116 protein-coding genes and 2 tRNA genes (1 of these 118 cut by a window edge) are annotated in these 112,662 nt (G+C 55.4%); 62 read left to right on the forward strand and 56 right to left on the reverse strand.

Annotated features, from left to right (window positions below; all coding sequences use genetic code 11):
• Positions 1-20: 20 nt before the first annotated feature.
• The 3 genes from FMN52_RS01770 to FMN52_RS01780 all read left to right on the forward strand — a co-directional run bounded on the left by FMN52_RS01770 (position 21) and on the right by FMN52_RS01780 (position 2,177).
• Entirely contained in the window at positions 21-614 is a 594-nt protein-coding gene (locus tag FMN52_RS01770) for a 2-hydroxychromene-2-carboxylate isomerase (protein ID WP_148607011.1), read from the forward strand.
• Positions 611-1,306 carry an SDR family NAD(P)-dependent oxidoreductase gene (locus FMN52_RS01775; RefSeq protein WP_148607012.1) on the forward strand — a complete coding sequence of 232 codons (696 nt, stop codon included), beginning with the start codon at positions 611-613 and terminating at the stop codon, positions 1,304-1,306. The genes FMN52_RS01770 and FMN52_RS01775 overlap by 4 nt, the downstream gene beginning before the upstream one ends.
• 76 nt (positions 1,307-1,382) lie before the next feature.
• The gene (locus FMN52_RS01780) at positions 1,383-2,177 is read left to right on the forward strand and encodes a thioesterase family protein (RefSeq protein ID WP_148607013.1); all 795 of its coding nucleotides are present in this window, start codon (positions 1,383-1,385) and stop codon (positions 2,175-2,177) included.
• 127 nt (positions 2,178-2,304) lie between these two features.
• Here FMN52_RS01780 and FMN52_RS01785 read toward each other — a convergent pair whose 3' ends face one another.
• Positions 2,305-2,817, reverse strand: coding sequence for a hypothetical protein (locus FMN52_RS01785; RefSeq protein ID WP_148607014.1), 513 nt, complete (start codon positions 2,815-2,817; stop codon positions 2,305-2,307).
• Here FMN52_RS01785 and FMN52_RS01790 point away from each other — a divergent pair.
• Positions 2,809-3,354, forward strand: a complete 546-nt coding sequence (locus FMN52_RS01790) for a zinc-binding dehydrogenase (RefSeq protein ID WP_148607015.1) — start codon at positions 2,809-2,811, stop codon at positions 3,352-3,354. The genes FMN52_RS01785 and FMN52_RS01790 overlap by 9 nt on opposite strands.
• A gap of 362 nt (positions 3,355-3,716) precedes the next feature.
• On the opposite strand, the gene FMN52_RS01795 is transcribed toward FMN52_RS01790, so the two are convergent.
• The gene (locus FMN52_RS01795; RefSeq protein WP_148607016.1) at positions 3,717-4,514 is read right to left on the reverse strand and encodes a site-specific integrase; all 798 of its coding nucleotides are present in this window, start codon (positions 4,512-4,514) and stop codon (positions 3,717-3,719) included.
• A gap of 733 nt (positions 4,515-5,247) precedes the next feature.
• Entirely contained in the window at positions 5,248-5,961 is a 714-nt protein-coding gene (locus FMN52_RS01800; protein WP_148607017.1) for a DUF6639 family protein, read from the reverse strand.
• A 223-nt stretch (positions 5,962-6,184) separates the two neighbouring features.
• On the opposite strand from FMN52_RS01800, the gene FMN52_RS01805 reads away from it, so the two are divergent.
• Positions 6,185-6,529: a c-type cytochrome gene (locus FMN52_RS01805; RefSeq protein WP_148607018.1), complete on the forward strand. Its 345-nt coding sequence runs from the start codon at positions 6,185-6,187 to the stop codon at positions 6,527-6,529.
• Positions 6,530-6,632: 103 nt separating this feature from the next.
• Here the strand turns inward: FMN52_RS01805 and FMN52_RS01810 are convergent, their stop codons facing one another.
• The 12 genes from FMN52_RS01810 to soxC form a co-directional block, all read right to left on the reverse strand.
• Positions 6,633-7,568 carry an MBL fold metallo-hydrolase gene (locus FMN52_RS01810; RefSeq protein ID WP_148607019.1) on the reverse strand — a complete coding sequence of 312 codons (936 nt, stop codon included), beginning with the start codon at positions 7,566-7,568 and terminating at the stop codon, positions 6,633-6,635.
• Between the two features lie 24 nt (positions 7,569-7,592).
• Positions 7,593-8,354 (reverse strand): thiol:disulfide interchange protein DsbG, encoded by a 762-nt coding sequence (gene dsbG / locus FMN52_RS01815; protein ID WP_148607020.1) that lies wholly within the window; start codon positions 8,352-8,354, stop codon positions 7,593-7,595.
• A gap of 25 nt (positions 8,355-8,379) precedes the next feature.
• On the reverse strand, positions 8,380-8,895 hold the full coding sequence (locus FMN52_RS01820) for a heme-binding protein (protein WP_148607021.1): 516 nt from the start codon (positions 8,893-8,895) through the stop codon (positions 8,380-8,382).
• A gap of 28 nt (positions 8,896-8,923) precedes the next feature.
• On the reverse strand, positions 8,924-9,385 hold the full coding sequence (locus FMN52_RS01825) for a hypothetical protein (RefSeq protein ID WP_205424880.1): 462 nt from the start codon (positions 9,383-9,385) through the stop codon (positions 8,924-8,926).
• A 3-nt stretch (positions 9,386-9,388) separates the two neighbouring features.
• Entirely contained in the window at positions 9,389-11,146 is a 1,758-nt protein-coding gene (gene soxB / locus FMN52_RS01830; protein ID WP_148607022.1) for a thiosulfohydrolase SoxB, read from the reverse strand.
• Positions 11,147-11,231: 85 nt separating this feature from the next.
• A complete protein-coding gene (locus FMN52_RS01835; protein WP_148607023.1) occupies positions 11,232-11,537 on the reverse strand; it encodes a hypothetical protein in 306 nt (101 codons plus the stop codon).
• A 26-nt stretch (positions 11,538-11,563) separates the two neighbouring features.
• Positions 11,564-12,403, reverse strand: coding sequence for a sulfur oxidation c-type cytochrome SoxA (gene soxA, locus FMN52_RS01840; protein WP_148607024.1), 840 nt, complete (start codon positions 12,401-12,403; stop codon positions 11,564-11,566).
• A gap of 51 nt (positions 12,404-12,454) precedes the next feature.
• Positions 12,455-12,766: a thiosulfate oxidation carrier complex protein SoxZ gene (gene soxZ, locus FMN52_RS01845; protein WP_148607025.1), complete on the reverse strand. Its 312-nt coding sequence runs from the start codon at positions 12,764-12,766 to the stop codon at positions 12,455-12,457.
• Positions 12,767-12,791: 25 nt separating this feature from the next.
• A complete protein-coding gene (gene soxY, locus FMN52_RS01850; RefSeq protein WP_205424881.1) occupies positions 12,792-13,280 on the reverse strand; it encodes a thiosulfate oxidation carrier protein SoxY in 489 nt (162 codons plus the stop codon).
• A gap of 19 nt (positions 13,281-13,299) precedes the next feature.
• A complete protein-coding gene (gene soxX, locus FMN52_RS01855; protein ID WP_148607026.1) occupies positions 13,300-13,653 on the reverse strand; it encodes a sulfur oxidation c-type cytochrome SoxX in 354 nt (117 codons plus the stop codon).
• 54 nt (positions 13,654-13,707) lie between these two features.
• On the reverse strand, positions 13,708-14,385 hold the full coding sequence (locus FMN52_RS01860; RefSeq protein ID WP_205424882.1) for a cytochrome c: 678 nt from the start codon (positions 14,383-14,385) through the stop codon (positions 13,708-13,710).
• Positions 14,369-15,700: a sulfite dehydrogenase gene (gene soxC / locus FMN52_RS01865; RefSeq protein ID WP_148607027.1), complete on the reverse strand. Its 1,332-nt coding sequence runs from the start codon at positions 15,698-15,700 to the stop codon at positions 14,369-14,371. Before soxC ends, FMN52_RS01860 begins: the two co-directional genes overlap by 17 nt.
• 257 nt (positions 15,701-15,957) lie before the next feature.
• Between soxC and FMN52_RS01870 the strand changes: the two genes are divergently transcribed.
• Positions 15,958-16,962, forward strand: a complete 1,005-nt coding sequence (locus FMN52_RS01870) for an MBL fold metallo-hydrolase (protein WP_205424883.1) — start codon at positions 15,958-15,960, stop codon at positions 16,960-16,962.
• A gap of 17 nt (positions 16,963-16,979) precedes the next feature.
• Here FMN52_RS01870 and FMN52_RS01875 read toward each other — a convergent pair whose 3' ends face one another.
• Genes FMN52_RS01875 through FMN52_RS01885 form a run of 3 tightly spaced genes read right to left on the reverse strand, consistent with a single transcriptional unit; the run spans position 16,980 to position 18,741 of the window.
• Complete coding sequence (locus tag FMN52_RS01875) at positions 16,980-17,603, reverse strand: ATP-dependent zinc protease (RefSeq protein ID WP_148607028.1); 624 nt, start codon at positions 17,601-17,603, stop codon at positions 16,980-16,982.
• Positions 17,600-18,175, reverse strand: coding sequence for an ACP phosphodiesterase (locus tag FMN52_RS01880; RefSeq protein ID WP_148607029.1), 576 nt, complete (start codon positions 18,173-18,175; stop codon positions 17,600-17,602). Before FMN52_RS01880 ends, FMN52_RS01875 begins: the two co-directional genes overlap by 4 nt.
• Positions 18,176-18,198: 23 nt before the next feature.
• Positions 18,199-18,741 carry a porin family protein gene (locus FMN52_RS01885; protein ID WP_148607030.1) on the reverse strand — a complete coding sequence of 181 codons (543 nt, stop codon included), beginning with the start codon at positions 18,739-18,741 and terminating at the stop codon, positions 18,199-18,201.
• A gap of 251 nt (positions 18,742-18,992) precedes the next feature.
• Between FMN52_RS01885 and FMN52_RS01890 the strand changes: the two genes are divergently transcribed.
• Complete coding sequence (locus tag FMN52_RS01890) at positions 18,993-20,405, forward strand: TrkH family potassium uptake protein (protein ID WP_205424888.1); 1,413 nt, start codon at positions 18,993-18,995, stop codon at positions 20,403-20,405.
• 3 nt (positions 20,406-20,408) lie between these two features.
• On the opposite strand, the gene glgP (FMN52_RS01895) is transcribed toward FMN52_RS01890, so the two are convergent.
• The 5 genes from glgP (FMN52_RS01895) to glgC form a co-directional block, all read right to left on the reverse strand.
• Positions 20,409-22,943 (reverse strand): alpha-glucan family phosphorylase, encoded by a 2,535-nt coding sequence (glgP, locus tag FMN52_RS01895; RefSeq protein ID WP_148607032.1) that lies wholly within the window; start codon positions 22,941-22,943, stop codon positions 20,409-20,411.
• Positions 22,944-23,003: 60 nt separating this feature from the next.
• Entirely contained in the window at positions 23,004-23,366 is a 363-nt protein-coding gene (locus FMN52_RS01900) for a PilZ domain-containing protein (RefSeq protein ID WP_148607033.1), read from the reverse strand.
• A 103-nt stretch (positions 23,367-23,469) separates the two neighbouring features.
• Positions 23,470-24,963 (reverse strand): 4-alpha-glucanotransferase, encoded by a 1,494-nt coding sequence (gene malQ / locus FMN52_RS01905; RefSeq protein ID WP_148607034.1) that lies wholly within the window; start codon positions 24,961-24,963, stop codon positions 23,470-23,472.
• A complete protein-coding gene (locus FMN52_RS01910) occupies positions 24,960-26,687 on the reverse strand; it encodes a glycoside hydrolase family 57 protein (RefSeq protein ID WP_148607035.1) in 1,728 nt (575 codons plus the stop codon). The genes malQ and FMN52_RS01910 overlap by 4 nt, the downstream gene beginning before the upstream one ends.
• Entirely contained in the window at positions 26,677-27,942 is a 1,266-nt protein-coding gene (gene glgC / locus FMN52_RS01915; RefSeq protein ID WP_148607036.1) for a glucose-1-phosphate adenylyltransferase, read from the reverse strand. The genes FMN52_RS01910 and glgC overlap by 11 nt, the downstream gene beginning before the upstream one ends.
• Before the next feature lie 203 nt (positions 27,943-28,145).
• Between glgC and glgB the strand changes: the two genes are divergently transcribed.
• The 3 genes from glgB to glgP (FMN52_RS01930) are packed head-to-tail and all read left to right on the forward strand — an operon-like array spanning position 28,146 to position 34,077.
• On the forward strand, positions 28,146-30,032 hold the full coding sequence (glgB, locus tag FMN52_RS01920) for a 1,4-alpha-glucan branching protein GlgB (protein WP_148607037.1): 1,887 nt from the start codon (positions 28,146-28,148) through the stop codon (positions 30,030-30,032).
• Positions 30,029-31,492 (forward strand): glycogen synthase GlgA, encoded by a 1,464-nt coding sequence (gene glgA / locus FMN52_RS01925; RefSeq protein WP_148607038.1) that lies wholly within the window; start codon positions 30,029-30,031, stop codon positions 31,490-31,492. The genes glgB and glgA overlap by 4 nt, the downstream gene beginning before the upstream one ends.
• 32 nt (positions 31,493-31,524) lie before the next feature.
• Positions 31,525-34,077 carry an alpha-glucan family phosphorylase gene (gene glgP / locus FMN52_RS01930; RefSeq protein WP_148607039.1) on the forward strand — a complete coding sequence of 851 codons (2,553 nt, stop codon included), beginning with the start codon at positions 31,525-31,527 and terminating at the stop codon, positions 34,075-34,077.
• 19 nt (positions 34,078-34,096) lie between these two features.
• On the opposite strand, the gene FMN52_RS01935 is transcribed toward glgP (FMN52_RS01930), so the two are convergent.
• Both FMN52_RS01935 and FMN52_RS01940 read right to left on the reverse strand, forming a co-directional pair.
• Positions 34,097-34,756 (reverse strand): alpha/beta fold hydrolase, encoded by a 660-nt coding sequence (locus FMN52_RS01935; protein WP_148607040.1) that lies wholly within the window; start codon positions 34,754-34,756, stop codon positions 34,097-34,099.
• 33 nt (positions 34,757-34,789) lie between these two features.
• Positions 34,790-35,986 (reverse strand): 1-acyl-sn-glycerol-3-phosphate acyltransferase, encoded by a 1,197-nt coding sequence (locus FMN52_RS01940; protein ID WP_148607041.1) that lies wholly within the window; start codon positions 35,984-35,986, stop codon positions 34,790-34,792.
• Positions 35,987-36,203: 217 nt separating this feature from the next.
• On the opposite strand from FMN52_RS01940, the gene recQ reads away from it, so the two are divergent.
• Positions 36,204-38,072: a DNA helicase RecQ gene (gene recQ / locus FMN52_RS01945; protein ID WP_148607042.1), complete on the forward strand. Its 1,869-nt coding sequence runs from the start codon at positions 36,204-36,206 to the stop codon at positions 38,070-38,072.
• A 3-nt stretch (positions 38,073-38,075) separates the two neighbouring features.
• On the opposite strand, the gene FMN52_RS01950 is transcribed toward recQ, so the two are convergent.
• Positions 38,076-38,630 carry a YiiD C-terminal domain-containing protein gene (locus FMN52_RS01950; RefSeq protein ID WP_148607043.1) on the reverse strand — a complete coding sequence of 185 codons (555 nt, stop codon included), beginning with the start codon at positions 38,628-38,630 and terminating at the stop codon, positions 38,076-38,078.
• A 187-nt stretch (positions 38,631-38,817) separates the two neighbouring features.
• Between FMN52_RS01950 and FMN52_RS01955 the strand changes: the two genes are divergently transcribed.
• The 5 genes from FMN52_RS01955 (at position 38,818) to selD (ending at position 45,030) form a co-directional block, all read left to right on the forward strand.
• On the forward strand, positions 38,818-39,771 hold the full coding sequence (locus FMN52_RS01955; RefSeq protein WP_148607044.1) for an amino acid ABC transporter substrate-binding protein: 954 nt from the start codon (positions 38,818-38,820) through the stop codon (positions 39,769-39,771).
• Between the two features lie 181 nt (positions 39,772-39,952).
• Positions 39,953-41,473 carry a bifunctional GNAT family N-acetyltransferase/carbon-nitrogen hydrolase family protein gene (locus FMN52_RS01960; protein WP_148607045.1) on the forward strand — a complete coding sequence of 507 codons (1,521 nt, stop codon included), beginning with the start codon at positions 39,953-39,955 and terminating at the stop codon, positions 41,471-41,473.
• Positions 41,474-41,645: 172 nt separating this feature from the next.
• Positions 41,646-42,044 (forward strand): hypothetical protein, encoded by a 399-nt coding sequence (locus FMN52_RS01965; RefSeq protein ID WP_148607046.1) that lies wholly within the window; start codon positions 41,646-41,648, stop codon positions 42,042-42,044.
• 41 nt (positions 42,045-42,085) lie between these two features.
• Entirely contained in the window at positions 42,086-42,754 is a 669-nt protein-coding gene (locus tag FMN52_RS01970; RefSeq protein ID WP_148607047.1) for a helix-hairpin-helix domain-containing protein, read from the forward strand.
• Positions 42,754-45,030 carry a selenide, water dikinase SelD gene (selD, locus tag FMN52_RS01975; protein ID WP_148607048.1) on the forward strand — a complete coding sequence of 759 codons (2,277 nt, stop codon included), beginning with the start codon at positions 42,754-42,756 and terminating at the stop codon, positions 45,028-45,030. Before FMN52_RS01970 ends, selD begins: the two co-directional genes overlap by 1 nt.
• Here selD and senB read toward each other — a convergent pair.
• On the reverse strand, positions 45,027-46,013 hold the full coding sequence (gene senB / locus FMN52_RS01980) for a selenoneine biosynthesis selenosugar synthase SenB (RefSeq protein ID WP_148607049.1): 987 nt from the start codon (positions 46,011-46,013) through the stop codon (positions 45,027-45,029). The two genes, selD and senB, sit on opposite strands and share 4 nt — an antisense overlap.
• 157 nt (positions 46,014-46,170) lie before the next feature.
• Here senB and FMN52_RS01985 point away from each other — a divergent pair, with 157 nt between their 5' ends.
• From FMN52_RS01985 to FMN52_RS02000, 4 genes are all read left to right on the forward strand, one after another.
• A complete protein-coding gene (locus FMN52_RS01985) occupies positions 46,171-47,037 on the forward strand; it encodes a putative selenate ABC transporter substrate-binding protein (protein ID WP_148607050.1) in 867 nt (288 codons plus the stop codon).
• Complete coding sequence (locus FMN52_RS01990; RefSeq protein ID WP_148607051.1) at positions 47,037-47,687, forward strand: ATP-binding cassette domain-containing protein; 651 nt, start codon at positions 47,037-47,039, stop codon at positions 47,685-47,687. Before FMN52_RS01985 ends, FMN52_RS01990 begins: the two co-directional genes overlap by 1 nt.
• Before the next feature lie 13 nt (positions 47,688-47,700).
• Complete coding sequence (locus tag FMN52_RS01995) at positions 47,701-49,167, forward strand: ABC transporter permease (RefSeq protein ID WP_148607052.1); 1,467 nt, start codon at positions 47,701-47,703, stop codon at positions 49,165-49,167.
• Between the two features lie 137 nt (positions 49,168-49,304).
• Complete coding sequence (locus FMN52_RS02000) at positions 49,305-49,916, forward strand: hypothetical protein (protein ID WP_148607053.1); 612 nt, start codon at positions 49,305-49,307, stop codon at positions 49,914-49,916.
• Here FMN52_RS02000 and FMN52_RS02005 read toward each other — a convergent pair.
• The gene (locus FMN52_RS02005; RefSeq protein WP_148607054.1) at positions 49,909-50,205 is read right to left on the reverse strand and encodes a hypothetical protein; all 297 of its coding nucleotides are present in this window, start codon (positions 50,203-50,205) and stop codon (positions 49,909-49,911) included. The two genes, FMN52_RS02000 and FMN52_RS02005, sit on opposite strands and share 8 nt — an antisense overlap.
• 83 nt (positions 50,206-50,288) lie before the next feature.
• Positions 50,289-50,762, reverse strand: coding sequence for a hypothetical protein (locus tag FMN52_RS02010; protein WP_148607055.1), 474 nt, complete (start codon positions 50,760-50,762; stop codon positions 50,289-50,291).
• A gap of 131 nt (positions 50,763-50,893) precedes the next feature.
• On the opposite strand from FMN52_RS02010, the gene FMN52_RS02015 reads away from it, so the two are divergent.
• Genes FMN52_RS02015 through FMN52_RS02025 form a run of 3 tightly spaced genes read left to right on the forward strand, consistent with a single transcriptional unit; the run spans position 50,894 to position 53,117 of the window.
• Complete coding sequence (locus tag FMN52_RS02015; RefSeq protein ID WP_148607056.1) at positions 50,894-51,814, forward strand: ABC transporter ATP-binding protein; 921 nt, start codon at positions 50,894-50,896, stop codon at positions 51,812-51,814.
• A 26-nt stretch (positions 51,815-51,840) separates the two neighbouring features.
• Positions 51,841-52,602, forward strand: a complete 762-nt coding sequence (locus FMN52_RS02020) for an ABC transporter permease (protein WP_148607057.1) — start codon at positions 51,841-51,843, stop codon at positions 52,600-52,602.
• The gene (locus FMN52_RS02025; protein ID WP_148607058.1) at positions 52,599-53,117 is read left to right on the forward strand and encodes a DUF192 domain-containing protein; all 519 of its coding nucleotides are present in this window, start codon (positions 52,599-52,601) and stop codon (positions 53,115-53,117) included. Before FMN52_RS02020 ends, FMN52_RS02025 begins: the two co-directional genes overlap by 4 nt.
• Positions 53,118-53,142: 25 nt before the next feature.
• On the opposite strand, the gene FMN52_RS02030 is transcribed toward FMN52_RS02025, so the two are convergent.
• Positions 53,143-53,934, reverse strand: a complete 792-nt coding sequence (locus FMN52_RS02030; RefSeq protein ID WP_148607059.1) for an enoyl-CoA hydratase — start codon at positions 53,932-53,934, stop codon at positions 53,143-53,145.
• Positions 53,935-54,121: 187 nt separating this feature from the next.
• On the opposite strand from FMN52_RS02030, the gene FMN52_RS19845 reads away from it, so the two are divergent.
• The 8 genes from FMN52_RS19845 to FMN52_RS02065 all read left to right on the forward strand — a co-directional run bounded on the left by FMN52_RS19845 (position 54,122) and on the right by FMN52_RS02065 (position 61,502).
• Entirely contained in the window at positions 54,122-54,265 is a 144-nt protein-coding gene (locus tag FMN52_RS19845; protein ID WP_162841257.1) for a hypothetical protein, read from the forward strand.
• A 38-nt stretch (positions 54,266-54,303) separates the two neighbouring features.
• Complete coding sequence (locus FMN52_RS02035; RefSeq protein ID WP_148607060.1) at positions 54,304-55,182, forward strand: DMT family transporter; 879 nt, start codon at positions 54,304-54,306, stop codon at positions 55,180-55,182.
• 53 nt (positions 55,183-55,235) lie between these two features.
• Positions 55,236-56,039 (forward strand): enoyl-CoA hydratase-related protein, encoded by an 804-nt coding sequence (locus FMN52_RS02040; RefSeq protein WP_148607061.1) that lies wholly within the window; start codon positions 55,236-55,238, stop codon positions 56,037-56,039.
• A 249-nt stretch (positions 56,040-56,288) separates the two neighbouring features.
• Positions 56,289-57,488 carry a tyrosine-type recombinase/integrase gene (locus FMN52_RS02045; protein WP_148607062.1) on the forward strand — a complete coding sequence of 400 codons (1,200 nt, stop codon included), beginning with the start codon at positions 56,289-56,291 and terminating at the stop codon, positions 57,486-57,488.
• Entirely contained in the window at positions 57,481-58,269 is a 789-nt protein-coding gene (locus FMN52_RS02050; RefSeq protein ID WP_148607063.1) for a hypothetical protein, read from the forward strand. The genes FMN52_RS02045 and FMN52_RS02050 overlap by 8 nt, the downstream gene beginning before the upstream one ends.
• Positions 58,266-59,132, forward strand: a complete 867-nt coding sequence (locus FMN52_RS02055) for an OST-HTH/LOTUS domain-containing protein (RefSeq protein ID WP_162525015.1) — start codon at positions 58,266-58,268, stop codon at positions 59,130-59,132. Before FMN52_RS02050 ends, FMN52_RS02055 begins: the two co-directional genes overlap by 4 nt.
• Positions 59,133-59,254: 122 nt before the next feature.
• Positions 59,255-59,458, forward strand: a complete 204-nt coding sequence (locus tag FMN52_RS02060; protein WP_240339370.1) for a helix-turn-helix domain-containing protein — start codon at positions 59,255-59,257, stop codon at positions 59,456-59,458.
• 256 nt (positions 59,459-59,714) lie between these two features.
• The gene (locus FMN52_RS02065) at positions 59,715-61,502 is read left to right on the forward strand and encodes a replication endonuclease (protein ID WP_148607065.1); all 1,788 of its coding nucleotides are present in this window, start codon (positions 59,715-59,717) and stop codon (positions 61,500-61,502) included.
• Here the strand turns inward: FMN52_RS02065 and FMN52_RS02070 are convergent.
• The 5 genes from FMN52_RS02070 to FMN52_RS02090 form a co-directional block, all read right to left on the reverse strand.
• Entirely contained in the window at positions 61,463-62,320 is an 858-nt protein-coding gene (locus FMN52_RS02070) for a hypothetical protein (protein ID WP_148607066.1), read from the reverse strand. The genes FMN52_RS02065 and FMN52_RS02070 overlap by 40 nt on opposite strands.
• A 2-nt stretch (positions 62,321-62,322) precedes the next feature.
• The gene (locus FMN52_RS02075; protein ID WP_148607067.1) at positions 62,323-62,649 is read right to left on the reverse strand and encodes a hypothetical protein; all 327 of its coding nucleotides are present in this window, start codon (positions 62,647-62,649) and stop codon (positions 62,323-62,325) included.
• The gene (locus FMN52_RS02080) at positions 62,646-64,013 is read right to left on the reverse strand and encodes a hypothetical protein (RefSeq protein ID WP_148607068.1); all 1,368 of its coding nucleotides are present in this window, start codon (positions 64,011-64,013) and stop codon (positions 62,646-62,648) included. Before FMN52_RS02080 ends, FMN52_RS02075 begins: the two co-directional genes overlap by 4 nt.
• 158 nt (positions 64,014-64,171) lie before the next feature.
• Positions 64,172-64,258: transfer RNA gene (locus tag FMN52_RS02085), tRNA-Leu, on the reverse strand.
• Between the two features lie 75 nt (positions 64,259-64,333).
• A complete protein-coding gene (locus FMN52_RS02090; protein WP_148607069.1) occupies positions 64,334-64,975 on the reverse strand; it encodes a class I SAM-dependent methyltransferase in 642 nt (213 codons plus the stop codon).
• A gap of 184 nt (positions 64,976-65,159) precedes the next feature.
• Between FMN52_RS02090 and FMN52_RS02095 the strand changes: the two genes are divergently transcribed.
• Genes FMN52_RS02095 through cydC form a run of 4 tightly spaced genes read left to right on the forward strand, consistent with a single transcriptional unit; the run spans position 65,160 to position 70,916 of the window.
• Positions 65,160-66,590, forward strand: a complete 1,431-nt coding sequence (locus FMN52_RS02095) for a cytochrome ubiquinol oxidase subunit I (protein ID WP_148607070.1) — start codon at positions 65,160-65,162, stop codon at positions 66,588-66,590.
• A gap of 2 nt (positions 66,591-66,592) precedes the next feature.
• Complete coding sequence (cydB, locus tag FMN52_RS02100) at positions 66,593-67,594, forward strand: cytochrome d ubiquinol oxidase subunit II (protein ID WP_148607071.1); 1,002 nt, start codon at positions 66,593-66,595, stop codon at positions 67,592-67,594.
• Entirely contained in the window at positions 67,595-69,307 is a 1,713-nt protein-coding gene (gene cydD / locus FMN52_RS02105; protein WP_148607072.1) for a thiol reductant ABC exporter subunit CydD, read from the forward strand.
• A complete protein-coding gene (cydC, locus tag FMN52_RS02110) occupies positions 69,300-70,916 on the forward strand; it encodes a thiol reductant ABC exporter subunit CydC (RefSeq protein ID WP_148607073.1) in 1,617 nt (538 codons plus the stop codon). Before cydD ends, cydC begins: the two co-directional genes overlap by 8 nt.
• Here the strand turns inward: cydC and FMN52_RS02115 are convergent.
• A complete protein-coding gene (locus FMN52_RS02115) occupies positions 70,913-72,154 on the reverse strand; it encodes a saccharopine dehydrogenase NADP-binding domain-containing protein (protein ID WP_148607074.1) in 1,242 nt (413 codons plus the stop codon). The genes cydC and FMN52_RS02115 overlap by 4 nt on opposite strands.
• A 67-nt stretch (positions 72,155-72,221) precedes the next feature.
• Complete coding sequence (locus tag FMN52_RS02120) at positions 72,222-72,638, reverse strand: hypothetical protein (protein ID WP_104322652.1); 417 nt, start codon at positions 72,636-72,638, stop codon at positions 72,222-72,224.
• A 207-nt stretch (positions 72,639-72,845) separates the two neighbouring features.
• Here FMN52_RS02120 and FMN52_RS02125 point away from each other — a divergent pair, with 207 nt between their 5' ends.
• Positions 72,846-73,175 (forward strand): hypothetical protein, encoded by a 330-nt coding sequence (locus FMN52_RS02125; RefSeq protein WP_148607075.1) that lies wholly within the window; start codon positions 72,846-72,848, stop codon positions 73,173-73,175.
• A 46-nt stretch (positions 73,176-73,221) separates the two neighbouring features.
• A complete protein-coding gene (locus FMN52_RS02130) occupies positions 73,222-73,698 on the forward strand; it encodes a hypothetical protein (protein WP_205424884.1) in 477 nt (158 codons plus the stop codon).
• Between the two features lie 9 nt (positions 73,699-73,707).
• Here FMN52_RS02130 and FMN52_RS02135 read toward each other — a convergent pair whose 3' ends face one another.
• The 3 genes from FMN52_RS02135 to FMN52_RS02145 all read right to left on the reverse strand — a co-directional run bounded on the left by FMN52_RS02135 (position 73,708) and on the right by FMN52_RS02145 (position 76,349).
• Entirely contained in the window at positions 73,708-74,547 is an 840-nt protein-coding gene (locus FMN52_RS02135; protein ID WP_148607076.1) for a putative RNA methyltransferase, read from the reverse strand.
• Between the two features lie 110 nt (positions 74,548-74,657).
• A complete protein-coding gene (locus FMN52_RS02140) occupies positions 74,658-75,599 on the reverse strand; it encodes an FAD-binding protein (protein ID WP_064230432.1) in 942 nt (313 codons plus the stop codon).
• Positions 75,600-76,349, reverse strand: coding sequence for an electron transfer flavoprotein subunit beta/FixA family protein (locus FMN52_RS02145; RefSeq protein ID WP_008171627.1), 750 nt, complete (start codon positions 76,347-76,349; stop codon positions 75,600-75,602).
• A 418-nt stretch (positions 76,350-76,767) separates the two neighbouring features.
• Between FMN52_RS02145 and FMN52_RS02150 the strand changes: the two genes are divergently transcribed.
• Positions 76,768-78,420 (forward strand): electron transfer flavoprotein-ubiquinone oxidoreductase, encoded by a 1,653-nt coding sequence (locus tag FMN52_RS02150; RefSeq protein WP_148607077.1) that lies wholly within the window; start codon positions 76,768-76,770, stop codon positions 78,418-78,420.
• Positions 78,421-78,635: 215 nt separating this feature from the next.
• On the opposite strand, the gene FMN52_RS02155 is transcribed toward FMN52_RS02150, so the two are convergent.
• From FMN52_RS02155 to FMN52_RS02185, 7 genes are all read right to left on the reverse strand, one after another.
• Complete coding sequence (locus tag FMN52_RS02155) at positions 78,636-79,097, reverse strand: peptidylprolyl isomerase (RefSeq protein WP_148607078.1); 462 nt, start codon at positions 79,095-79,097, stop codon at positions 78,636-78,638.
• A gap of 198 nt (positions 79,098-79,295) precedes the next feature.
• Positions 79,296-79,862: a DUF1285 domain-containing protein gene (locus FMN52_RS02160; protein WP_148607079.1), complete on the reverse strand. Its 567-nt coding sequence runs from the start codon at positions 79,860-79,862 to the stop codon at positions 79,296-79,298.
• Between the two features lie 24 nt (positions 79,863-79,886).
• Positions 79,887-80,783, reverse strand: coding sequence for a radical SAM protein (locus FMN52_RS02165; RefSeq protein ID WP_148607080.1), 897 nt, complete (start codon positions 80,781-80,783; stop codon positions 79,887-79,889).
• A gap of 38 nt (positions 80,784-80,821) precedes the next feature.
• Complete coding sequence (locus tag FMN52_RS02170; protein ID WP_148607081.1) at positions 80,822-81,271, reverse strand: histidine phosphatase family protein; 450 nt, start codon at positions 81,269-81,271, stop codon at positions 80,822-80,824.
• Positions 81,272-81,314: 43 nt separating this feature from the next.
• On the reverse strand, positions 81,315-82,382 hold the full coding sequence (locus FMN52_RS02175; protein ID WP_148607082.1) for an NAD(P)H-dependent glycerol-3-phosphate dehydrogenase: 1,068 nt from the start codon (positions 82,380-82,382) through the stop codon (positions 81,315-81,317).
• A 64-nt stretch (positions 82,383-82,446) separates the two neighbouring features.
• A complete protein-coding gene (locus FMN52_RS02180) occupies positions 82,447-82,938 on the reverse strand; it encodes an STAS domain-containing protein (RefSeq protein WP_148607083.1) in 492 nt (163 codons plus the stop codon).
• A 14-nt stretch (positions 82,939-82,952) separates the two neighbouring features.
• Positions 82,953-84,161 carry a SpoIIE family protein phosphatase gene (locus FMN52_RS02185; protein WP_148607084.1) on the reverse strand — a complete coding sequence of 403 codons (1,209 nt, stop codon included), beginning with the start codon at positions 84,159-84,161 and terminating at the stop codon, positions 82,953-82,955.
• A 114-nt stretch (positions 84,162-84,275) separates the two neighbouring features.
• Here FMN52_RS02185 and FMN52_RS02190 point away from each other — a divergent pair, with 114 nt between their 5' ends.
• A complete protein-coding gene (locus tag FMN52_RS02190) occupies positions 84,276-85,760 on the forward strand; it encodes a phosphohydrolase (protein ID WP_148607085.1) in 1,485 nt (494 codons plus the stop codon).
• On the opposite strand, the gene FMN52_RS02195 is transcribed toward FMN52_RS02190, so the two are convergent.
• Entirely contained in the window at positions 85,750-86,778 is a 1,029-nt protein-coding gene (locus tag FMN52_RS02195; protein WP_148607086.1) for an FAD-dependent oxidoreductase, read from the reverse strand. The two genes, FMN52_RS02190 and FMN52_RS02195, sit on opposite strands and share 11 nt — an antisense overlap.
• A 116-nt stretch (positions 86,779-86,894) precedes the next feature.
• Here FMN52_RS02195 and FMN52_RS02200 point away from each other — a divergent pair, with 116 nt between their 5' ends.
• The 10 genes from FMN52_RS02200 (at position 86,895) to FMN52_RS02245 (ending at position 95,320) form a co-directional block, all read left to right on the forward strand.
• Positions 86,895-87,851: an acyl-CoA desaturase gene (locus tag FMN52_RS02200; protein WP_148607087.1), complete on the forward strand. Its 957-nt coding sequence runs from the start codon at positions 86,895-86,897 to the stop codon at positions 87,849-87,851.
• A complete protein-coding gene (locus FMN52_RS02205; protein WP_148607088.1) occupies positions 87,848-88,315 on the forward strand; it encodes a nuclear transport factor 2 family protein in 468 nt (155 codons plus the stop codon). Before FMN52_RS02200 ends, FMN52_RS02205 begins: the two co-directional genes overlap by 4 nt.
• Complete coding sequence (locus tag FMN52_RS02210; RefSeq protein WP_148607089.1) at positions 88,312-89,112, forward strand: SDR family NAD(P)-dependent oxidoreductase; 801 nt, start codon at positions 88,312-88,314, stop codon at positions 89,110-89,112. Before FMN52_RS02205 ends, FMN52_RS02210 begins: the two co-directional genes overlap by 4 nt.
• A complete protein-coding gene (locus tag FMN52_RS02215; RefSeq protein ID WP_148607090.1) occupies positions 89,109-90,374 on the forward strand; it encodes an FAD-dependent oxidoreductase in 1,266 nt (421 codons plus the stop codon). Before FMN52_RS02210 ends, FMN52_RS02215 begins: the two co-directional genes overlap by 4 nt.
• A 2-nt stretch (positions 90,375-90,376) precedes the next feature.
• Positions 90,377-91,261, forward strand: coding sequence for a DUF1365 domain-containing protein (locus FMN52_RS02220; RefSeq protein ID WP_148607091.1), 885 nt, complete (start codon positions 90,377-90,379; stop codon positions 91,259-91,261).
• Complete coding sequence (locus tag FMN52_RS02225; RefSeq protein ID WP_148607092.1) at positions 91,249-92,523, forward strand: cyclopropane-fatty-acyl-phospholipid synthase family protein; 1,275 nt, start codon at positions 91,249-91,251, stop codon at positions 92,521-92,523. Before FMN52_RS02220 ends, FMN52_RS02225 begins: the two co-directional genes overlap by 13 nt.
• The gene (locus tag FMN52_RS02230; RefSeq protein WP_148607093.1) at positions 92,520-93,041 is read left to right on the forward strand and encodes a DUF2878 domain-containing protein; all 522 of its coding nucleotides are present in this window, start codon (positions 92,520-92,522) and stop codon (positions 93,039-93,041) included. The genes FMN52_RS02225 and FMN52_RS02230 overlap by 4 nt, the downstream gene beginning before the upstream one ends.
• Positions 93,038-93,778: a hypothetical protein gene (locus FMN52_RS02235; RefSeq protein WP_148607094.1), complete on the forward strand. Its 741-nt coding sequence runs from the start codon at positions 93,038-93,040 to the stop codon at positions 93,776-93,778. The genes FMN52_RS02230 and FMN52_RS02235 overlap by 4 nt, the downstream gene beginning before the upstream one ends.
• A gap of 81 nt (positions 93,779-93,859) precedes the next feature.
• The gene (xthA, locus tag FMN52_RS02240; protein WP_148607095.1) at positions 93,860-94,672 is read left to right on the forward strand and encodes an exodeoxyribonuclease III; all 813 of its coding nucleotides are present in this window, start codon (positions 93,860-93,862) and stop codon (positions 94,670-94,672) included.
• 18 nt (positions 94,673-94,690) lie between these two features.
• Complete coding sequence (locus FMN52_RS02245) at positions 94,691-95,320, forward strand: TetR/AcrR family transcriptional regulator (RefSeq protein WP_148607096.1); 630 nt, start codon at positions 94,691-94,693, stop codon at positions 95,318-95,320.
• A 9-nt stretch (positions 95,321-95,329) separates the two neighbouring features.
• Here FMN52_RS02245 and FMN52_RS02250 read toward each other — a convergent pair whose 3' ends face one another.
• Complete coding sequence (locus FMN52_RS02250) at positions 95,330-95,743, reverse strand: phasin family protein (protein ID WP_148607097.1); 414 nt, start codon at positions 95,741-95,743, stop codon at positions 95,330-95,332.
• Between the two features lie 346 nt (positions 95,744-96,089).
• On the opposite strand from FMN52_RS02250, the gene FMN52_RS02255 reads away from it, so the two are divergent.
• From FMN52_RS02255 to hemH, 4 genes are all read left to right on the forward strand, one after another.
• The gene (locus FMN52_RS02255) at positions 96,090-96,527 is read left to right on the forward strand and encodes a YeeE/YedE family protein (protein WP_148607098.1); all 438 of its coding nucleotides are present in this window, start codon (positions 96,090-96,092) and stop codon (positions 96,525-96,527) included.
• Between the two features lie 4 nt (positions 96,528-96,531).
• Positions 96,532-96,957: a DUF6691 family protein gene (locus tag FMN52_RS02260; protein WP_148607099.1), complete on the forward strand. Its 426-nt coding sequence runs from the start codon at positions 96,532-96,534 to the stop codon at positions 96,955-96,957.
• Between the two features lie 96 nt (positions 96,958-97,053).
• Complete coding sequence (locus tag FMN52_RS02265) at positions 97,054-97,485, forward strand: TIGR01244 family sulfur transferase (RefSeq protein ID WP_148607100.1); 432 nt, start codon at positions 97,054-97,056, stop codon at positions 97,483-97,485.
• A gap of 37 nt (positions 97,486-97,522) precedes the next feature.
• The gene (gene hemH / locus FMN52_RS02270; RefSeq protein WP_148607101.1) at positions 97,523-98,632 is read left to right on the forward strand and encodes a ferrochelatase; all 1,110 of its coding nucleotides are present in this window, start codon (positions 97,523-97,525) and stop codon (positions 98,630-98,632) included.
• Between the two features lie 29 nt (positions 98,633-98,661).
• On the opposite strand, the gene FMN52_RS02275 is transcribed toward hemH, so the two are convergent.
• Together FMN52_RS02275 and FMN52_RS02280 are read right to left on the reverse strand one after the other, a co-directional pair.
• The gene (locus FMN52_RS02275) at positions 98,662-98,880 is read right to left on the reverse strand and encodes a hypothetical protein (RefSeq protein WP_148607102.1); all 219 of its coding nucleotides are present in this window, start codon (positions 98,878-98,880) and stop codon (positions 98,662-98,664) included.
• A 138-nt stretch (positions 98,881-99,018) separates the two neighbouring features.
• Positions 99,019-99,109 (reverse strand) — tRNA-Ser (locus FMN52_RS02280).
• 211 nt (positions 99,110-99,320) lie between these two features.
• Here FMN52_RS02280 and FMN52_RS02285 point away from each other — a divergent pair.
• The 5 genes from FMN52_RS02285 to FMN52_RS02305 all read left to right on the forward strand — a co-directional run bounded on the left by FMN52_RS02285 (position 99,321) and on the right by FMN52_RS02305 (position 101,512).
• Positions 99,321-100,019, forward strand: coding sequence for a Bax inhibitor-1/YccA family protein (locus FMN52_RS02285; protein ID WP_148607103.1), 699 nt, complete (start codon positions 99,321-99,323; stop codon positions 100,017-100,019).
• Between the two features lie 103 nt (positions 100,020-100,122).
• The gene (tusD, locus tag FMN52_RS02290; RefSeq protein WP_148607104.1) at positions 100,123-100,539 is read left to right on the forward strand and encodes a sulfurtransferase complex subunit TusD; all 417 of its coding nucleotides are present in this window, start codon (positions 100,123-100,125) and stop codon (positions 100,537-100,539) included.
• Positions 100,540-100,541: 2 nt separating this feature from the next.
• On the forward strand, positions 100,542-100,892 hold the full coding sequence (locus FMN52_RS02295) for a DsrE family protein (RefSeq protein WP_148607105.1): 351 nt from the start codon (positions 100,542-100,544) through the stop codon (positions 100,890-100,892).
• A gap of 5 nt (positions 100,893-100,897) precedes the next feature.
• Positions 100,898-101,182, forward strand: a complete 285-nt coding sequence (gene tusB, locus FMN52_RS02300; RefSeq protein WP_148607106.1) for a sulfurtransferase complex subunit TusB — start codon at positions 100,898-100,900, stop codon at positions 101,180-101,182.
• A gap of 3 nt (positions 101,183-101,185) precedes the next feature.
• Positions 101,186-101,512 carry a TusE/DsrC/DsvC family sulfur relay protein gene (locus FMN52_RS02305; protein WP_148607107.1) on the forward strand — a complete coding sequence of 109 codons (327 nt, stop codon included), beginning with the start codon at positions 101,186-101,188 and terminating at the stop codon, positions 101,510-101,512.
• Here FMN52_RS02305 and FMN52_RS02310 read toward each other — a convergent pair.
• The 3 genes from FMN52_RS02310 to nfuA form a co-directional block, all read right to left on the reverse strand.
• Complete coding sequence (locus tag FMN52_RS02310; protein ID WP_148607108.1) at positions 101,499-101,870, reverse strand: hypothetical protein; 372 nt, start codon at positions 101,868-101,870, stop codon at positions 101,499-101,501. The two genes, FMN52_RS02305 and FMN52_RS02310, sit on opposite strands and share 14 nt — an antisense overlap.
• Before the next feature lie 41 nt (positions 101,871-101,911).
• A complete protein-coding gene (locus FMN52_RS02315) occupies positions 101,912-103,078 on the reverse strand; it encodes a hypothetical protein (RefSeq protein WP_148607109.1) in 1,167 nt (388 codons plus the stop codon).
• 253 nt (positions 103,079-103,331) lie between these two features.
• The gene (gene nfuA / locus FMN52_RS02320) at positions 103,332-103,919 is read right to left on the reverse strand and encodes a Fe-S biogenesis protein NfuA (protein WP_088828324.1); all 588 of its coding nucleotides are present in this window, start codon (positions 103,917-103,919) and stop codon (positions 103,332-103,334) included.
• Positions 103,920-104,151: 232 nt separating this feature from the next.
• Here nfuA and metH point away from each other — a divergent pair, with 232 nt between their 5' ends.
• The 4 genes from metH to FMN52_RS02340 all read left to right on the forward strand — a co-directional run bounded on the left by metH (position 104,152) and on the right by FMN52_RS02340 (position 110,599).
• Positions 104,152-107,850, forward strand: a complete 3,699-nt coding sequence (gene metH, locus FMN52_RS02325; RefSeq protein WP_148607110.1) for a methionine synthase — start codon at positions 104,152-104,154, stop codon at positions 107,848-107,850.
• A gap of 33 nt (positions 107,851-107,883) precedes the next feature.
• The gene (locus FMN52_RS02330; RefSeq protein WP_148607111.1) at positions 107,884-108,120 is read left to right on the forward strand and encodes a DUF2970 domain-containing protein; all 237 of its coding nucleotides are present in this window, start codon (positions 107,884-107,886) and stop codon (positions 108,118-108,120) included.
• A gap of 327 nt (positions 108,121-108,447) precedes the next feature.
• Entirely contained in the window at positions 108,448-110,100 is a 1,653-nt protein-coding gene (locus FMN52_RS02335; RefSeq protein WP_148607112.1) for a nitrite/sulfite reductase, read from the forward strand.
• Positions 110,093-110,599, forward strand: a complete 507-nt coding sequence (locus tag FMN52_RS02340) for a DUF934 domain-containing protein (RefSeq protein ID WP_148607113.1) — start codon at positions 110,093-110,095, stop codon at positions 110,597-110,599. The genes FMN52_RS02335 and FMN52_RS02340 overlap by 8 nt, the downstream gene beginning before the upstream one ends.
• Positions 110,600-110,651: 52 nt before the next feature.
• Here FMN52_RS02340 and FMN52_RS02345 read toward each other — a convergent pair whose 3' ends face one another.
• Together FMN52_RS02345 and sohB are read right to left on the reverse strand one after the other, a co-directional pair.
• Positions 110,652-111,650 (reverse strand): YhdH/YhfP family quinone oxidoreductase, encoded by a 999-nt coding sequence (locus FMN52_RS02345; protein ID WP_148607114.1) that lies wholly within the window; start codon positions 111,648-111,650, stop codon positions 110,652-110,654.
• Between the two features lie 23 nt (positions 111,651-111,673).
• Positions 111,674-112,662, reverse strand: the 3' portion of a protein-coding gene (gene sohB / locus FMN52_RS02350; protein WP_148607115.1) for a protease SohB. It continues 73 nt past the right edge of the window; only the last 989 of its 1,062 coding nucleotides appear in the window; its start codon lies off the right edge, out of view; the stop codon is at positions 111,674-111,676.

A 112,662-nucleotide genomic window follows, 5' to 3' on the forward strand; every position in this document is an offset into this window, starting at 1 on the left:
CATGAACAGGAGCACACCAAATGACTCAATCTGTCGAATTTTTCTTTGATTTCCTCAGCCCCTACAGTTACCTGGCTTCCACACAGCTGGAGTCCCTGGATGCCGACATCCAGCTGCGCCCCATGAATGTCCTCAAGGTGATGGATGCGGTGGGCAATGTGCCAACAACCCTTACCTGCAAGGCCAAAGGCGCCTATGTCCAGCAAGACATGGGCAGATGGCTTAAACGATACCGCGTGGCCTTCAACCCCTCGAAGATACCGCTGAATGACGGAGAAGCCTGCGCCAAAGCCGTACTTGCGGCCGGCAATGCACAAGAAGCCATGGCGATAACGAAGGCGCTTTACCAGAACATCTGGGGGCAGGCGCAAACCCTGAAAGATGTCTCAGCCGTACTTGCTGCTTTGAAGGAAGCCGGCATTGAGACAACCGGGATCGCCGAACGCATCGAGTCGTCTGAGGTGGCGGCCAAGCTCGACAGCAATAACGAAGGGGCTGCGAAGCGGGGCGTTTTCGGTGCGCCCACCCTGTTTGTCGGTGACGCCATGTTCTTCGGCAACGACCGACTGGATTTTGTGCGCGAAGAACTGGCGCGCGAGGAGGCGACAGCATGAATGCCGACAAACCCCTCGCCCTGATCACCGGAGTCGGGCCGGGCACCGGCACCGCTCTGGTGAAACGGTTCACTGAAGCCGGCTACCGGGTCGCCATGGTGGCCCGGAACGCCGACAGGCTCCTGGATCTGGAGCAGGAAATCGAAGGCACCATCGCCGTGCCTTGCGATGTAACCGACCCGCAGGCCCTAGCCGAGGCCATCAAAAAAGTAGGCGCACCCAGGGTGGTGGTGCACAACGCCGTTGGTGGCGCCTTTGGAACCTGGGACCAGATCGACCCGGAAACCCTGCGCCAGAACATGGAGATCAATGCCATGGCATTGCTTACGCTGGCCAGGCTAACAGCCCCGGCAATGGTTGAAGCAGGCGAGGGGGCCATCATCGTCACCGGCAACACCTCAGCACAGCGAGGCAGTGCCTCATTTGCCGGCTTTGCGCCAAGCAAGGCAGCCCAGCGCATCCTGGCGGAATCACTGGCCCGCGACCTAGGCCCCAAGGGTGTGCATGTCGCCTACCTGATTATCGACGCGGTGATTGATGTGGCCTGGGCCAGGAAACTCCACGCGGACAAGGGGGATGATTTCTTCATCTCACCGAGCTCTATTGCCGCGGAGGTTTTTCACCTTGCCCATCAACCCAGGGACGCCTGGTCATTTTTGGCCGAAGTTCGCCCATTTCATGAGAAGTGGTAAGCCAAATCGTCGCGGTTGGCTCGCATCTTCTGACAGGTGTGGGCCGCCACAATGGCGTTAATAAGAGGAGAGAATCATGGAATTTGTGGAAACACGGGCCAGTTTTGCAGAGACTGACGACGGCAAAGCCGAAATTGCAGCATTCTGGGGGCAGGGGCGCGCGTCTTTCGGCGGGCTTCTGGTGGCACTGATTTTTGATCGCATGAAAGGCGCTATGCACGAGGTGCGTAACGTGCGGTCGTTGATGGTGTCTTTTGTCGGGCCGGCTGCACCGGAACAACCTTTGACGCTGTCTGCCGAGATTCTTCGTGAAGGCAACGCTGTGACGCAAGTCGAAGGGCGCGCAACACAGAACGGTAAGACCGTTGCCGTTGTGATTGGCAGTTTCGGACAAGCAAGAGACTCTGAAGTGACTGTCCATGGCCTGGACGCGCCAAATGTTGTCGCGCCGGAATCAGCTCCGGAGTTGCCGTTCATTCCCAATGTAACGCCCGAATTCACGCAACATATCGAATTGCGTTTTGCCATTGGTGGCATGCCGATGAGTGGCAACGAAAGTCGGGAAATGGGTGGCTGGATGCGCTTTCGGAAAACGCAGGACCAGTTTGACGATGCTCACCTGATCGCACTTGTGGACGCCTGGCCGCCCGCCATTCTGCCCCGCATGAAGCAACCGGCTCCGGCCAGCAGTCTCTCGTGGACACTGGAGTTTGTCTATCCACGGCCCAGCATCGCTCCCGGCGAATATCTGCTCTATCAGGCATCAATCGATCAGGCGCGAGACGGTTACGGTCATATCCATGCCCGGATCTGGACCCACACTGGTGAACTGATTGCCTTGAGTCGCCAGACTGTCGTTGTTTTTGGGTAGCGGCCTATGGGAGGAGGCCTGGCGTCCTTGCTGCCGTGACTAGTTACCTGGCGCGGGACCACCTTCTGACAGCAAAGTAAAACATGTACGCCGCTGAGAGAAGCAGCCACGTGATGCCGACCAGGTACTACCAGACACTTTGCCGAAGTCCCAAATTAAACGCATTAGCAATTTGCAGTAAAATCACAAGTAGCCCAAGAATCATCAGAATCGCGAAGGCCGGGCCCGTCAGGAAATCGTTCAGTGCTCGCTCTTTGCGCCGTAAAGTAGCCGAGCGCCACACCAAAGAGGCGATGTACGCCGCAAGACCGGCACTGCAAATGAGCCATAGCAAAGAAGTTGCGAGATTGAGCCCTGAAAGCAGAATGGGACCCAAAGAAAAGAAAACGGAGACAAGGCTTCGTTCAATTAAGGTTCCAACGAGCCCGCGTGATAGTGGGTCGACGCCCGAATTGTCCTGGCCGCCGAGCGCGACGATGAGTGCCGAGAAACCAGCAAGAGCGACGGCAACCTGGGCACAGGTGAGTAGGTAATCAGAGCCTTCCATTGTTGCGAGGTATTTGAAATCCAGAGCAACTGGAGTGACGTGGAGCTCGCGACAATCCCCTGTGCTTATGGAACGGCGGAAAACATGTTGCATCGAGCGGGCGTTAATAGCGCTGACCGCCTGCTGGTTACCGGAGCGTCGGGCGGGGTCGGATCAGCGGTTGTCCAACTGGCCAAGCGCAGGGGTGCCTATGTTATCGCCGTAGCCGGCGAAAGTAAGCTGGGCGCTGTCAGGGGCCTGGGGGCCGACCAGGTCATCGCCCGAGGCATGGACTTGTCTACTGAAATTCAGGACTCTTCAGTGGATGTTGTTATCGACAATGTCGCCGGTGAGCAGGTTGGCAAGCTGTTGAAGCTGATGGCTCGTGGTGGCCGATATGCGTCGTCTGGCGCGATTGCCGGGCCTATCACGACCATCGATATGCGCGATTTGTATCTCAAGGACTTGACGCTGATTGGTTGCACAGCTTGGGACGAACCGATCTTTTCAAACCTCATCGACTACATTGAAAAGGGTGAGATACGTCCTTTGGTCGCAAAAACGTTCGAGCTGAAAGACATAGCGACTGCCCAACAGGAATTTCTCAAGAAGACGCATTTTGGAAACTTTGTATTGGTGCCTCCGCCATGAAAGCTGCTGCTCGCAGGGCAATAAGCGGAAAGGTACTTTCCAAATTCAAAGACTCTAACAATGTAATCCATGCGACAAGCGCGTGATTGCGTGCGTTGTCCCCGAATCTGAATGTTCGCTTTGCGACCACACTGAACTTCACGCTTCAGTCACCAAACCATCTCCAATTGCCAAGAAACCCACGTTTGGTGGGCCAGAGTTGTCATATGAGCCGATCTAGAGGGGGCAGGGCAGCTATGGGTCCCGCGCTATCAACAAGACTCATCACAAGTGGGCTGAAAATTTTAACTTGGCAGGTAAGCATTCCGGGGGCGGTTGAACAGTAATAATGAATGCGCTCCAAAGTTTATTCGTTTGCTGGACTAACCAACATATTTGTACCCTGCATCCCGCAACGCTTCCTTCAGTGACTCCTCGGGAGGTTCTTCGTAAATGAGCGTTGTTGAGGGTGACACATGGCCAGCGATTTTTTGCGCAACTTTAACTGACTTCTTTTGTTCATGAATAATATTTGTCATTAAAGTCCGCCGGCCACTGTGGGAGCTGGCTCGCTCAATACCCGCCCAATGCCTTTGCATGAGAGCAACGTGTTCCTGGAGAGTGTTGGGAGAGTACGGGCCTCCTTTCTGAGTCAGGAAAAGAGGATCCGTCTTTTTCACCGAGGGGTTCGCTTCCAGGCGGATCGCAAGGTGATTTTCTATGGCCGTTCTCAGTGCAAGGTCACTCATTGGAAGATCGCGCGATTTACCACGATGTTTTTTGACCTCAGGATAAAAATCCTCCGGTTTGATCTCGGCACCAGCCTTAGCCATGGTTTCAATTCGCTGAACAAGCTGGTGGAAGTCGTGAACACTAAAACTGATCCGACGCCGTTGGTACGTGGATCTGGATCGCTTCAACGCATCGGCACCTTTGGTGTAAGCCGCAGGCAACGCCAGGATTTCTTTAAGTTTGAAAGAACGTTGGCCAGAGCTTTTAGGGCCGAGTTCGGCGACGTCTTTGATCTGGAGCAGCGCGATTTCCTGGACTCGCAGTCCGAGCTTGAAGCTGATCTGAACGAGCGCTGTGTTCTTTTCCGGGTAGCGATGCTCTTGGATCACGTGCAAGAGGTGTGCAAATTGTTCGGGTGTGAGCACGCGTGCCTGGCCGGTTTTACTCATCGGGTAAGCTCCTGGTAAGCCGCTCAGATCGGAAGAGAGGACATAATCAAAATCCGTATTAATGTTATTTTAACGGATTTCTGAAGTTTAGCAGAGAATTATTGTGCTCAGGGCAGCTAGGCAGCCCCGATTATCCCAAACGGACATTGGTTGCGCGTTGTAACGTCCATTTCTTTCAGAACTGACGACTTACGGTTTTCAATAATCAGGAGCGCATCGTCTCAACCGGATTATCGATAGCCCCGTTCTAAGTTTTGTCTCATGTCACAGAGAGGTTCCGAGGCTGCCATAACAAAAATCCGCGCTCCTATTCGCATGATACTTATCGGGAGGTATGGGGATGTCTTTTACCGGCATTGGCCACTAACTTTCGTACCCAGGGCATTATCCAAAATTGCGGAGTTCGGTCAGAGCTGACGCCATTCCATAATCGAAATTAACCGCTGAAATCCGATGCACTGATTGCCCGAAAGGCGCTATTCGAGAAAAAACCGAAAAGTGTTCAGAATCATGAATATAGAAAGGTGGGCGACGAATTTAGTACTTCCTGTGAAAATTTAGTACTTTCTGTGGCTATTCTTTAGCGCTTTCTGTGGTCGTTCAAGTGGTCGTCCAAACCGAACCAAAACCCCATACCGTACTGCGCATAATGTATATTATGTTAAATACAGTATGCGAATTAAAACCCGAGCTGTCCCATCGGTGTCTACAGTACGAGAAAAGGTGCACCCCACTAACGGGGCGAACTAAGGTTTCTATTCAATAGACGTTGGAAGAATTCGGAGGGATCGGGTTGGGCCAGATAATGCCTGTAAGCCTTCACCGCAAAGACTTCCGGATCCAGCTCTAAAAATACGCGGTTGATTTGTCTTTCATGTCGAAATGGCGAATTGTCAAAGCGCTCCAGCAGCTCCTCGCTTGTTTCTTTCGGGAGGGTCGCTAGTTGGACCACGTATGCAATATATTCATGTGCCGCAAGGCCGGGCTTTGCTAGCCGAAAGTTTGCCTGCGCCACTGCGTGGGCCACCTCGTGTGCGATGAAGCTCTGCCAAATCTCATGACTCATGAACATCCCGAATGGCGCGTGTCGGCCAGCGACCCGTTGCGCTTGACTGAAGTTCGGAACCTCGATGTAAAGGTGCCTGGAATCATAAGTGCCAGTCACTTCCGAACCATGCAGACGAAGTGGATGGTCCACTAACTCGATGGTAAACCGAGTATCGACATGGAAGCCCATGCTTTTCATAAATGCCAATGTCGAACCCACTGCCTGGCATGCGAGGTCACCGTCTTCAGCCTCGTAGCTGTACACATTGACGCCTGGAGCAGCGCAAGTTATGAGCTTGGCAGAGTATGCCGAAGCATTTGCCAGCGCCAATAAAAGAACAAGCATCAACCGGATGCGTTTTACTTGAACGCCTATGTTGGTATCCGGGGGCCTCGGCACGAACGCCCTCCTCTCTTGAGTCAGCGCATGAGCAAAACGTTTACATGCACCCTTACCAGAGCATTACATTCGTTATTCAACTATTTTTGTACGTTTGGCTCCACCCTGTTTTCCTCACAACCATGCATTTTGGTCTAAGCTTAGTAGAGAGATGGTAGTATTGGTTAAGGCCAAGGCGGTAATCTCGGATGGTCAAATGATTGTCTAATCGAGGGACGCCGATATGAAACAGGCAATTGGATTCACTGTACTCTGCCTCTGCATTGGCCCTGCCACGGCACTGGCAGACTCCCACGCCAAGAGCACCATGCAACTAGCTGAAGAAAAACAGTGTATAGCATGTCACGCTACCGGCGCTGAAGTGCCCCGCGCTCCGGGATTCGAAAGTATTGCTCAAAAATACACTAAAGATGATGCGGACATGCTGGTCAAAGTTGTAATGACCGGTGGGGAGGATCACTGGGGTTCAGCAAAAATGCCAGAAATGGATGAAAGAGCTGAAGTCACCGAAAAACAGGCCAGAAAGCTGGTTGAATGGATCTTGGATATGCACTCAGAGAAGATGTGAATATCTATAAGATGACCGGCTGAATACGGCGGGGGCATTGGGAGTGCCCTCGCCTGCGATGTTCTGGCGTTACACCCTGGACATCATCTCCGATATTCGGGAATCAGAAATACTCAAACTCCAGATCCTGATAAACCCGTCCAGCGTTTTTCCCGGCGAGCTCCTCAAAGGTGTCCAGATAAGACCACTGTGATTGGTCAATATTGTAGGCATCGTCCAGGCCGCCACCCTGCTCGAGAATTTCGATGACCGCATTACGCAGAAAAACGAGATAGCCTCGGGTCTCTTCGGTAACAACGTCTATTGTCGTCGGTTCTCCGTGACCGGGAATCACTATCTCCGGATCCAGTTGCGCTGTCATCTTATCGAAGGATTCTACCCATGCTCCGGTCTCCGTATCCTCGAAAACAGCCAGCAGGCGCTGGTGAAAACCAAGGTCTCCAGTGATCAGTAACTTTTCCTCTGGCACCCAGAGTGCGATATCCCCCGGAGAATGCCCAGGGCCGAAATAATGTAGCTGTATCTGCACGTCGCCCATATTGAGGTCGTGCTGCGTGTCAAAACCGATATCCGGAACAGCAACGTACGTTCCTTCTGCTTTCTCCTTGTTCCGTCGCTTCATTGAAGCCAGTTTGGCATCGCCCTGGTGCTCGAATTCCCGGATAGCCTCATTCTGAGCAATGATCGGAACGCCCTGATCACGCCAGTAACTGTTACCCAACATGGAATGACCCTGGGCGTTTTCATTTACTACGTATTTGACGTCTTTTTCCGTGATACTGCGGATCGAATTGTGGAAGGCTTTCGCAAGCAGATAATTATCGCCGCCGTTGAACACCACCACGCCTTTCTCAGTAATGATGAAGCTGAGATTGTTATTGTGGCCATGGTTTTCATAGGTGCCCGGAGCGGTAGCACCTATGGCCGAATAGGCCCGGTCGGTGACCGTCGTCAGTTTCAGTTTCTCGGGAACGCCACCACTGGCCGCAACAAATCCGGGGAGTATTAATAGCGCAAAGAACAGATCTTTTAGTCCCATGGTTGATCTCCTTACCACACTGCATCAGTCCGGATGTCTGAACACCGCCTCGGATAACGCCGAGTCGTCCGGCAAACCCACGATTTTGCGAACGTTTCCCTTCGAGTCTCGATAAAACACGGATGGAGTTGCTGCAGCAGACAGGCTGGTCATCAAACGATTGTTGCTCTGTACCTTTTCTCGCAAGTCTGTTGGAACATTGTCGTCAGACTCCATCCAATCCCTGGGGAATTGGCTGTCATGGAACTCGAGTTTGCTGATTGGATCTTCAGCCCCGATCACACTGGCCGCCTTTGCAAGACTGGACGGTTGAATGATTCCAACCATGATATGGCGTAACTCGATTCCCCGCTTTAGATACGTCTGCGCCTTGTCGCGAAACACCAGACAATAGCCGCAATTAGGATCTGAGAAGACATAGACGATTCGAGTGGCATCAACCGGTCCCTCGGAAATCCAGGCAGCATCCGCCAGTCTTTGCCAGGCACCTGTCAGGTCCGGATCCGGTAGCCAGCGCCTGATATGATCTGAACTGAGATCCTGACCAAAACCGTCCATCATCTTGCCAACCACTACGTGTTCTCCATCCGGCATGAGATAAAGCGATACCGAACGCCCGCTTCTGCGGCCGACAAAGCCTTTTAGCCCTCCTGGCGCATCAAAGCTGGCCTCTATCGTAAGTCCGTCGGCAACCAGTGTCTGGACTGCATCCGGGTATGGCTCAGAAACGGCCATTGACGGGACCAGAAATAGTGGCCAAACGACTTTCAGAAACCCTCGTATCATTATGATTTACCGATTTATTCGACCGTTAGAAGGAGGCCATCTCCAGATCCATCTCTACTTCTGCAACACCTGCCTGGGCACACATCTCGTCAGTCTCTCCTGAGGGCGCGCCACTTACACCCACCCCACCAACGGTTTCACCACTGGCCTGAATGGGCACACCTCCCGCCGAGAGCAAAACTTTCTCAACCTTGCCGACGGAGAATGGCCCGGTGAAGCGGTCCTCCAGGGACGAGGTCGGACTGGTGAAGGTCATGGCCGTATAGGCTTTCCGATAGCTGACCTCGAGCGAGAGGTCCATTGCCAACACGTCCCGCAACACGACTTGTGGATGCCCTCCCCGGTCGACGACCGTTACTGCCACCTGAACACCCTGCTCCCGGCAGGCATCAATGGCTGTTTTTGCGATTCTCAGTGCGGTATCCATCGACAGTTTCTTGATTTCCACCATTACTGGCTGATTGGATTCCTGAGCGCCAGCCAGACCGCTGGCTGCCATAGCTGCCGCTAATGTGAGGGACCTTGTAAATGTGGTTTTCATGGCATGCTTCCTTTCTGGGACCAGACGATTATGGGCGAACGAGAACATAGCCTTTCTCAACCTCGTCGAGAATGTGAGCCACCCCCACGTCAACCGGGATACTGTCCGGATGGAGGGCCGGTCGGTTGCCGGACTCTCTCTCAATGGTGTTGATTGTGTTCATGCAGACAGTGAACCGGACACCCTGGGCAATGAGGCTACTGATTTTTTCCCGGCGGCTGTTATCTGCGTACATCAGGCGAACACCGGGTCCGAATGTCGTAATTTCCATATCGATGGCATCGGGGCCGTAAAACTCGATCAGGTTGGCCGCGACGCTCAGAACCTTGTTCTGTTTTTCAGCTTCACCGTCACTTAACTGCAGAAGCAGGAATTTCTCGGCAAAAGGCTTGCTCTCACTCAAAGGTTCCGCGTGAAGCAGGCCTGACGCTATCAAAAGCGCGAGGCCCATCAGCACAGTGATTGGCACCTTCATGAGAATCGGGCTCATCAGTTACCCTGCATAGTCTTCAAGTCCCGGGTTTCCCTGGACATTTTTGAGCTTCGGAGTGTTGAACTTTTCGATTTTTACAGTCTTTTCGGAACGCAGATAATCGGCAACTACATCCCATATTGGTCGACCTGGCGCCCGCGAGTTAACCGTGGCCCAACCAGCAACTTTATACATTTTGTTCGCTTCGATTCGTTCGCCATTATCCAGGCGCATATCTGAAATCCGACCGTTCATTGTGCCGGTGGGATCGCAGGTGTAATCCATACCGCCAACGCGAACCATATCGCCGCCCTGCTGATAATAAGGATCCTTGTTGAACAGGTTGTCGGCCACATCCTCCATAATCAGTTTGAGGTCGGCGCCGGACATTTCCCGCACGTAGGTTTCCGGATAGGTGATCGCTGTGGCGTTCATTACGTCTTCCATGGTGATGTTATCGCCTGGTAGCACAGTCGTGCCCCACCGGAAGCCTGGCGACAGGGCAATCTGGGCATCAAGCACCTGGCGTTGCGCATCGCAGATCACCTGGTCCATGGTGCCGTTGAAATTGCCACGTCGGTAAAGCAGCTCGTCGGCCACAGCAAGCTTTTCGCCGAGCCTGTCCAGATATGGCGCGCGGACCTCCTCAATGAATCTGGTCATCGAGGGATCCGGTTTAATCAGGTCAGAGAACACGGGCAACAGTTTGTACTCGTAGCCTCGCACGCCGTTATTGCCGATATCCAGATCCAGGACTGCAACGTATTTCCCATTGGTACCGGCGTTACTGACCAATGTCTTACCGCCCGGATTGGTAACCTCCGTCGGTTGTGGAACCGCATCGTGGGTATGACCACCAAGGATGGCATCGATACCTGTAACGCGGCTTGCCATTTTCAGGTCGACGTCCATGCCATTGTGAGAAAGCACAACCACCGCGTTGACCTTTTCCTTTTCCCGGATCTCGTTCACCAGAGATTGCATCTCCGATTCGCGAATGCCCATGCGCCAGTCAGGAATAAAATAGGAAGGGTTGGCTATCGGGGTGTAAGGAAACGCCTGGCCTATGACTGCGACCCGTTTGCCCCCTAGTTCGCGGATGGTGTATGGCTTGAAAACCCGGCCACTCATTTCATCAAAGGATTCCGCACCCATGAACATGGCTTCGTCAGAAAGAAAGACGTTCTGGGCAACAAACTCGCCTTTGAAGGCGCTCAGGTTCTTGCGAATCTGCGCTTCCGGATAGGTGAATTCCCAGTGTGCGGTCAGTACGTCGATACCAAGCTGATTGCTGGCTTCGACCATATCTTCACCGTTGGTCCAGACAGCTGTTCCGGAGCCCTGCCATAGATCACCGCCATCCAGCAGAAGTGAGTTACCTTCACCTGCCTGCTCGCGAAGTTGGTCTATGAGGGTTTTTAGATGGGCGAACCCGCCAAGCTTTCCGTATTCCTTTGCGGCTTCGGTGTAATTCAGATAGGTGAAGGCATGGGAGCGCCGGCCACCAGAAGGTATGCCGAAATGGTCCAGGAAGTGACTGCCTACAAGGTGTGGGACCTTGCCCCTACTGGGACCAATTCCCAAGTTAACGTTTGGTTCCCGAAAATGAACCGGGAGCAACTGGGCATGAATATCCGTTAGATGCAGCAGCCGAACATTACCAAACTTAGGAGCGTCGTACAGTCCCTCGCCGCCTTTTGCCAAAGCAAGTTTTGGGGCGAGCCCGGCTAGGGCTGCCGCTTGCATGGCCATCAGGAAGTCTCTTCGGGAAATTGTCACTGCCCTCTCCTTTTCTTAGTCGTTATGGGAGCTCACCAGCCTGCCCCCATTTTCCATGGGGTGGCTGGTTGTTTCGGAGCGATGATCAGTTGCCTATTGCCACCATGCGCCAGGCTTCCTGTTGTTTCTTTCGTTGGGCGACCGACTCTTCAGCGAGTTTTAGCGCTTCATTCGCCATTGTTTTGGCTTTCTTGTGTTCACCATTGTCAGCAGCCGATTTCGCTGCCTTTAACCGATCACCCGTTACCGTCCACTGGAAGGTTCCCGCATCCTTATGAGTGCTTTGCGCTTTAGCGTAGAGCTCTTCGAAGTCCTCTTTCTCGCCCGCCTGGACAGCGAGCGGAGCAGACAGGGCGAGCGATATGGCGATTGTGAGTAAAGGCTTTTTCATTGCGTTTCTCCCTTTCGGATCCAGGCCTATGGCCGCGTCGCTGGTCCAGTAACGGGCAAACCATTGCTCATATAGGTAAGGAAGTACTCAAGATTTCGATATTCCTCACTTTGGGCTGGCAAAGGATCCGCGCGCACGTTGTTGTTACAGCCGGCGAAGCGGCGATGCAGTGTGCCCAGTTCGCCCCACTTGGACCGGTGTACCGGGAAGTTGGCGGGCTGGCCCAACGCTGGCGACAGGAAGTCTGCCCGAATCCACTTGCCAGGGTTTTGCACATGACAGCTTGCGCAAGAGAAATTCAGCTGCCCGCGCCGGCTGTAATAGAACTCTTTGCCATCCTGGTACGCTGCCATGGCATCGGGATTGTCGGGAACCTTGATATCAATAGGCTTGCCCTCGGAGGTCGAAGCCATGTAGGCGGAAATCGAGGCAATAGCGCCTTTCTTCCATCTCAGCGGTTTCTCACCGTTGGCCTCACGGCAGCGATTTATGGCGAGCTCAAGCGTGATAACTTCATTCTTTTTCGTGTCGAAGTACGGATAGTTCTGGCGAATCCCGATGCCGTCATTTTCGAAACAACTAGCGTAGGTCTTGCCGTTGGCAAAAGGCGTCTCGAACATTTCCTGGCCTTCTGCCACCGCAAATTCGTAAGGTGGGAAGTCCTGCATAGATTCCCACTGCTTTCGCCGATCCTCGTTCAGGGCATATTGGCCGTTAACAAACTCCTCAAACGGAACATCCGGGAACATCTGTTTGAAGTATTCAACCGCCTCTTTCCTGTCCTCTTCCGGAGTCGAGCCCGCCATTGCCTGGGGAATGGCCAGTGCAATACCGAGCGAGACCAGAATGACTTTCGCTTTAAGCATATCCAATCCTCCTATTCGGCTGCTCGGGGAGAATCCCCCGGCGGCCAATTCTCAGGCGATCGTTGCGGTGGTTGAATCGCTTTCGCCTTCGTTGTCGACCCAGCTAATGGTGAGTTCGTCACCCTTCTTGGCACCCTCGAATCGGCATTCCAGAAAGGGATCCTTGGATACCGCCGGGCCCCAGTTGGCCACGAAAACGTTCTTGCCCTTGTGAGCAATGGTAAGAACCTTGATGAAATGCGCCGGGATGACGTTCCCTGCTGAATCCTTAACGAAGCCTGAATCCATGGGATGTCGAACCAGGGCTTTCAGTGATGTCACGCCGCCATTCTCTACTGCTCGAACTCTGATACTGGACGCCATTGTTGTTCTCCTGTCCGATTTGCTTTTAGCCGCCGCAGCCGCCGACGGTAACTTTCACGTTCTGGGTCGCCTTGTAGGCCTTGCCGTCGGAAATAACGACTGCCACGACATCCGTCGTCTCAGCCATTTTCAGGCGGTTGGACACGAAAGGCAGTGTGCCTTCAGGAACGTCGAAATAGGCCGCCAGGGCATTGGGGTTCTTGGCAACCAACAGCGCGATGCCAGTCACGTTCGGTAGTGAGGTTTCGACAGTCACGGGCACAACCGCGCCATTCTGGGCAATAGTCGGCAGGTCCATGGTGATCTTGTCGGACTCGCTCGCTTCCATCCCGTAAAGTTCGGCGATGGTGTCATCCACCCCCGGGGTCTTGAAGGCCTTGTCCGGCCAATCAGATGCGTCGGGAGCGGTCGCGGCCTCGACTCGTAGCGGCACAATGCCGGAACCCAGTGCGAACCCGGCGACACCTGCGCCCAGCATCCCCTTCAAAAAGCCTCTTCGCCTTTGGTCAGTCACGGTAACTTCTCCTTCGCAGTTAAAGCGTATACAGGTAATCGATGATCCGGTTGATTTCTTGTTTGCTCAGGATCATGTGTCTCCCGAACGGTGGCATCACCGTCACGGGATTGAACTGGGTTTCGTCCCAGATGCGTTTGAACAGCATTTCTCGGTCTGGAAAGCGGGCCTTCATTTCAGCAAGTTCCGGCCCGATATTTCCGGTAAGCTTGCCGTCGTCCATCTTGTGGCAGGCAAGGCAGTTTCCGTCTTTTCGGCTGTATGCGAGTTCTTTACCGCGGTCGATATCAGCCTGGGTTGTTTCGGCAAACACCGGCGCTGTCGCGCTCAGTGCGAGTGTGGTCAAGCACAAAGAGATGAGCCCTTTTCGCATTACGCAGTCCTCCTCAGCCTTGTTTCCTGGAGCCTCGACTCCAGATCAGCCTTCTTATTCTGTAATCCCCTCATCAAGGGGGCCGGTGGTGCTCGGAGTCAGGTTTTTCCCAGCTGCTGAGTCGGAAACCGTCACCGACTCTTTGCAGTCCTTCATACAGCGTTCATTGCTGACAACCGGACGTGGATCCTCCCAGGTGAAGCCATCCTGATTGGGCATAACCACTTCCGGCAGGGTTTCTTTGTTGGCTACAAAATCGCTTTCCACGATGTAGTTCAGATTCAGCACATAGGCCGTGAGCGCATAGACCTGATCATCGGTCAGGGACTGGGGCGCGAAGAAAGGCATGGCGCGATGAATGTAGTCCCAGAGTGTTGAGGCGTAGGGCCAGTAGCTTCCGACGGTCTTCTCGGGACGATCCTCTGCGAGGCTTCCGTCACCCCCTGCCAGTTTGGGGTAACGGCCCATCCCCTCACCGAATGCGCCGTGACAGGATGAGCAGTAGGTTTCATAGACCTGCATACCCTCATCAACACTGCCGCTGCCCTCTGGAAGCCCCATGCCGTCAGGCCGGACATCAATATCCCAGGCCGCAATCTGTTCTTCGGTCGCGGATGCACCGTATCCATAATGGCCTGCCGGTTCCGCGACACCGGTCATCGGCGCGGAGACGAGCGCTACGCCCAGACAGATTCCCGGCAAAGCACGCGACGATTTAAGAAAGCTGAACATTGACGACACTCCCGTCTGCGTTGACTTTCCAGGTCTGGATGGCGTTTTTGTGGTAAATCGAATTGGTGCCGCGAGCCGCTTTCAGTTGCCCAAGCGTTGGCTGCACATAACCGGTTTCATCGATGACTCGCGACTGTAAGAGTGCCGGATTGCCATCCCACTTCCATTCCAGAGAAAATCGGGTCAGAGATTTGGACATCACCGGCTCCCTGAGCTGGGCCTGTTGCCAGTTCTTCCCACCGTCAACCGAAACATCGACCGCTCTGACCTTGCCTCGTCCGCTCCAGGCGAGCCCTTCGATTTGGCAAATACCCTTGCCTCGAACCGGCATCTCCGGGCATGGCGAGGTTATGACTGATTTGGCCTCCATTACCCAGGTAAAACCGTGAGCAGTACCATCAGGCATCAGATCGGTGTACTTGGAAGTTTCCTCCCGTTGCATCCAGGGCTTGTCTCCCACTTCCAGGCGCCGCAACCATTTCACATGGGTGTTTCCTTCCCAGCCTGGCACCACCAGGCGAATCGGATAGCCCTGCTCCCGCCTCAGTGCTTCGCCGTTCTGGGCGTATGCGACAATGACATCGTCCAGAGCCTTTTCGAGTGGAATGCTTCGGGTCATGGCGGCACCGTCAGCGCCTTCGGCCAGCAGCCATTTGCCTTTGGGCTGGATTCCCGCTTCCTGCAGAAGTGTTGAAAGCCTTACGCCGGTCCACTCGGCGCAACTGACCATGCCATGCAAAAACTGAAGTGAATTGAGCTGTGCGCCACGCCATTCCATGCCGCCGTTTGCGGGGCACTCAATGAAATTGATCTGGGAAACGCTCGGAAAACGCTGCAGATCTTCCATAGAGAGAATGATTGGCCGGTCTACCAGGCCATGAATCATCAAACGGTGCTGTTGGGGATCGATTTCGGGACGTCCTGCATGGTGCCGTTCGAAGAAAAGACCGTTCGGCGTAATGATTCCTTTCAGGTGCTGAAGCGGGCTGAAACTGATGGACGAAACCTTGTCCGCGGTTAGCCAGGGTACGTTTCGCCGAATGACATCTTTCTCAAAAGGTGATGGAACGCCATAGGGATCGGCCACGACACCCGGCCCCAGCGAGCGGGTCCATGAGGGTATTTCAGGGGGGTACTGGGTTGCCGCCAGAGCCTTGGGTGCGATGCCTGCGAGTGCACCGCCAACCATGGCACCACCAGCTGTGAACAAGCCGCTTCTGAGAAACCGTCTGCGTTCTGCTGAGGGTAAGCGTTCGGACTCTTCCAGGGCGATTTCGGATACACCCTGGCTGAGTCGGCGAAGTTTGCCGAGCATATTTTTCTCCTCCTTCGATGCCCTTTCGGGACAGTCGGCCGGCATCAGTGAAGCACTGCAATGACGGACTTGTTGTTTCTGTTATAAGGATATAACTTTATTTATAGCCGTCTTGAAATCAGGTTACAAGTGGTTTTTGGAGCAGGATCAGCCCAGCGCCGGAAGGAAAAGGTGGTTTTTGAATGACATAAAATACGTGTAAGACGCGGTTATCCATGGCGTTTGTAGGACCGTAATCGGCCAAGGAGAAACATCAAATGCGGGACAAAAAAATTCAAAGCGGTATTACTACAGCCGGAATATTGGCGACGATGATCTTCGGGGCTGGAAACCTTATGGCGGAATCCTCGTCGGCCTACCCTGCGCTCTCAATACCGTTTGAGGCAGAGTCGGTTAGCGCCGAAAACGTTTACTATTTCGCTGGTCAGTCTGGTGTTCCCGGTCCTGAAAACGAGGGCTTCACTGCCAATTCCGGGTTTGTCATTACTGGAAAGGGTGTGGTGGTTTTCGATGCCCTTGGAACGCCCAGCCTTGGCTTCGAAATGATCGCCAAAATACGCGAAATGACTGCACTACCCATCACTCATGTGGTGATCAGCCATTATCATGCAGATCATGTGTATGGGCTCCAGGCGTTCAGGGATCATACAGAGGCAAAGATCATTGCTCAGGAATCATCAGCGGCCTATATCCAGAGTCCCGACGCGGATCGAAGGTTGGAGCAGCGTAAAGTGGCGCTGTCACCCTGGGTTAATGACGAAACCCGTCTGATCGCTCCAGACATGACTTTCGATGAGACGACGACGTTCGAATCAGGCGGTTTCCGTTTCACGATATTGCACGCCGGACCAGCTCATGCTCCGGATGACAGTCTGATGTTAGTAGAACCAGCAGGTGTTCTGTTCTCCGGCGATATTATTCAGAATGGCCGTGTCCCTTTCCTGGCAAGTTCCGAGGTTGATACCGCGAACTGGATGTCAGCAATCGACGAAGTCAGAGCTCTTGAGCCGGAGATTCTGATACCCGGGCATGGCCGGGCATCCGGAAACGCTATGGCTGCCCTGAATTTTACCTATGATTATCTGGCGTACGTTCGAGAAAAGATGGGGGATGCGGTAGATCAATGGATGCAGTTTGATGACGCCTACCAGCAGACAGACTGGTCACGATACAAAAACCTGCCAGCGTTCGATGCCTCTAACAAGGCAAACGCCTATCGCGTTTACCTTGAAATGGAAAAAGCGGCTCTGGGAGGGAGCTAACGAGAGCTTGGGTTGAGCTATTTGGCGTCTGCCGCCTCGCGCACGTGCGCCTCATGTTGTTCGACCAGCTCTTCGAGTGTCATGTATTCACACTCCCTTTCGGCAAGAAAGGAATCTGCCGAATCGATAAGGATATTGTCATCGCGCATGAATCTGCGCCCGAGAAGGACCGGGTAGGAGAATTTGCCACGGTCAGTCAGGGAGAACTGAGTGGTGTGGCTGGTTCCGGCGATGCAGAAATCCATCATTACCACGTATCGTCTTTGGGACGGCGCGCCTTTTCGTTTGATCAGAACAGTCCGCTCGACCGGTCGTTCCAATTCGATAATGACGCTCTCATGGTCCAGCTCACCTTCTGTGGGCTGATCTTTGTGGTCGCCGAGCGGAATCTGAAAGCTGACCCAGTCCTCTCCGTCCTTATCAAACGGTTCTACATTGACTGCGTGCAGGGAAGAGGTCTTGGCGCCGGTATCGAGGCGAGCCTTGAGCCGAAGGCTGGTGTCCTGCATTACAACCCATTCAACATAGCCAAGGGTTTCAGGCGGCCCTTTTTCAACGCTTGGTTCGGACTCTTGCGAAACAACCATTGTGGATAGGCAAAAGATTGCAGCAGTCGCACCTAATTTGCTAACAAACCTCATTCAATACCTCCTGCAAATTCCTGTAAATCCGGAAAAAAAGATAAAAAGTTTCGCTCAAGTTCATCCTGGTTTGCGCGAATTTCCGTGATGATGCCTGTGAAGCCATTTCTGAATCGTATGCGCCCGGCAACACGATCCAGCGCGTACCCGATGTTATCAAGATCCTGGTAGGCCCCGAACCAGTCGTTCCATACTATCCGTTGCGTAACTCGAGCCATCTTGTCTGGCATCAAATGCTCTTTTTCTTGCAACTCCCTGTAGGTACGACGAATAAAGGCATCACGCTCAACCTCACTGAATCGGTCCCAGTGCTTGAGAAGAAAATGATCGTAGAGAATATCGAGTGCGACGCCGGCAAATCGGCGTCGTTGACGGGAGAACACCTGCTTGCTGGCAAGCACGTCAGGGTGCTGGTCGGTATAGCTGTCGACCGCCCTGTGATGGCGAACGCCCTGCTTCACCGAGTCCGGGAGTGCCGAAAGATCGACACCCCGGCTGAAATCGCCGAGGATGCTGCCCACCCGTGCTTCGGGCGAGTCCGGCGCGAGAAATACATGAGCCAGATGGTTCAAACAGTCTCCCCGGTGGCCTGGTCTCAGAAGTTGAATTGAATGCCGACGCCCAGGCCATCGATTTCGGCATCACTGTCTTCATAGTAACGCATGTACTCAAGGTTGCCGGACAGGTTGGGCGCAAATTCCATGTTCATGCCGATGCCATAGGACACGTCGCTCTCGTCTTCTGTTGCGGTTCCCAGAAATGAAGAAGCTTCGATTTCAACCCGGGTAAAGCCAAGGATAGCGTATGGCGTAATCGGTGATTCGTTGGCCAGATTGAACGTGGCATAGCCGCCGAAAAAGTTATCCAGTGAAAAATCGACCCCGCCGATGCGGTCATCATCCACGCCAAAACCGCCCCGCGCTTCGATACCCAGATACGGCGTCGCCATCACGCCAACTTTGGCGGAGAGAGTGCCTACATCTGCGTCCGCGTTACCACTTTCAAGATTCATGAAGGTGTAGTTCAGGCCTGAGTAAAGACCGCCTACGCCAGACTTGTACATGTCCTGGGCGGACGCTGTCCCGGCAGCAGACAGACCGGCAGCAAAAATAACGGCAATTGAACGTACGTGTTTCATTCTAGGATCTCCTTAACCGAATCATTCGGTATTCATCGCTGAACTTGCACCAGACCCACGAGTTTTACCATCCGAAAGATCCGCATTTACGCGTTATTTACACCGATTTAATTCCCAAGTAATTTTAGCATCCGCGCGGTGTTACCTTGCGGAAGCCTGACCCCACAGGTATTCTGACGCCGTCTCCCGGTATCAGCTGGCTCGAGCATCCATTGAGAAATCTCTACCCCGTCATCTTCATTGTCAGCGTCATGTTCGTGCTTTTGAGCATTTTCATGACATTGCCTGTCATTTTACTTGCGGGCTCCGAGACGCCGAATGCCATGGCGTTTGCGGAATCGGCTGCTATTTCTTGTGGCCTCGGCATCCTGGGAATGGCCACCACCTACCGTAAGCCGCGCGAACTCAAACCACGGTTCATGTTCGTGCTCACGGTTTCGTCCTGGTTCATCATTGCGCTGTTTTCCTCCCTTCCCTTCTATCTGAGCGACCTTGGCATTTCCGCTGCAGACGCGTTCTTCGAGGGCACGTCCGGTATTACCACCACCGGAGCAACCGTGCTCAGTGGACTGGATGATATGGATCGGGATCTGTTGATCTGGCGTTCGATTCTGCAATGGATCGGAGGCATCGGGATTATCGGTATGTTCGTTGCCGTGCTTCCGTTTCTGCGTGTGGGTGGTATGCGGCTGTTCGCCACGGAGTCCTCTGAGTGGACCGACAAGGCGCTGCCAAGAATGAAAACCCTTAGTCGTGGCCTGCTGGTCGTCTACCTGGCGTTTTCGATCATAGCGGTAGTGACCTACTACTTTTCCGGCATGACACTGTTCGACGCCTTCAACCACGGACTCACCAGTATTGCCACCGGCGGTTTTTCCACCTCGGATCTCTCCATGGGCAAGTTCAATGATCTGATCCTCATGGAAGCGACCCTGTTCATGATCGTTGGCAGTCTGCCGTTTTTCCTGTTTGTGCGCGAAATGCATGGCCAACACGGTGTTCTCTTCAGGGACCAGCAAGTTCGCCTGTTTCTGGCGATCCTGTTTTTCGTGCCACTGTTACTGACCCTCTATCGCTGGATGGTGTCTCCCGTTCCGTTTGATCCCATTCACAACTACGCAGCTACGCTTTTTAACGTCACCTCCGTAGTAACCACCACCGGTTACGCGTCCGAGGATTATTCAGCCTGGGGGCCACTGGCATTCGTGCTGTTTTTCTTCCTCATGTTCGTTGGCGGATGTTCCGGCTCGACCGCTGGCGGTATGAAGATTTTCCGGTTCCAGCTTTCCCTGATCATTCTGCGGGAACAGCTGATGCGGCTCCTGCACCCGAGAGCGGTGCTTACCCGTAACTACAACGGTCGTGCAGTCAGTGATGAGATCATCTCGTCAATGATTGCCTACACGTTTATTTTCCTGCTCTGTCTCCTGTTGATCACGATTGCCCTGGCCGCCATGCAGCTGGATTTCGTGACAGCCCTGTCAGGCGCCCTCACCTCCCTGACCAACGTGGGCCCGGGGCTGGGCGACATTATTGGTCCTGCAGGGAACTTCGGGCCCCTGCCTGATGCCGCAAAATGGGTGCTGTCAGTGGGTATGCTGATGGGGCGTCTGGAGATCCTGAGTGTCGTGATTGTCCTGTCACCGGCGTTCTGGCGAAGCTGAGGATTATTTCAGCCAGAGTATGGCGGGATTTTCCAGGGGAAGGTTCAGTCGATCATCATGCACGCGAAGCCGGGGGGTATAGTGTCCTTCGGGTCGAGAAGGCACCGTACATTCGTAAAGATAGGTGTGTGCAGAACCACTAAGTGGGCGCTTCATTTCCATGGCGGTTACAGATCTTGGTCCATACCCAGAGTGCTCTGCCACCAGCTCTACCGCAACCCGCTGCTCGTCGATTCCGTCCAGATAAACTTCCACTGTAAAGGTCTGGCCTTCTGGAGCTTCGCTGGTGCTGAAGCTGTTAAACCTCAGTCGCGACCAATGCGCCGTTATCGAACTGTATTCCTCGAGCAGTTCCTGCGACGTTTCCCGGGTACGTTGGCTGCCTCTGTCGGCCATGGGCAGGTAGAACTGTTCGACATATTCACGCACCATCCGATTGGCGGAATACGCCGCCGTCAGCTGGTCCATGCTGGATCGCATCCGTTGCACCCACTTACGGGGAATGCCCTCGCCGTCCACGTCATAGAATCCTGGAATCACCTCATTTTCCAGCAGATCAAACAGCTCAGTCATGTCCGAAAGGTCGTGGTCATGGTTGTTTGATCCGCTCAGTTCATCAAAGCTAGCGCCAGGACGAATGGCCCAGCCCACATCCCGGTTCCAGGCTTCCGCCCACCAGCCGTCGTACTGGGACAGGTTCAGCCCCCCATTCACCAGCACCTTCATGCCACTGGTGCCGCAGGCTTCCCAAGGGTGCCGGGGACAGTTCAACCAGACATCCACTCCCTGGATCAACTGGTTGGCCACACCCAGGTCGTAGTCTTCAATGAACACCACCTTACCTTCGACATCCGGGCGCCGGGAAAACGCTTTCCACTGACGGATAATGTCTTTTCCCGGAAGATCATAGGGGTGAGCCTTGCCGGCAAGGACAATCTGAAGGGGGCGATCACGATTTGCCAGGAGTTTGAGCAGTCGATCCTGGTCCTTGAGCAGAAGGTCCGGTCGTTTGTATTCGGTAAAACGCCGTGCAAAGCCCAGGGTCAGGGTTTCATGGTCCAGTAACAGCCCGCAGGCGGCAGAATGGTTTAAACCAGGGTTCTGCTCGCAATGCTGGCTTGATAGCCGTCGGCGCAGGTAACTTACCAGCCGGGTTCTCTGCAGGCGCCTCATTTCCCAAAGGGCATCATCGGTAATGTCCGTCATTGGGCAGGATTTCTGCAGTGGACGACGCCACCGATCCTTGCCGCAGGCTCGGGTCCAGATAGCGTCCGATTCCGGTGAGTCCCAACTGGGTGTGTGAATTCCATTGGTGACATAGTCCGCGGGAATATCCTCCGCAGGCCAGCGGGGAAAAAACGGCTGAAAAATAGTCTGGGTGACTTTTTGGTGGATGCGGCTGACGCCATTGAACCGTCCGCTCATGTTTATCGCCAGCAGGGCCATGTTGAGCTTTGGGCTTTGAGTGATGTCAGCTGTTTCGGTGCGCTCGCTTCCCAAAACCATCAGCTGGTCGACATCCAGTTCGCGTCCTTCAAGCCATGGCGTCAGATACAGGCGCAGTAGCGAGCGGGAAAAATGGTCGAAGCCGGAGGCCACCGAGGTGTGTGTGGTAAACAGATTGGTTGCCCTCGTTGCAGTACGGGCAATTTGAAAATCGCTGTCGTATTGGTCCTGCCAACTGAAGGCGCGCTCGATCAGCGCGAGGGCGCAATGCCCCTCATTGAGATGGCAGAGTGCCGGCTTTCGGCCCAACTCCTCCAGCAGGCGCCAGCCGCCAATCCCGAGCACCATTTCCTGTTGCAGTCGCTTTTCGGGGTCGCCAGTGTAAAGCTCACTGGTAATCCCGCGGTCGCCAGGTTCATTGCGGGGATCGTTGCTATCGAGCAGTAGCAGCTCACAGCGGCCCACCTGGGCCTTCCAGGCACGCAGGCGCATGTTTCGCCCGGGGAATGGAACAACCACCCTCACCCACTGGCCGTTGTCATCCCTGAGGGGAGAGACCGGTAGCATTGTCGGGTCGTTATAGGGGTAGAATTCGAGCTGTTCGCCATCGGTGCTGATCGCCTGGCGAAAATACCCCTGCTGGTAAAGCAGCCCTACGGCCATCACTGGTACGCCCAGATCACTCGATGCCTTGAGGAAGTCCCCGGCAAGTACACCGAGTCCGCCACTGTAGAGCGGCAGAGATTCACTCAGTCCATATTCCATGCAGAAATAGGCAATGCCCCCGGCAAGATTCCCCGGGCAATCGGATGAGTACCAGGTGTCGGCCTCAATGAATTCCTGATGCGCGGAGATCTGTTCCCGATAGCGTTTCTGAAAATCCGGGTCAGCAGCAAGCTCTTCCAACCTGTCGCCAGACACGCTGTTCAACACCAACCAGGCGTTTCGGGTGGTGTCCCAAATATCCGCATCCAGCGCACGCCAAAGATCGTCCGTGCCGTGGTGCCAGGTCCACCGCAGGTCCAGTGCCAGTTGAAAGAGTCCAGTCAGGGATTCCGGCAAGGACCGCGGGGTGTAGGCTGCCAGCGTCAAGTTGGAGCTCCGCTCAGGTTCGTCGGGACATCAGCGGGCCGTGTACCCGCCACGAATCCATCAATGGGCTTGCCGCTGCCGAACCGGCAGATACTTGACAGCCATAGGATGGTTTTTGAACCAGTGGACGAGTGAGGAAATGGTGAAACTGTCGTTCTCAACTCCTTCAAAATCAACGCCCAGTCCCCAATCTGATTTCCGGACCACATGGGCCTTGAGGCGGCGGAACCGCTTTTCCTCGGTGTCGGGAAAACAGAATTCCAGTTCTACCGTCTGGTTTAACTGAACCTCCGTGTAATCTGTGGCGATGAATAACCCACGTTTGGAAGCATCCCGGATTTGTCCGGTGGCCACCGGCATCCCGCGTTTGTATACCAACAGGCCAAGCTTTCCTTGCACGCGCTTACTGAGTCTGTGTTCCATGTATTCTCTCCCTGGTGACTCATCAATAACGCCAATTTTTGATACTGCCTGTGTTTTATATCGAAAGTTGGGTAGCGCCTATTTGATGCTGATCAAAAAATGTTCAGTCGGATGGGCGACGCCCATGTCGCGTTACCGCTTCAGCTATAATTTTCGACAAGTCTTCCTCAGAAAAATTCCAGTCCAGTTGCCAGATCCAGTTATTTGTCATGGTGCCCGGTGTGTTGAACCTGGCCTCGGTTCCAAGCCCCATGAAATCCTGCATGGGGACGACGGCCAGGGAGCATACCGACCGGAACGCAGCTTCAATGACCGGCCATGGCATACCTTCACCGGTGGTTCCAAGATAATCATTCACGTAGCGCCGGGTACCATCGTCCAGGCTCCGATACCACCCCAACGTGGTGTCATTGTCGTGGGTGCCGGTGTACACCAGATCCCGGGGATGGTGATTATGCAGCAGGTGGGGATTATCCGTGCTGCCATCAAAACCAAACTGCATCACCGTCATCCCTGGCAGGTCGAACCGTTTGCGAAGCTCTTCCACATCTTCACCGATAATGCCCAGATTTTCGGCGACCAGTGGCAAATCCGGGAACCGCTTGAAGCAGGCGTTGAGAAAATCGTCGGCAGGTCCGGGAACCCAATAGCCGTAACGGGGTTGCGGCGCCTCCGCCGGTATCTCCCAGTAAGCCTGAAGTCCCCTAAAGTGATCTAACCGGATCAGGTCGAACAGATGGCGCTGGCTTTCCAGCCGTTCCAGCCACCATTGATAGCCTTCTTGCGCCATGGCCTGCCAGTCATAGAGCGGGTTGCCCCAGTGCTGGCCTTCGGCGGAAAAATAGTCGGGGGGAACGCCGGCAACGACCGTCGGTTCCCCCCGAGCATCAAGTTTGAACAGATGCCGGTTGGCCCAGACTTCGGCGCTGTCGTGAGCCACGAAAATAGGAATATCACCAAAGAGTAAAATGCCTTTGTCCCTGGCATAGTCTCGTAACGCCTGCCACTGGTGATTAAACAGGAACTGCTCAAACCGTATGCGAGCCAGTCGTGCCTGGTTCTGGTCAATAAATGCCGTGAGTGCGCCCGGCTCGCGATCTCTCAGCGGCTCTGGCCACTGGAGCCAACCCGGTGAGTCCTGGGTCTCGCGGATTGCGCAGAACAGGCAGAAATCATCCAGCCAGTAGTCGTTTTTGGCCCGGAACTCCTCGAAACCCGCCAGATCAAGACCGCTCTGGGATGGCTGATGCCCGTCGAAAAAGCGCTGGGCGGCGATATCCAGAAGCTGGCGACGGGATTCGGCGATGGGTTGAGCCAGCTCCGCATCTGCCAGCAGGCCAACCTGCAACAATTCTGACAGGTCGATTAGATCCTGATTGCCTGCGTGGGCACTCAGAGATTGATAGGGAGAAAGATCCCGGTGTGTTGGGCCGATGGGCAGAGTCTGCCACACGGTGATACCACTGGCGGCCAGGAAATCAACGAAGCGGCGCGCGCCGGATCCCAGAACACCCAGTGTGCCCGGGAGGCAGGTTGGATGCAGCAGGACACCCGCCCTTCTGACACTGAACAGGTCGTTGGCTCCGGTTGAAGTCATGCCAATGTATCCGCCTCGTGCCCTGGTCGCATGGTTCCGCCACGGGCGGGTTCTCCGCTGCCCTGGCTTAGTTGCTGGAATACCGAAGGCGGTGCCGGGTACCCGATCATTTCATAGAGATTTACCAGGTGGCGGCGGTACAGATGCTCGAAGTCGCTGACTATCTGGGCCGGGTTATAGTCACCAAACCACCAGAACCAGTCAGACCCTTCACAGATCGCCAATTGCTGCATGGCGGCCTCTTTTTGTTCGGAATTGAGGCTGCCGTTATCCATTACCCGGTCGAAATGGGTTTTGGCTTCACACAGCAGATCCCATGCTCGATTCTTATCCGGATCACCAATCCAGGTGGAGAAAGTACCGTAAATCCAGCTACCAGCCACCAGATGCGGCAAATGAACCGGTTCAGTTACTGGATGCGCAACCAGATCCGCGTACGTGGTCAGTGTCAGCTTGGGATGGTTCGCCAGTACCCGGTAAAGTTCGTTCAGAAAATGAAAGCCGTTTTCCGGGTAATATTCCCAGGCGTTTTCGCCATCCATGATCACGGAAATCACCTGCCGCGCTTTGCCTTTCCCTTGCCCGGCAATGTTCTCCATATGATGAACCAGATCGCCAACAGCATCCTTGGCGTGCCAGTCTGCGTAGGTAAAGCCGATAAGGTCAGACAAGCCGTCATCCCGGAAGAATACAGCCGTGGACGAGTCGCCAAAGATATAGGGCTGATGGATACCGGCATCCGGCAAATCCGGGTTTTCTTCCCTGGCGCGGTTAAGGCTGTTGTGCACTACGGAATCCCCGCTGGCCGTCCATCGGAATTGATGGTCACCCAGCAAGCCGAGGGTGGCCTGGCTGAGACCGCCCTCGGAGGCCCAGCAGCCGGACGGATCAATGCCGAAGAAGCGTTGGAACACCGCTCTTGCCTGCTGGAGTTGCCAGCCAGCGCGGTCTTCACCACCTGGATAATGACTATGTAACGGCAGGGCAATGTCAGGCATGGCCTCGCGGGCAGACGCCAGATCAATCAGCAGAGGCAGCATGGCATGAGTATAGGGGCTGACAGAGAGCTCAACCTGGCCTTTCTGGGCCAGGTGCCGGTACCTGGGACCAATGCCCGACAAAACATCAAAGATGACATCCAGCAGTGCTCGACGGTCATCCATCGAGAAGTTATGGCCTTTCTCCTGAAGGCTCTGAATGCAGTGGCTTTTTCGGCGGATGGTCTCCCCCATCCAGCCAATGTGGTACCAGACCAGAAGGTCCGACAGCAAGCGGCTGGAAATGTACCTCTGCAGTTCGGGCTTCCCGCGATAAACCTCGGTCAGCTCAGCCAGTCGTGCATAGGCAGGATAACGGTTGATGATCCGGTCCCGATTGGCCCGCAGGGATTTCTCCATCAGGCCCAGAAAAGCGGGGGTCCCGGTTTCCGGAAGCTCCTCCGTTACCAAAGCGGCCAGCAGAGGATCACCAATCTCCCCTGAGCCATGGCGCCAGCGCTCGATCTGGATCAGGTAGGTCTCAATCTGCTCAAGCAGAACAGGTGCGAAATTGACCACTGCCCTGGCTTCAGGATTGGCTTCCAGATGCGCAGCCATATCGCTGTAATCCTTGATGGTGTGCAGATACACCCAAGGGAAGAGGAACTGATCGGTGCGCATGTCCTGATAGGACGGCTGGTGCATGTGCCAGCAAAGTACAACCGGCGTTTTCGGTTCAGAGGCCATGGGGATAATCCTGCCCGAGCATCTCCGGCGTGATCAGCACGACACCCTTGGGAGATACATGAAACCGTTTCCGGTCTTCGGCATCATCAAACCCGATCCGCGTACCTTCCGGAATTCGGCAGCCACGGTCGATAAGGGCGTTGCGTATGTGGCAGTGACGGCCAACCTCGACATCCGGGTAGATGACCGAATCTGATATTTCACTGAAGGAATGCACCTTAACCTGTGAGAACAGAAGGGAATGTTTCACCAGAGCACCTGAGACGATACAACCGCCGGCCACCATGGAATCCACTGCCATTCCGCGCCGATTTTCGTCGTCGAATATGAATTTTGCCGGTGGCAACTGCTCCTGGTACGTCCATATTGGCCAGTGAGAATCATAGAGGTTCAGCTCCGGGCTGATGCCAATCAGCTCAAGGTTCGCCTGCCAGAGCGCGTCTACGGTGCCCACGTCCCGCCAATAGGCCGGCTTGTTCTGAACAGGGTCGCGGAACGGGAACGCCACCACCCTCAGACGTTGGATCACGGAGGGAATAATGTCTTTGCCGAAATCGTGGGAAGATTCTCCCTCCATCTTCTGGTCGCGCATCAATTCATCAAAAAGCACCTGGGTGCTGAACACGTAAATACCCATGGAAGCCAAGGCCTTGCCGGGTTGTCTGGGCATAGGTTTGGGGTGTTCCGGCTTTTCCACGAATTCAGTGACTCTGAGTTCATCGTCCACAGACATCACACCGAATGCGGAGGCTTCATCAATGGGTACTTCGATACACCCCACCGTGATGTCGGCATCATTCTCAACGTGATGAGCGAGCATGGTGCCGTAGTCCATCTTGTAGACGTGGTCCCCTGCCAGAATCAGCACATACTCCGGACGGTGGCTGCGTATGATGTCGAGATTCTGAAGCACGGCATCGGCCGTTCCTTCATACCAGGAGGTTTCGATGCGCTGTTGCGCGGGTAAAAGCTCCACAAATTCATCCAGCTCCCCCCGAAGAAACCCCCAGCCCCGCTGGATATGGCGGATCAGGGAATGGGATTTGTATTGGGTGATCACCCCAACCTGTCCGATGCCAGAGTTGATGCAGTTCGAAAGTGGAAAATCGATGATCCGGAACTTGCCGCCAAAGGGTACCGCCGGCTTGGCGCGCCACTTGGTGAGATCGTAGAGGCGGGAGCCCCGCCCTCCCGCAAGAACCAGTGCGAGAGTCTGACGAGTGAGACGACTGACGAAACGCTGGGCCGTTTGCATAGCTGCTTCCCTGAAGAAAACCTTCCCTGTGACCGGTCGTTTAACCGCAAGGGTTTGCCACGGTTTTTACGCTTTGAACTATATTAGAACACTAGCACGGAATTATGACGTAAACTTGTTTTGGGTCATTTTTTAAACAGCACCTTTCGCGTCCAATGAACGGACGCACAATGCGCTCCACCTGGTCAGGAACAGCACGGTCTATGGACAGCCCAACGCTCAGTGAATTCGACCTCCATCTCTTTGCCGAAGGCCGGCACTGGCACATCTACAATGTGCTGGGCGCCCACGCCTGCAAGAGCCAAGGTGTGGAGGGGGTGCGATTCGCTGTCTGGGCGCCTCACGCGAAATCCGTCAGCGTTATCGGGGATTTCAACCAATGGAATCCCGGCTCCCACCCAATGGATTTGCACGAAGGAACCGGTGTCTGGTCCAGCTTTATTCCGCGAATTGGCACTGGCACCCTATACAAATTTGCCATCACCACGGAGAAAGGCCACCGGCTGCTAAAAACCGATCCCTACGGACAGGCTTTCGAATTAAGGCCCTCTACCGCCGCCGTGGTGACTGAGCGCGGCCACTTTGGCTGGGGCGATGGCGACTGGCTCGCCCGGCGCGGCAGCTGGAACTGGCAGGATTCCCCCATCTCAATCTACGAAATTCATGCCGCCTCTTGGCGCCATCACGGATCTGGCAGATGGCTGACCTATCGCGAACTCGCGGACCAACTGATTCCCTATGTGTTGGAAATGGGCTTCACCCACATAGAGCTTTTACCGGTGACTGAACACCCCCTGGATGAATCCTGGGGGTACCAGACCACTGGCTACTATGCTCCGACCAGTCGTTTCGGCAAACCGGACGATCTCCGCTACCTGGTAGACCAGTGCCACCGGCACAATATTGGCGTGATCCTGGACTGGGTGCCGGGGCACTTCCCCACCGATGAACACGCCCTCGCCCGGTTTGATGGCAGCGCACTTTATGAGCATGAAGATCCTCGGAAGGGGCGCCATCAGGACTGGGGCACTCTGATCTACAATTACGGCCGACACGAGGTACGTAACTTTCTGATCGGCAGCGCCCTGTTCTGGCTGGATGCCTTCCATATCGATGGACTGCGGGTAGATGCCGTGGCGTCCATGCTTTATCTCAACTATTCCCGCAAGGAAGGCGAGTGGTTACCTAACGAACACGGTGGCCACGAAAATCTGGAAGCCATCGAGTTTCTCCGGGAACTGAATCGGGTCTGCCAGAGCCGATTTCCGGGAACGCTGGTTTGTGCGGAAGAATCCACGTCATGGCCGCGTGTGACCCGGCCACCGGAAATTGGCGGTCTGGGGTTCAACCTGAAATGGAATATGGGCTGGATGCACGACACCCTGGATTATCTGACGCAGGATCCGGTGTATCGCCAGTATCACCACGAGAAGCTGACCTTCGGGCTGATTTATGCCTTCTCGGAGAATTTCCTGCTGCCGCTGTCCCACGACGAGGTGGTTCATGGCAAAGGCAGCCTGATCAATAAGATGTCCGGCGACGAATGGCAGCAGCGGGCTTCGCTAAGGGTGCTATTCACCTATATGTTCAGTTACCCCGGCGCCAAACTGCTCTTTATGGGTGGTGAATTTGGCCAGCGTCAGGAATGGAGCGAATCCCGGGAGCTGGATTGGACCCTGTTGGCGTATCCCGAGCACCAGGGAATCAAAAAATTGGTCCAGGATCTGAACGGCGTCTACCGGCGGGAAGTTTCGCTGCACGGTGCCAGCTTCGCTCCGGATGGTTTCGAATGGATCGATTGTCATGATTCCCCCCAGTCCGTGATCAGCTTCCTGCGCACGGCCAAGGGAGAGACGTCGGTTATTGTGGTCAATTTTACCCCCATGCCCAGGCACCACTATCGGATCGGGCTACCCCAGGGTGGGGACTGGCGTGAAATTTTCAATTCAGATTCGGCGTACTACGGAGGCAGCAACCTCGGTAATCCCTACTCTATGCCTGCGGACCAGCAGCCCTGGATGAACCGTGACTGGTCTCTGGAGCTGACCTTGCCGCCCTTGGGAGCAATTATCCTGAGGCCGGAGTTATGATCCGGGTTCTTTTTGCCACCAGTGAGGTTTATCCACTGGTGAAAACCGGCGGTCTGGCTGATGTTTCCGCCAGTCTTCCGGAAGCTCTGTGCCGCCTGGAATACGATACCCAGATCCTCCTCCCGGGGTACCCGGATGCCCTGAAGGCGGCTCGCAAGGCTGGTTCCCGCAGGAAAGCCCGGTTCCAGGTGGGGCAATACAATGTCAGCCTCTGGCAGACAAGATTGCCGGGCACCGCAGTCACGCTCTGGTTGGTGGATTGCCCGCCTTTGTTTGATCGCCCTGGCAACCCCTACAAGAACGAAGACGGTAAGGACTGGTGGGACAATGCCCATCGGTTTGAGTTGTTGGGAAAAGTGGGCGCCATGATCGCCATGGGTGAAGCCGGGCTGACCTGGAAGCCGGATGTGGTGCACTGCAATGATTGGCAGACCGGACTGATACCGGTGTTCCTGGAAGCCTACCAAGACAGACCCGGCACAGTCTTTACCATTCATAATCTCGCCTACCAGGGCCTTTTTTCCCATGAGACCTTCCGGGCTCTGGGCCTGCCTGACTCACTCTGGCGCCTGGAGCAGCTGGAATTCTACGGCCAGCTGTCGTTTATCAAGGGCGGCCTGGTATTCAGTGACCGGATAACCACTGTAAGCCCGGGCTACGCTCGGGAGATCCAGACGCCTGAGTTCGGGAATGGTCTTGATGGCCTGCTCAGGCATCGGCAAGACGCATTGACCGGCATCCTGAATGGCATCGATACCCGGGTCTGGAACCCTGAGGAAGATCCGGAGCTACCCTTCCACTATGGCCGGGATCATCTCAAGAACAAGACCCAGAGCCAGGCCAGTCTGCAGCAGGAGCTGGGGCTGGAGGTAAACGGCGGCCCAGTACTGGGCTTTATCGGTCGACTGGTGGAGCAGAAAGGCGTGGACTGGCTGGTGACCGTGATGCCGGATTTGCTGGAACAGGGTTGCCAGTTTGTCATTCTCGGATCCGGGGAAGCGCGCTACGAAGAGCCTCTGAAACAACTTGCGCGGCAATGGCCAGGACGAATGTCGCTCACACTGGGTTATAACGAGGGCCTCTCCCATCGAATCACTGCCGGCTGTGATCTGTTCCTGATGCCCTCGAGATTCGAGCCCTGCGGGCTCAACCAGATGTACAGCCTCAGGTACGGCACGATTCCAGTAGTACACCGTGTTGGCGGTCTGGCCGATACCGTGCAGGACCCGCAGGACGCCGGAATCGACAAGGCGAACGGATTCACTTTTACGGGTGCCAACGCTGAGTCGCTGCTGGCCGCCGTGAACCGGGCGCTGCAGGTTTTCAAAAACCGCAAACAATGGCGACGGTTGCAGTCAAACGGAATGGCAATCGACTATTCCTGGAAGCAGCGGGCTCGTACCTATGGCGATCTGTATCAGACCATTCTCAAAGAACGTGATCAACAACAGCTGGATTAGCGCGAGCGTTTGCCCGCCTGGAAGCAACCAACATGCATAAAGCAACGGAATTCCGACTTGAGGCCCACCCCCTGATTCCAGAACCCCTGGAACGATTGGAGGAGCTTGCCAACGATCTTTTTTATAGCTGGGACCATGGGGTGCGTAGCCTGTTTGCCCGGATTGACCTCGGCCTCTGGCAGAAAGTAGAGCACAATCCGAAGCTTTTCCTCCGGCGAGTGGCCCAGGATCAGCTCGACGAGGCCTCCGAAGACCGGGCATTTCTGGCCGAGTATCGCCGAGTGCTGAGCAGCTACGATGCGTACCTGGAGGCCGGCCCCGGGCCGGAAGTCACGGAAAAACTGGACCCTGAACAGGCCCTGGTAGCCTATTTCTGCGCCGAATTCGGCTTCCACGAGAGTTTTCCCATCTATTCTGGCGGTCTGGGCATTCTGGCCGGGGATCACTGCAAAGCCGCCAGTGATCTCGCCCTTCCCTTTGTGGCCGTCGGCCTGTTGTACCGGCAGGGCTACTTTATACAGAGTATTGATGCCCATGGTCATCAGATTGCGCGCTATCAGTCCCATTCCAGTGATGAGCTGCCAATCACACCGGTCGAAATCGACGGTCAGGTGCTCAAGGTTTCTGTTCCCTTCCCTGGTCGTGATGTGGTGGCACGGGTTTGGGAGGCGCGGGTTGGCCATATCCGCTTGTACCTGCTGGACAGCAATACCGGGGAGAACAGCCCCGAAGACCAGGACCTGACGCTGCAGTTGTATGGTGGCGATGAATCTACTCGCATCAGCCAGGAAATGCTGCTTGGCATAGGTGGAACCCGGATTCTGGCTGCATTGAACCTGAAGCCGACGGTCTGGCACATTAATGAGGGCCATGCTGCGTTTCAGATTCTCGAACGCTGCCGACACACCATGGCGATGGGCATGAGTTTCGAAGCGGCTCTCGAAGCGGTTGCCAGCGCCACCCTGTTTACGACGCACACACCGGTACCAGCCGGACACGACATCTTCCCAAGGGCTCTGGTTCACCACGCGCTTGGGCGCTACCTCGAAGAGGCGGCACTGGATTTCGAGCAGGTCTTTGCGCTGGGGGCGAAGGACGGCGGCGACAGCTTCAACATGACCAGTCTTGGCCTGCGTGGTTCCCGATTCCACAACGGCGTCAGTCGTATTCATGGTGGCGTTGCTTCCCTTATGGAAGGCGACATCTGGCCCCAGGTGCCGGCAGCGGAAAATCCTATTGGATACATCACCAATGGTGTACACGTGCCCACTTTCCTGGCGCCAGAATGGTCCAGCCTCTTCGATATCCAGGCGCCCACCTGGCAAAGCGAGCTCAAAAATCCGGAGTTCTGGGAATTTATCGACCAGGTCCCGGATTATCACTATTGGAGCGTTCACAAAGCACTGAAGCAGCAAATGGGCGAGTACATTGTCCAGCGTCTGAAACGCCAACATAAGCGCAATGGCACCGGCCATTCCGTGACAGACCGAATGACTCGTCAGTTGATCTCCTCAGAAAAAGACACTCTGGTCATCGGTTTTGCCAGACGGTTCGCCACCTATAAGCGCGCAACGCTGATCTTTTCGGATCTTGAGCGGCTGGAGCGGATTCTGACCGACGCGGACCGCCCCGTGGTTCTGGTTTTCGCCGGCAAGGCCCACCCCAAGGACAAACCCGGGCAGCAGCTGATCAAAGTTATCCACGATCTCTCTATGCATCCCTCATTGATGGGGCACCTGATCCTGTTGGAGGACTACGACCAGGCCATGGCTCGCCGGCTACTCAGTGGCGTAGACGTGTGGCTCAACACCCCGGAATACCCCAAGGAAGCCAGTGGTACCTCTGGTGAGAAAGCCGCTCTGAACGGTGCCCTGAATCTCAGCGTACTTGATGGCTGGTGGGGAGAAGGCTACGACGGTAATAATGGCTGGGGAATACCGCCAAGGGATACCGAGCTGGACCCGGAGTTCCGCAACGAAGAAGAAGCCCGGGACCTGATTGATCTCATCGAGTTCGAGGTGGTGCCCCTGTATTATGATCGAGCATCCCAAGGGTTCTCGAAGGGCTGGGTCGAACGTTCCAAGGCTTCGATGAAATCCATAACGCCACGCTTCAACGCCCAGCGAATGGTGATGGACTACGTGAATAATTATTACCAGCCTGCTTCAAGCCAGGGTGCGCTTCTGATGGCCGATGACGGTCAGGTTGCGATCGGGCTGGCAGACTGGAAAGCAAGGGTAAGGCATGCCTGGCCAGGCGTTGACCTGCGGGTAGTTGGCTGCGTGGAGTCCTCGTGTCCCCATGACGGTGCCGTGGAACTTCGGGTAGAGGCAGCACTCAATGGCTTGTCAGCGGAGGATGTTCGGGTCGAATGCCTGGTCAGCCCTGAATGTGTCGGAACCCACAACAGTTCCGGGCCTGACAGCTTTTTCCTTGAGAAAGACAGTGAGTCTGAGGGCCGAACCGTATTCGCCACGCGTGTGCAGCCACCCTATCCTGGCTTGCAGACCCTCACGCTGCGGATGTATCCGTATCACGAGTCGCTGAGCCATCCACTCGAAATGGGCGCCATGCTCTGGGTTTAATCCAGAGCATGGTCGTACCTCACAGCAGGTGCCGGCGAATGAATCGGCCGATATCCTGTATTTCTTCAAGGCACACGCTGTGTTCCATGGGGAAGGTCTGGTAAGAAGGGTCATAGCCCATCTCTTTCAGTGACTCGACGCTGCGTACGCCCAGTGATTCCGGGACCATTGGGTCGAACGTTCCGTGATACACGCTGATGGGCACATCGGCGTTCGCCGAGGAGCGCTCAACGGTGTCTGCGGTTGCGAAGTAGGTTGAAAGTGCAAGAACACCACCCAACCGTTCCGGATAGCTGAGCCCCAGCTCGTAGGCAACCGCCCCGCCCTGGGAAAATCCGGCGATGATGATCCGCTCCGCCGGAATGCCCTTTTCTTTTTCATACTCCACCAGTTTGGCCACCGCATCGGCAGAGGCTCGTAACTGTTCGGTATCCACCACGCGGTCGATGTCCATCGCCTTGATGTCGTACCATGCTGGCATGGACATCCCGCCGTTAATGGTGACAGGCAGGTTGGGTGCATGGGGGAAAATGAAGCGAACCGCGGCATCATCCGGAAGGCCCAGTTCCGGAACCACCGGTTCGAAGTCGTGGCCGCTGGCACCAAGTCCGTGAAGCCAGATAACGGCTGCGGTCGGGTTTTCTCCGGTTTCAATTTCGATGTACTGAAGATCCTGCACGGTTTACCTCTCGTCTGAAAATTGGGTGCCGGCTTACTCGGAAAGATCGGTTGTCTCAGCGTTGGCCTCAAGCGCGGTGACCACTGGATTGGCGTACATATCCAGCAGATAAGGCCGGATGGCCGGATCGCAGGCTTCAAGACGCCTCTCCATCTCGGCCCCGGCAGCTTCCATCTCCGCCGGTGACCAGGTTTCGGCGGTGACCACCGAATCGCTGACAGTATCCGGTGTATCGTGGGCCTGGGGATGAAGTCCACGTTGCTGGTAAGCCACCAGGTTTGAGGCATGCAGGTGATAGTTCGCATGCATTTCCCGATCTATACGGCCTGCCAGGTCTTTCGGGTTGTCCGGTGAATCATGAATTGGGGCACCAAAGTGCACATGCACATGGCCCTTGAAACCGGTCAGTCCCTTCATGATTTGTTCGGTGTCCTCGCCCTCCCGCTTGACGTATTGACCGGTTCTGGCCCGGGTTTCCAGTTCCAGAGCCTTGTCAGCATCACAGGGATCGTATTCATAGGCTATAGAGACCGGCACAACGTGCAACCGGTTCATGGCTTCGCCGAAACTGAGCCCGCTTTTTTTACGGCTCATGTAGAACATCTTGATAATGGCCGGATCGGTGAAATCAAGGCCGTCTTTCGCGCGACCTTCACGTTGGGCAATCCAGATGCTGTGATTGGTGTCAATGCTGTGGTTGATGAAGCCGGAGAGCGTGATGTAGGCATCACGCATCTCGCGTGGGCTGGTCATGCTCCGGCGTACCACAAAGCTTTTGTTTAACCGCATCATTTCGGCAAACACCCGGTTCGCAAGCAGATTGTCGCCGATAGCAATCCGGGTGGTGTGGAATCCGTTCTGGAACAGAAGGTAGTTCACTACCATGGGATCGAAAACAATGTCCCGATGGTTCGAGATAAACAGGTAAGCGCCTTGCTTGTCGAGGTTTTCAAGCCCGCTGGAAGTCACTCGTGTGGTGGTGCTATCGACCAGTTCACCCACGTAGCCAGAAAGCCCGGCCTGGAGATCATCAACTCGGGTGAAGTGGCCAAAATGACTGCTGAGCCACCGACGAGTAAATACACGCAGCATGGCCGGTGCCCAGCGTGCCAGCGTCGGAGACTTGAAGCGACCGACCATATCCAGAAATTCCTGATCGTTGACCAGGCGGTTAATGGCAGCGCCGGTTTCTTCGTCCGAATACGGACGGATGGCATCAAATTCCTGCATGGAAGCCCTGTTGTTATCAGTGTCTGTCACAATATGGCGTGAAATGGTGGTTCAAAAACGCGGTATTGTAGCGTTTCTTCCACTGCTTTGCCTCCATCCGGCACATGGGTTTGCTGGCCAACCGTCAGGGTTAATCTGGTATCATTGGCAACCGCGCCGAACCCGGCAATTCACCCGTCCAAATACAGCGGCTCCACGCCGATGAACCGGTTATTCTATGTATCTTGATCAGGATTTCGAACAGCTTTCCACCGAGCGCCCCACCACCTCGGGACGTGATCCGGAACAGGTGCTGCACGAAGTCTTCGGTTATGAATCTTTCCGGCCGCTGCAGGGTGACATCATCCGGGAAGTATCGGAAGGCCGCGATGCGCTGGTGCTCATGCCTACTGGCGGGGGTAAATCCCTCTGTTATCAGGTGCCGGCACTGGTCCGTTCGGGCACGGCGATTGTTATATCGCCCCTTATTGCTTTGATGCAGGACCAGGTTGCGGCACTGAAAGAACTCGGGGTAAGGGCTGCGTTCCTCAATTCCACCATGGATTTCGAGCAGGCCCGGGCCACCGAGTACGCACTGATGACCGGCGAACTGGACCTTCTGTATTGCGCGCCGGAGCGCCTGATACAGCCGCGCACCATCGAATTGCTCCATGATGCCTCCATCTCGCTGTTCGCCATTGACGAAGCCCATTGTGTGTCACAGTGGGGTCACGATTTCCGCTCCGATTACCTCCAGCTCAGCATGCTGGCAGAGCAGTTTCCCGGCGTCCCGCGCATTGCCTTGACGGCAACAGCCGATGAGCGAACCCGAAAGGAGATTGCTGAACGGCTGTCGCTGACCGAAGCACGACACTTCGTCAGTGGATTTGACCGCCCGAACATTCAATACCGAATTGCACCAAAAATAAATGCAAACAAGCAGTTACTGGACTTTATTAAAGCCGAGCATGACGGTGACTGCGGCATCGTTTACTGCCTGTCCCGCAACAAGGTGGACGCTACCGCGAAAACCCTGGCCCAGAAAGGCTATACCGCTCTGCCCTACCATGCCGGTCTTTCCGCGGAACAACGGGCACATCACCAGGAGCGCTTTCTGCGTGAAGACGGAGTTATTATTGTCGCCACCATCGCCTTCGGGATGGGTATCGATAAACCCGATGTGCGTTTTGTCGCTCATCTGGACCTGCCCAAGAGTCTTGAAGCCTACTACCAGGAAACCGGCCGGGCAGGACGGGACGGCAAGCCGTCGACCGCCTGGATGGTGTATGGCCTGCAGGATGTGATCAAACTTCGGCAAATGCTTGAGAGCTCTCAGGGCAACGACCAATTCAAACGGGTTGAACGCCAGAAGCTGGACGCCATGCTGGGACTCTGTGAGGTCACCAGTTGCCGCCGTCAGGTGTTACTGCGCTATTTCGGAGACGAGCTCGAGGCTCCCTGCGGCAACTGCGACACCTGCCTCAACCCGCCCGAAACCTGGGATGGGACTGTGGCTGTGCAGAAAGCGTTGTCCTGTGTATTCCGTACTGGCCAGCGTTTTGGCGTAACCTACCTGATTGACGTGCTCAGGGGCTCTGAAAACGAGCGTATTTTGCAATCCGGTCATCACCAGGTTTCAACTTACGGTATAGGCACAGAACTCAGCGCTAACGAATGGAAATCCGTCTTCCGCCAACTGGTGGCCAACGGCTACCTTCGCGCAGATCCGGAGGGATATGGCGCGCTCCAATTGACGGAACAGTGCCGGCCACTGTTAAAAGGTCGGCAGACTATTGAGCTGCGCAAGGATCCGGTGGCCAAGAAAACGGCGGGCCGGGCCTCTGGAGGCAACTCCAGCACCTCGGTCAAAGACCAGATTACCGACCAGGCTGGCTGGGAAGCCCTTAGGGCCTGTCGCAAGGAGCTGGCAGACAAACAGGGCGTACCTCCCTACGTCATTTTTCATGACACGACCCTGTTCGGCATGCTTGAGCGCAAGCCGCGCACACTGGAAGAGCTGGCAGAAGTCAGCGGCGTGGGTGCCGCCAAACTGGAAAAATATGGCGAGATCTTCCTGCAGACCATAGCCAGCCTTGACCACGCCTGATCCTCAGGCCTCTGCCTTGAAGCCCTTCTTGCGCACCCGATAGTGAGCGATAGAGGTAGCCACCTGGTTGCCCTCCTCGTCCTTCAGCGTTCCTTCCAGGGTGAATTTGGCCCGGCCGGTTTCGTCGGCGTCTGCAAGAATGCCTGCTACGGTTTCTGGCGGCAGCGTGAATTCCACGGTGACGTCACTGTTGGCCGGCTTCAGGAACTGCAGGGTCATTTCCTTGAGGATAGGAGTGTAGGTGGGGCCCAGGTCAAACAGGGTCAAAACGCCACCGGGGATTTCAGCCACCAGGAAATAGGCGCCCGCGTAGAGGCTGCCGAAGTGGTTTTTGTTGCCTTTCAGGCGGATTTTTGCCCGTACATAGCCTGGTCTCACCTCTTCAACGCTGAAGTTGTTCCGCGGTGCAAAGGGAATGGAAAGGCCGATGATCTTGTTCACCGCTGCATATCCGCCGGTTTTCTTGAGCCAGGCCAGCGGGCTGGCCAATGTGGCCTTCGGGTCTGCGCTGGCCACCCACTGGCCAGTGGCGCCGATTAGGTTATCGATAATTGCCATTTCCATGCTCCGTTGTTTCGTCGGAGCAGATGATTACAACGGTATGCTGTGGTCGCAAGAATCTTTTACAATTTTTTTGGACATGGTCCGATTTATTTTTGAGTTTGTGTTCTAAAGTGAGGGATGCCCATGTGAATCAAGACGGTTACTTGGCCAGCGTTTCCAAGATGAAGAAAGGATCTCTGATTTGGAATGTTATCTGCCCGTTCTCGTGACATGCTTCCGCCTCCGGAAGCTGGTGCTTCGCCTATCGGTTCTGAGTCTCTGCCTCTTTATAGCGCCTCTGTCGGCTAAAACACCAGTCACAGGCGTAGCGCAAGCTACCCGTCAGGAATATGTGCTTTGGTACCGGAACTACGACAGCCCTGCTGTCCGCGCTCTGGTCGAGTTGGCCTTGCAGAAAACCCCGGAGTACGGCGAGTTCCGGATCATCCGAAGTGAGGAACTGAGCCAGGGGCGGGTGCTTCGCGAACTGGCCGATGGTCAGTCCCGTCTGGTTGATATTGCCAATGTAGCCACGTCGGCAGAGCGTGAGGATTTCCTGACCGCAATCCCGTTCCCGGTTGACGGCGGCCTCCTGGGCTTTCGGGTATGTGTCGTTCAGCCGGAATCCTTGCCCAGGTTTGCCGACATTGAGAATCTGGAGGATCTTCGCGCCCGTAAAATCCGCATCGGCCAGGGCTCGCATTGGCCAGACACACCGGTGCTCGAAGCCAACGGCATTCCGGTGGTTACCCACTCTCGATACGAAATACTGTTTGGGATGCTGCGCAACGAACGCTTTGATTGTTTTGCCCGGGGCGTGAGCGAGGTGCTCTACGACCTGGAAATGGAACAGGACCCAAACCTGGTGATCGAGCCCAATTTGCTGATCGCCTACCCCATGCCCTCCTATCTTTTTGTCGGCCCGAAGGATCACGAGACTGCTCATCGCTTGCAACTGGGGATTGAGCGCGCAATCCTCGATGGCAGTTTCAGCGAGTTCCTCAAGCGCTATTACGCCCGCGCAGTCAAGGAGCTCAACCTCAACAGGCGTCAGGTAATCGCTCTAGAAAATCCTTTCCTGAGCGAGGAATCGCGCTATGTAGGGCGCAGCACACTCGAAAACCTGCGCCGGCGCCTCGACCTCTTCAGTCACTGACGTCTGCTCCTCTGAGGCAGTCGCAATCTGGGACGTCATCTGGTTGATCGAGGTGATAGCCTTATCAATTTTATGTGCCGGCCCGCGATGCGAAGTCTTTAGCGGCTTCTGTTAAACTTTGACACTATTAACGCAAACGTTGAGCGTGTCCTCACTCCATAACGAACGGGAGCCGAACTGAATGGCCCATGAAGAACTTCATCTCAACCTCCGGAACCTGAAGCTTGAAGATTACGAACAGCTTCAGGAACTGATGGATCGCGTCTACGACGACATCGGAGGCGCCTGGCCCAAAGACACCATCAAGGCATTGGTGGAACAGTTCCCTGACGGTCAGATCTGCATTGAGGAAAGTGGCCAGCTCATTGCGGTCGCGCTTACCGTCTGTGTGAAGTACGAGCGCTTCAGCAACCCGCACACTTACGACGATCTTATCCTCAGGAACGAGAAGATCTGGCACAACGCCAATGGCGACTCTCTTTATGGTCTGGATGTCTTCATTCACCCCGACTATCGGGGTTACCGCCTGGGTCGTCGACTCTACGAAGCCCGAAAGGAACTCTGCCGCTCCATGAATCTGCGGGCCATTCTCGCCGGCGGGCGCATACCAAGCTACTTCAAGTACGCCGAACAATATTCCCCGGAGGAGTACATTCAGCGGGTAGACCGGAAGGAAATCTACGACCCCATTCTGAGCTTCCAGCTCTCGAACGACTTCCAGGTCACCCGGCTGATGCATAAATACCTTCCGGAGGACGAAAAATCCCAGGGGTACGCCACGCTATTGGAATGGCGGAACATTCTTTACACGCCACCCTCCCCGGTTCTGAGCGTCAAGAAGACGCAGGTAAGGCTCGGCGCCGTACAATGGCAAATGCGTGAATTCACCTCGGTTGAGGAAGTACTGGAGCAGGTGGAATATTTCGTAGATGCATTGTCTGATTACAAAAGTGACTTTGCGATCTTTCCGGAATTTTTCAACGCGCCACTTATGGGTCTGACCGACCAGATGGATCAGACTCGGGCCATTCGATTCCTGGCTGGCTTTACCCAGCAATTCCGGGAAGAAATGTCTGAAATGGCGGTGAGTTACAACATAAACATTATTACAGGCTCCATGCCGTTGATCGAGAACGACCGGGTGTACAACGTCTCGTATCTGTGCCATCGGGATGGGCGTGTCGATGAGCAGCGCAAAGTCCACATAACGCCCCACGAACGCCGCGATTGGGTCATTGAGGGCGGCAGCCAGTTCGAGGTCTTTGAAACCGATGCCGGCCGGGTGGCCATCATGATCTGCTATGACATTGAGTTCCCGGAGTTGGGCCGAATGGCTGCCAGCCACGAGGTCGATATCATCATGGTGCCCTTCTGGACAGATACGAAGAACGGCTACCTGCGAGTTCGCCAGTGTGCCCAGGCCCGGGCAATCGAAAACGAATGCTATGTCGTAATCACCGGCAGTGTCGGCAACCTGCCGAAAGTCGAGAACCTGGACGTCCAGTATGCCCAATCGTCCGTATTCTCGCCGTCGGATTTCGCCTTCCCGCACGATGCAGTGATGGCCGAAACAACGCCCAATACGGAGATGATCATGTTCTCCGATATGGATCTGGAGAAATTGAAGTTGGTTCGCAACGAGGGGTCTGTCACTAATCTGAAAGATCGCCGTACTGATATGTACGAGTTGAAAACCAAATAAACTGGCCTGATTCGCCAAGTAAGAATGTTAAATCACTGCGTTAGCGGTCGAACGTATAGCACTGACGGCGTTGCAAAACCAAAACTCAGTGTCTATTGTTTAATCAATATCCAGCCTGTCTCCCGATGAGACAGGTTGCTGTGGATACGGAAATCACCAGAGAGTCTGATTCATGAACGAAGCATTGCCGGACCTTGTCGCCCGATTCCGAGTCAGACAGGGCCTTTTCCGAAAGGAACTTGTCGAGGCTGAGCTCTACGAGCTGGACGGCTACGGTTGTGTTATGAAAACCGACAAAGTGTTCAATCCCGGTGATACCGTCGTTTTGGACCTGGTCATGGACATGCCGTTTGACAAGATCCGTGCGGAAGGCCTCGCCGGCCTGGTGACCGAACGCAGGAAACACTGCAGCAATTTCTTTTACTCCATCGATTTCGTGGAGCTGGACTCCAATGGAAACTCTTCTTTGGCGGAAAAGCTCCGTAGAATTCGCGAAGTGGTATCCAAAAAGCAGTCACTCAAATCACGTCGTTCCCCAGGTCCCATATCCGGTTTCCGGCAAATGGCCTAAGTCTGATTTTTCGAAGAAACCCGTCCGTAAGGAGACATTCCATGGCGAAGAAAGCCAAACAGAACGTTGATAAGATCGTCAAAAAGGTCAACAAGGAGTTCGAAAAGACGTCCTCCCAAATTGAGGGCCTGGTAAACGATGCGCTGAAGCAGTTCGACAGCCTGCAGAATCAGGTTCAGGAGCCGGTTCGCAAACTGCTGAAGGAAATTGACGAGCTTCGCGACCGCGAGATGAAGCGTTTCCACGAAGAGTTCGAGCGCCGCCTTGAGGAGTTCCACGAACTGCAGAGCAGCATCCTGGAGAGACTGGGTGTGGCTTCCAAAGAAGCGGGAGAAGAAGTAAAGAAGCTCACGGATGAAGTGAGCAAGGAAGCCAGTACAGCGGCGAAGAAATCCGCGCCGAAGAAAACCACTAAAACGGCCTCCAAAGCAAAAGCGTCAACCAGCAAGTCTGCGACCAAAAAGCCTGCGGCTAAGAAGCCTGCTGCCAAGAAAGCGCCGGCTGCCAAAGCTGCCAAGCCAGTAGATAAGAGTAACCTGACGCTCGTTAAGGGTATTGGTCCGGCCACCGCCAAGAAGATGAAGGACGCGGGTATCACCTCCATCGACCAGATCGCCAATCCGTCTGCGGAAGACCAGGAAAAGCTTAAGGCCTTCTCGAACGTCAAGGGATACAGCCAGTTTACCGCTGAAGCCAAGAAAATCAGCTGATGCGAACGCCTGACCAGCCTGTATTACGGGACATTGTCCTGATTGGCGGCGGGCACAGTCACGTCGGGGTACTGAAACGGTTCGCAATGAATCCGGTTCCCGGCGTGCGCCTGACCCTCATCTGTCGCGACACCCACACCCCCTATTCCGGCATGTTGCCCGGCTACGTGGCCGGCCATTACAGCTACGATGATGTTCACATTGATCTGAGCCGTCTGGCCGAATACGCAGGCGCCCGGTTTTATCGTGCCGAGGCCATGGGTATCGACCGCGAACGGAAACGGGTTATCTGCCGTGGTCGTCCGGATGTGCCCTACGACATTCTTTCCATCAACATTGGCTCTTCGCCCCGGGTCAATGAAGTGGAAGGCGCCTCTGAGCATGCGGTCCCGGTAAAACCGATTACCGGTTTCAATAATCGCTGGCTTGCCTTGCTCTCCCGGATTGAAAACCACGACGGGCCGCTTACCGTGGCCGTAGTAGGCGCCGGCGCCGGTGGGGTCGAACTGACCCTCGCCATGCAGTTCCGCTTGAAAAACGAGCTGAAACAGCGTGGCAAGGATCCCGGCCAGCTGCATTTTCATCTTTTTGACGCCGCTGACGAAATCCTTCCAACCCACAACCCGAAGGTTCGCGAGGTCTTCCGCAAGACGTTGTCGGATCGTGGTGTAAAGGTTCATCTGGGCTCGCCGGTGAGCAGAGTTCAGGAAGGGTTATTGGCCACGGAATCCGGTGAAACCCTGCAAACCGACGAAGTTCTCTGGGTGACCCGGGCAGGTGGTCCCGAGTGGTTGAAGGACACCGGCCTGGCCCTGGATGACGGGCTGTTCCTGCGGGTACGGGATACCTTGCAGGTGGAGAACGACGACAGCATCTTTGCCGCCGGCGATATCGCCAATGTGCTGAATCACCCGCGGGAAAAAGCCGGCGTGTTCGCTGTACGGCAAGGCCCTCCCCTGGCCGATAACCTCAAACGCCTGGCGACCGGCAAAGATCCGAGGAACTTCTACCCCCAGAAAAAGTGGCTGGCGCTGATCAGCACTGGCGATAAATACGCTGTTGCCTCCCGAGGGGATGTTCAGTTCGATGGCGCCTGGGTCTGGCGCTGGAAAGACTGGATTGATCGCCGGTTCATGAAAAAATTCAACGACCTGCCGCCCATGGAGGAAGAATCCAAGCTGCCGGATACCGCTGCAGCGCAGAACGCTGAGGAAGCTTCCCAGGCTATTTCCGCTGTTGCCATGCGTTGCGGCGGGTGTGGAGCCAAGGTGGGCAGTACGGTTCTTTCGCGGGCGCTGGGGGAACTCAAACCCATCGAGCGGGACGATATCCTGATTGGCCTTCATGCCCCCGACGATGCGGCTGTTTTGAAAGTGCCACCCGGCAAGGCCGTTGTTCACACGGTGGACTTCTTCCGCGCCTTTATTGATGACCCCTATATTTTCGGGAAGGTCGCGGCCAATCACAGCCTGGGTGACGTGTTTGCGATGGGGGCCGAGGCCCAGAGTGCCACCGCCGTTGCCACGGTGCCTTATGGCATTGAATCCAAGGTTGAAGATGTGGTTTACCAGATGATGTCCGGCGCCGTTGAGGTTCTGAACGAAGCCGGGTGCGCGCTGGTTGGCGGCCATACCGGAGAAGGCAAGGAACTGGCGCTGGGTTTTGCGGTAAACGGCCTGATCGACCCGGAAGAGGTCATGAGCAAGGGAGGGCTGAAAGCCGGCGACGCACTGATCCTTACCAAGCCTATAGGCACCGGTACCCTGTTCGCCGCCCATGCAAAACTGGCGGCCAAGGGCCGGTGGATCGATTCGGCCCTGGCCTCTATGGTTCAGTCCAATAAGGCGGCGGCGGACTGTCTCAGAAAATTCGGTTCAAAAGCCTGTACAGATGTCACCGGGTTCGGCCTGCTTGGGCACCTGGTTGAGATGACCAAACCCTCTGGCGTCGATGCCGAGCTGGATCTTTCTGCCATTCCGATCCTGCCGGGTGCCGAGGAAACTGCAGCAGCGGGCATCCTCAGCTCTCTGCAGCCGGCAAATATCCGACTACGCCGGGGTATCCGGGATCAGGAAAAGTGGGTCAACCATGCACGGTATCCGCTGATCTTTGACCCGCAAACCGCAGGCGGGCTTCTGGCCAGCGTTGCTGCAGACAATGCCGAGGAGTGTGTCCGGGAATTGAAGGCCCTGGGCTACCCTCACACCGCCATTATCGGGCGAATTACAGCCCAGGATGAGTCCGGCCCTATTGAGCCCATTTCCCTGAGGGATTAACGCCTCTGTGAGCAGCGCTGCATTGCAAGATGCAGCGCCTGCTCCAGGGACGCCTGTTCCTTTTCCGGCACAAAGTACCCGGCCAGCTGACTAACCTGATTTTTGAGAGTGGCCAGAAATTCCGGATCCTGCTCTGCGCGATAAAGGATATGTGCCAGCGCGCGCTCGTTACCGACCGGGAAATAGCCGGCGTAGTCTTTCCCAAGCAGACCGACATTACCGGGAATGTCTGATGCGATCACGGGTAGGCCGGCCCGGCAGGCCTCGGATACCACGTTTGCACCACCTTCCATGACTGAACTGATGACCATGATCTGGCTGTTTGCCATCAATTGTCGGGTGTCGGCTTTCTCTAACTCTCCGAGCCAATGGAAACGCGGGTTTTCCGCCATTTCCTGTTCCGCTTTGCTTTGCCAATCTCCATTGTGTGGCTTACCGGCGCAGACTATCTGTATCTGCGAGTCTTCCGGCAGTAATCGCGCAGCATAGGCCGCCCGCAGTGAATCCTTCTCGTCCCGCAGATGGCCGATCACAGATGCCCGGAATATGTCGCTATCGCCGTCCGCTTCTGGCGCCGGAAAGGACTCCGGCCCATCCGCTGACTGGTAAAGCGTAACCAGTTTGCCCCCAAAGTTGGCGGGGATGTCATCAGTCACAAGGTTGTGCAGACCGATAAGCGCATCCGCCACGTCCATGGAATACAGGGTGTCTTCCGGGTACTCGTGCTGGTGGAGATAGATATCGGTGCCTGTGAGTGCCACAATCAGGGGCTTTCCCGGCCAGGTTTTACGGAACCGCCGGACGGCTGTGACACTGCGCCATGCATGCAGGGCTATAAAGGCATCACAGGCCTCACCGCCGTATTCGGTAATTACATCTACCGAATGCCCGGCATTTTCCAGCAAAACCTTCCATCGCTCCGCCGTTGCGCGGTTACCGGCTTTCGATCCCGGCTTTGCTGGTGTGATCAGTATTAAATGCATTTGCAACCGCCCGAAATCAAAAAATTCTGCCCTGAGCCAATCAAACCCGTATACCGTATAGCTGTTCAGAGTTAACTCGAATAAAGGTATCCTTCTTCGAAGGGAGCCGCTCGGTTAGACTCCTCTCTCTAAATATCCGATTCGACAAGGAAAAACCATGACCCACAATCTTATACGGAAATTGCTGATTATTGGTCTTTGTTCTCTGTTTGCAGCAACTGCCTCTGCCCAAACGTTCATCTTTACCGCAATTCCGGACGAAGATGAAACCAAGTTAGTCGAGCGTTTTCGGGGCATTGCGGACTATCTGTCTGAGGAGTTGGATGCAGACGTAAAGTACATCCCCGTTAAGTCCTATGCAGCAGCCGTTTCTGCGTTCCGGAACAACCAGGTGCAATTGGCCTGGTTCGGCGGTCTGTCGGGCGTTCAGGCGAGGTCTCTCGTACCCGGTTCGCAGGCAATCGCTCAAGGCACCGAGGATCAGGCCTTCTATGTCTATTTTATTGCTCATGAGAGCACTGGCCTGGATCGTGCAGACAGCTTGCCACAAGAAGTACGTGGTAAGACCTTTACCTTCGGATCAAAGGGCTCAACTTCCGGGCGTTTGATTCCTGAGTACCACATCCGCGAGACGTTTGGAGAAGCACCCGAGGATGTCTTTTCCCGCGTCGGCTACAGCGGCAACCATACTCGTACCCTTCGTCTGGTCGAGTCCGGCACCTATGAAGTGGGCGCGATGAACTTCGCGGTCTGGGAAAAGGAACTGGAAAACGAAAACATTGATACCGACGCTGTAAAGGTCATCTGGAAAACACCCGGTTTCCCCAATTATCAGTGGAGCATCCGTGGCGACGTGGATGAAAACTACGGCGAAGGCTTTACCGATCGCGTCCGTGAGGCCCTGCTCTCGCTCGATGATCCTGAGTTGCTTGAGAGCTTCCCACGTTCGGCATTTATTCCCGCCTCAAACGACGATTATGAGCCGATTCGCAAAGTAGCGAAAGAAATCGGAATCATTGATTGATGGCAGGCTTTGATCTCTCAGGCCTGACGGCCTCTTTTGGGGGTGAGCGGGTTATCGGGCCCCTCACCCTCAAGGTAAAGGAGGGAGATCAGGTTGCTCTGGTCGGTAAGAGTGGTGCAGGCAAGTCCACTCTGATCCGGCTCATTCACCAGAGAGTGGATGGGCAGTCGTCTCTTGTCCCTCAGGACCTTGGTCTGGTCAACGCTCTTCCGGTTTTCCACAACGTTTTTATGGGGCAACTCGACAAGCATTCTACCTGGTACAACACCGTTACCCTTGTGCGGCCATTCAAACAGGATAGAAAACAGGTTCTGGAGCTGCTGGATGCACTGAGAATGTCAGAGAAGCTCTGGATTCCCACAGCTTCGCTCTCCGGCGGACAGCGCCAACGGGTGGCTATTGCCCGGGCGCTGTATCGTAACGCCCCCGTTTTATTGGCAGACGAGCCCATCTCAGCACTGGACGGACCAATGGCGCACCATGTCATGCAATTGCTGAGAGACCGCTTCAAAACCAGTGTTATCGCGCTTCACGATGTGGAAATGGCGATGAAGTACTGTAACCGCATAGTTGGCATCCAGAATGGGCAGGTTGCCCTGGATGAGCCCACTGACCAATTGGCGGCCGCAGACATTATGTCGCTGTACTAGGATCTGTCGCGCGATGCTCTCCTACCCAACGGTTCGCACCAGCCTGATCTTCCTTGCCATTGCACTCGTGGGGCTCTTGTTTGCCGATATTGCGATCACCGCAAACAATCCCTGGCGGGATCTCGGCAACTTTTTCCTGGGCGTACTCACTCCTAATTTTTTCAGCAGCGAAGGACTTCTTACCGCACTCTTACGCACGGTAGCCTTCGCTTTTGTCGGGGTGACGGTTGGTGGTATCTGCGGATTTCTTCTGGCGCTGGTGTACCGGTTCCTCCCGGTGCGCATTTTTTGCGCGTTCATCAGGGCGATTCATGAGCTTTTCTGGGCCCTTATTTTTCTTCAGTTTTTCGGCTTCCACCCTCTCACCGGCGTGCTGGCAATCGCTATTCCCTATTCCGGCATTTTTGCCAAAGTGTACTCGGAGATTCTTGAGGAGGCCGATCCGGAACCAGGCAGGTTGCTGCCGCCGGGCACAGGAACCATCACGGCGTTCCTGTACACCAAAATTCCTGATTGCTGGATCCAGCTGAGAACCTACACCGCCTATCGTCTTGAATGTGGACTTCGGTCGAGCGCTATTCTCGGTTTCGTTGGCCTGCCGACGCTGGGGTTCTATCTGGAAACGTCTTTTTCGCAAGGCATGTACTCCGATGCCGGTGCGATGTTGATACTGTTTTACGTGCTCATTGCTACCATCCCTCTCTGGGTCAAGCCCAAGCTCCTACCCGTGTATATCCTTGGCGCTCCGTTCTTCCTGGGTGATGGTTTTCCCATCGTCTGGGGTAACGTTGAACGATTTTTCACCCAGGATATTGTGCCCAGCCCTCTGAGGGACGGTGAGGGTTTGGCGGGTCTGATACCGTGGCTGAATGAGCTGATGGTCGAGCAGGCATTGCCGGGCATCTGGAATACCGTCATTCTCACCCAGATTGCGCTGGTGGCTACGGGTATCCTCACGCTTCTTGCGTTCCCGCTGATTTCGAATCACTTTGGCGGCCCCATACGCAGAACATCGGGCCATGTGTTCCTGGTTATTGCGCGATCAACGCCTGAATACATTCTGGCGTATATTCTTCTGCAACTGTGGGGGCCCTCCATGCTTCCTGCGGTCGTGGCACTTGCGCTGCATAATGGCGGCATTATAGGCCATCTTATTGGCCGGCAAACCAACACAATTCGTTTGCGATCTGATGCGCCCCAAGGGTTTAACCGCTACAGCTGGGAGCTCGTACCGCGTGTTTATCGTTCATTTCTGGCGTTTCTGTTTTACCGCTGGGAAATCATCATGAGAGAAACCGCCATTCTGGGTATTCTCGGCATCTACACCCTTGGTTTTTATGTCGATAGCGCTATTCAGAGTATCCGATTCGATCAGGCAATGGTTCTGATCCTGATCACCGCCATGCTGAATATCGGTGTGGACATTCTTGGTCGCTACATTCGCCGCAAGCTGGCCCTACAGACCATGCCCACCTGCTAGCCACGACCGCTGCGATCCCCGTCACAGTTCCGTCATTTCGGTCAATTCGCGTTCGTTAATGGTGACAAGTTGGCGGCGCAAGCAGGAAACATTCAGTTACACTCTGATTACCTGCTGCAACATTCAGAGTTTTGGTGATGATGGTAAACGGATTGATTCTTTTTATTCAGGTCGGGCTGCTCGCGCTGCTTGTGCTGATGGCTACGCGGATAATCACGCTGGTGCGCTCAGAGCCCTTGGCAGCAGGACACCAGAAAACCTGGTCCAGCAGTTATCCCGTCGACGCCCATATCCCCGAATGCCCTTTAAGCACTTCAGAATGGCCCGTCGCGGTACGGAAACCGGTTGTCGATATGGCCCCAAACCGTGCCGAGCTTATTACCCGGCTGCACATTCTGGCAGGCCTTCAGGAAAGGGACTGCCGTTTAAACGGCCTGGAACTTCAAGCTGCCCCAGAGGCGGTTAAGGCCTATGTCGTTGCGTGGCTCTATGGTGCGGGTTGCGCCCTAAGTCATAAAAGCACCCGGCATTCCGAGGCACTGCTTAACATCGTTGCCCAGATCACCGGTCGTAAAACCGGTATTCGGCAGCCAGAGGCTGTTCAGGCGATAAGCACATTGACGGCCAGCACTATTCACCTGGCCTGCTTCAGAGCGGGATTGGAGGGCGCGGAATTCTGGCGGTATAACCACTACGTGCCGCCGACATCGAGTCTCTACGAGGCCATTACGGCAAACGCGTTCATTTAGCAGTGTCCAGTGCCCAGTCGGTGCCCAGCGCCACGGGCTCGGCGTGATCCTGTTCGTCTGCACGGGTTCCGGTAATCTCGGGCCGGGTGAACCCGCCATCCTCGGTGTTGGCCATGCTTTCTACATCCACCGAACGAACCACGTAGGACACGCCGCCGGCCAGTACCTTGGCCCGGTGAGTCAATCCGAAGACAAACCGGCAGTAATCCAGCTTCAGCTGAATCAGATCTTGCTCGGCTTTGCGGATTTTTCTCAGCAGTACCTTCTGAACGCTATCTCCGTAATCCATCACGTTGTCCCTGATAGTGGCGGTATGGTGATTTTACACAATCCCGGCCCGTTGTCAGCCGACGGGTTTCCGGTTCGCCTGTCTCAGTGCGGTTCGGCCTGAAAAACCAGCTTTACCGGGATGTTTTCAATCGGCGACTGTCCCTGCTGCAAATCGATGCGCCAGGTCATGGTGGCATCCACGGTACAGAAGGGTGCCGTGAAGCGTGCGGAGTATTCATTTCCCGTTCGGTTCCCTAACGGTACCGGGTACTCGCCCATATACATGGATTCTCCGCGGAGAACCGCAAGAAAACGCTCGGGCCGCTCCGGTGTTGCAACAGTGAGGCGGTATTCGGTGCCCTGGGTGCCTTCTCCCAGCTCGATCAGCGTAACTTCCCAGTCTCCTGCCCCGGTTGACCATGAACAGGGGCCCCCTTCCAGCAAATCGCACTGGACAGTGGCGGTTGAGAGGCCGCTCTTTTGTTCCCCCCCCGCGTCCTCGAGCATGCGCGCTCCGAAAACAGCCACGGCAACAAGCCCCAGAATCGATCCTGTCACTGCAATAGCGCGTAACATAACGGCACCTCAAAAAAACTGCCGGGCATTATGGGGTTTTCTCCCTCCCAGGCAAAGGTTTCTAAACTGGCGCCAGTCATGAGAAAATACTGCGCCTTCAATTCGACCCATTCTGACCACAGGACACGCCCGTGCAGCCGGATATTTCCGTAAAGCACCTGAGCAAGGTATATGGTGACGGTTTTCAGGCCCTGAAGGACATCAACCTGGAAATACGCCGCGGCGAAATCTTCGCCCTGCTCGGCCCCAATGGCGCCGGCAAGACCACGCTCATCAGCATCATCTGCGGCATCGTTAACGCCTCCGCCGGCGAGGTAACGGCCGCCGGCTACGATATCGTCAAAGACTACCGCAAAGCCCGCGAGACCATCGGCCTGGTGCCCCAGGAACTGAATACCGATTCCTTCGAGACCGTTTGGAATGCGGTCTCCTTCAGCCGTGGGTTGTTCGGCAAGCCTCCCAAGCCCGCACATATCGAGAAAGTGCTGAAAGACCTGTCTCTCTGGGATAAGCGCAACAACCGGATCATGTCGCTCTCGGGCGGCATGAAGCGCCGTCTCATGATTGCCAAGGCCCTCTCCCATGAGCCACAAATCCTGTTCCTTGATGAGCCAACGGCCGGCGTCGATGTTGAACTCCGCCGGGACATGTGGGAGATGGTGCGCAAACTTCGGGAGCATGGAGTGACCATTATCCTGACCACTCATTACATCGAAGAAGCCGAGGAAATGGCAGATCGAATCGGTGTCATCCGGGATGGCGAGATTATTCTGGTTGAGGATAAGGCACAGTTAATGACCAAGCTTGGCAAGAAAGAGTTGAGACTCCAGTTGCAGCAAAAGCTGGACAAGATGCCGGGTGAGCTAACTCTGGAACCAGTGGAATTGTCAGAGGATGGTTACGAGCTCATATACACCTTCGATTCACAGCAAGAGCAGGCTGGGGTTGCCCGGTTGCTCCGTACGCTTGGCGATCTTGGTATCGAATACCGGGACCTGCAAACCCGGGAAAGCTCCCTTGAAGAGATTTTTGTCGGCCTGGTGCACGAGTAAAGCTGCCGGCTATTCTGGAGAAAAGCATGAACCTTTACGGTATCCGCGCAATCTACAATTTTGAAATGGCCCGCATGAAGCGCACAGTAATGCAAAGCGTGCTCTCGCCGGTTATCTCGACCTGCCTTTATTTCGTTGTGTTCGGCTCGGCCATCGGTTCGCGCATGGGCGACATCGACAACATTGCCTACGGTGCCTACATCATTCCCGGGCTGGTGATGTTGTCACTGTTGATGCAGAGCATTTCCAACGCCTCCTTCGGGATTTACATGCCCAAGTTCTCTGGCACCATCTATGAAGTGCTCTCCGCGCCTGTTTCGTATGTGGAGGTGGTGCTGGGCTATGTCGGTGCTGCCGCCACCAAATCGATCATCCTTGGGCTGATCATTCTGGCCACTGCCAAGTTCTTCGTGGACTACGATGTCCTGCACCCCTTCTGGATGCTTTCTTTCCTGGTGCTTACGTCGATCACGTTCAGCCTGTTCGGTTTCATTATCGGCATTTGGGCCGACGGGTTCGAAAAACTTCAGATTGTGCCGATGATGATCGTCACACCACTGGTCTTCCTCGGCGGTACCTTTTACTCCATCGATATGCTGCCGGAGATCTGGCAGACGGTGAGCCTGTTCAATCCGGTGGTCTACCTGATCAGCGGCTTCCGCTGGGCATTTTACGGCGTGTCTGACGTGCACATTGCCATTAGTGTGGGGATGACGCTGGTGTTCCTCACGGCTTGCATGGTCGGTATCTGGTGGATCTTCAAAACCGGCTACCGGTTGCGTTCGTGACGGCGGCATCGGGAAGCTTGCGCGGGCTGAAAATCTGGACTGTACTGGCGGTCAGTTCGCTGATTTACGGTTGCTCCTCTGGCATCGCCGCGCCACAGGAAGGCCTACCGGTTCTCGAAGCCTGCTTTGTGTCCGCGGCGGGCACGGTGCCTGTAGAACTGGAAGTGGCCAGAACGTCCGAACAGCGCCAGAAGGGGTTGATGGGGCGCAAGTCCATGGCAACAAACGCCGGAATGCTGTTCGAGTACCGCGAGCCCAGGCAAGCCAGCCACGGCTTCTGGATGTACAAGACCCTGATTCCGCTGGACATTGCTTACCTGAACCGGGACGGCGTAATCGGCAGTATCCGCCACATGGTACCCTGCGCCTCGGCCAGCGGTTCCGGCTGCCCCACCTACCCCGCCGGCGTGTCCTTTATCCAGGCGGTGGAGATGAACGCCGGCTTTTTTCGGCAGCATGGCATCAGGCGTGGCGACCGGCTAAACGTAGGAAAGGACAACTGCCCGGCGCGATAGGCCGGGCTGGTTCTTGCAGGCTACCCTAGCTGTCTTGCCACTCCGGCTTGCGCTTCTCCAGAAATGCGCAGATACCTTCCTGAGCATCGTTGGCCATCATGTTGTCGGCCATTACCTTGGAGGTGTACTCGTAGGCGTCTTCCAGCGGCATTTCCAGCTGCCGATAGAAGGCCTCTTTGCCAATTTTCAGGGTGTGGCCGGACTTGTCGGCAATGGTGCGGGCCAGCTTATAGACAATCTCGTCCAGGTGCTGTTCATCAACGATCTGATTGACCAGTCCAATGCGCTCGGCCTTCACGGCACCGATCATCTCACCGGTCAGCAGCATTTCCATGGCGTGCTTGCGCGAGACATTCCGGGACAACGCCACCATCGGCGTGGAACAGAAAAGCCCGATATTCACCCCTGGGGTGGCAAAACGTGCGGTGTCTGCCGCTACAGCCAGGTCGCAGCTGGCTACCAGCTGACAGCCCGCGGCGGTGGCAACTCCGGCTACCCGGGCAATTACCGGCCGGGGCAGATTCACGATCTGCTGCATCACCTTGCTGCACTGGTTAAACAGTGCCAGCTGAAATTCATGGCTATCAAACTGCTCCCGCACTTCCCGGAGGTCGTGGCCGGCACAGAACACATTGCCATGGGCCGCAAGAACCACAACCCGGGTTTCGGTATCGGAGGTGATGGTCTCAAGCTCTTCAGACAGGGCCTCCAGCATGGCCATGGAAAGGCTGTTTTTCTTTTCTGGCTGGTTCAGCGTAAGCGTGGTTATGCCATTTTCGCTGTACTTGTGAACCAGATCTGCGGTTTGTTCGGTCATGAGGACACTCCATTTTAAACGTTGCTGCACCAGGCAACCTGCACACTTACCCAGAGTATTGCTGACTGCGTCTATACTGTCGAAGCGACTTTTGTAGGATGCTCAGTTTTCGGGCCCTTGAGGTTGTTATAGCCCTCTGCCGCCCATAGGCTGTCTGTATAAGACAAACCGCAGAGAGGAAAAACGCATGTCGAAATCGATAATCCTCAAAGCCATCTTCGCCATCGCAGTTATTGGCGGAGCCATCTTCATTATCATTAAAGACGAACCAGCAACACCAACCGGCGACATCAACAGCATCCAGCCGCTGCCGGAGCAGGACAACCCGTAAGCCAGACCACACACTCCACCGGAACAGGCGACCCCACATTGCAGACAACCCGAATCAAAGGACTGACCATCGCCGCCCTCGGCGTGCTTTTTATCGTCCCGGATGCGCTGCTTGTTAAAATCACCTCCGTGGATCCGGTGGTATTCCTGTTCTGGCGGGGCTTATTGCTGGCCATCAGTTTCTTTGTAATCAGCTGGGCCAGATACCGTTCCCGGCTGGTGCCTGAAATCCGGAAATGCGGCCGCAAGGGCCTGTTCTGCGCTGGTGCCTTTGCCATCAGCACCCTCGGATTCGTGGTAGGCATGAAGAACACGGCCGCCGGCAACGTGCTGGTGATCCTCAATACCGCGCCGGTGATCGCGGCGGTCATTGCCTGGGCGGTCTGGAAAGAAACCCTGCCTCTGCGAACCTGGGTGGTCATCCTGGTGTGCGTCACCGGCGCCACCTTCATGGCCGTGGGCGAATTTGGCAAGGGTGACCCGCTGGGACTGCTAATGGCAGTGGTTGCCGCCACGGCCCTGGCCTCTAACCTCAACGTCGCCCGCTCCAAACCCGAGAGCGATATGAGCGTCATGCTCATGTTCGGAGCTCTGGTGCTTGCCGGCGCAGCCGCCTTGCTGGGCGGAGCCCAGATGCCATCGGGCCGGGACTTCTTCTTTATCGCCCTGCTCTGCCTGGTATTCCTGCCTACCGCCTGCATTCTGATCCAGATTGGCCCCCGCTACATTCCTGCGGCGGAGGTCAGCCTTATGCTGCTTCTTGAGACCGTGCTCGGGTCCTTCCTTGTGTGGCTGTTCCTGGGCGAAGTGCCGCCAAAACTGAGCCTGGTGGGCGGTGTCATCGTGTTCTCGGCCCTGGCGGCGCATGGCTGGACGGAAGTCAGCCGATACCGAAAGGCGCGGCTGGCAGTTGATTAACCCGGTTCCCGCGCGCGAAGATACGCGCTGATCAAAAACAAGGAACTGCAATCATGACCACCGTACCCCAGCTCACCGACGCATTGCTCACCCTGGAAAACCGGGTAGCCACCCTCACCCTCAACCGTCACGACCTGCGCAATGCGCTCACAGGCTCAAACCTGATCGACGACATTGTGACCACAGCGGAATGGGTGAACCAGTGCGACGATGTGTCGGTACTGGTGATCACCGGAGCGGGCTCTGCGTTCAGCGCCGGCGGCAACATCCGCGACATGGCCAACCGCAGCGGCGATTTCGCCGGTGACGTGGCCGAATGCGCCGACCGCTATCGCAAAGGCATCCAGCGCATTCCCCTGGCCCTCCAGAATGTGGAAGTCCCTATCATCGCCGCCGTAAACGGTCCCGCCATTGGCGCAGGCTTCGATCTGGCCAACATGGCGGATATCCGCATTGCCTCGGAAAACGCAAAGTTCGGCGAAACCTTTCTCAACCTCGGCATTATCCCCGGCGATGGTGGCGCCTGGTTCATGCAGCGCCTGATCGGCTATCAGCGCGCCTTCGAGCTCACACTTACCGGCCGGGTGATCGACGCGGCCGAGGCAAAGGAGCTTGGCATTGTTCTGGAAGTGGTATCAGCAGACGATCTGTTAAATGCAGCCAGCGCCATGGCCAGCCGCATTGCCAGCCAACCGCCCAAAGCCACGCGGCTGACCAAACGCCTGATGAAGATGGCGCCGAGAATGGAACTGAAGGATTTTCTTGACGTGTGTGCGAACTTCCAGGGCATGTGCCATAACGAGCCGGAGCACTTGGAAGCGGTGAATAAAATGCTGGAGGCAATGTCGAAGAAATAATGGTGCTCCGGGCCGGAATCGAACCGGCACGACCGTGAGGTCGAGAGATTTTAAGTTATTTGTGCCCTTCTTTTAAGAAATTGGATGACGTTTTAATAAGCACAACAAAACAGTGTCTTATAGAAGCTTTCTCGAAATCTCTGTTTGCGGTTGTTTGAAGAAATCCGCTAGAATTTGACCGATTTTGTCTACATAGTGTCTACATGAAGACACAAGAGACTTTCGACGATGTCTAGCGGAGGCGCATCAGTGAGGATCACAAAGGGTTTCGTGGATAAGGTTCCCTTGCCCGAGGTTGGCAAGAATGGGGAAGGCACCCAAGCCTTTTATCGGGACTCAGCCATCGCGGGGTTTGGTCTGCGCGTGACCAGTGGCGGGGCCAAATCCTTCATCGTCGAAAAGCGGATCGACGGTCGCGTCAAACGTAAAACGCTGGGCCGCTATGGCAACTTGACCGTCGAGCAGGCGCGAAAGGAGGCAATGAAGTTTTTGGGCAAGGTCGCCAGTGGCGGTGATCCGATTCGAGAAGTCAGTGAGAAACGCGCCCAACGCATTTCCCTCAAGGAAGCCTTTGACGATTACCTGGCTACACGGAAAAGCCTCAAACCGAACACGCTGAACGACTACCAACGCTCCATGCGGGAGATGTTCAAAGACTGGCAGAGCAAGGCGCTCAAGGATATCAGCCGGGATATGGTGCTGAGTCGCCATGCGGAATACGGACAGCGCAGCCCTGCTCGGGCTGATAATGGGATGCGGATTCTACGGGCGGTGTTCAATCACGCCTTGCAACGTTATCAGGACGCCTCCGGCAAACCCTTTCTGGTGGCAAACCCTGTCGATGTTCTGAGCCATCAGCGAGCTTGGTACAAGGTGGAGAGCCGGCAAAGTCTGATCAAAGATCACCAGCTCAAAGCCTGGTATGACGCCACCATGCAGTTGAACAGGCAAACCACGCGGGATTACCTGCATCTGGTACTGCTCACCGGCCTGCGTCGCACCGAAGCGGCAACCCTCACCTGGGCCCAGGTGGACTTCAAAGAAAAGACCCTGACCATTACCGATACCAAGAACGGGCGCGTGCATCGCCTGCCTTTCAGCACCGCCATCGAAGCGTTGCTAGAACGGCGATTCAAAGACCAAGAAAGCCCGTATGTGTTTCCAAGCGATTCGGAGCGTGGGCACCTCTCAGAGCCCCGCACCGCGATCAAGCGCGTCTGCGACCTGTCCGGTGTGACGTTCACCCTGCACGACCTGAGGCGAACTTTCGCCACCGCTGCTGAACGGCTGGATATTCCAGCGTATGCGCTCAAGCGGCTGATGAATCACAAGGACCCGAACGACGTGACTGACGGTTACATTATTTTTGATGTGGAGCGACTGCGCGTGCCTATGCAAAAGATCACTGATTTTTTTGAAACCCAATTCGAAGTGAAGAGCAATGTTTGATCCCGAGATTATCAGCCGTTATCCGGTGAAGGAGTCAGTCGAAACGATTCTGTCACGCTTCAACCGGACCGCTCCTTACAGCCTCGACTATGAGTTTGTGATCAGCCAGGCCCAAACGCGCCTCGCCAATCGATCTAAGCGAGAGCTGACGGCCGGAGCTATCCACCTGAGAAAACTACTTGCTCGAGCGGAGGAAACGGAGCAAGAGCAAATTATGGAAAAGATGAGGGCTGGCGAACAAAACATCTTTCAGACCGATCCCTCGAAATTTTCGGCCTTCTTCCAGGAGTTTGATCTTGATGATCAATCTGATTTCCCCAATGCCAGTCCGACGGATTACTTCGCTATCCTCGTCTTGGTCTACGCGCTCGAATCCCTCGAACTACAGCTTCAGGTTGAGTCTTGGGAGGCTCAAAAAGATAGTCTAGATCCGATCCAAGCGCTAAGACTGCCGGGCCTTCAAGTAGCATCTGGCGAACGGCTCCAAAGCGCTGTTGGCCTGATAAACTTTATCGAAGGCATCGAGTTTGAGGCGATTTTTCGCAGAAAGATCGCCAAAGGAGCAAACCGAGCAAAAAACCGAGCCTATCAGAATCTCAAACAGAAAATTTTTGATTTTATTGACTCGGAGTGCCAAGAATTATCAAGTCGAAAAGCGGCCCAAGTTGCATATCTGCAGTTCAAGGATCAGGTGTCTTCTACCCTGAATTCTGATGACCCAGAACATCAGATCGCCAAATGGATTGGCACTCACCGGAAAGGAACCAAGAAACCAAAATGAGCCAGAACGAGGACGGGGAATTCATTGAGATTCGGCGCGAAGTGATCGAGCTAATGGGTCGATGCATTTTGAATCTTCAGAAATATGAGCTTGGCATGAAGCAGTTCCTGGCAACCTCAGAAATAAGCGGCAATGCCTCGAAAGGACTTTCAAACCTTGCTCAAAGGCGGAAACGCTATTCCGGCAGAACCTTGGGGCAACTAATCGGAGAGTTCACTGGGGACTATGTCTCACCAGATACCCAGCAAGACCGAAATGAGGAATTAGACAGCGGTAAAATTGGAGATTCATCGGCAGAAGCCATTTCGTTTCAAATGCGATTTTCCGTTCGGTTAAGCGAAGAAAAGCATGCAGAGCTAACCGAAAACCTACGTGAGTTAGTCACCCTGCGCAACGATTTGGTCCACCACTTTCTCTCCAGACATCCGCTTTCGGACCTAGCAGACTGCATAGCCGCTAAGAAATATCTGATTGAATCATTGGAGCTCATCAATCATCACATCAAACAGCTCCATGAGTTTGGTTCCAATCGTGAGTCAATGAAAGAGAGTCTTGCTACGTTTCTAAAATCGGAAGATTTTAGCCACTTTATCACTTACGGATTCTCCCCAGGCCAACCTATAGACTGGGCACAAACTCCGGTCGTTGGCCATCTCAAAGCAGCCGAAATTGAACTACAAAATGAGGGCTGGACTGAACTCTTCAGTGCTATCAACTGGATTAGATCCCAGGCACCGCACCTTTCACCTAAGCCTTATCAATGCCGCTCGTGGAGAGCGTTACTCCGTGCCTCTTCGTTATTTGAGATCCGCAAAGAGCAACTCGAAAACGGCACCACAAAAGTCCTGTATCGAAGTCTCTAAAAATACCCCTGCAATGCAAAAGTATACCCCTCCTATGCACAGGTATACCTCTGCCTAGGAGCGCCATTCCCCATTTAGCGGTCGATCTCTAAAACTACAGCCATATCAGATGGAGAAACGATATGGCTATGACAGACAGACTATTAAATACGAAGGAAGCAGCTCAGTTTTTGGGCGTAAGCAAAGCCTTTCTGGAGAGAGATCGTTGGGCCGGTGCCCGCGTCCCCTTTATCAAAGTGGGCAGTCGAGCGGTTCGTTATCGGCTGAGCGACCTGAACGACTACATCGAAAAACAGGTTCGACTCTCAACGTCCCAGGTGGCGTGATGGGCGACCTTGATCGAGTTCTTATGGTGAACGGTCAACCTGCCCCTATTAGGTTCAGGTGCTCAGGTTCGGCAGGTTCACCCCAGGCGTACCAAAGGGTTCGACTCAGGGGGTGTACCTGGTCAGTGAACCTCTTGATAGGTCAAAAAGCCGTTAACGACCTACACAGACGGTCTCAGCCCGTTACGTTAACGGTTTACCCACCTTCCCATCTGACCGTTACGTTAACGGTCCGGAACCGTTACGGGAGGGTTCAATGACCTCCCCTAACCAACGAGATTTTCGTTACTACCGGACCGAGGGCCGCCTTTACACCATCGGTACCCGCCAAACCCGAATGGCTGTTACGGATTTTCGGCGACGGCTCCCCCAGGTATTTCCCAAGCTTGAACCTCGTTTGTACCTAATAGGTCAAGAACAAGGATGCACTGCCTTGGAGATGGCTCTTGAGAATCTGGTTGCCAAACTCCAGCGCCGAGACCTCAAGTTTACGGTGGACGATGCCCAGATCATCGATTTTGCAAAAGCCAAGTCCAAAGCCTGCGGAGAAATCAGCGCCCGTATTAGAGACCCAGGCAAAGCCCTGGACGTCATTGCCAAACTTCTTTTTCGTTATGGCTTTCAGCTCCCCAAGGGCGTCACCGACAAAAGCCGAATCGAAAGAACTAAAGATGAACGTTGGTGGCGGCGGCTGGTAAGGAAAGAACAAAAACAAGTTCTCGATAATGTAGCTCGTGAGTACGGACTCGTCTCAAAACAGAAAGGCATCTACGTCTCAGACTGGGGGCTCAAGCTTCACCAGGAACAGCTCACTCGAAACCACTCGCTGCTTGAGGAGATGATTGCGGTCAACGATCAGTGCCAGGAATACACCCTCGCGGAATTGGCCTTGTTATCTGTCAGCAACCCTTACGTTCGCAGATCAGAACTCATCGTTCGCGCGTCCGGCTTCGAGACCATTGCGCGGCAACTGGATCACGAAGGAGTGTTCTTAACCCTCACAACCCCCAGCAAATACCATCCCGTCAAAGCTACTGGTGTGGCTAATCCGAAATATAACGGTTCTACTCCGAGGGAAGCGCAACACTACCTGATAGAACTTTGGGCACAGATTCGCGCCCAGTTAGATAGAGAAAAGATTCGCACCTATGGGTTTCGGATCACCGAACCACACCATGATGGGACGCCCCACTGGCATCTGATGCTGTTTGTTGACCCCAGCAAGAAAAAACGCCTGGTTGAGATCATGCGTGAGTACGCTCTTCGTGAAGACGGCGATGAACCAGGCGCTGACGAAGCCAGGTTTCAGGCGGTGGATATCGATTATGAACGGGGTTCCGCAACCGGCTACATCGTGAAGTACATCTGCAAGAACATCGACGGAGAGTTTCAAGAAGACGGCAACGACGCTGAAGACTGGTATGGGAACCTGACAAAGAATGTTGCCCCTCGTGTTCGTGCCTGGGCAAGCATTCACGGTATTCGCCAGTTTCAACAGATCGGTGGGCCACCCGTAACGGTCTGGCGTGAACTCCGTCGACTTGAGTCTGCTAATGATGAATTGGTCGAGGAAGCTCGTCAGGCAGCGGATAAAAGTGACTGGGCCGGTTTTATCGAGGCCATGAATGGCCCATGCGCCAGGCGCGTAGACCATCCCATCAAAACCGCGAAGTGGCTTGAAGTGGATCAAGGCACTGGTGAATACCTTGATTGCCCCGTTAACGAATACGGAGAGCCATCAAAAGGCAAACTGTTCGGTCTTTACGCCCAAGGACGGTACTGGCTAACGAGGTGTTTCAGATGGGAAGTAAGACGACCGAATGAACCTAAGAGCGGAACCGAAACGACTAACGAATCTTGGCTCAAGCGCCTTTTACGACTGACCCAGGTCAGGGAAGTGACAAAAGCGGAAATCGACGCACTACCTGCCGATACCGCTTATACGTGGGAGAAACTGAGCAGTGAGGTTCACCCGCCACCTTGGAGTTCTGTCAATAACTGTACTCAGGCACCAAATAACCGCTTCACGTTAAGTCCTTTGTGAGTCTGAATGAGCTCGTAGAGCATAGACTTATAACAGTTAAAAAATGGATCACCTGCAGTGTAGTTGTTTCCCGAGCTTGGATTTGCACTGTAAACCTGCGTAGGCATAGACCGAGTGGCTACGGCAATTGAAAGTTCGTCCAATAACTCTTCCAAGGCGGCCATCAAATCGTCCGATATAACATCGGCAATACTAATGCTATACCTCAATTCATCAAGAGATTTTATTAACTCGTCTATTTCGACTGCCTTCAGACTTTTGAGATCCTGATATCGAAACTTATTATTGAGAATTTTTTCTTCGATTGGTTCGATAGCTCGAGGTATGATGACTTCCCTAAGCCAAAAATCATCGATTATCGATTTTGCCTTATCCTCTGATCTATGGACAAAGGTAAAAATCAGGTTGCATACGGCTATCACGAAGCCTAGCACACCAGAACCTATGAGGAATTTCTGGTAGGTAGGCATACTACTTTCTTTACTCTGATTAGCGATGACAGATTTAAGTGTATTGTTAATATCCTCTAGCGCCTGCCGCTCAGGACTGTCCAAGTCAGTTAGACCATCAGATTCTGTTGGTTTTAGTTTGGAAGCAGACGGTTCTTCTTGCTCAGATGTGTTTTTCGATCCGCTGCCAAGAACAGGGCTATCGTCTTCCCTCGAGCCAACGATCTGATTGTCAAACTTCTCGATAGGGCCAGCCGACATCTCGTTTTGTAAATTATTATCTGTACTCGAGGGTTCTGCCGATATTGCTACGGTCGGACCAGCGAGAAGAAATATGGTTATAATGCACTTCGATAGAAATTGAAGCATTTTTATAGCCCGTAATTGCTCGAACCGAGTGAGCGTTTTACCGCAACTTGAAGTTGTTCCTTGAACCTTTCATCTACCTTACTTATGTCGACATAATTGAAAAATTTCTTAAAATCGCCAATATTCTGTACGTCGCGGCCAAATAGGCCCAAGAAAAAGGAACTATTTATCGATATGGTGTCATTTGGAACAAGGAAAACAAGTATATTTTCTTTCGGACTGTATTGATCAAGCTTGAAATGCTTTCGCGCAGCCTGTCCATTCGAACGGCCAACAAAAACCCTGCCTGTCAATTTCTTTAGATCAATATTGACTACTTTTTTAGTCATACCTGAATCTCTTTAGTGGCGTAATCTGGCAGTATGAACTGTATTGCAATCAAAGACCCTGGAAAGAATACGTCTCTCAGTGATCTGACATAATTTGAATCCGGTTCTTTGCGTAGATCATTATCTTTATTAAAAGCAATGATCGGAGGACCTTGATCTTCCTTTAGTCGATAAGTCCCATCAAACCTAATATGTTCAGAGCCCGACAATATGCACATTTTTGCATTTTGACGATGCTCACTTACGGAATCCCTAGATATCGATTGAAAGAACTCAATTAACGATACCGTTCCGTGGCCCCTTGTATCGTCAGAGGGCTTGTTCTTACTACTAATTCTCCCCTGCAAAGAAAAAAGCGTTATCAAGCTATCCTCACTCCATCCCTTTCTAAATATCCCACTTTTTTCATGTCTTTCTAGATATTTATTCAATTCGATTCGCGCGTAATCGTCTTGTGGGAGCTTTTTAAAAGTCTTTGCAAAAGTGTTCCCATAGTTAAAAATGACGACCTCGCATATACGATGCTCATTTTCGCGGTCCAAATAGCCATATATTTGCCAGTTCGGAACCCCGGAATGGTCTTGCGCATTGGCGATTATCTCCCCAATATATTCAGCAAGATCCTGTTTTGCATCACTAGTTAATTCGCTGCCATTTTGTTGCAGACAATGATCAATATGAGCCACAAAATCTTGCGTTGCTTTTGTTTTGTGGTCAATCGACCCAATTTTCGTTACTTCCTCACCGGAACTCTTTCTTTTGAAAATTACGACCTTTTCATTTTCTGCGTCATCCGGTTCTATCGTGTGACCCGCAACTTCAAGCTCTTTTACGATTCCTACTGATCGGATCAGTTTTTGCAGGCCAGGAGATTCGGGGTATTGACCCTCGATTTCAAACCCTTGGTGCTGAGCCCGATGCACGTCCATACAACCTTTTGCTACTTTGCCTAGAAGAATTTCCGCTCCCAGATCATGCTGAAGCGTATCCTCATGGTTTATTAGTACCCCTGAGATACGCGCATCATCAAACAAGGGTTTGAACGCTTTGAAGACTTGGAGGCATTCCAAGGGAGAGTCTATTATCGAAAACCGTCTCGGTATTTTAATTTCACGTCGACCCGTTGGCGAGCCGTCCCCTACCGTCCGCTTCTGATGCGATTTAGAGACTCCAGCAAGCTTCTTAATAGCTTTCAGCTCTTGCTTCTTAAAAGCTCTGTCATCAAAGCCCACGTATTCTCGTTCTTTGCGCCTCCTGGCAGCTTTCCGACGCTTAGCTTCAGCCTTCTTCTTCCATAGCCTTTTTAGATTTTTTTGGGTCCGCTTAAACCAATAAAATCTGTCGAGTTCTTGTAGTTTCTTCACCCTGCGCAAATCCTTCTTAGTAGAGGTGATGAACGAAATAGTCGGTTAGACCCGAAGCAAAGTCTAGTCATAGGACCTGAAAGTGTCTACATAGCGTCTACATCAGAAAATCAAACTTTTGGCGGGCAAGCCTGAAATTTTTAAACCATTGATTTAGATGGTGCTCCGGGCCGGAATCGAACCGGCACGACCGTGAGGTCGAGAGATTTTAAGTCTCTTGTGTCTACCAATTTCACCACCGGAGCATTCGGGGGAGGTTTTGACGGGCAGAATTGTATAAGTCTGCGTGGAGTAACGCAATTCGGATTCTGCCCTCGCCCTCAAGCGGCTGGGCTGGCTTCTGCTGACTTGGTTGCCCTGCCCTTGTAGATGTATCCGGCGATTTTCGGCGCTTTCGGAATGTAAAGGTTCTCCAGTTCCTGGATTTCAAAACCGGCGTGTCGGATCAGGTCTGCGATGTTGCGGTTCAGGTGGCAGCCGCCGGCCAGCTTTTTCCAGCCGGGGGTCATGCGGTGTTGCCACTTGCGGGTTCCATCATGGGGAGATTCGCCATGTTCCAGGAACAGGAGTTCGCCGCCCGGTTTCAGTACCCGCCACATTTGCTGCAGCGCTGCCTGCCAGTCGGGGATGGTGCACAGGGTGAAGGTCAGCAGTACGGTATCGACGGAGTGGTCTTCCAGGGGGATTTTCTCCCCGGGCAGATCCAGCCACTCTACCTTGATGGGGGATCTTGCGAGATTCGGCTGAGCCTTGCGGCGCATGCCTTCTGAGGGCTCCAGGCCGTACACCATGTCGACATGGTCGGAATTGTAGAATTCCATGTTAATGGCCGAGCCCATGCCCACTTCCAGGACCACCCCTTTAGCGTGGGGGACCACCTGGCTACGCAGCTTCATCACCTGGCCCATCGAGCAGGCCCGGTCTATGATGTGGGGCAGGATCCTGTCTTCGTAAAAGCTCATGAGTTTACCCATACTTGTTTTAAATCAAGGGGTGCGACAAAACGCCCTATCGGGTTTATCGCCATGTTTAGTAGCATGGTAATCATCTGCCGGTACTAACAACACAACAAAATGAGCTAAGGCAGCGGCTGAACGGGTTCGCTGGGCCCGTTTGTTTTGATGTGAACGTTACCGGAGGGTTCCCATGGAACTTGATCCTCTCATCCTATCGCGAATCCAGTTCGCGTTTGTGGTGTCATTTCACGCCATTTTTCCGGTTTTTACCATCGGCCTTGCTTCCTACATCGCGGTACTAGAAGGCCTGGCTTTCAAAACCGAGAATCCGTTGTGGGTGAAGCTGTCTGCCTTCTGGACCAAGGTGTTTGCCGTTGTGTTTGGTATGGGAGTGGTTTCCGGCATCGTGATGTCGTTCCAGTTCGGAACCAACTGGAGTAACTTCGCCCAGGCTTCGGCCAACTTCCTTGGCCCTATACTGAGTTACGAAGTGGTCACGGCGTTTTTCCTTGAGGCGGCTTTTCTCGGGGTGCTGCTGTTCGGTCGCGACAAGGTTCCCGCCGGCGTTCACCTGTTTGCCGCCATCATGGTTGCGCTCGGTACCTTTATTTCCTCCTTCTGGATACTGTCCGCCAACAGCTGGATGCAGACTCCGGCTGGCACCGAACTTCGTGATGGCGTTTTCTATGTGACCTCATGGAGCGAGGCAATCTTCAATCCCTCCTTCCCCTATCGATTCGCCCATATGGCCCTGGCCTCCTTCCTGACCGGCGGCTTTGTGGTGGCAGGTGTGAGTGCCTGGTATTTGCTGCTGGGTCGCGAGGTTGAGGCGAACAAGAAAGCATTGTCCATGTGCCTGTGGCTGCTGCTTTTCATTGCTCCTGCCCAGGCGGTACTGGGTGACTTCCACGGCCTGAACACGCTGGAGCATCAGCCGACCAAAGTGGCGGCCATGGAAGGTAACTGGGAAACCTCCCCTAACGTGCCTCTCCTACTGTTTGCAATTCCGGACCAGGAGAATCAGCGGAACGTGTACGAGATTGGCATTCCCAGCCTTGCCAGTTTCATTCTGACTCATGAATGGGACGGTGAAGTACCGGGGGTGAGCGCGGTGCCTGTGGAGGAACAGCCACCGGTGGCGATCGTGTTCTGGTCCTTCCGGGTCATGGTAGGTATTGGCCTGCTGATGATTGCCTTCGCGGTTACCGGCCTGGTTCTGCGTGCCGGCGGTCGGTACTGGCGCACCAGTTGGTTCCTGCAGGGCATGCGCTTCATGAGCATCACGCCCTTCTTTGCCGTGCTAACTGGCTGGTTTGTTACCGAGGTGGGTCGGGCACCCTGGCTGGTGTACGGACAGATGACCCAGGCCCAGGCGCTTACTCCGTCGCTGACCGGTGGCATGGCATTATTCACACTCATCGGCTATATCGTTGTTTACGCCCTGGTGTTCTCTGCCGGTGTGTATTACCTGATGAGGGTTCTGTACGTAGGACTTGAAGACCAGGATGAAGACGAGCATGAAGCCGAGCGACCGAAACGGCCCTTTTCTGCAGCACACGTGCCTTTCGAGATTGATGAAGACGAGCATCACGGTAAACCGGCCAGCCAGGGAGGTCACTGATTATGGAACTGTTTGATCTGCCCCTTATCTGGGCATTCATTATTGGCTTCGGCATTATCATGTATGTGCTGATGGACGGCTTCGATCTGGGCGTGGGGATTCTTTTCCCCTTCGCCCCGAATGAGGAGGCCCGGGACACCATGATGAACTCGGTGGCGCCGGTGTGGGACGGCAACGAGACCTGGCTGGTGCTGGGTGGTGCCGGCCTTCTGGCCGCCTTCCCGATGGTCTATTCCATCTTCCTGCCGGCGCTCTACATTGGTGTGTTCCTGCTGCTGGCCGGGCTCATCTTCCGGGGCGTGGCGTTCGAGTTCCGATTCAAGGCAAGGACGTCCCGTTACCTCTGGAACTGGGCTTTTGCCGGCGGTTCTACTGTCGCCTCCTTCGCCCAGGGCGCCGTGGTTGGCGCCTATATCCAGGGCTTTGAAACCGCCAACGGCGTCTACGTGGGTGGTGCGCTGGACTGGCTGACGCCATTTACCGTTCTCACGGGCCTCGGGATGCTGGCCGGCTACTCGCTCCTGGGCTCCACCTGGCTGATCATGAAAACCGAGGGTTACCTGCAGCAGTGGGCGTACAAAATCACCCTGCCGCTGCTCCTGGCTGTTCTTGTGGTCTTTGGCATCATCGGTGTCTGGACGCCCTTTGTGGACGAACTGGTCCGTGAGCGCTGGTTCTCCAACCTGAGCATCATCTGGGTTCTGCCGGTTCTGACACTGCTTTGCGCTATCCAGATTTACCGTTCGGTTCGTGATCGCAAGGACGGTATGCCGTTCGTGGCTACCATGGGGCTGTTTATCACCACCTATCTGGGCCTGGTGGTCAGCCGCTGGCCCTATGTGGTTCCGCCGGAATACACGCTCTGGGATGCCGCGTCTGCCTATGAATCCCAGCTGTTCCTGCTGTTGGGCCTGCTGTTCGTAATTCCCATCGTGCTGGTGTACACCGCCTGGACCTACTGGGTCTTCCGCGGCAAGGTGCGCGCCGGCGAGGGATACCACTAAGTGGCGGAGCCACGGGCCAGGGGTGGCGGGGAGAATACCTCCGCCACCGATCAAAGAGCCGTCAAGGGATGGCTTGGGAATCTGGCCCGTGGCAGCCAACTGTGGATTCGCAGTACCGTGGCTGCCGGCACCGTTGCCGGTATCGCCACCATCATTCAGATGGTGCTGTTGGCCCGGATTATCCATCTGGGCGTGATTGACGAGGTGCCGGTTGCGGACCTCACTCCCCTCTTTCTCGGCCTGATTCTGGCGATGGTTGTTCGTGCCCTCGGCCAGGGTTTTCAGACCCGTTTTGCTGCACGATGCAGCGAACAGGTTCGCCGAGATGCCCGGCGTCAGCTCCATAAGCATTGGCAGGCCACCGGCCCGGTGGAACTGGGCCAGTCCTCGGCGGGCACGCTTGCACGGGAGTGGATTGACCACGTGGAAGCCCTGCACGGTTATTTCGCCCGATTTCTGCCCCAGATGACCCTGTCGATGATCGTGCCGCTGCTGATCCTCGCCCTGCTGTTCTGGCTCGACTGGCTGGCCGGTATCTTTCTGCTGCTGTCTGCGCCGCTGATTCCTTTGTTCATGGCCCTGGTGGGCATGGGAGCCGAGAAATTGAACCAGCAGCACTTCGAAACCATCAGCCGGCTTTCCGGACAGTTCCTGGACAAGGTTCGCGGCCTGACCACGCTGCAACTGTTTGGCCAGACGGCCGGAGCAGCCGAACTTATTCGCAAGCGCTCGGATCACTACCGGCGCGTTACCATGAAAACGCTACGGATGGCTTTTCTCTCCTCGGCGGTTCTGGAGTTCTTTGCCTCGGTGGCCATTGCCGTGATCGCCATCTACATCGGGTTTGGTTTGCTGGGGTATATCACTTATGGCCCTTCCGAGGATCTGACCTTGTTTTCAGGGCTGCTAATTCTGTTGCTGGCCCCGGAGTTTTTCCAGCCGTTGCGAACACTCTCCCAGCACTACCACGATCGTGCCGCGGCCATGGGCGCAGGCACCGAGATCCTCGAACGGCTGGAAACCCCGGTAAACCTCGAGAGCACGACCGAAATGGCATCGGTAGAGGGCTCGCAAGAGCGGATTGAGCTGAGGTCTGTCAGTAAAAATTTCCGGTCCGATCAATTGGTTCTGCGGGATCTCACGTTGACCATCCGCAAAGGCGACGTGATTGCCCTCACCGGCCCCTCCGGCGGCGGCAAATCCACCCTGCTTCATCTGTTGGCGGGCTTTTTGGCGCCGGACGCGGGTGAGATCCATCTGTTCGGCGAAGCACCGGGCACATTCCGGTTTGGCTGGCTGGGGCAGAAAGGTTTTCTGGTTCATGGTACCTGGGCCGATAACCTCAGGCTGACTACTCCGGATGCCTCCGATATTGCCATCGAAACCGCCCTGCGGAATGTCGGTCTGGGTTCGGTTCTGGACAGCCGCAAACAGGGTATTTATAGCCCGGTATCTGAGGAGGGTCAGGGGCTCTCCGGTGGTCAGGCCCGCCGGCTGAGTCTGGCCCGTATTTTTCTGGCGGATTACGATCTTATCCTGCTGGATGAGCCCACCGCCGGCCTGGACAGCGACAGCGAGGTGTTCGTGCTGGAGGCCCTGCGCAAACTGGCGGTGGCCGGCAAGACCCTGATCTTCTCTACCCACCACCAGGCTTTGCTGACCCTGGCAAACCGTGTGCTGCTGGTCTCCGGCGGGGAGGTGCGGGATGCGTGATCTTAAGCCGTGGCTGGACCTGATCTTCAGACGCCCGGGGCGTCTGGTTGTGGGCGGTGTCCTGATTCTCGCCACCCTGCTTTCCGGCATTGGCCTGTTGGCGGTCTCGGGTTGGTTCATTACCGAAACGGCCCTGGTGGGCCTACTGCTGGCTGCCGGAGTGGCAGCGACCATAAACCTTTACGTGCCCGGCGGCGCCATCCGGTTTTTTGCCGTCTCCCGCACAGTGTTCCGGTATCTGGAGCGGGTCTACAACCACGATACCGTTCTGAGGTTGCTGACAGATATTCGCGTGGCTCTGTTTCAGCGCCTCTCTCGCGCCAGCCGCGTTCGCCGTGGAGAGCTAAGCGGCGCCCAGTGGCTGTCACGGCTCACCAGCGATGTGGATTCCCTGGACACCCTGTACCTGCGTCTAATCGCGCCCACCGCCCTTGCGAGCTTGGTAACGCTACTGGTGGTGATTCTGGCTGCGGTTCTCTTTGATATCGGCACGGCGTTGCTGGTGGGACTGTTGCTGGTCATTGCCCTGGTAATCGCCACGGTCGGTGTATACCTGAGAACCTGGCGCCTGGCTGCCCGACAAAGCGACCGGCAGGAAGAGCTTCGAACCGCGGTGATCGAACATATTGAAGGTTTCTCGGAGCTGACCGCCGCCGGGCGAACTGGCAAACATGCGGCCTGGCTTATGCGACAGGCCCACCACGTCACCTCGGAGCAGGCGAAGGCCGATACCCGTGTAGGCTGGCATCTGGCCGGGTCCCATCTTTTCGTGAATCTCTCTGCCGTACTGGCCCTTTGGGCAGGGTTTGTCCTGTTTCAGTCGGGCTCGGTTTCCGGCCCCGTCCTTGTGTTACTGCCCATTGCCCTACTCGGGCTGGCCGAGGTGTATGCCATGCTGCCGGATGCCTTTGGCAAGCTTGGAGCAACCGTCGCTTCCGCGGCGCGATTGAACCGGGATTGCCGCGATGAGGAAAAACCCGCTGCGACTGCCGCTCCAGAATTACCACCAAAAACGGCGGTCCTGGCAGAAAATATTGCAGTAAAACATGATGGTTACGCGCCATTGTTCACGCGCTTCAATCTTGAGATCGAGGACGGCGACCGCATTGGTATTCTTGGTCATTCCGGCAGCGGCAAGTCCTCTCTGGCGGATGTGCTCGCTGGTCTGTTGCCCACTGCCCAGGGCCGCCTGGTGTGTAAGGATTGCGTCTACCTGACCCAGAAAACGGTGTTATTCGAGGACACCCTCAGGGCGAATCTGTTATTGGGATCGCCTGAGGCCTCGGACACCGAGCTCTGGAGTATGCTGGAACAGATGGAGTTGGCCGAACGTTTCGCCATGGAACCGGATCAGCTCGATACCTGGCTTGGCAGCGCCGGCAGCCGGCTCTCCGGGGGTGAGGCCCGGCGTGTGGCCCTGGCGCGGGTGTTACTGAACCCTGCCCCGCTGGTAATACTGGACGAGCCTTTCACAGGCCTGGATGCCGAAACCCGAACGCGGGTTTCAAAACGGATGGAAACACTTCTGGAAGGAAGAACCGTGGTTAGTCTGGCACACGGGCCGGATGCCCTGCCGGGCACCGACCGTGTGATCTATCTGAGCGGTTAGCGGGTTTCCAGTACCTCGAAGGTCAGGCCCGCCTTGCTGGTGAGCCGCTCCATCAGTTTGCCGTCCAGCAAAGAGGACGGTGTCCAGAACCCGCCAGGCTGGTCAGCCGGAATATCGAACGCAAGGCACATGCCTGCTTCGCCCAACATTTTTCCGGTGGAACCATAGCCCGGGTCACGATCGCCGGTCACTTTGGTGATGATGGTCTTGCCATCCTCTGTGCGACCAACGAAACGAAGATCATAGAACCCGGCTTTCTGGGCTTCAGGGCTGGGTCCTTCGCCCGGCTTGGGTACAAACTTCTCAACCAGCCAGCGGGTCGGTTTGACGGCCGAGGCCATCAAGAATGCCCCCAGGCCACCGGTGACGGCATACGCTGCCAGACGCCCCTTGGTACCTCGACCGGTCATCATAGCCTCGTCGTAGGTGAACTCCTTTCCATAGCGCGCGTTCTGCAGAGCGTTGGAACGATGCACCACTCGGGTGTTGATCGCTGCCATTACGAAAGGCGCAAGCCAGGCGTTGAAGGTCTTGTCGAACTCGGCGCCTTTAAGGCTGGGCTGACGGGTCTTGGAGCGATGCTCCGGCGGGCAGATTGAGAACGGATTGGCCATTTGTTTTCGCAGTTTCGGATCGGCCGCCGCTTCCTTCACCGCGTTCATCAGTGAGGCAACGGTTCCGCCTGAAAATTCGCCCTTGGCGGTTTTCACCCGCATGCGGACATCCCGGCATGTCGTGCCGAAGGTCTGCTCTGCCTGGTTCTGCAGGAACCAGACGCCCATATCGGACGGAATCGAGTCGAAGCCGCAGCAGTGAACAATGCGCGCACCGGACGCTTTCGCTTCTTCCTCGTAGCGCTGCACCATCTTGCCAATCCACTGTACTTCGCCGGTCAGGTCGCAGTAGTCCGTACCACTTTGCACGCACGCCTGCACCAGTGGCTCACCGTACAAGGCATAGGGACCGACGGTGGAAATGATGACCCGGGTTTGCTCGCACATGGCCTTCAGAGCGTCCTCATCAGACGCATCAGCCAGAATCACCGGAACAGCCTTGGCCTTGTCGCCAAGTTCGCCCTTCAAGGTGTTGAGCTTGCTCTCCGAGCGACCGGCAATCGCCCATTTCACAGATTGACCCACTCCGTAGGTTTCGAGCAAGTAACGGGTAAGAATCTGGCCAACGAAACTGGTGGCACCGAACACCACAAGGTCATAGGCCGTTTCAGCGGATTTGGTCATTGCTCTTCCTTAGTCAGCTGCATTGAAAACGAGTTGATAGAGAGTTAATTGGGTGCTGGCGCAGAGTTTAACGAACCCCGACAGGCGCTTTCGCCCCCATCAGGCGCATGAATACGGCCACGCCCAGGCCCCAGAACCCGTTAAGAAGAAGTCCGCCTACCCAGGTCTGGGCAGACACATCGAGCCCTTTCAGGGGAAATACCACCAGCATGGCGACTGCAGTGGGACCTACTGCCCCTACAATGACATGCCCCAGCCAGAACTTCACCCCCGCCAGGCGGCCGAGAATCAGCCAAAGCAACATGCCCCAGAGACCACCAAAGAATGCCAGGGATACAACCTGCGGAACGCCCAGCGGTGGCACCGGAGACAAGTTAAACGGCGCTGCAGGTACAATGCCGCCCAGCCAGAAAAGCGCGAACAGGCCCTGATGAAACACCAGGGTTGCGAGAAAACCACTTGCAAACGCCTTGAACCAAACCATGAACAATCCTCTGTTGGTATGAATAGTTGGCCTTAACTCGTTGATTCTGCGTAGCTCATTTAGCAACTGCAACCGATATTAACAGTTTTGAGCGCTCGTTCTACTTTCCTGGCCGCACCCCTGAATCCGTCGTCACGGCCAATCGTTTGTCACAGTTCATAGGGCACACTGCAGGGCAGAGCACAAAACGATTTCCGGAGGTTCGAATTGATCACCTTTTTGATGGTACTCAGCGTCTTGCTTGTCCTGTTCAGCGGTTTCATCTGCTGGCAGGTTCTTGAACAGCGTAAAGTGATCGCCCGAATGATGGAGAACGATAATATCGCAGATTCCGAGCAGGAACCGGAGCTGGTTATTACGCTGCGGGTGTTGAATCCGATTGCCCTGGCAAAGCGGGAATCACGCTCTGCCCGTGTGCTTGCCGACAAACTGCCCGTCATGGTGCGCAAGATGGTGTACCAGGAAGTGATGAAAGAGCTTGAGGAGGAGATGACGGAGCGTGAAATAGATGTGGACATGCAGATCGAGTATCGATGATCGCGATGACAGGGATATTCAAGATGGTTGATGGAAGCGCATTGTCATGATCACCACCGTAATCGTAATCATGTTGCTGCTTCTCGCGTTCAGCGGGCTCTGTATTGCCTACTGGCAGTTGCTGCTCTGCCGCCGTGAGGCCCGGATTCTCAACTCCCATCGGGTGGCGGCGCACAGCGCCATTCAGAAGAGCAGGATGGACCTTCTGGAAGTCCGTAATCGTGCGAGATTGTTGGAGGACTCCGTTTCAGGCGGTGCCAGCGCGGTGGAGAAACTCCACAAAGCGATCTCCAACACCACCTTCGGGCTGATTGATCTGTTTTCGAAGGATGAAGAGTTCCGGCAGACGGCCCGTAAAGCACGGGCCACCCATGACCAGACCAGTCAGCAGATCTATCGAACCGTGCGCACCACCAACAAGGCGCTGCACATCCTTGCCGATACCCTGATCATTGGCAAGGCTGAAAAGCGGCTCGCTTCCCGCAAGCGCGGAAAGGCTCCTGGTTCGGACGACAATCAGTGACCTTTGCGGTTAAGCCTTTTCCAAACGCTTTAGAGTCACGTCGACCGTCACGGCCAGTGATTCGAGTGCCGCAGCCTTCTCAAGGCCTTCGGAGGTGGCCCGGTACAGATGCGGTGTCATGGCCAGCAGATCGGCAATGCTGGCCTGGTCGGGGAGGGTCAGCGGGAACCGGACCACGGTAGAATCCAATTGCCGGAAACCCTCCGGGGCGTCGTTCTCAGTGTCCCCGGGCGGCTTCACTTCCGGGTAGATTATTTCACGCAGCTCCCGGAGATGGTCTGCACCGGCATCCACCTGTATCAGCTGCCCGCCAGGTTTAAGCACCCGGGCGAATTCGCTGTAAACCGGAAAACCGAAAAGACAAAGCACCAGATCCAGTGAGTCCGGCAGTACCGGTAGGTTTGCATTGCTGCCCACCACCCATCGGGTTTGTTTATCCTGTTTTGCCGCTGCCAGTACCGCCCATTTGGAAATATCAACGCCGATCAAGGCAAGGCATTTGTCGCCGGCCAGCCTAGCGAGGTGTCGCAGATAAAAACCTTCTCCCGAACCGGCGTCCAGCACCGATCCAGTCCCCTCACTCGGAAGCGACCGCAGCGACCAATCGCTAACCACGTCGGCAATCTTTGTGTAGAAGCCCGCATTCAGAAACCGTTGTCTGGCCGCAACCATTTCCTTGCTGTCACCCGGGTCCAGGGTGCGTTTCTTTTGAACAGGTAACAGATGCACATAGCCCTGCCTGGCAACATCAAAGCTGTGTCCATTCTCGCATTGCCAGGTCTTTTCGCTGGGGACCAGCGGGCAACCGTCCAGTGGGCAGGCTAAGGCATCAAACGGAGTGGTGGTCATGGTTCGTTTATCCGGTTCAACCGACAGGGCCGGGTATCATGGCAGGTAATTTGGTTTCACCCAAAACAAAAAGGCACCCGAAGGTGCCTTTTCTCAAGCCAGACAGAAAGTTACAGAACTTTCTTCAGCTCTTCTTCAAGTTGCGGAACTGCTTCGAACAGGTCCGCTACCAGGCCGTAATCGGCAACCTGGAAGATCGGAGCTTCTTCATCCTTGTTGATCGCAACGATCACCTTGGAATCAGACATACCGGCCAGGTGCTGGATGGCACCGGAAATACCAACAGCGATGTAAAGCTGCGGAGCAACAATCTTACCGGTCTGGCCAACCTGCATGTCGTTCGGTACAAAACCGGCGTCAACCGCAGCACGGGAAGCACCAACAGCAGCACCCATCAGATCGGCAACCTGCTCCAGCATCTTGAAGTTGTCGCCGTTCTGCATGCCGCGACCACCGGAAACAACGATACCGGCGCTTGCCAGATCAGGACGGTCAGACTTGGCCAGCTCTTCGCTTACGAACTGGGACAGGCCAGCGTCTTTTACAACGTCCAATTGTTCAACGGCGGCAGAGCCACCTTCGCCAGCAACCGGGTCGAACGCAGTCGGACGAACAGTAACCACCTTGATGCTGTCACTGGATTTTACAGTGGCAATGGCGTTACCAGCGTAGATCGGGCGAACGAAGGTGTCTTCGGACTCCACACGCATGATGTCGGAAACCTGGGCAACGTCCAGCAGTGCAGCAACACGTGGCATGAAGTCTTTGCCCACGGTGCCAGCGGCGGCCAGGATGTGGCTGTAGCCCTTACCTACTTCGGCAACCAGCTCACCCAGGTTTTCGCCCAGGAAGTGACCATAAGCAGCGTTATCGGCAACCAGTACCTTGTTAACGCCTTCGGCCTTGGCAGCTGCTTCTGCAACGGCACCACAGTTCTCACCGGCAACCAATACGTCGATGTCTCCGCCGATGGCCTTGGCAGCCGCTACAACATTCAGGGTAGCCTGTTTCAGGCTGCTGTTGTCATGTTCAGCAATTACAAGGATGCTCATTTAGATCACCTTCGCTTCATTCTTCAGTTTATCGACCAGCTCGGCAACGTCGGCCACTTTCACACCCGCCTGACGGGAAGCAGGCGCTTCAACCTTCAGGGTGGAAAGGCGCGGAGCGATGTCGACACCCAGATCGGCCGGGCTCATGTTGTCCAGTGGCTTCTTCTTCGCCTTCATGATGTTCGGCAAAGAAGCGTAGCGCGGCTCGTTCAGACGCAGGTCAGTGGTGACAACCGCAGGCAGGTTCAGGGCAACGGTCATCAGACCACCGTCTACCTCACGGGTTACGTTAACCTTGTCGCCCTCAACAACCACTTCGGAAGCGAAAGTGCCCTGACCCATGCCGGTCAGCGCGGCCAGCATCTGGCCAGTCTGGTTGTTATCGGAATCGATGGACTGCTTGCCAAGAATGACCAGCTTTGGCTCTTCTTTCTCAACAACAGCCTTGAGCAGCTTGGCCGCTTCGAGAGACTGAACCTCCTCGTCGGTTTCGACGTGGATACCACGGTCAGCACCCAGCGCCAGCGCAGTACGGATCTGCTCCTGGGAGGCTTTCGGGCCAATGGATACCACTACGATTTCACTGGCAACACCCTTCTCTTTCAGGCGAACGGCTTCTTCTACCGCGATTTCGCAGAACGGGTTCATTGCCATCTTGACGTTGGCGAGATCAACACCGGTGTTGTCCGGCTTGACGCGCACCTTTACGTTGTAGTCGATTACTCGTTTTACAGCGACCAGAACCTTCATAGATTCCTCGTTCTTCTACGATGGGTTTATGACTTGCAGTCCTCGCGCAGAGCCTGCCTGAATTCAATGCGCACTAATAATGGAGGCAACACTCAGCAGAATCAATAGCCTCAAACGACGCGCCAGGACTGAACTTTCAGCCAATTCCCCGGTATTGACCGGGAACGGCAATGAGACGATACTAGATTTCGACTCAAAACACACGATGTTTCAGTGTGCTCTTACAATGCCAAAGGACAGAGCGAATTTCAAACAAACGTTTGTTTGATTCTTCAAATACGGTATCCTTTTGGTTATGAAAGTCGGGACATCCGGCTTGGGGCAGTCGTCTATAGGCATTTTTACCGGTATGATGGCGACCCAGAATAATTGGCCTGCGGGCATATAATATCCATTAAAGATGTTTGAGGAGACCAACGTGGAACGCGAATCGATGGAATTTGATGTTCTGATCGTCGGCGGCGGCCCGGCGGGCCTGTCTGCAGCGTGCCGTGTCATGCAATTGGCACAGGAAGCTGGCGAGGAACTTACCGTATGCGTTGTAGAGAAAGGTTCTGAGATCGGCGCTCACATTCTGGCCGGTACCGTATTCGAGCCCACTGCCCTCAACGAACTCTTCCCCGACTGGAAAGAGAAAGGTGCCCCGCTTAACACGCCGGTTACCCGTGACGACATTTTCCTGCTGAAAAATCAGGAAAGCGCCACCAAGATCCCCAATGCCTTTGTGCCCAAGAACATGCACAACCATGGCAACTACATTATCAGCCTCGGCAACCTGTGCCGCTGGCTCGCCGAACAGGCCGAGCAGCTTGGCGTTGAGGTTTATCCCGGCTTTGCCGCCTCCGAGACCATCGTTGAAGACGGTCAGGTAAAAGGCATTATTACCGGCGATATGGGTGTGGCCCGCGACGGTTCCGAAAAAGACGGCTACATGCCGGGCATGGAACTGCGCGCCAAATACACCCTCTTTACCGAGGGCTGCCGTGGTCACCTGGGCAAGCGCCTGATCAACGAGTTCAATCTGGATGAAGGCAAGGATCCCCAGCACTACGGTATCGGCATAAAGGAACTCTGGGATATTGATCCGGCCAAACACGAGCCAGGCCTGGTCGTTCATACCACTGGCTGGCCGCTGAAAGAGACCGGTTCCACCGGCGGCTCCTTCCTGTACCACCTGGAAAACGGCCAGGTATATGTGGGCCTGATCACGGACCTGTCCTACAGCAACCCGCACCTGAGCCCGTTCGAGGAATTTCAGCGCCTGAAGCATCACCCGGAGATCAAGAAACACCTTGAAGGCGGTAAGCGCGTATCCTACGGCGCCCGTGCAATCACCAAAGGTGGCTACAACGCTCTGCCCAAGATGAGCTTCCCGGGCGGTCTGCTGCTGGGCTGTGACGCTGGCACTCTGAACGGTTCCAAGATCAAAGGCTCCCACACTGCCATGAAGTCCGGCATGTTGGGCGCTGAGGCTGTTTTCGAAGCACTCAAGGACGGCAAGAGCGGCGAAGAGATCAGCAGCTTCCAGAAGAAGTTTGAAGACAGCTGGCTGTTCAAGGAGCTCTACGCCGAGCGTAACTTCGGCCCGGCCATGCACAAGTTCGGCAACATTGTTGGCGGTGCCATCGCCTTCTTCGAGCAGAACATCCTGCGTGGCAGCCTGCCGATCACCTTCCATGACACGACCCCGGATTACGCTACCCTGAAGCCGGCGGCCGAGTGCAAGAAGGTGACCTATCCGAAGCCGGATAATACCCTGACCTTTGACCGCCTATCCTCGGTGTTTATCTCCAACACCAACCATGAGGAAGATCAGCCGGTGCACCTGAAGCTGACAGATCCTGAGCTTCCGATCCGTGACAACCTGCCGAAATACGACGAGCCCGCGCAGCGCTACTGTCCGGCTGGCGTGTACGAGGTTGTCGAGAAAGACGACGGCAGCGGTAAGCGCTTCCAGATCAACGCCCAGAACTGTGTTCACTGCAAGACCTGTGATATCAAGGATCCTGCCCAGAACATTAACTGGGTGACTCCGGAAGGCGGCGGCGGCCCGAACTATCCGAACATGTAAGTTCGGCTTCCGGTGATAAAAACGGCCCCTAGAGGGCCGTTTTTTTTTGGGCTGTCGGATTACGGCTGCGCCTAATCCGACCTACGGGGTTGGTGTGAGGCTTCGAATGGTGTCTTTGTAGGTCGGATTAGGCGCAGCCGTAATCCGACATGATTATTTTGGGCATAAAAATAACGGCTCCCGTGGGAGCCGTTTTTGTAGCGCTTCAGAAAAGCTTAGTGAGCGTGACCGTGCTCTTGCTCTTCGTCAGTCGCTTCGCGAGCTTCGACTACTTCGACGTCGAAGTGCAGGGTCTCGCCGGCGAGCGGATGGTTGGCGTCGATGGTGACGGTCTCGTCGCCAACTTCAACCACGCGAACAACCTGAGGGCCGCCCGGGGTCTGCGCCTGGAACTGCATGCCCGGCTCGATGGTATCGACGCCTTCAAATGCAGAACGCGGAACCGGCTGGATCAGCTCTTCGTTAACTTCGCCGTAGCCTTCACCAGGTTCTACAGAAACCTTAACCTGATCGCCTGCGTTCTTTTCGTTCAGTGCACTTTCCAGTCCACCGATAATGTTCTGTGCACCTTCCAGGTAAGACAGAGGCTCACGACCTTCTACGCGGGAGGAGTCAAGCTGCTCTCCCTGATCGTTGGTGAGCGTGTAATGGATGGTGACAACACGAGGTTGGGCCATGTGATCTCCTTGCGTGTCGCAATGACTGTTTAATTAATTTAGGCAATCGAAAGTGATCGTGAACAGCCAGACTGCACAGAGGGACTAACGACCACCGGGCCTCGTTAGAGAGCCAGGCTCATAACAAGTATGAAAACACAGTTTAACAACTGAGTTAATGCGTTTTCTACCGTAATTCTGGGGCCATGGTCCGGGTTTTCAACCACTCTTGCCCATTTTGTAGAAAATTCCGTGACTGAAAACCCCGAGAACCGGATGGCCATCCTCATTTCGTTCTACCACATGCTCGGCCAGGTCGTAATAGGCAGCGGTGACCAGTCGCGCTTCGACACCATGACGAATTTTCACAATGGGACGGGGTTCGTCCGTCCCCGGATAGGTGCTCACTTGCAAGGGGTGGTGTTGGCCAATATCAATGGTTTCGCCCACATTGGTGGTCAGAGAAATCACTTGCCGGTCGCCTTCTCCCGCTACCCGAAGGGAATGAGCCAGCAGGGGCGAATCCTCAACCTGTATGCGCCACTTTTCAACCGGGGTCACGAGGTAGTACTCGCCATCCTCCTCCCGACGCAGAATGGTGGAGAATAGCCGGACGATGGCTTCCCGCGCTAGTGGTTCGCCCTTGAAAATCCACTGGCCATCGCGGCTGATGCGAAGGTCCATGTCGCCCGACAGCTCGGGGTTCCACTGATCGAGGGGCGGCTTCCCGGGATTTTTCACGGTTTCCTCCACCTGCTTTGCGAGATTCTCCGGATTCATGCTCATAACCGTGGCTCCCGGTTCGGTGAATTACAACCCGCGCATCCATTCCGCACGAAGGGGCGCTGCGCCAGGATTGGTGATAGCCAGATTGACCTGGTCCAGCATTTTCTGTTTATCTCTGCCGAGCGTCCCTTTCAGAACCAGATAGTTAGAAGCGTGGTCACTTCGGAAAATGGTTTTGTCGAGCTCGAGATGCTCAAGGAAGAGACGAATTTCCTCGAAAAGTCCCTGCTGGGACAGTGGGACGAAATCATCACCGAAGCCTTCCCGAAAACGCTCCTCCCCCTGGGGAAAGCTGACCACGAGGGTCGACAGGTAATCCGGTTGAGTCTCATTGCAAAGCGTGGCGGTGTTGATCGCGTGCTGACGCGAGAGGCTCTCACCTCCCAATCCATTGAGAACCATCACAGAACTGGTCAGGCCTGCCTCCCGGATCTTCACCAGTGCCGAGCGGGTGGATTCCCAGGTTTCGCCCTTGTTGACCCGACGCAGGATCTCATCGTCGCCGGATTCCATACCAACATAAAGGATCTGGAGGCCGGCTTCTTTCAACTGCGCCAGTTCTTCCACGGTCTTCTTCGCCAGGTTGCGAGGCAGGCAGTAACTGGAAACCCGCTGAAGGTCCGGAAAAGCCTCCCGTAGCTGGCCGAGAATCTCCAGCAGCCGACGGGTAGGAAGCACCATGGCATCGCCGTCCGCCAGAAACACCCGGCGAACGCCACCCAGGCTGCGGGCTGCATTCTGGATATCCTGTAGCACGTCGTCAGGCTTTCGGGCCCGGAATTTCTTCTGCGGCTGAGTGTACATCTCACAGAAGGTGCATTTATTCCAGGAACAGCCGTTGGTAACCGGCAGGATCAATGACTTGGCTTCACTGGGGGGCCGGAATACCGGCTCTACGTAGTCAATCGGAAAGCTGTACATAATCAGGCTCGAATTTTGAGGATTCAGGAATCGGACTATCAGGGCAGAAACTGAGCTTTCAAGTCTGCGCAACCGGGACCAACCACCGGCATGTCCAGCATCACAGCCTGAGAAGTCATGAATGGGATGCCCCGACGGTGGGCGTCCACCAACAACGTGGCAAGACCTCCGACCAACGGCATGTGGGAAACGATCAGCAGTGGCGATTCGTGGGGTTCAATTAACGCATCAAGGCACTCACCCGGGTCGTCGTCCGGAGTAATAAACATCTTTTCTTCAACGGGGCAATTGAGAATCTCGGAGACTATAGCGGCGGTTTGCCGCGCCCGAACATAGGGGCTGCTCCAGATCAACTTTGGACGCCAGGGCGACTCGGCGATACGGGCAGCAACCTCGGCAACGCCCAACCGACCGGACTCGGTCAGTTCACGCTCCTGATCCAGCGTATGCCAGCCAGCTTCGCCGTGGCGCATGATGAGCAGTTGCAAGGGCTCTCTCCTTTCCGACCTCGTTCGACGTTGTCTGGCCGGGTTACTGGCTGATGGTACGCGGCAATATAAATTCCACGTCGGAATTCTGGACCGACATCATCAGGCTGTTGATCACCGCCTTGATTGAAGCATTTTCGTACAGAATTTCGTAAAGTCCACGAACCAAAGGCATGTAGATGCCAATGGCCTCGGCCTTTTCCTTAACCAGCTTCAGGGTATAGATGCCCTCTGCAACCTGCCCGAGCTCCGCGACGGCGTCGTCCAGCTTCTGGCCCTGCCCGACCGAGTAGCCCACCCGATAGTTCCTGCTCTTCGACGACGTACAAGTCACAATCAGGTCGCCAACACCCGCAAGCCCCATAAAGGTCATGGGGTTGGCGCCGAGGCTGACGGCGAAACGGCTCATTTCTGCGAGGCCCCGGGTAATCAGCATGGCCTTGGCGTTCTCCCCCATCTCCAGAGCGGAGGCGAGGCCAGCGACAATCGCATAGATATTCTTCAATGCCCCGGCGAGCTCCACGCCATATACATCCACGTTGGCGTAGACGCGGAAGTACTCGCAGCCCAGGAGATCCTGGACGGAACGACGCACATCGGGATCCTTGGCTGCAATCACGGTGGCGGTAAGGTCCCGGTTGACAATTTCACCCGCCAGATTTGGGCCGCTGAGCACACCGGTGCGACAGCGGGGAATCTCTTCCTGGAGGATTTCGCTCATCAGCTTGAAGCCGTGCTCTTCAATGCCCTTGGTCAGGCTGATAACAATCTGGTCATCGCGGAATTTATCGCAGTTTTCACGGATGACGGCCCGAAAGGCCTTGCTCGGAATGGCAACAAAGACGGTTTCTGCCTTGCTGACCGCGGCTGCCAGATCTGTCGTGGGCTGAATGTCACCGGCCAGTTCGATGTCCGGCATGTAGCGGCTGTTGACCCGGGTATTGCGAATTTCTTCGGCCTGGGCCTCACCACGCATCCAGAAGTGCACGCGATGACCGTTTTCGCCCAGCACCTTGGCCATGGCGGTACCAAAACTACCACCGCCCAGAACCGCCACATCGTGCACCGGACCAGTTCCCCCAATGTTTTGAGGCCTCGATTGTTCAGACATAATTCTTCCGTTTTTTCAGATCAGGCGTGAAACCAGCACAGCCGTGCGCAATCGGCTTAAGGCGTTAACTGGGCTCTTCACATTCCAGAGCGCGCACCAGATTCTTGAATTCTTCCCTGTTCCGGTTGTTAAGGCCCATCAGCACTTTGTGGGCATCGAGAACCTTGTCCCGAACCTGCTGTTCGCTGGCCCTGAGTACAGGTATTTCTTCAAGCTCTTCAATACGGGACGCGGGTTCTCGAACAATGATGAAAATCTTGTCGAACCCCATGGACGTGATAATGCGGGTAATGTCAGGGTTGGTCGAAATGAGTGTGGGCAGGAAATGGCTCTGTTTCTGGGCCGCCATGGCTATCTTGGCCAGCAGGCCGAGTGTGGTGCTATCGATGATCTCGGTTTCGGTCAGGTCGATTACCACGGTTTTGAACTGGGGGTCCTGAGTGATGGACTCAACCAGATTGTCCAGCGTCGAACACAGGTTCAGCCGGATTTCCCCAATAAACTTCAGGACATAAATGCCCTGTTTTTCAGCTTGCAGGATCTTGTAACCAGCCATGTTTCACACTGCCACTATTTCGACGGGGTGTTATCTGATCCGTTTATGGTATCAGTTACCGATACGATAGCGATATCGTCCGGAAGCTCTGTGATCTGTTCGAGATTGAGAGCTTCACCAAGGGAGGCGATAGTGTGACGACCTCCCGAAACGAGTTCAAGTAGTGTCCGCTCCTTTTCATCCAGCCCTTTTTCCCGGATAACCTCCAGAATTCCATCCGAAAACAGCGTCAGATAGAAGGGTTTGTTCAGGGCTACTTCGTAAACCTCCCACTCCGGGGTCTCGAAAAGGCCCACCGGCAACCCACTGCCTTCGAGAAACGCCGTCTCTCCGCCCTCGAAGGACAGTATGGGCATTGGAAAGTGTGCCCCCACCGCATAATTTAACTTACGTTCGCTCAGGGAAATGATGCCGACGAAAACGGTTACGTGTTTGCCGAGGCCGGTATCCAGCAACTCCGAGTTGATTCGCTCCAGGAATCGGTCCGGATACAGGATGTCCTCACTCGAACCCCGGCGGAAGTTTCGCTGCAGCCGGTTGGTGAGGTTTTTCAGCAGTACCGTCACGAACGCAGAACTCGCGCCATGGCCCGAAACATCGGCGATGTAGACCAGGACCTTGTCGTCGGAAATACGAAAGTAGTCCAGAAAATCACCGCTCAGATAGAGCGACGGTTTGATCATGTGATCCACGTGCAAGCCACTCATGACCTGCTCGTGTTCCGGCAGCATCCGTAGCTGGACTTTCCGGCCGGCGCGCTGATCCGCCCGTAGCTCGGCAATGCCATCCCGCAGATCCCGGTTGGCCTCTTCCAGCTCCTGCCGGTAAAGCTGGTTCAGCCGGTTAACCCGGACCCGGTCGAACAGTTTTCCGAGTACATCATCCAGCGCACCCTTGTCGTCGTTGCAGGGTTTCAGGACAAAATCCGCGGCCCCAGCCCTCAGGACACTGACCACATCGGCACTGGATTCACTCGATGAACAGGCTACGATGGGGGTGAAGGTTTCGGCTTCTTCGAGACGGTTGGCGAGGTCCCGGATGGCCTCCGGAGACAGATCTGCAAAAATGACGTCTGGAATGTTATCGTCAAAGAGCGCCTTGGCGCCCGCGAGATCCGGGTACCCGGTCACGTAGAATCCCCTCGCTTCAAGGTACCGGGCGAGATCCATACGGGACTTTTCATCGGCGTCTATTATAAGTATGCGCTCGGTGCGCGAGATCATGGCGACTGCCCTAAACTACCAGCGATAAACGATAAATTGGCATGATTAAGCCTATTCTGGCACGCCCCTGTGATATAACAAGGCCAGTTTTATGAAATTGGGAGATTCCATCTGATGCGACGTGCCGTTAACGATCTTCTCGGAGCCTATGACAAGTTGATCATGGATCCGGTTCACGGAGGGATTCCACTTTACCGGCACGAAATCCAGGTGATCGATCACCCGCTGTTCCAGCGATTGCGTAACATCTGCCAGAACGACATCCTGAGCCTGGTTTTTCCCGGCGCGACCCATTCACGGTTCCTTCACAGTATCGGTGTTATGCACGTGGGCACCCGGATGTTCCGGTCCATGATTGATGCCTACCTGAGAGAGCGCCAGCTCAGTGAGCAGACGGACCTGAGCCTGAGCCAGCTCGACGCCATCGACTACCTGGCCAAAACCATCCGGCTGGGCTGCCTGCTGCACGACAGTGGCCATTCCAGCTTTTCCCATCAGTTCACCCAGGCCCGGCGTATACGGGAACTCATGTCGCGACCTGGCCGATTCAGCGACCTCTGGCGTGGCGTGGATTATTCTGCCTATCACCCGGAAGAGCCCGAAGAACTGGAACATGAGCATTATTCTGTGCGTGTGGCTCACGATGTGCTTATGGCAGTGGATCTGGAGAGTGCCGGTCTCTACGCCCGGGATGTTATCGGCATCATGGAAACAACAGAAGTAAAGCCCAGCGAAACATTCTGTCGCCATGCCCGCACTTTCTGGGCATTCATTGCGGGCGAAGATGCCGCCGCGGGTTCACCTCTCAGCGACAACATCCCCGGGCTGGTAATGGACCTCCTGTCGTCCATTGTCTCCGGCGAGATCGATGCCGACCGGGCCGACTACATGTTGCGCGATGGCTTCCACTCGTCGGTCACCATTGGCGGCTTCAACCTGGACCACCTGCTGAGTAACCTGCGCTTTGGTTGGGATGTGTCTGAACCCTGGTTGGGGCTTGCCATCACTCAGAAAGGGCTGGGTGCGCTGGAAGACTTTGTTTACAGTCGCCACCAGATGTACCGGAAAGTCTATGCCCACAAGACAGCGCTTGGCTTTGACTGGCTGCTTCGGGAAGCGATCAACGAGGTCCTGGATGACCCGGAGAATTTCGAATGGGTGGATACCTGCCTGAGCGATATGGCCTATTTTGCAGAGCTCACCGACAACTTTTTCTGGGAGGCGTTCCGGAAAGTGGCGCGCAAGCACCCAAAGAGTTTTTCTTTCTGTATTGTGAACCGGGTGAAGCTGAACCACCTGGATACCCGGGAAGACCTTTCAGCCAGGAGTATTGAGCGGCACAGCACTTGGCTGGCCGGAGAGCTTTCCCTCAACCCGGCCCAGGTAGTGACCTGCTCCATGCGGGCACGGTTCTCCAACATCCAGGACAATTTCAACGGTATCAAGGTGCTGGTGCGCGAGCCCATTCACCGTACCCGTTCGCTGAAGAAGATCACCGATGTGAGCGCCTTCTTCAGCAAGTTCAGTGACGGCACCATCACCCATTTCTACACCCGGCCCGATGTCACCACCGGCAGCCAGGAGTCTGTCACTGAGTAACGGGAACCGCGTTGAGTTCGGCAATCAGTCCGCAGGCACTGTCGAAGGCACCCTCTACCCTGCCGCCACTAAGCCAGTCCCCTGCAAGCCCGATCTTGTAATCCGGGAACCATAGATGACCAGGGTGTTCTCCGCCTTCAGAGCGGGCATAGAGCCAGCGATGGCTAACAACTTCGTCCGGACCGGTATCGAAGCCGGTCGTTTCACGAAACGCAGCCAACAGTTTTTCGGCCACTTCCTCGGCTGGTGTATCCACATGGTCTTCGGTCCAGGCCGGGCTGGCGTGCAAAACCCACCACTGACCCTCATCGTCTCGACCGGGCTTGCTGGAGTTGTTGGCCACCCAGAACAGCGCCGGGTGCTTGCAGCGCATTCCTTCGTGATGCGGCCAGGGCGATACCTGGAAGTGGGCGGCAACGGCCCAGCATGGCAGGACCCGGCTAACCGGATCGTCAAGGTGGGAGGCAAGTTCGTGCAGACCGCTATCCGCCAGCAGTTCCCGGGCCTGTGCCGGCGGCGCGGTGATAATCACCCCATCAAAGTCGCCCAGGTGGTTGCCAGAGGTGTCCGAAATGCCCCAGGAATGGTCGTTTCGGGCCAAAATGCCGACCCGGGTTTCAGTGACAACCCGTGCATGTTCAGACAGTGCCCGGGTAATGGCGGTCATGCGCGGCGTACCGACAAAACGGATTTCCTCAGGAAACGGCTCCCAATGACCGGTGCCCGTCTGGAAACCAAAACGGCCCTCCCACGGTCCAAAACTATCAGCGCCGGCATATTTACGGAGAAAGGGAAGGAAATCCGGATTCCTGGAGGTGAAGTACTGTGCACCCACATCCGCTGATCCGCCGGTTACCCTTTTGGCCGCAAGTCTGCCACCCGGCCCCCGGCTCTTCTCAAATACAGTGACCTCATGCCCGAGGCCCTTCAGTTGAATAGCCGCGGTGAGCCCGGCGAGGCCTGAACCAACAATAGCGATACGGCGTATAAGAGGGAAATCAAAGGTTTGATTAAACATGGTTTATCGTGCATCCAATTCCGGTAGTGAGATCGTACAACTCTCCAAGAAACGGCTTTGGCCACAAGGCTGAGTGTGCGATCCAGGTTCCACAAAAGAGAAAGGGCAATCAGGGTATGACCCGAATGCAGCATTGGCTAACAAACATTCTGAGGTGGTTCGACTCCGAGGCAGGTTCGGATCACATTGACACCACGTCCAGATCGTTCAACTTTTTACGGGTTATTCCGTTTATAGCACTTCACCTCGCGTGTCTGCTGGCTTTCTATACCGGCGTTAGCGCATTCGCCCTCGGGTTTGCGATCGCCTTTTTTCTCGTGCGCATGTTTGCGATTACCGGGTTTTACCACCGTTACTTCGCCCACAAGACTTTCAAAACCAGTCGCCCTGCGCAATTCGTGTTCGCAGTTCTCGGAGCCAGCGCCGCCCAGCGCGGTCCTCTATGGTGGGCGGCTCATCACCGGCATCATCATCAGCACTCCGATGATGTTCAAGATCTGCACTCGCCCCATCAGGGTGGTTTCTGGTGGTCTCACATGGGCTGGTTCACCTGTGACGCCGGCTTCGCGACCGATGAGCGGCGGATTCGAGACTGGCTTAAATTCCCCGAGCTTAAACTGATCAACCGGTTCGATGCACTCGTGCCTGCTCTGGCAGCCGTCGGCATCTACGGCCTCGGCGAGGCGCTGGCGGCCTGGGCGCCAGGCCTGGGAACGAATGGGCTGCAACTGCTCGTGTGGGGCTTCTTTATCTCGACGGTGATGCTGTTTCACGCCACGGTCTCGATCAACTCGCTGTCCCACGTCTGGGGCAAGCGCCGATTCGAGACATCAGACGACAGCCGGAACAATTTCTGGCTGGCCCTTCTCACCCTTGGCGAAGGCTGGCACAACAACCATCACCGCTGGCCCCAGTCTGTGCGCCAGGGATTCCGGTGGTATGAAATTGACATCACCTGGTATGGCCTCTGGCTGATGTCAAAGCTTGGCATCATTTGGGAGCTGAACCCGATACCCAAGCATATTCAGAAAGAAACACGCGAACTGGACAGAATGAGGAGGAGCAGGCAATGACAACCGCCTCAAAAATCGAAGTAGGAGCGCGTAACTCGGCGGTTCCAGCAACGCTGGATAGTTTCCGGGCGCTGTTCAACGAGCTTGATAAAGGCAATCTCAACAAGCTGTCCCGGGTCTACAGCGAAGACATCCGATTTCAGGATCCTTTGGGCATCGTTAGCGGACTTGATGAGCTGACCCGCTATTTCGCTGATGCTTATGCGAACGTTATCTCCTGTCGCTTCGAGTTTGGTGACGCAGTTGTCCAGGGGGAGTTTGCTGCCGTGCCCTGGGTTATGCATTTGCGTCACAAGCGCATTCGCAAAGGCCGGGAAGTTCAGGTTCAGGGCATCAGCCACCTGGAGATCCGGAACGGCATGGTTTGCTATCACCGCGATTACTTTGACGCAGGAGAAATGCTCTATGAAAACCTGCCGGTGATTGGCAGGGCCATTCGCTGGATCAAGGACCAGGCAGGATGAGTGATCGACTTCAGGAAACCTCGAATATCTGGATTACCGGCGCCAGTTCCGGCATTGGTGAATCCGTCACCCGCGCTCTGGCGCGCGGTGGTCACCGGCTCGTGATTACCGGCCGCCGTCAGGGGGCTCTGGAGGAACTGGCTTCAGCAGCGCCAGAACGGATTATACCGGCGGCGGCAGACACCACCAGCAAAGAAGACCTCCAGGCCATTGCTGGTACGCTGGAAAACCACGGCGACCTGAATATGGTGATACTGAACGCCGGCACCTGTGAATATCTTGAGATAGCGCGCTACAACAGCGACGTTATCGAGAAGAACATTCACACCAACGTGATTGGTACGGCGCGATGTCTCGATATTGCTCTGCCTGCCCTCAGGCGTAGCCGGGCCAAAGGACAGCCGGCGACCCTCGTGATCGTCAGTTCTTCAGCTTGGTGGTTCCCCTTTGGTCGGGCTGAGGGTTACGGCGCTTCCAAGGCGGCCCTGACCTACTTTGCCCATGCCCTCCGGGCTGACCTTGCCGCCGAGGGGATCGACGTAGTGGTGGTTTCCCCCGGGTTCGTCAAGACACCATTGACCGACCGTAACGATTTTCCGATGCCCTTTCTCGTTTCCGCAGAGGATGCGGCGGAACGCATTGTCAGTGGCCTGGCGCGTGGCAAGAACGAGATCGCATTCCCCAAGCGTTTCACCTGGATGCTGAAAGCTCTGGGCGCCCTTCCCCGGCCCTTGATCGACCGTATGTCGGCCTCCATGGCCCGTAAAAGCAACACCAAACAGGAAAACAATGGATGAGTAGTGAGCGTCAGCGGATTGCTGTCATTGGGGCCGGCGTTTCCGGCCTCACGGCTGCCTGGCTTTTGGCCGAGAAACACGATGTTCAGGTTTTTGAAGCGGGCAACTATGCCGGCGGTCACACCAATACCGAACAGGTCGAGGCTGGTGGCCGGACCTGGCCGGTAAATACCGGCTTCATCGTGTTCAACGACTGGACCTACCCGAATTTCATCAAACTGATGGAGCGGTTGGGAGTTCCGTCGGAAGTCAGCGACATGAGCTTCAGCGTGGACTGCAGCAGCACCGGCCTGCAGTACAACGGCACAAGTCTGAACACCCTGTTTGCCCAGCGAAAGAATCTGCTCAACCTGCCGTTCCTGAAGATGGTAAGGGAGATTCTGCGCTTTAACAAGGAAACCCGTGCAGACCTTGAAGCCGGCAACATCAACAATGAAGAAACACTGGGGGAGTACCTGAACCGGAATGGGTACTCCCGCTATTTCAGGAATTACTACATTGTCCCCATGGGTGCGGCCATCTGGTCAGCGCCGGAGATCATTCTGGAACAGTTTCCAATCCGATTCTTTCTGCAGTTTTTTAACAATCACGGCATGCTGTCGGTGGATGACCGCCCTACGTGGCGGGTGATCTCCGGCGGTTCCGCCCAATACGTAAAAAAGATGATGGAACGCCTGGGCGATGCCACGCACCTGAACAGCCCCGTCGACAGGGTGGTCAGGGATGAAACCGGCGTGACTGTCTCGGTAAAGGGCCAGGATCACCACTTCGACCAGGTGATTTTTGCGTGCCACAGTGATCAGGCGCTGGCCATGCTTGCAGACCCGACCGACAAAGAGAAGGATGTTCTGGGTGCCATGGCGTACCAGAACAACGACGTAGTACTTCATACGGACAGCAGCGTGTTGCCGGACAACCGTCGTGCCTGGGCCGCCTGGAACTATTTCATTCCGACCCACAGCACGGAACCTGTCTCCGTCACCTACAACATGAATGTTTTGCAGAACTTCCACGACGCCCCGGAGACCTTCTGCGTGACGCTCAATCGAAGCCGCGATATCAATCCCGACATGGTAATCAAGCGCTTTGAGTACGCTCACCCGGTGTTCACCCTGGATGCGGTGGCCGCTCAGGAACGCTACGATGAAATCGGTAACCGCAACCGCACCCACTACTGTGGCGCCTATTGGTTCAACGGTTTCCACGAAGACGGAGTCCGAAGTGCGCTTCGGGTAACCCGGGCCTTCGGGGTGGAGCTTTGACCGTGAACAGCCAGTGGCTGGAGGGTACTGTCCGGCACAGGCGGAAGTACCCGGTGCAACACGAATTCAGCTACAGCACCGGCATGCTGGCCCTCGACACCGACGAGTGGAATCAGGTTTCCAGTATCAGCCCGTTATTTTCCCTGGAACGGTTCAACTGGATGTCTCTGAAGCGCAGGGATTACTTCCGGCCGGAGACAGGCGACCTGTCTGGCGCTTTGCGTGACCACGTGGAACAGGCCACCGGCTGGCGCCCGGATGGTGAAGTCGAGCTGATTACCCATCCGCGTTACTTTGGTTACGTGTTCAATCCGGTCAGCTTCTACTTCTGCTATCGCGCCGGGGCATGCCCGGCGGATGGTGTGGTTCCAAAGGTCATCGTGGCCGAGATTACCAACACACCCTGGCATGACCGTCATGCCTATTGCCTGGAGACGACGGGTGCAGAGCCCAACGAGGCGGGCTGGCGCACCGAACAGTTTGGTTTCAGCAAACGCTTTCATGTGTCGCCTTTCAACGGCATGAACCAGCATTACGAATGGACATTCAGTTTCAGGGGCCCTGATCTCAGAATTCACATGAATGTTCTGGAAGAAGGTCGCAAGCATTTTGACGCCACTCTGGTAGTCCAACGTACCCCTCTCACTCGTAAAGATGTGCATAGAAGTCTTCGAAAGTTTCCGCTTGAAGCATTCAAGGTTGTGGCAGGCATCTACTGGCACGCCCTCCGTCTCAAGCTCAAGGGGGCACCGTTCTACACCCACCCCGACAAGCTTTCCGAGGACGATACCGCCTACCGCCGTGGGCACGATGATTCCGGGCTGGATGTCACCAGCTCCGAGACCAATGACAAGATTCGTGGAAGGGTAAGTTCATGGAGAACCTGAATACTTCGGTTGCAAATACCAACTCCGGCTCAAGTAGCTTACCGGCCATCAGCCGGTTTGCGAGAACCCTGGTGATTCAGCAGCTCCGGTTACTGGGCGAAGGCCAGCTAACGGTAAGGGAATCCGGATATGAAGACCTTGTGTTCGGAGACGGCAATAGCCAATTTCAACCTGCCGAATTGATTGTCCACGATCACAGTACCTGGCGGGACCTTCTGACCGGCGGCAGTGTTGGCGCGGCCGAGGCATATGTGGCCGGTGATTGGTCGACGCCGGATCTGGTTGCCCTGCTCCGGTTCTTTACCCGTAACGTTGACCGCATGAACGAGTTTGAAGACCGATTCAGCTGGGTTACCAAGCCGGCGCTGAAAGGTTTGCACTGGCTGAACCGGAACACCAAAGAAGGGTCTCGGAAGAACATCAGTGCCCATTACGACCTGGGCAACGACCTGTTCGAGACTTTTCTCGACCCGACCATGATGTATTCTTCGGCCATCTACCCGAGTACCGATTCAACGCTCGAAGAAGCCGCAGTTCACAAGCTTGACACCATTTGCCGGAAACTTGATCTCCAACCCGGCGACAAGGTGATTGAAATCGGCACTGGCTGGGGCGGTTTTGCGGTTCACGCTGCCAAACATTATGGCTGTCATGTAACCACCACGACCATTTCCAGAGAACAGTTGGAGTTGGCCAGAGAGCGGGTTCAGAACGAGGGTCTGGAAGACCGTATTACCCTCCTGTTTGACGATTACCGGGACCTTGAGGGCCAGTTCGACAAACTGGTCTCCATCGAGATGATCGAAGCGGTCGGTCCACAGTTCCTGGACAGCTACTTCTCCCAGATTAACGCTCTGCTCAAGCCGGATGGCCTGGCGCTTGTGCAGGCCATCAACATGCCAGAACAGCGTTACCAGCGGGCCCTGAAGAACGTGGACTTTATTCAGCGCTTCATATTCCCGGGTAGTTTTATTCCATCCTTCGGGGCGATCCTGGAGTCGGTTCGCAAAGAAAGCAAACTGGTGCTGACCCATACCGAAGACAGCGGCTTCCATTACGCCCGTACGCTTCGGGACTGGTGCGACCGGTTCATGGCCCAGCGGGATAAGCTGGAGGCGATGGGTTATGACCAGGCATTCCGGCGCCTGTGGCACTTTTACTTTGCCTACTGTGAAGCCGGCTTCAGCGAGCGTGCCATTGGCGTGGCGCAGCTGGTGTTCGCCAAGCCCGGCAACAAACGCGAGAATATTCTGAGCGTATGATTCCGTCAGAAACCACCCGTAACGTACTGAACTTCCTTCTATTTCAAGCTGGCTGGTTCGCCTGTGTGTTTTACCCGAGTCTGTTCGGTGCCGGTATCGTGGTGGTGTTTCTGGTGCTGCATTTTGTCTTGGTCAGCCAGAGCCGGATGACCGAATTGCAGTTCATCGGCCTCGGCACCGTGGTTGGCTCCATTCTGGACGGCATCTGGTTCCGTACCGGGATTCTGGACGACGGTACAGGCCAGGTGATGCTGACGCCACCGTGGCTGGTGGCGATCTGGGCCATCTTCATGACGACACTGAGCCACTCTCTGGACTGGATCAGCAAAAAAGCCTGGCTGCCGTTCGTGCTTGCGCCCTTCGCCGGCCCATTCGCGTACTGGTCGGCGAGCCAGCTCGGTGCAGTGCAGCTGCCGGAACTGGTGCCGTCACTGATTGCGCTCGGACTCGGCTGGCTGATTGTTTTCCCATTGCTTTTGTTCGCCCGTAAAAAGCTTTATCCGGAGCTGGTGCGATGAAAAACACGATTGCACTTGTTCCCTTTGCCTTGATGGCAGCATCCCTGTCGGCATTGGCGCAGGATCTTCGCTTTACCGGAATTGCGACCACCGCCGATGGCAGAGAGATCTACGAGGAACGCCACTCGGTTGACGGAACCTGTCAGGAGGGCGTGTTTCGGCCCCGGCAACACGGGGTGACCTACTTCAAACCGGACGCGGACGAGTCGTTCGCCCGCAAGGGCCTTGAATACGAGGCTTCAGCACTGCGTCCGTCCGTAGACTTTGTTCAGCCGACATTCAATGAAGAGATGAAGATCACCTACCCTGCACCGGACACTTTGGTGATTGACTGGCAGACGCCCGGCGGCGATTCAGAGCGATTCGAGGTGACATACCCGGCCAACACCGTTGTGGATGCCGGGTTCGATAATTTCGTCCGTCAGAACTGGCAGAGTGTTGTGGTCGGCGAGCCGGTTGAATTCCGGTTTCTCGGGCCTACCCGGGGCGAGCATTATGGCTTCGTGCTGGAACGGGTCGAGAACGACCGGGTGAATGCCGACCATGTGGTACAGATACGCCCGACAGGCATGGTGCTGAGATTCCTGGTGGATCCCATTGTATTGGGTTACAACGACGCTGGCGCCCTCTCCGATTATCTCGGCCTGACCAATATCCGAAAAAACCAGGACGAGAACTACACCGCTCATATCCGCTATTCCGTGGATACCTACCCGGATTGTGAACTGACCCCCTGAAACTGTCGCCCCTGCCAAGGCAGACCCCGGGGGCCAGTGTGTTAAACTCCGGCAGGAATTAACGCCGGAGATTTTTTTGCAATGATGTTCGTCTCTTTCAACGTCAACAGTATCCGTACCCGCCTGCACCAGCTTGAGGCTGTTATCGACGCCCTTGCTCCCGACTTTATCGGACTTCAGGAAACCAAGGTTCAGGACGACGACTTTCCGGTCGAGGCGATCCGCGAACTGGGCTACCACGTGCATTTCCACGGCCAGAAAACCCACTACGGCGTTGCCCTGCTCTCAAAGGCGGAGCCGGACGAGGTTGTCAAAGGCTATCCCTGGGACGGCGAGAATTCCCAGCGGCGGCTGATTACCGGCCATTTCACCGTCAATGGTGAAAAACTGACGGTGGTTAATGGCTATTTTCCACAGGGAGAAAGCCGTGACCACCCGGTGAAGTTCCCTGCCAAGGAAAAGTTCTACGCCGACCTTATGCGCTACCTGGATGAGCTAAAGAAAGCCGGCGGCCATGTTGTGGTCATGGGTGATATGAACATCTCTCCCACCGACAAGGACATTGGTATAGGCGCAGACAACGCCAAACGCTGGTTGCGGACAGGCAAATGCTCTTTCCTCCCGGAGGAGAGGGAATGGCTGGGACAGGTTGAGTCGCGGGGTTATACCGATGTGTTCCGGCACCTTAACCCGGATGAGGCGGATACCTTCAGCTGGTTTGACTACCGCAGCAAAGGATTTGAACGCGACCCCAAGCGGGGTCTCAGGATCGATCTGATCATGGCCAATGACAGCCTGCTGCCGAAGGCCCGCCAGGCTGGCGTTTCCTACGACATTCGCGCCATGGAACGGCCGTCCGACCATTGTCCGGTCTGGGCGAGCTTCGAACTCTAGGGGCTGGCCCGGCGCGATATGAAAAAAATCAAAACCCGCGACCGTATCATCCAGACCAGCCTGGCGCTGTTTAACACCGTCGGCGAACCCAATGTCACCACCCTGCTGATCTCTGATGAGATGGACATCAGCCCGGGCAACCTCTACTACCACTTCAAGAGCAAGGGCGACATTGTCGAAGAGCTTTTCGACCAGTACGAGCACGACATGGTGGATCTGCTGGCGGTTCCGGAAGATGCCGACATCAGCCTCGACCAGCAGGGGTTCTTCCTGCATCTGCTGTTCGAGACCGTGGCCCGCTATCGGTTTCTCTATCAGGATCTGGTTAACGTGTTGTCCCGGTACGATCAGCTGCAGGTACGGTTCAAGCGTATCCAGAAGAAGAAGAGACTGGCTTTCAAGACGATTTGCGAGAGCTTTCGGCGCCAGGGCATTATGGCGATCGAACAGGAAGAACTTGACTCTCTCTGTGAGCAGTTGACGCTAACCGCTTGTTATTGGAGCGCTTTCGATACGCTCTCCCACTTGGATGACCGGGAGGCAGTGGATCCGGGGCGCGGTGTTTACCAGATGATGCACTTGGTACTGCCGTACCTTGCTCCGGCTGACCGGGAGGAAGCCCGGCTGATGAGCCGGGATTATCTCTGAGCCGTGAAGTTACTCTTCGTCGTCACCGGCACGATTGCGCAGGCGGGTGAGTTCTGATTCAAGGGCCTCAATCCGACGTTCCAGGGATTCGATCTCTTCCCGACGGTGGATCCCCAGCCGCCTCAGTGCCCCGGATACTCGTTCATCAAACATGTGTTCAAGCCGGTCCCAGGTGCCAGTGGCACGCTCGCGAACCCCTTCAACACGGTCCTCAACGGACTTGATCTGTTTTTCCACCACGCCCCGGGTTTTATTCTCCAATTGCTCACCTTCCTGAACAAGACGATCAAAAAAGCGGCCTGTGTCCTCCTCGGCCTTGGTGTAGGCGCCCAGCCCTGCCAACCAGATTTGGCGGGCAGAACCCTTGATTTTTGCCGCCAGTTGCGGATCATTCTCGGGCTTATCGTCGTTCTCGTCAGACATGTAACAACCTCGGGGGTACGGATATTTCTTTCGAAGGCCTATTGTATTACAGCTTTGGCCGGATTTCAGTCGGCCTGCAAACCGCACAGTGAAAGGCCGCAGTATAAAGACGTATCCGATATGAAAAAATGTTTTCAAACGAAAGTCACTCTCGCTTGAAGTGTTCAAAATATAGTCAATACTTCCCAATACCGGCGTCCCTGCTGATGCCGGTTTGTCTGGAAGTCTTTCATGGATACTACTCGCACGCCTCTGCCCGGCAACCTTTGCCGGGCTTTTTTTTTGGTATTATTGCCCCCAGATATATGCTTATTCCAAAATATCACTTTAGCACTCGGAGTATCAGATGATTGAAATCGCGTGGAGTAACTTCACCCCCTGGTCGGCACTGTTGGGTGGCATTCTGGTGGGCATTGCCGCAGCCAGCTTTCTGCTTCTCAACGGACGGATTGCGGGCATCAGTGGCATTCTTGGCGGGCTTCTTTCACCGGCAAAAGGCGATATGGCCTGGCGCCTGGCGTTCCTTATCGGATTGATCGGAGCACCAGCAGTCTGGTTACTGGTGACAGAGCTACCAACTATTGAGATCAAGGCCGGCTACCCCGCGCTCATCGTTGCCGGGCTGCTGGTGGGCATTGGTACCCGGTACGGCTCGGGTTGCACCAGTGGACACGGGGTTTGCGGCCTTTCCCGGCTCTCGCTTCGCTCGCTGGCGGCAACTCTCAGCTTTATGGCTGCAGGGTTTGTCACTGTTTATGTTATTCGTCATCTTCTGGGAGTCTGATGCCATGAAATTTTCTCTTGCTTCCCTGTTTGCCGGCCTGGTCTTTGGTCTGGGGCTTATCGTGTCCGGCATGGCGAATCCGGAAAAAGTGCTGGGCTTCCTGGATATCGCCGGCCTTTGGGATCCGTCACTGGCCTTTGTTATGAGCGGAGCCATCATGGTGGGTGTGGTTGCGTTTGCCGTAGCTCGCAAACGCACCCTTTCCTTTCTCGGTTTCCACATGAAAATGCCCGCAAGCACCCATATCGATAAACGGCTGGTTCTGGGCGGCCTGATGTTCGGTGTTGGCTGGGGTATTGCCGGCTTTTGCCCTGGACCTGGGCTGGTAGCACTCGGTGCCGGCGAAACCAAGGCGGCGGTGTTTGTTGCGGCGATGGTCGCCGGCATGGGCATCTTCGAAGTGATTGAGCGCAACCGCGCGAAAGCGTAGGCATTTTCTGTTAATTTCCCTGCCGTCATTCTGACACAGCCCCGAGGCTGTGCGATCATGGCGGCAGCTCCATTACCCGATTCGGAGAAGACATCCATGGATATCAGAAAGATTGATGACAACATTTCGGTAGCGCCCCAGATTTCCGTCGAAGACGTGGCGGCAGCCGCGAAGCTGGGCTTCAAAACCCTGGTGGCGAACCGCCCCGATCAGGAAGAGCCCGGCCAGCCGGCAATGTCGGACATTGAAGCAGCGGCCCGGGAACAGGGCCTGGAGTGGGTATACATGCCGGTAGAGTCCGGAAACATCACCGATGACGACGTAAATCGCTTTGCACCAATGATCCGGGACGCCGAAAAACCCGTACTGGCATTCTGCCGCTCCGGAACCCGCTGTACCGTTCTCTGGGCACTGAGTGCGGCCCGAAACACGTCAGCCAATGAAATCTTTACCAAGGCACGCAATGCCGGTTACGACATTTCCGGCCTTGCACCACGGATGGCACAGCAGGCCGCCGAGAAAGGCTGACAGTCCAACCGCCTAACCAACGTTCAGGATCCACCGCATGCAATACAAAGGTTCAGAGAATTTCAGCCATAATCAGTCTGACCGGCTGGGAGTGCTGGTAACCAACCTGGGCACCCCGGACGCCCCGACCACGTCGGCACTCCGCCGTTACCTGGCTGAATTTCTCTCGGACCCGCGTGTAGTGGAGCTGCCAAGGCCTCTGTGGTGGTTGATCCTGCACGGGGTTATTCTGCGCATTCGCCCCAAGCGGAGTGCAGCGGCTTATTCCAGCGTGTGGCAGCCGGAAGGCTCTCCCCTGCTGTTGCACACCGCAAAGCAGGCTGAGGGCATCCGTGAGGCGCTCAAGCGCAAGTATGGCCCCAATGTGGTAGTCGGGTTTGCCATGCGTTATGGCAACCCGTCGATCGCCCGGGTTCTGGATGAGATGCAGGAACAGGGCGTGCGGAAGCTGCTGGTTTTGCCGTTGTATCCGCAGTACTCCGCCTCGACCTCTGCATCCACCTTCGATGCCATCGCCAAAGATTTCACCAAGCGACGCTGGCTTCCAGATTTCCGGTTTATTTCCCACTACCCGGATTACCCGCCTTACATTGAAGCCATGGCGCGCCATATCGAGGCGCATTGGGCGAACCATGGGCGCAATCAAAAGCTGGTGCTCTCCTACCACGGGGTGCCACTGAAGTACCTGACCAAAGGCGACCCGTACCACTGTGAGTGCCACAAAACCTCAAGGCTACTGGCGGAACGGCTCGGCCTGAGCAAGGAAGACTACATGACCACCTTCCAATCCCGGTTTGGCAAGGAAGAGTGGCTCAAGCCATACACCGATGAGACCCTGAAATCGCTGCCAGGCAAGGGCGTTAAATCCATCGATGTCTTCTGCCCCGGCTTTTCATCGGATTGCCTGGAAACCATTGAGGAAATCGACGAGGAAAACCGCGAATACTTTATGGAGGCTGGCGGTGAGGGGTTCAGCTATATCACAGCGCTAAACGCAACGCCGGGGCATATCGAAGCCCTGGTGAAGTTGATCGAGGAAAACCTGGAAGGCTGGCTGGTGCCAAAGAACGAGCCTGAGGCTCTGGCCGCGCGCCAGCAACGAGCCGACGAGCAGAAAGAAATGATCTATCCGGGCAGGAATCTCTGATCCGGACTTAACTCAGAACCGGAGCGACATCAGTTGCTCCGGTCTTTCCCCTTCTCCCAAGTATCTACTGAAAGATCCGGTACAGACTGACAGAACGTGCATTCGTCCGCATCGACTGCCGCACCGCCGGCCTCCACGTAGCGCACCTTATGGCTCGCCTTGCCCCGATTGGCAGACACAGAGAATTTCCGATCCCGGCGTTCGGCAGAACTGGTACCAGGTGTCTGAATATTCTGCAAATCAGTCATAACAAACCCTCTTAGTCTCTATACACCGATAATGAGGGTTAACTGGCTTCAAACCAAGTAGGGATAACCACGTCGCTTCACCAAAAAGTGGTGCGTGGAGAACAGGGGCTTCGGGAGATAAAGAAGTGAGAGGAAAAATGGCGGTGGGCCAGGGATTCGAACCCCGGGAAGGCTACAAACCTTCGGCGGTTTTCAAGACCGCTGCATTAAGCCACTCTGCCAGCCCACCGGTTTTTCCATTCGCTGCCATTGCGACAGCGGTGAGCATGATACCGGAATTGCCTGTGCTGTCAACGCTCTGCATAAAACCCGCCGCATTTTTCAACATTAACGGTTTTTAATGGAATCCGGGAGGCGGTTTCCTGTCGTAAATGATTGAAAGTTGCGTATCTGACACTATTATGGGACACAGTATCCAGTCGTTATAAACGGAGATGACAATGGAAGACAGACGATTCGGCGTTCAAAACTCTCAGGGAGCCTATTCGACTCCCCAGACCGAGCGCGCGACCACAGGCATCAGCGATGATGCGATGAAGGTGTTGCGCAACACCTACATGCTGCTTGGCATGACCCTCGCCTTCTCGGCGCTCACTGCATTCCTGAACATGAACGGAACCCACCCGGGCTTCCTGATCACCATTGTGGGATACATCGGTCTGCTGTTTGCGACCTATAAGCTGAAGAACAGCCCCTGGGGCATTCTGACCACGTTCGCCCTGACCGGCTTCATGGGTTACACCCTGGGCCCGATCATCGGAGCGTTTGTAGCTGCCGGCGCTTCCTCGATTGTCGCCCAGGCCCTGACACTGACCGCTGTTGCGTTTGTCGGTCTGTCTGCGACAGCAATCATCACCAAGAAAGACTTCAGCTTCATGTCCAGCTTCCTGACCGCTGGTGCGTTTGTGCTGATCGGCGCCATGCTGCTGGCGTTCCTGATGGAGAGCTCGGTCCTGCACCTGGCAGTATCTGCTGGCTTCACTATCTTTGCGTCCATCATGATCCTGTTTGAGACCAGCCAGATCATCAAGGGTGGTGAGCGTAACTACGTGATCGCCACTGTTGGCCTGTATGTATCCATCTACAACCTGTTCGTCAGCCTGCTGCACCTGCTGTCTGCGTTCAGCGGAGAAGATTGATACCACGCTGAATTAGCCGCTTCAAAACCCCGGCAGTTGCCGGGGTTTTTGCTTTCGGTAAACTGAAAGCCCGTACACGGCAGATCAAGAACGAACAGGAACCATGGCCGAAACCGCTTCTGAATCCTTCACCCTGGTAATCACTGGCGCCCCCTACTCGTCCCAGGCGCCCCAGACCGCTCTTGGCTTTGCACAGGCTGCAGTGAACGCCGGCCACCGCATTGACCGGGTGTTTCTCTACGGTGACGGTGTGCATCTGGCCTCGGCACTGTGCGCGCCGCCCTCAGACGAAACCCACTGGCCGGAAGAGTGGTCGCGGTTCCTGGTCGATCACAGTATCCCCGGCGTGGCCTGCATTGCCTCTGCCCTGCGTCGTGGCCTGGTCAACGAAACCGAACAGAAACGCTATGAGTTGCCAGCGGCCAATGTGCGCGTCCCGTTTGAAATTGCCGGACTCGGAGAGTGGGTCGAAGGGCAGATAAAGTCCACGCGAACACTCTACTTTCACGCTGGAGACTGACTTTGAGCACACTCATCATGATTGACCAGCCACCCTACGGTGCGTGGACCGGGCGGGAAGCACTGGATATGGCGTTCTCGCTTGCCGCCTTTGACCAGCCAGCATCGCTGCTATTCAGCGGCGCTGGCGTTAACTGGCTAAGACAGGGTCAGGAAGCCGGCGCGATCGGTCAGAAGTCCGTGGAGAAGAATCTCTCAGCGGCACCGATATTCGGTATTGAAGCGATCCTGGCCGATCGCGCCGCATGCAAGACCTTCGGCCTGGATGAGAGCTCGCTTATTGAAGGCGTGACCCTGGTGGATGTCGACGCTGCTCTGCTCACTGATTATCACCACACTGCTTTCGCAGGTTAGCCCAAATGACTGCCATCCAGACATTGCACATCCTGAACAAATCCCCCGATCATCCTCGGGCGGCCCAGTGCCTCGAATTGATGTCGGCGGACGACGGCCTGCTGCTTATTGGCGGTGGCGTACTGCTCCTTGCAACCGGAACGCTGCCGACCGCCACCAGGGTGTTTGCACTCTCTCCGGACGTGGATGCCCGCGGGCTAGGAAATCTGTCCAGCAATAACGTAAGCGCAGTGGACTTCGCGGGTATGGTAACGCTTTCACTACAGGCACAAAGGGTAATCAGTTGGTAGATCATGGCCAGTAACACAATGCCACAACGAAACAACGAGGGGTTTCTTGAGGACGCTCGGGACTGGACGGAGGGCGTCGCAGCAGCCATTGCTGCCGAGGACGAGGTGGAACTCACCGAAAATCACTGGGAAATCATCCAGTTCCTTCGGTCTTTTTATAAAGAACATGAAATGTCGCCACCGTCCAATCGCCTGTTCGTGAAGGCTGTGAAAGAGGCACTGGGCGAGGAAAAGGGCAACAGCATTTACCTTATGCAGCTGTTTCCCGGGACACCCGCAAAAACCGCCTGTCGGATTGCGGGGCTACCACGCCCTACTAACTGTCTGTAGAGCCCTTTGGGGGGTTCCCGCCGTCCTTCTGCCTGCTCCGCTCCAGGTCAGCCGCACTGCCGAGAAAGCTGCTCAGGCCATTCTCAAACAGGCCTGAGCCGAATTTCAGGAACTGGCGGGTCGATTCTTTCACGGTGCCGTCAAGAGCGCTCTCTGGCAGCTCCCGGATGGTATCGGCCACACCCTTTTTCACTCCGCGTGTCACCGCCGGCTCGATGTCACGGCCGGCCTCAATCAGTTCCGCCACCCTGGCATCAAGGTATGGACGCACCACGAAACGCCAGAACCCCCAGAGGGTGACAAGCACGGCACCAACGGTTGCAAGAATCTGGATTGTCAGTGTTAACCAAAAGGGCATGGCCTTCCTCCTTGTACTCCCGATAACGGGATTCACTCCGGCTAGAAATTCAGATAGTTCAGGGAGACAAATTGAAGCAACCCTGCCAGGGCGCCGAAAATACCGCCTACGATCATCAATTGGACCTCCTCTTCCCGGAATGCCGGGCGAAGAATGTCCTGGAATTCATCCGGTTTGAGCGCCTTCATCTGGCCAGAAAGAACTTCGGCCACCACGGGCGCCCGCTCCCGATTGAACGCCGGATCACTGAACACGTCACGCGTAGCCAGTACCGCCTTCTGATTCATGGCTTTCTTGAGCTCGGTGTAACCCGTCATACCAACGGTGACCTGCGCCGTCAGCTTCATGATGACAGAGTTGTCCAACAAGGGGCGAAGGTGTTTCTGGATAATCGCGCGAGTTCTGTCCCCGTGGCTGCCGTTAATCATGGCATCGGCAACTTTCTCGACAGTAATCAGTTCCTCCGCCACAAGCCTGGCCCAGACATCGCTGATTTCCGACTGTCGGCGTAGAAACAGCCCCTGGATTTTCCAGAACAGGATCCGCCGGGGCCTGAGCGGCGCAAAAATCAGGTTTATAGCAATCCAGTTGGTCACGAACCCGACCACGAAGCCGCCCAGAGGCAGCAGCCAGGGCTCCGGATAGCGGGTCCATAATGGCACCAGGACAGCGCCAAGAATGCCGCCGATAATCGCGCCACGATTGATCACAGACTGAAGCTCCACCGCCCCGGCTTGCTGAAAAATCCGGTTCATCATGTCCGGATGCGTTTCGAGTTCGCGACTGAGCAGAGCCTTGAGATCGACCAGCTCGTCCAGATCGTCACCAAAGTCCTCTACCAACTCTTCTACCCTGGACGGCAATTGCTCTCGGGCCCACTGATAAATCCGGTTTCTGACAAACAACGGAAGGTTATCCCACAGTACCGGCTGGATTTCGTACATGACTTCATCGATGTACTCGTCCATCCGCGGGGTCACCTGGGAAATCACCTGCTCAACAATGCGCTGGGGTTCGAGCTTTTGATAGACCGCGTTCAGGTCGCCGAACTGCTGCAGCGTCCTGTCGATGCAGATATGCGCCATTTTCTCCGCTTTGCGAGGAATAACGCCCTGCCACCCTATCAGTCCCACCCCGATGAACTGCACCGGGTAGAAGGACATCTGGATGGCCAGCCAGTTGGTCAGCCAGCCAACAACGGCTGCCATGATAGGCACTGACAAAAGCGCAACGTCGAACAAGTTTGACCCCGGTGTAAGAGTGTAATCCGTTTTAAGCCGGTAATGATGCCGTTAACGGACAGACAGGATAGTACCCGCCTGCAGTTGCTGTGTATGCGACAAATGATGAAGTAATTGAAATGTCACAACATTGGCCGAGCAGCCATGGCGATGACGGTAATGCGGCAGGCCGGGAGAGGCACCGCGCCCCGGAGGACGCGGTAAACCGGGCAGGATGGCCTTACTGGTAGTAGGCGTTTTCAGTATAGGAGTGGTCGGTTACATCACGCACAGCGGTGATTTCCGGTACGCGCTCCCTCAGGGTTGTTTCAACGCCCTGCTTCAGGGTCAGACTGACCGCAGAGCAGCCCTGACAGCCACCACCGAAACGCAGCACAGCCACGGATTCGTCGACGATCTCCACGAGGGACACCTCGCCACCATGGGCCGCCAGGTTCGGATTGATCTCGGAAGCCAGAATGTAATTCACCCGATCCGGCAGTGGCGCATCGTCATCAATCTTTGGCACTTTTGCGTTCGGTGCCTTGATGGTGAGCTGACCACCCATCTGGTCCTTGGAGTAATCCACGTAGGCCTCTTCCAGGAAGGGCACGGAATTGTGGTCCAGATACAGGGTGAATTTGTCCAGATCCACCTGCTCGTCCGTGGGTACTACTTCATTGGGCGGGCAGTAGGCCAGACAGGTTTCGGCGTTCTTTGTGCCGGGCTGGGTCACGAATATACGCACGCCCATGCCTTCCACGTCCTGTTTCTCGATAAGTTGTGCAAGATAATCCCGTGCGGGATCTGTCACAGTAACCTGAGCCATGTTTTCAACCCGTTTGAAAGTTTGGATCCATTTTAAGTCAGTTCGCGGGAACATGAAAGACCAAGTAAAATAGTCGGGCTTTACGAAGGTAATGAATTTCCCGTATTGGCGGGCATTTGCGAAAGGCAATTGATAATCGTCATTCGTACTAAGACGGGCTCAGGCATTTTTGCTATGATCCCGCGCCATTGATATCAATACAGCGTTATTAACGACATCCGGAAGTAGACCTATGACCGATCGCACCACCCGTCTCGACCAGCTCCACAAGGCCTTGCAGGAACGCATTGTGATCCTTGATGGCGGCATGGGCACCATGATCCAGAATCTCAAGCTGGATGAGAAGGCGTTCCGTGGCGATCGGTTTGCCGACTACGATCGGGAGGTCCAGGGCAATAACGACTTGCTGAACCTGACCCAGCCCGCCCTGCTCCGCAACATTCATGCAGACTACCTGGACGCCGGCGCGGATATTATCGAGACCAACACCTTCAACTCCACCCAGCTTTCCCAGGCGGACTACGGGCTGGAGTCGATTGCCAAGGAATTGAACGTGGCTGCGGCCGAACTGGCCCGGCAGATCGCGGATGACTACACCGCCAAAAACCCGGACAAGCCGCGGTTTGTGGCAGGAGCGGTCGGGCCGACGTCGCGCACGGCGTCCATTTCGCCGGACGTGAACAACCCGGGCTACCGGAATGTCGATTTCCAGACCCTCGTCGATAACTACTATGAGGCGGTCGAAGGCCTGGTTGAGGGTGGCTGTGACCTGATCCTGATCGAGACCATTTTCGATACCCTCAACGCGAAGGCCGCGATCTACGCCACTCAACAGTACTTTGAAGACAGTGGCATCACCCTGCCAATCATGATTTCCGGCACCATTACCGATGCCTCCGGGCGCACACTCTCCGGCCAGACCACCGAAGCCTTCTGGAACTCCGTGGCGCACGCCAACCCCATCTCCGTGGGCCTGAACTGTGCATTGGGTGCCGACGCCCTTCGCCCCTATGTGGAAGAGCTGTCGGCCAAGGCGGAAACCTATGTCAGCGCCCACCCGAACGCCGGTCTTCCCAACGAGTTTGGTGAATACGATCAGACACCCGAGGAAATGGCCGAGATTATCGAAGGCTTCGCTCGTGACGGCTTCCTGAACATCATCGGTGGCTGCTGCGGCTCACGTCCGGACCACATCGAGGCGATTGCCCAGGCGGTCTCCAAGTACCCACCCCGGAAGATTCCCGAGCGCCCGAAGGCATTGCGGCTGTCCGGCCTCGAGCCGTTCACTGGTGACGACAACGTCCTGTTCATCAACGTGGGTGAGCGAACCAACGTCACCGGCTCCAAGCGTTTCCTGCGCCTGATCAAGGAAGAACAATACGAAGAAGCCCTCAGCGTTGCCCGGGACCAGGTTGAAAACGGTGCCCAGATTATCGACATCAATATGGATGAGGGCATGTTGGAGTCAAAGGAAGTGATGGTCACCTTCCTGAACCTTGTCGCCTCCGAGCCGGATATCTCGCGGGTGCCGATCATGATCGACTCCTCCAAGTGGGATGTGATTGAGGCGGGCCTGCGCTGTATCCAGGGCAAGGCGGTGGTGAACTCCATCAGTCTCAAGGAAGGCGAAGAGGAATTCATCAAGCGCGCCAACGACTGCATGCGCTACGGCGCCGCTGTGGTCGTGATGGCCTTTGATGAACAGGGCCAGGCAGACACCTACGAACGCAAGACCGAAATCTGCAAGCGCTCCTACGACGTCCTGACCGGGATCGGCTTCAACCCCGCCGATATCATTTTCGATCCGAACATCTTCGCCATTGCCACCGGCATTGAGGAACACAACAACTACGCGGTGGATTTCATCAACGCCACTCGCTGGATTCGCGAAAACCTTCCCCACGCCTCTATTTCTGGCGGCGTGAGTAACGTGTCCTTCTCATTCCGGGGGAATGACGTGGTCCGGGAGGCCATTCACTCGGTGTTCCTCTACCACGCCATCAAAGCGGGTATGAACATGGGCATCGTGAACCCCGGGCAGTTGGTGATCTACGACGAGATCGACCCGGAGCTCAAGGAGCTGGTGGAAGATGTTGTCTTGAACCGTCGCGATGATTCTACCGACCGTCTGCTCGAAATTGCCGAACGCTATAAGGGCAAAGGCGGCAAAACCCAGGAGGAAGACCTCGCCTGGCGTGAGTGGCCGGTGGAAAAGCGCCTCGAGCATGCACTGGTCAAAGGTATTACCACCTATATCGTGGACGACACCGAAGCCTGTCGCCAGAGGGCCACACATCCCATTGAGGTCATTGAAGGCCCGTTGATGGATGGCATGAACGTGGTTGGCGATCTGTTTGGCGACGGCAAGATGTTCCTGCCCCAAGTGGTCAAGAGCGCCCGGGTCATGAAGCAGGCCGTCGCTCACCTCATCCCCTATATTGAGGCGGAAAAAACCGAAGATCAGAAAGCCAAGGGCAAGATCCTCATGGCCACGGTGAAGGGCGATGTCCATGACATCGGCAAGAACATCGTGGGCGTGGTGCTTCAGTGCAACAACTACGAGGTGATCGACCTGGGTGTGATGGTGCCCTGCGACAAGATCCTTGCCGCCGCAAAAGAACATGATGTCGACATTATCGGCCTCAGTGGGCTGATCACGCCGTCTCTGGACGAAATGGTGCACGTGGCCCGCGAGATGCAACGACTGGATTTTAACATTCCGTTGATGATCGGTGGCGCAACGACCTCCAAGGCGCATACTGCGGTAAAAATCGAGCCTCAGTTTAAGAACGACATTGCCCTGTACGTGTCGGACGCATCCCGCTGCGTGAACGTAGCGTCCCAACTGCTAAGTAAGACTGCGAAGCCGGAATTGGTCGAAGCCGCCCGCACCGAATACGACGAGATCCGCGAACGCCGGAAGAACCGGGGTGACCGTACCAAGTTAGTCTCCCTGAAAGAAGCCCGTGACCGGGCCCCGGAGATCTCATTCGAGGGCTACCAGCCTCCGAAACCGGCATTCACCGGCATCCGGGTGTTCGAGGAATATGATCTTAACGAACTGGTGGATTACATCGACTGGACGCCGTTCTTCATGTCCTGGGATATTTCCGGCAAGTACCCGGCCATTTTTGATGACCCGAAGCGTGGCGAGGCGGCTCGCAACCTCTTTGACGATGCCCAGAAGATTCTGCATCGGATGATTGATGAAAAGCGGGTCTCTGCCCGTGGCGTCATCGGTTTCTGGCCAGCCAACCGCCGCGGCGACGATATCGTGGTGTACACAGATGACTCGTGCAGCGAAGAGCTGACCACCCTGCACCACCTGCGCCAACAGGACGAAAAGGCACCGGGCAAGCCCATGATGGCGTTATCGGATTTCGTGGCGCCTGAAGGCTCCAACACGGTGGACTACGTGGGCGGTTTCGCGGTTACCACCGGCATTGGTGCTGAAGAATTCTCGGTTGAGTTCAAGGACGCCAACGACGACTACAACGCCATCATGGTCAAGGCGTTGGCCGACCGCCTGGCAGAGGCTTTTGCTGAGCGGATGCACGAGCGGGTTCGCCAGGAGTTCTGGGGCTACGCCAACGATGAAAAACTCGCCAACGAAGACTTGATCAAGGAACGATACCGCGGGATTCGCCCGGCGCCCGGCTACCCTGCCTGCCCGGACCACACCGAGAAGGCAACCTTGTTCAACCTTCTGGAAGCCACCAACACAACGGGCATTGAACTGACCGAGCATTTCGCCATGTTCCCAACCGCCGCCGTATCCGGCTGGTACTTTGGGCACCCGGAATCAAAGTACTTTGCCGTAGGCAAGATTGGCGTCGACCAGGTTGAGGACTATGCTGAACGCAAAGGCATTTCCAAGGCTGAAGCCGAACGCTGGCTTGCACCAAGCCTGGCGTACGATCCTGCAGAATAAGCTTCGGAAACGGCAAATATCAGGAGCAGATGTATGACCGAGTCTTCAGAGCCAGAAAAGAAAGAACAACATAAGCCCCAGGGGCCGGGCGTTCTGAAGGTGATGCAAAGCATTGTGGCCGGCGCTTTCGGGGTTCAGTCCGACAAGCGCCGGGAAGAGGATTTCTCAAGCCACAGCCCCTGGCCGTACATCATTGCTGGCATTCTGTTCACGGCCAGCTTTGTGGTCGGCCTGATTGTTATCGTGAAGCTGGTCCTGGCCAGTCAATAGAATTACTGGCCAGCAACCCAGACCACCGCGAAGGCCACAGCAAGAACTACCAGGAGAACGGCCGCAACGGCGTCGGCCTGACTATCAGAGCGTACGGTTTTTTTCATGTCTGTTCCTCTTTCCGAGTTGGGTCTCGTATTTTTATTGTTCCTTAAGTTAAGCAGCTAATTGATATTCGTCCAGTCCATTGTTCCTCCTGCTTATCGCCTGAATCGATAAACATATTTTGAAATAATCATTTTAAGAATAAAAACCCGCTGTTATCCTTCTTGCCAGATATAAGGCCGCCGGCCTGGATATGTCGCTTTCAAGCAGGATCTTCCCACTATGTACGTATACGATGAACACGATCGGCAAATGGCTGCCGAGAGGGTTGCCCAGTTCCGTGACCAGACCGAAAGGGCCCTGGCCGGAGAATTGGCTGAAGACGAATTTCTTCCCCTTCGCCTGCAGAACGGCCTGTACGTTCAGCGGCTTGCCCCAATGCTCAGAATCTGTGTTCCTTACGGCATGATGCGCTCAGACCAGCTACGTCGGCTGGCCCGTATCACCCGCGACTACGACAAAGGCTACGCGCACTTCACCACCCGCCAGAATGTTCAGCTCAACTGGCCGGCGCTGGAAGACGTTCCCGACATTCTTGCGGAACTGGCGGAGGTGGAAATGCATGCCAACCAGACCAGCGGCAACTGCATTCGTAATACCACTACCGACCAGTTCTCTGGGGCTCAGTCTGATGAGATCGCTGATCCACGCCCCTACTGTGAGGTTATTAGGCAGTGGTCTACATTCCACCCGGAATTCGCCTTCCTGCCACGCAAATTCAAGGTTGCCGTGAATGCCTCCGAGCATACGGATCGCGCAGCCATCCAGGTGCACGACATCGGTCTGCAAATGGTACGCAATGACGCTGGAGAACTCGGCTTCCGTGTTCATGTTGGCGGTGGCCTCGGCCGTACGCCCATGGTCGGACCGGTTATCCGTGATTTCCTTCCGGAGCTGGACCTGCTGACCTACCTGGAAGCTGTGCTCCGCGTCTATAACCGCTATGGTCGGCGCGACAACAAGTTCAAGGCCCGAATCAAGATTCTGGTGAAGGCGCTCACCCCTGAGGGATTTGCCGAGAAGGTTGAAGCCGAGTGGCAGCACCTCAAGGACTCCCCCTCCCGGCTGACACCCGAGGCGGTTCAACGTATTCAGGCGTACTTTACCGAGCCGGATTACGCCGCGGTGGACAATGCCACGGATCTGCTGGCAAGCCAGCGGTTCGAGAATCGCGGCTTTGACCAGTGGCTTACCCACAATGTGGACACCCACAAAAAGCCCGGCTATGCCATCGTCACTCTGACCATGAAAAAGACGGGTACTCCTCCAGGTGATGTCAGCGACAAACAACTGGAACAGATTGCTGATCTGGCAGACGAGTTCAGCTTTGGCGAAGTCCGGGTAACCCACCAGCAGAATGTCGTGCTGGCCGATGTACGCCAGGATCGCCTGCTTGAGCTGTGGCAGGCGATTACACCCATGGGCTTTGGCACCGCGAACCTGAATACGCTGACGGACGTAATCTGCTGCCCCGGTGGCGATTACTGCGCGCTGGCCAATGCCAAGTCCATTCCGGTGGCCGAGGCCATCCAGCGGCAGTTCGATGATCTGGACTATCTGTACGACCTTGGCAACATTGATCTGAATATCTCAGGCTGCATGAATGCCTGCGGTCACCACCATGTCGGCAATATTGGTGTTCTCGGTGTCGACAAGAAGGGCCAAGAGTTCTACCAGATCAGCCTTGGCGGTTCGTCCCATCATGACGCCTCGATTGGCAAGATCCTGGGACCGTCGTTTGCCCGGGATGAAATGCCTCAGGTGATTTCCAAAATCATCGATGTCTACGTTGATAAGCGCACGGAAGAAGAGACCTTCCTGGATACTTACCGGCGTGTAGGAATTGATCCTTTCAAGGAGCGGGTATATGCCTAACGTTATTTCCCCAGATGGCAGCATCCGTCAGGACAACTGGGTTGTGGTCCCCCGCCCGGCCGAAGGCGAGTCGCTGGACATTCCGGCGGACCAGCCGGCATTGATCCCGGCGGATCTGTGGCTGGCCGGTTACGAGCACTTCACCGGAAGGCAGGATGTGGGCGTGTGGTTCGACAGCCACGATGAACCGGAGATTCTGGACGGCCGCGTCAATGAGCTGCCAGTAATTGCGGTTAATTTCCCGAAGTTCAGTGATGGCCGTGGTTACAGTATCGGCCGTTTGCTTCGTGAGCGCTTCGGCTACGTGAATGAACTACGCGCCATCGGCGATGTGTTGCTGGATCAGTTGCAGTTCATGAAGCGCTGCGGTTTTGATGCCTATGTGCTGAGGGCCGACAAGGACGTCAGCAAGGCGCAGAAGTGCCTGAACTTTTTCAGTCAGGGCTACCAGGCCGCGACCGACACCGACATTCCTCTGTTCCGGCGCCGGGCCTCTTAAATCTGGCTTCAAAACAAGAAGAGAGGGGCATCACCCCTCTCTTCTCCTTCCATTATTTGGCGTGGTCCAGAACAATTTTGCCGGCCGATTCGCCTTTCAAGAACGCCTGCAGCGCCCCATCGAGCTCACCACGACCGATATCTCGAGCGGAAGCCTCGGTCTTCGGGCACGCCCACTCCCCTGCGAACTTCTCCCACACGGCCTCTTTCTCTGCCAGTGGAATTTCAACCGAATCCACACCCAGCAGATTCACGCCTCGCAGGATAAACGGCAGCACGGTGGTCTGCAGGCCCGGACCGGCTACGAGACCACAGCAGGATACGGAGCCACCAGGCTGAATCTGCTTGAGCAGCTCGGCCAGCGGGCCACCACCCACAGTATCCACGGCGTTGGCGAACGCTGGTTTAACCAGAGGTTTCTTCTCTTCCGCAAGGGTCTCACGGCCCACAACTTCTTTAGCGCCCAGAGCCTTGAGATCGTCCGCGTGGTCGGCCTTGCCGCTGATGGCGACGACGTCGAACCCGAGTTTGGCAAGCAGCTCAACCGCAACAGTCCCAACCGCACCGGAGGCTCCGGAAACGGCGACTTTGCCCTGCTCCGGTTTGGCGCCCATGGTCAGGAGTTTCTGGACACAGAGGCCAGCAGTGAGGCCGGCTGTGCCATAGATCATTGCGGTACGCGCATTCCAGCCGGAGGGCATGGGTACGCACCAGGCGGCAGGCACGCGGATGTATTCGCCGAAGCCGCCGTCGGAATTCATACCCAAGTCATAGCCCGTCACGATAACGGGGCTGCCGTTCGACGGCGTGCCAGTTGCAGATTCAACGACCTCACCAGCGGCGTCGATGCCTGGTGTATGGGGGAAAGACCGGGTGACGCCCTTGTTGCCGGAAGCTGACAGTGCATCCTTATAGTTAAGAGAGGAGTGGCTGACCCGGATCAGGACCTCGCCATCGGGCAGGTCCCCGGTACTCAGGGTTTTCTCGGCGCCAACATACTCACCGTTCTGCTCTTCAACTCGCCAGGCTTTGAATTCGGTATTGGTTGTCATCATTGTTCCCCGTTTTCAGTGGGTTACTGGAACTTCTGGTTGCGGAAGGCTCCCAAAACTTTCCAGACCGTGTGTTCAAGCGCCGCACTGGTTGCCAATCCGAGCTTTTCCGGAAGGGTCCGTTTGCGCTGATATGCCACTGAGACTACGTCTGCGCGGTCGCAGGCTTCAATGAGATATTCGTCGGAGGTCTTGATCTCATCAATCAGTTTCACCTCCAGTGCCCGCTTGCCAAACCAGATATCGCCATTGGCAACTGCCGCGATGTCCAGATCCGGGCGTCGTTCGCTTACATACTCCTTAAAGAGACCGTGAGTGTCTTCAAGGTCTTCAAGAAATTTCTGACGCCCTTTGTCGGTGTTCTCACCGAAGATGGTCATAGTGCGTTTGTGCTCGCCGGCCGTCAGCACTTCGAAGTCGACATCGTTTTTCTTCAGAAAACGATGAAAATTAGGAAGCTGAGCAACGACGCCAATAGAACCCAGAATGGCAAACGGCGATGCAACAATCCGGTCAGCAACACAGGCCATCATGTAACCACCGCTGGCCGCGACCTTGTCAACACAAGCAGTGAGGCGTACACCTTTGCTACGAATTCGATCTAGCTGGGCGGCTGCAAGGCCATAGGAGTGGACCAGTCCTCCGCCGCTTTCCAGGCGGATAACAACTTCGTCTTTCTCCGGATCAGCGATGCTCAATACGGCGGTAATGGCACGCCGAAGCGGATCTGTGTCGCTGGCCTTGATATCGCCGTCGAAATCCAGGACGTAAACACGACCACGGCCGTCTTCCTGCTCGCTGGTATCTTTCCTGGCCTTAGCCGCCTTTTTCTCCGCCTTCTGTTCTTTCTTCCGGGCCTTCTGAAACGCCTTGCGTTGCTGATCAGACATCAGCCGAGACTGAATCGATTCACGCAGTTTCTCGTATTTCTCGTTGAGTTTTTTGATCTTCAGCTCTCCCTCGCCCTCATGATCGCCCCGATCCTTCTGGGCGGCAGACATGATGACAGAGA

The sequence above is a fragment of the Marinobacter sp. BW6 genome, from assembly GCF_008107725.1.
Classification (GTDB): Bacteria; Pseudomonadota; Gammaproteobacteria; order Pseudomonadales; family Oleiphilaceae; genus Marinobacter.

What these genes read in the sequence shown, in the direction of transcription:
- FMN52_RS01970 (WP_148607047.1), top strand. Translation starts at nt 42,086, where the DNA reads ATGGCGAAGAAAGCCAAACAGAACGTTGATAAGATCGTCAAAAAGGTC.
- FMN52_RS02225 (WP_148607092.1), top strand. Translation starts at nt 91,249, where the DNA reads ATGGAGAACCTGAATACTTCGGTTGCAAATACCAACTCCGGCTCAAGT.
- FMN52_RS02275 (WP_148607102.1), bottom strand. Translation starts at nt 98,880, where the DNA reads ATGACTGATTTGCAGAATATTCAGACACCTGGTACCAGTTCTGCCGAA.
- FMN52_RS01900 (WP_148607033.1), bottom strand. Translation starts at nt 23,366, where the DNA reads ATGGAACACAGACTCAGTAAGCGCGTGCAAGGAAAGCTTGGCCTGTTG.
- FMN52_RS01825 (WP_205424880.1), bottom strand. Translation starts at nt 9,385, where the DNA reads ATGAGCCCGATTCTCATGAAGGTGCCAATCACTGTGCTGATGGGCCTC.
- glgA (WP_148607038.1), top strand. Translation starts at nt 30,029, where the DNA reads ATGATCCGGGTTCTTTTTGCCACCAGTGAGGTTTATCCACTGGTGAAA.
- FMN52_RS01870 (WP_205424883.1), top strand. Translation starts at nt 15,958, where the DNA reads ATGCGGGACAAAAAAATTCAAAGCGGTATTACTACAGCCGGAATATTG.
- cydC (WP_148607073.1), top strand. Translation starts at nt 69,300, where the DNA reads ATGCGTGATCTTAAGCCGTGGCTGGACCTGATCTTCAGACGCCCGGGG.
- FMN52_RS02185 (WP_148607084.1), bottom strand. Translation starts at nt 84,161, where the DNA reads ATGATCTCGCGCACCGAGCGCATACTTATAATAGACGCCGATGAAAAG.
- FMN52_RS01890 (WP_205424888.1), top strand. Translation starts at nt 18,993, where the DNA reads ATGTTCGTGCTTTTGAGCATTTTCATGACATTGCCTGTCATTTTACTT.
- FMN52_RS01875 (WP_148607028.1), bottom strand. Translation starts at nt 17,603, where the DNA reads ATGAGGTTTGTTAGCAAATTAGGTGCGACTGCTGCAATCTTTTGCCTA.
- metH (WP_148607110.1), top strand. Translation starts at nt 104,152, where the DNA reads ATGACCGATCGCACCACCCGTCTCGACCAGCTCCACAAGGCCTTGCAG.
- FMN52_RS02070 (WP_148607066.1), bottom strand. Translation starts at nt 62,320, where the DNA reads ATGCTTCAATTTCTATCGAAGTGCATTATAACCATATTTCTTCTCGCT.
- FMN52_RS02285 (WP_148607103.1), top strand. Translation starts at nt 99,321, where the DNA reads ATGGAAGACAGACGATTCGGCGTTCAAAACTCTCAGGGAGCCTATTCG.
- FMN52_RS01950 (WP_148607043.1), bottom strand. Translation starts at nt 38,630, where the DNA reads ATGGCAATTATCGATAACCTAATCGGCGCCACTGGCCAGTGGGTGGCC.
- xthA (WP_148607095.1), top strand. Translation starts at nt 93,860, where the DNA reads ATGATGTTCGTCTCTTTCAACGTCAACAGTATCCGTACCCGCCTGCAC.
- cydB (WP_148607071.1), top strand. Translation starts at nt 66,593, where the DNA reads ATGGAACTGTTTGATCTGCCCCTTATCTGGGCATTCATTATTGGCTTC.
- FMN52_RS01790 (WP_148607015.1), top strand. Translation starts at nt 2,809, where the DNA reads ATGTTGCATCGAGCGGGCGTTAATAGCGCTGACCGCCTGCTGGTTACC.
- FMN52_RS01775 (WP_148607012.1), top strand. Translation starts at nt 611, where the DNA reads ATGAATGCCGACAAACCCCTCGCCCTGATCACCGGAGTCGGGCCGGGC.
- FMN52_RS02190 (WP_148607085.1), top strand. Translation starts at nt 84,276, where the DNA reads ATGCGACGTGCCGTTAACGATCTTCTCGGAGCCTATGACAAGTTGATC.
- senB (WP_148607049.1), bottom strand. Translation starts at nt 46,013, where the DNA reads ATGCATTTAATACTGATCACACCAGCAAAGCCGGGATCGAAAGCCGGT.
- FMN52_RS01795 (WP_148607016.1), bottom strand. Translation starts at nt 4,514, where the DNA reads ATGAGTAAAACCGGCCAGGCACGCGTGCTCACACCCGAACAATTTGCA.
- FMN52_RS02120 (WP_104322652.1), bottom strand. Translation starts at nt 72,638, where the DNA reads ATGGTTTGGTTCAAGGCGTTTGCAAGTGGTTTTCTCGCAACCCTGGTG.
- selD (WP_148607048.1), top strand. Translation starts at nt 42,754, where the DNA reads ATGCGAACGCCTGACCAGCCTGTATTACGGGACATTGTCCTGATTGGC.
- FMN52_RS01940 (WP_148607041.1), bottom strand. Translation starts at nt 35,986, where the DNA reads ATGCAGGAATTTGATGCCATCCGTCCGTATTCGGACGAAGAAACCGGC.
- FMN52_RS02155 (WP_148607078.1), bottom strand. Translation starts at nt 79,097, where the DNA reads ATGGCCCAACCTCGTGTTGTCACCATCCATTACACGCTCACCAACGAT.
- FMN52_RS02030 (WP_148607059.1), bottom strand. Translation starts at nt 53,934, where the DNA reads ATGACCGAACAAACCGCAGATCTGGTTCACAAGTACAGCGAAAATGGC.
- FMN52_RS02210 (WP_148607089.1), top strand. Translation starts at nt 88,312, where the DNA reads ATGAGTGATCGACTTCAGGAAACCTCGAATATCTGGATTACCGGCGCC.
- FMN52_RS02215 (WP_148607090.1), top strand. Translation starts at nt 89,109, where the DNA reads ATGAGTAGTGAGCGTCAGCGGATTGCTGTCATTGGGGCCGGCGTTTCC.
- FMN52_RS02075 (WP_148607067.1), bottom strand. Translation starts at nt 62,649, where the DNA reads ATGACTAAAAAAGTAGTCAATATTGATCTAAAGAAATTGACAGGCAGG.
- FMN52_RS02005 (WP_148607054.1), bottom strand. Translation starts at nt 50,205, where the DNA reads ATGGATTACGGAGATAGCGTTCAGAAGGTACTGCTGAGAAAAATCCGC.
- tusB (WP_148607106.1), top strand. Translation starts at nt 100,898, where the DNA reads ATGACTGCCATCCAGACATTGCACATCCTGAACAAATCCCCCGATCAT.
- FMN52_RS01910 (WP_148607035.1), bottom strand. Translation starts at nt 26,687, where the DNA reads ATGGCCTCTGAACCGAAAACGCCGGTTGTACTTTGCTGGCACATGCAC.
- FMN52_RS01985 (WP_148607050.1), top strand. Translation starts at nt 46,171, where the DNA reads ATGACCCACAATCTTATACGGAAATTGCTGATTATTGGTCTTTGTTCT.
- FMN52_RS02145 (WP_008171627.1), bottom strand. Translation starts at nt 76,349, where the DNA reads ATGAAGGTTCTGGTCGCTGTAAAACGAGTAATCGACTACAACGTAAAG.
- FMN52_RS01785 (WP_148607014.1), bottom strand. Translation starts at nt 2,817, where the DNA reads ATGCAACATGTTTTCCGCCGTTCCATAAGCACAGGGGATTGTCGCGAG.
- nfuA (WP_088828324.1), bottom strand. Translation starts at nt 103,919, where the DNA reads ATGGCTCAGGTTACTGTGACAGATCCCGCACGGGATTATCTTGCACAA.
- FMN52_RS02175 (WP_148607082.1), bottom strand. Translation starts at nt 82,382, where the DNA reads ATGTCTGAACAATCGAGGCCTCAAAACATTGGGGGAACTGGTCCGGTG.
- FMN52_RS01995 (WP_148607052.1), top strand. Translation starts at nt 47,701, where the DNA reads ATGCTCTCCTACCCAACGGTTCGCACCAGCCTGATCTTCCTTGCCATT.
- FMN52_RS02195 (WP_148607086.1), bottom strand. Translation starts at nt 86,778, where the DNA reads ATGTTTAATCAAACCTTTGATTTCCCTCTTATACGCCGTATCGCTATT.
- FMN52_RS02245 (WP_148607096.1), top strand. Translation starts at nt 94,691, where the DNA reads ATGAAAAAAATCAAAACCCGCGACCGTATCATCCAGACCAGCCTGGCG.
- FMN52_RS02050 (WP_148607063.1), top strand. Translation starts at nt 57,481, where the DNA reads ATGTTTGATCCCGAGATTATCAGCCGTTATCCGGTGAAGGAGTCAGTC.
- FMN52_RS02340 (WP_148607113.1), top strand. Translation starts at nt 110,093, where the DNA reads ATGCCTAACGTTATTTCCCCAGATGGCAGCATCCGTCAGGACAACTGG.
- FMN52_RS01965 (WP_148607046.1), top strand. Translation starts at nt 41,646, where the DNA reads ATGAACGAAGCATTGCCGGACCTTGTCGCCCGATTCCGAGTCAGACAG.
- soxC (WP_148607027.1), bottom strand. Translation starts at nt 15,700, where the DNA reads ATGCTCGGCAAACTTCGCCGACTCAGCCAGGGTGTATCCGAAATCGCC.
- FMN52_RS02265 (WP_148607100.1), top strand. Translation starts at nt 97,054, where the DNA reads ATGGATATCAGAAAGATTGATGACAACATTTCGGTAGCGCCCCAGATT.
- FMN52_RS01960 (WP_148607045.1), top strand. Translation starts at nt 39,953, where the DNA reads ATGGCCCATGAAGAACTTCATCTCAACCTCCGGAACCTGAAGCTTGAA.
- FMN52_RS02310 (WP_148607108.1), bottom strand. Translation starts at nt 101,870, where the DNA reads ATGCCCTTTTGGTTAACACTGACAATCCAGATTCTTGCAACCGTTGGT.
- glgC (WP_148607036.1), bottom strand. Translation starts at nt 27,942, where the DNA reads ATGCAAACGGCCCAGCGTTTCGTCAGTCGTCTCACTCGTCAGACTCTC.
- FMN52_RS02205 (WP_148607088.1), top strand. Translation starts at nt 87,848, where the DNA reads ATGACAACCGCCTCAAAAATCGAAGTAGGAGCGCGTAACTCGGCGGTT.
- FMN52_RS02060 (WP_240339370.1), top strand. Translation starts at nt 59,255, where the DNA reads ATGGCTATGACAGACAGACTATTAAATACGAAGGAAGCAGCTCAGTTT.
- FMN52_RS01805 (WP_148607018.1), top strand. Translation starts at nt 6,185, where the DNA reads ATGAAACAGGCAATTGGATTCACTGTACTCTGCCTCTGCATTGGCCCT.
- FMN52_RS01780 (WP_148607013.1), top strand. Translation starts at nt 1,383, where the DNA reads ATGGAATTTGTGGAAACACGGGCCAGTTTTGCAGAGACTGACGACGGC.
- FMN52_RS01835 (WP_148607023.1), bottom strand. Translation starts at nt 11,537, where the DNA reads ATGAAAAAGCCTTTACTCACAATCGCCATATCGCTCGCCCTGTCTGCT.
- FMN52_RS02165 (WP_148607080.1), bottom strand. Translation starts at nt 80,783, where the DNA reads ATGTACAGCTTTCCGATTGACTACGTAGAGCCGGTATTCCGGCCCCCC.
- soxZ (WP_148607025.1), bottom strand. Translation starts at nt 12,766, where the DNA reads ATGGCGTCCAGTATCAGAGTTCGAGCAGTAGAGAATGGCGGCGTGACA.
- FMN52_RS01820 (WP_148607021.1), bottom strand. Translation starts at nt 8,895, where the DNA reads ATGAAAACCACATTTACAAGGTCCCTCACATTAGCGGCAGCTATGGCA.
- FMN52_RS02250 (WP_148607097.1), bottom strand. Translation starts at nt 95,743, where the DNA reads ATGTCTGACGAGAACGACGATAAGCCCGAGAATGATCCGCAACTGGCG.
- FMN52_RS19845 (WP_162841257.1), top strand. Translation starts at nt 54,122, where the DNA reads ATGTCGAAATCGATAATCCTCAAAGCCATCTTCGCCATCGCAGTTATT.
- FMN52_RS02115 (WP_148607074.1), bottom strand. Translation starts at nt 72,154, where the DNA reads ATGACCAAATCCGCTGAAACGGCCTATGACCTTGTGGTGTTCGGTGCC.
- glgP (WP_148607039.1), top strand. Translation starts at nt 31,525, where the DNA reads ATGCATAAAGCAACGGAATTCCGACTTGAGGCCCACCCCCTGATTCCA.
- soxA (WP_148607024.1), bottom strand. Translation starts at nt 12,403, where the DNA reads ATGCTTAAAGCGAAAGTCATTCTGGTCTCGCTCGGTATTGCACTGGCC.
- FMN52_RS02260 (WP_148607099.1), top strand. Translation starts at nt 96,532, where the DNA reads ATGAAATTTTCTCTTGCTTCCCTGTTTGCCGGCCTGGTCTTTGGTCTG.
- FMN52_RS02200 (WP_148607087.1), top strand. Translation starts at nt 86,895, where the DNA reads ATGACCCGAATGCAGCATTGGCTAACAAACATTCTGAGGTGGTTCGAC.
- FMN52_RS02255 (WP_148607098.1), top strand. Translation starts at nt 96,090, where the DNA reads ATGATTGAAATCGCGTGGAGTAACTTCACCCCCTGGTCGGCACTGTTG.
- soxX (WP_148607026.1), bottom strand. Translation starts at nt 13,653, where the DNA reads ATGCGAAAAGGGCTCATCTCTTTGTGCTTGACCACACTCGCACTGAGC.
- FMN52_RS02065 (WP_148607065.1), top strand. Translation starts at nt 59,715, where the DNA reads ATGACCTCCCCTAACCAACGAGATTTTCGTTACTACCGGACCGAGGGC.
- FMN52_RS02090 (WP_148607069.1), bottom strand. Translation starts at nt 64,975, where the DNA reads ATGAGCTTTTACGAAGACAGGATCCTGCCCCACATCATAGACCGGGCC.
- FMN52_RS02040 (WP_148607061.1), top strand. Translation starts at nt 55,236, where the DNA reads ATGACCACCGTACCCCAGCTCACCGACGCATTGCTCACCCTGGAAAAC.
- FMN52_RS02095 (WP_148607070.1), top strand. Translation starts at nt 65,160, where the DNA reads ATGGAACTTGATCCTCTCATCCTATCGCGAATCCAGTTCGCGTTTGTG.
- tusD (WP_148607104.1), top strand. Translation starts at nt 100,123, where the DNA reads ATGGCCGAAACCGCTTCTGAATCCTTCACCCTGGTAATCACTGGCGCC.
- FMN52_RS01990 (WP_148607051.1), top strand. Translation starts at nt 47,037, where the DNA reads ATGGCAGGCTTTGATCTCTCAGGCCTGACGGCCTCTTTTGGGGGTGAG.
- FMN52_RS02335 (WP_148607112.1), top strand. Translation starts at nt 108,448, where the DNA reads ATGTACGTATACGATGAACACGATCGGCAAATGGCTGCCGAGAGGGTT.
- FMN52_RS02315 (WP_148607109.1), bottom strand. Translation starts at nt 103,078, where the DNA reads ATGGCAGCCGTTGTTGGCTGGCTGACCAACTGGCTGGCCATCCAGATG.
- FMN52_RS02345 (WP_148607114.1), bottom strand. Translation starts at nt 111,650, where the DNA reads ATGACAACCAATACCGAATTCAAAGCCTGGCGAGTTGAAGAGCAGAAC.
- hemH (WP_148607101.1), top strand. Translation starts at nt 97,523, where the DNA reads ATGCAATACAAAGGTTCAGAGAATTTCAGCCATAATCAGTCTGACCGG.
- malQ (WP_148607034.1), bottom strand. Translation starts at nt 24,963, where the DNA reads ATGACTTCAACCGGAGCCAACGACCTGTTCAGTGTCAGAAGGGCGGGT.
- FMN52_RS02235 (WP_148607094.1), top strand. Translation starts at nt 93,038, where the DNA reads ATGAAAAACACGATTGCACTTGTTCCCTTTGCCTTGATGGCAGCATCC.
- glgB (WP_148607037.1), top strand. Translation starts at nt 28,146, where the DNA reads ATGGACAGCCCAACGCTCAGTGAATTCGACCTCCATCTCTTTGCCGAA.
- FMN52_RS02135 (WP_148607076.1), bottom strand. Translation starts at nt 74,547, where the DNA reads ATGACCACCACTCCGTTTGATGCCTTAGCCTGCCCACTGGACGGTTGC.
- FMN52_RS02230 (WP_148607093.1), top strand. Translation starts at nt 92,520, where the DNA reads ATGATTCCGTCAGAAACCACCCGTAACGTACTGAACTTCCTTCTATTT.
- FMN52_RS02010 (WP_148607055.1), bottom strand. Translation starts at nt 50,762, where the DNA reads ATGTTACGCGCTATTGCAGTGACAGGATCGATTCTGGGGCTTGTTGCC.
- FMN52_RS02020 (WP_148607057.1), top strand. Translation starts at nt 51,841, where the DNA reads ATGAACCTTTACGGTATCCGCGCAATCTACAATTTTGAAATGGCCCGC.
- FMN52_RS02180 (WP_148607083.1), bottom strand. Translation starts at nt 82,938, where the DNA reads ATGGCTGGTTACAAGATCCTGCAAGCTGAAAAACAGGGCATTTATGTC.
- FMN52_RS01860 (WP_205424882.1), bottom strand. Translation starts at nt 14,385, where the DNA reads ATGTTCAGCTTTCTTAAATCGTCGCGTGCTTTGCCGGGAATCTGTCTG.
- FMN52_RS01810 (WP_148607019.1), bottom strand. Translation starts at nt 7,568, where the DNA reads ATGGGACTAAAAGATCTGTTCTTTGCGCTATTAATACTCCCCGGATTT.
- FMN52_RS02000 (WP_148607053.1), top strand. Translation starts at nt 49,305, where the DNA reads ATGATGGTAAACGGATTGATTCTTTTTATTCAGGTCGGGCTGCTCGCG.
- FMN52_RS01770 (WP_148607011.1), top strand. Translation starts at nt 21, where the DNA reads ATGACTCAATCTGTCGAATTTTTCTTTGATTTCCTCAGCCCCTACAGT.
- FMN52_RS02330 (WP_148607111.1), top strand. Translation starts at nt 107,884, where the DNA reads ATGACCGAGTCTTCAGAGCCAGAAAAGAAAGAACAACATAAGCCCCAG.
- FMN52_RS02160 (WP_148607079.1), bottom strand. Translation starts at nt 79,862, where the DNA reads ATGAGCATGAATCCGGAGAATCTCGCAAAGCAGGTGGAGGAAACCGTG.
- FMN52_RS02055 (WP_162525015.1), top strand. Translation starts at nt 58,266, where the DNA reads ATGAGCCAGAACGAGGACGGGGAATTCATTGAGATTCGGCGCGAAGTG.
- dsbG (WP_148607020.1), bottom strand. Translation starts at nt 8,354, where the DNA reads ATGATACGAGGGTTTCTGAAAGTCGTTTGGCCACTATTTCTGGTCCCG.
- recQ (WP_148607042.1), top strand. Translation starts at nt 36,204, where the DNA reads ATGTATCTTGATCAGGATTTCGAACAGCTTTCCACCGAGCGCCCCACC.
- FMN52_RS02130 (WP_205424884.1), top strand. Translation starts at nt 73,222, where the DNA reads ATGATCACCACCGTAATCGTAATCATGTTGCTGCTTCTCGCGTTCAGC.
- FMN52_RS02305 (WP_148607107.1), top strand. Translation starts at nt 101,186, where the DNA reads ATGGCCAGTAACACAATGCCACAACGAAACAACGAGGGGTTTCTTGAG.
- FMN52_RS02140 (WP_064230432.1), bottom strand. Translation starts at nt 75,599, where the DNA reads ATGAGCATCCTTGTAATTGCTGAACATGACAACAGCAGCCTGAAACAG.
- FMN52_RS01885 (WP_148607030.1), bottom strand. Translation starts at nt 18,741, where the DNA reads ATGAAACACGTACGTTCAATTGCCGTTATTTTTGCTGCCGGTCTGTCT.